We start from the raw sequence: 94,242 nt of genomic DNA on the forward strand, positions 1-94,242 counted from the left end.
TGGGCTTGTTGGCCATCTTTCTTCTAAATGGGTGTAAAACCCAAAGGGTATTGGAGATCAAAATTCCCTATCAGGAAGAATGTCTAGCTGTATTGAACTACAGTCCATACGACATGCCCATTCCGCTAACAGAATTGAAACTCTCACAGAACTTAATTACCTATTTTGATCAAAGATCGCTTACGATTGCCAATGCCATGGGCATAATGGACGATTTGGATCTTTTGTTGGGGTACAATCAAAAAGAAAATGATAACAGCACCGTCTTTATCCAAACCTTGCAAAAGATACAGGCAAAAGTTACCAAGACCAATCTGGAAATATCCTCTATCACTTCCGCGATCGATTGCGAAGAAGAAAAAGCAGAGCAGCTATCCGTGTTTTTGGAACGGCGATTAAGAAAATCAGAAAGGAATCTCACCGTAGGCGCCATTGTAACCGGAGCTCTGGTAGGCTTAAGTACAGGAACGATCCTTATGGCGGGGGGCAGTGGATTCATCATTGAAGCCATAGGGATTTCAGGAGGGCTAGCAGAAGTTTTTCTTGGATTAAAAATCCTCAAATTGGAAAACATGGTTTTTATCCAACATCCCAGAAATATCCTGGCAGATGTCAAGGAGAGCAAATCCTACTCCGACTACTTACCTCCTGCCATCTGGTATTACCTCAATCACCAAAACACTTCCAGAAACGGGACTACATTAAGAGAATTGTTGCTTCAAAGATGGGAAGCCTATTCTGATAGTATCGGGGAAAAGGAAGTATATTTTTTGAAAGAAGGTTATTATACCACGGATATGTTAAAAAACAGGGCGGATATGCTGGATCAACTGGAAGCCCAAATCGGCCTGATGAATCAGGATATCCTCCACTTTGTCATTCAGCTGGAAGAATTAATAAACCTGCACCAAGGTATTCCGGGATAAACCCCCTTTCGGTCTTTCCGGAATTTTTCGCTTATTTTGGACCATGATTAGGATTTACACGGACGGTGCGGCCAAAGGCAACCCGGGAAAAGGGGGTTACGGAGTGGTACTTTTATATAAAAACAGGAGAAAGGAACTTTCCGAAGGCTTCCGGCTCACCACCAACAACCGCATGGAGCTCCTGGCAGTTATCAAGGCGCTTGAAGCCTTAAAAGTAGAGGGCATTCCCGTTACCATCCATTCTGACAGCAAATACATAGTGGACGCCATTCAAAAAGGCTGGCTGTGGAGTTGGCAAAAAAAGGGATTCAAAGACAAAAAGAACGTGGATCTGTGGAAAAGGTACATTCCCCTCCACCTCAAATACAAACCGAAATTCATATGGGTAAAGGGGCATGACGGCAACATTGAAAATGAGCGCTGTGACCGGTTGGCGGTAGAAGCAGCAAACGCCCTTGACTTAAAAATAGACGACGTTTACGAAGCAGAAAAAGGTATCTTGTAGTCATGGCCAACTCCTACTTCCAGTTCAAACAGTTCCTTATCCATCAGGAACGGTGCGCCATGAAGCTCAGCACGGATGCCATGATGCTGGGGGCGGTGGCTGAACACCCCCTGCCCTCCCATATTCTTGACATTGGAACAGGCACAGGAGTGCTTGCGCTGATGCTGGCACAAAAATATGCAGAGGCCCGGATTCATGCCGTGGAGATTGATCAAGACGCCGCTGAACAGGCAGCTGAAAACATGAAATTAAGCCCTTGGAAAGGCAGGCTTTTGGTATTTAAGGATGCTTTCCAGTCATTTGCCATGCTCAAAAACCACCAGTATGAACTCATCGTAAGCAATCCGCCTTTTTTTCCAAACCATATCAAATCCACTGATGCCAAAAGAAACGTGGCCTTGCACAGCGATGAACTCACTTTTGAAGATTTACTGAAAGGGGTGGCCAAGCTTTTATCCAGCAAAGGTCTGTTCTTCCTGATCCTTCCTCCAAGGCAAATGCAGGATGTAAAATTGCTGGCGGAGCACAACAGGCTGTACCTGCAAACGGCCACCACTATATATGACAACCCCAACGCCAAACCGTTCAGAGAGATTTGTTCGTTCGGCAAAAACCGCGTTGAAACCCCTTTATTCAAAATTTTCTACATCAAAGAACCTGATGGAAAATACACCGCTGAATATCGCCGGCTCCTGAAGGATTATATGCTTCATTTTTGAAAGGGAATGATTTTTGGTATCTTGAAAAAAGTTGGTTAACCCCTATAATTTCTTGCTAATACTCCTTAAAATTAAGGAACAACCAGCACGCAATCTGCTTAATCTTTTTATATATGATAGTAAGAAGAAACTTAAAATTCAAGCTCATCCTGTTTTATACCTGGAAGCAACTCCTGTACTATATCCTGTTATCCACTACTGTTTTTATTTTGCATGAATATTACCAAGTGGTTTTCTTTGATATCCCCTCCTATACCATTGCGGCGCTAGGTACTGCCGTGGCCATTTTCCTGGGTTTTAAGAATGACCATGCCTATGATAGGTGGTGGGAAGCAAGAAAAATATGGGGCCTGATGGTAAACTACAGCCGTGCCTGGACCCGCCAAGTAATCACGATGATTATTCCCCAGTCACCGGAAGAAGAAACAGAGGTACAGCGTCTTCATACCATCATGGTATATCGCCACATCGCCTTTGTGAATGCCCTAAGGGTATTTTTAAGAAGACGGCTTCCCTATAACCCCGATCAAAAAGAACTTTTCCAGGACGAAAACACCTATAGGGATGCCCAACCTTTTTTGGACCGGTCTGAGTATGACACCTTCAAGAATAAAGATAACCCGCCCAACTTTTTGCTTCAAAAGCAGGGGGAAGACCTGAAGATGGCCTATCAAAGAGGATGGCTCTCCGATTACCGTTTTGTAAAAATGGAAGAAACACTGGTGGATTTTAATGACATCCAAGGCATGAGTGAACGGATAAAAAACACACCGCTTCCACGACAATACACTTTCTTCTCAAGGGCTTTCGTAATCATTCACTGTACACTATTGCCCATGGTATTTATCAGCGAGTTAGGTTGGAAGACCATCCCTATCTCCGTGATCGTGTCCTTTGTGTTCCTTTCATTAGATCTCATTGGAGAAAGGACCGAGGATCCTTTTGAAAACAGACTTGAGGATACACCCATGACCTCGCTGAGCACCACCATTGAAACCAACCTGAGGGAACAGTTGAATGAAGACAAATCCAGCTTCCCGGAAAAATACAAGATAGAGAACGGGATTGTATTCTAAACATCCGTGCGTTCCCTTTCCAAAACGGTTTCCTCAAACCTGATCCCTTCCCTTTCCAGTTTCTGAAGAATGGGGAGATATATTTCCTTTATCGTGGGAAGCAACAACCCCCTCCGCTCAAACTTCCCTTCCAAAAACATCTCCACCGCCATTCCCAAGGGTAATCCCACGGTTTTTGCCATGGCTGTATAGGGTTGTTTTTCACCTTTCACCACCAATGAGCTGTTTATTAGTTTGATTGTTTTTTCTCCTCTCACTTCTATCAAATGCTGCATGAGCACCAAATCCTTGTCCTCCGGGTCCAACCGCCATTTATCCTCCAGTATACGCTGCAGGATCCCGGCAGGACTACCCTGGCTTATTTGAAGTCTTTCGTCGCTGAACAATCCCGTCCAGGCAATCTTCTCCAAGATATCATCATCTACAAAGGGAAGCAGCAATCTGATTTTCTCCTCCACCCGCAGACTTGGGTCATAGGGCAGAAAAGCATTCGTGAACATCCTTTTGGTGAAGCCATCCGGCAGCTCCAGCCGATAGGAATCATCCGTCATGCCAAGCTGCACAAAAACATCCCAACTCCTGCAGAAACCAATCCTACGAACCGTGCCCCTTAAGATGGTGGGGATGTTTTCCAAACCGTAAATTTTCCTATAAGACAGTGAATCCCTGTTAGGATAGGCCTCAAAAGTCCCCAGTCCGGGAAAGTCCAGTTTCTCGGTCCTTCTAAAAAGCATGTGGTAAGGGATGAATTTATAATATCCGTTTCGTATGAAACTGGAAACCCCCTGACCGGCGAGAATCACATTTTTTGGATTCCAGGTAAATTTATACTGCCAGGGGTTGTCTTTTTCACTGCCTGGTGCCAAAAGCCCTCCACAGAATGATTTTAACAGGAGGATTTCATTATTGTTTTCCTTTTCCCTGTCAATGATATTCATGGCGGACATATGATCCAGCCCCGGGTCCAAGCCGCACTCATTGAGAAAAAACAGGTTGCGTGCCCGAACTTCGCTTGCCATATTTTTGAGCTCCCCGGACTGGTAGGAGGCTGAAAAAAAATGCTTCCGGTATTTTACACAATCCCTGGCGATCAGGGGGTGAAGACCCGGAGGAAGCATGGAAACCACCGTGTCGGCCTGCTTGATCATTTCCTCCCTAGAACGGTCATCATGTATATCCAATTCCACAGCCTGGGTATGGGAATGATCACCCAACTTCTCCTTAGCTGCATCCAGCGATACATCAGCCAAAAACAGGGTGTCGCCCCTTTTTCCAGTGGCTTTCACCAAATAGTCTATTAAAAAAACGGAAGATTTACCTGCTCCCAATATGAGGATATTTGCCATAACCATCGAATCCAGAAGTTCTTAAATTATAATATCCCCATTTTTTTCTTCATAAAAAAAAAATAGGGATATTTCAGTGGCTTGGCACCGAAAATGCACTGGCAGGTAACCCATTGGCCGGTTTACCATATGGTGCACTAGGTCATTGTTTAATCCTGGATGCCTATTTCTATCCCTAATACGAAGAAAACGATAATGGAAAAGAACATTACTTTATATGAACACACGTTTTTAAGTCTGAACAGTGAATACCAGGAATTAATCCGGCTTGCTAAAATCGCTTCGGAAAATGCCTATGCGCCCTATTCCAACTTTAAAGTGGGGGCTTCTGTCCTGCTTGAAAACGGATTGACATTCAGTGCCAATAACCAGGAGAATATATGCTTTCCTGTCGGGATCTGCGCAGAACGGATTTTATTGGGGTATACCCACGCCAATTACCCTACAGTGAAACCACTCATGCTGGCCATAGCGGCGAAAAAGGCGGATAATACCGGCTATGCCACGGTTACCCCGTGTGGCCTTTGCCGGCAAAGCATCAGTGAATATGAGAGGAAATTTGCACACCCCCTGGAAATCATCATGTATGGACCGGAGGATAAGGTATATATAGCAAAGGGGATAGATCAGTTGCTTCCCTATAAATTTGAGAGCCTCAACAAATGACAGGCCCACCTTGATGCCATGTAAAAAATAATCCATCCCTTTTCCGCAAGCAATTTGGCCTGTTCAAAACATATTATGGAAAAGCAAACGCCTCAGATATATTTTAAGGTGAAATAAACAGCAAAATAGAGAAAAGGATATTTTTTGTTTTAATTTTGACCATTATGAGATGGATTTACAATCTTTTTATAGGAGGAATGACGACGGCGATCAGACTAGGAAGCTCAAGCACACCAAAGCTCAAAAGGATGCTGCAGGGAAGGGAAACTGTTTTTCCGGTGGTCGAAGCATTTCGGAAATCACATCCAAGTCCGCTTTTGTGGATTCATGTAGCGTCCCTGGGAGAATATGAGCAGGCAAAACCAGTCATTCGGACGTTCAAGTCGCATTACCCGTTCTGGGCCGTTGCGGTCTCTTTCTTCAGTCCTTCCGGATATGATAATGTCATCAAAAAAAAACAGGAGTTTGTGGATTTCATCACTTACCTGCCTTTTGATACGCCCCAAAAGGCCAAAAAATTCGTCGCCACCTTGTCTCCCAACGTCGCCATTTTTGTAAAATATGACCTTTGGGCCAACCACATCAGGGAGGTGGGAAAGGAAAACATCCCCCTGTATTTAGTGGCGGCATCTTTTAGAAATGAGCAGGTATATTTCAAATTTTATGGCGGGTTTTTTAGAAATGTACTGAGGTCCTTTGACCATATTTTCACCCAGAACGAATATTCGGTGGAACTACTCAAGAAAATAGACTGCGAACAATGCTCCGTAGCCGGAGACCCGCGGTTTGACAATGTGGCAGCCATCAGCCGGCAACCGAGGTATTTTCCCGAAATAGAAGTTCAAATAAAGCAGCCGGTAATGGTACTGGGAAGTGTATGGCAAGAGGATATGGATATTTTGATTCCATTTATCAATGCTGCTGAAAATATCCAGTTCATTATTGCTCCGCACGATATCCACAGCCCTGCCATGGACAGGTGGCGGGCTGCCATTAAAAAGACCTCCCTGAAATATTCCGAGATGCAAGACGAGCTGCCGAATCAGGCATGGGAAGTGCTTTTTATAGACAATATCGGGATGTTGTCTTCTCTCTATCAATTTGCCCAATGGGCATATGTGGGGGGAGCCTTCGGAAAGGGGCTTCATAATATCTTGGAACCCCTTGCATTTGGTATCCCTGTGATCTTCGGTAAATTAAAAAAAGTTTCTAAATTTCCCGAAGCGGCCATCAGCGAATCCTATGGTTGCGGTTTCCCTGTAGATTCCCTGGCCTCCCTGGGGAGAACGATGGGTAAATTACATGAAAAGGAGGCTTATCAAAAAGCATGCAGGGCAGCTAAAAAGCTGCTGGAAGATAACCAGGGCAGCGCGGAGAAGATCGTTTCTGAAATAAAAAAACAATTGGAATGGAGAAAGGTAGGGTAATCAAAACCACCGGTTCCTGGTACATGGTACAGACGGACAGAGGCTTAATCCAGGCCCGGCTGAGGGGTAAATTCAAGCTGGAGGACCTGAAACTTACCAACCCCATTGCAGTAGGTGATTGGGTCGAATTGGAGATGGAAAAAGACCAGCTTACCGCCGTCATCACCCAAATTCTGCCGCGCCAAAACTATGTCATTAGAAAATCCACCAGAAAACAGCATTTCTCTCATATCCTGGCATCCAATGTGGACCAGGCCTTCCTGATCATTACGGTACGGGATCCCAGGACTTCATTGGGATTTATTGACCGGTTTCTGGTCAGTACAGAGAGCTTCCGGATACCCGCAAGCATCATTGTCAATAAATCCGATGCCCTCAAAAAAGAAAAAGACCTGGAATACCTGGAACTCATCAAAGAAATTTATGAACCACTGGGTTATCCGGTCTTCTGCCTATCGGCCCTGGAGGACGAAAATGTTTCCGATATCCTCCAGCCTGCATTGAGTGACAAGACCACCCTCTTGGCAGGGCATTCGGGAGTGGGTAAGTCCACTCTGCTCAACCGTTTGGTGCCTGAAGCCAAGCAGGCCACCAAACCTGTATCCAAATTCACCTCAAAAGGCGTGCATACCACTACCTTTGCCGAAATGTTCCCCTATGGAGATAAAGGTTATCTGATAGACACCCCCGGAATCAAGGAATTCGGCATTCTGGATATAGAAGAACATGAGCTGTCCCATTATTTTGTAGAAATGAGACAGTACCTCGGGCAATGCAAATACAACAACTGTAAACACGTCAATGAGCCGGGATGCAAATTGCTGGAATTATTGGAAGAGGGATATATCCACCCCTACCGGTATGATAGCTATCTTAAAATCATGTATGAAGAGGACAGCTATCGGTAATTTAAATGAAAAGAGGCTGGCACCCTCTAAGACAACAATTTAATCCATCACTTTGAAACCATGCGCTTTTGATTTAATTTCCATTTTTAATTCCATCTTAGACGCAGATTATAATGAGCGAGCAAATGACATTGGTACTGAACCATAAGCAGATCCAACAGAAAATCACCAGGATAGCTTATGAAATATATGAGCGCAATGTAAAAGAGGAAGAACTCATATTTGCCGGGTTAACAGGAATGGGATATGTTTTGGCAGAATTGCTCATCGCAAAACTGAAGGAAATAGCCCCGTTCAGGATAAAACTGATTAAAATACTTTTGGACAAGGACAACCCCAAAGTGGGTGAGGTCAGTCTTTCTGAAGACCTGCATTTGCAGGGAAGGTCCATCATCATTGTTGACGACGTGTTGAATACCGGCAAAACCCTTGCCTATGGCATAGGCCCATTTTTAGAAGCCGGTGTCAAAAAAATGGAGGTTGCCGTGTTGGTCAATAGAAGCCATAAGCTGTTTCCGGTGGCTCCTGATTACACCGGTTATGAGCTGGCCACCACACTCAGTGAACACATTACCGTAAAATTGGATCCCGGGGCCGCTACCGTACATCTGCACTAAAACCATCCACTATGTCAGTCCACCAATCTTCCCATATCAAACGGATCACCACGCATATACTCCAGGAGATGAAACACCGCGGGGAAAAAATATCCATGCTCACCGCCTATGACTATTCCATGGCCGGTATTGTGGATGCCGCAGGGATAGATATGATCCTGGTCGGGGATTCCGCCTCTAATGTAATGGCTGGCCATGAAACCACCCTTCCCATCACTTTGGATCAGATGATCTATCATGCCACCTCGGTGGTCCGCGCGGTCAAGAGGGCCTTGGTGGTGGTGGATATCCCCTTTGGTTCCTATCAGGGCAACAGTTCGGAAGCCCTGAGATCCGCTATAAGGATCATGAAAGAATCGGGGGGCCACGCTATAAAAGTGGAAGGGGGAGCCGAAATCAAAGAATCGGTGGTCAGAATACTCAGTGCCGGGGTACCTGTCATGGGCCATTTGGGACTTACTCCCCAATCGATATATAAATTCGGCACCTATACCGTGAGGGCCAGAGAGGAAGATGAAGCCAATAAACTTGTTGAGGACGCCAAAATCCTGGAGGAATGCGGATGTTTTGCCCTGGTGCTGGAAAAAATTCCCGCAAAACTGGCCAAAAAAGTGGCGGAAACCATCCGTATCCCCGTGATCGGCATTGGTGCGGGCGCTGATGTAGACGGACAAGTTCTGGTGTTGCATGATATGCTGGGCATCACCCAGGAGTTTCAGCCCCGTTTTCTGCGGCAGTATGCTGATCTGAGAGGCACTATGCTCAACGCTGTCGGAAACTATATCAAGGATGTAAAATCCGGAGACTTTCCCAACGAAAAGGAAAGCTATTGACAATGGGGTACCTACAAAAAAGTGGGAAGTTCAGTTCTATTTTCCCTCTAAAAATGCCAGCAGGTCTTTAAGGTCTTGGTCCGTCAACCGTTGTTCCAGGCCGTCGGGCATCAAGGAAAAAGCAGACATGCCGTAATCAGCGATGTCCTTTTTATCCACAGAAATAAAACCTTTGGCCTGTGTGTAAAGTTTGATATCGTCATTTCCCACGTCTATTTGCCTCCCCTCATAATAGGTCCCGTCGCTTAACTTGATATACCATCCCTGCCATTCGGGGCTGATTTCCTGGGAGGGAAGCAGCAACGAAGAAATCAGACCTCTTCGGTCCTTGGATTTGCCCACATTGGTCAGGTCCGGCCCCAAATCCCCTCCTCTCCCATTCACCGCATGACAGGTAGCACAGAGGGCGGTCTGGGAAAAAAATACCCGTCTTCCCCGCTCCTGATCCCCTTGACCATCCAGCAATGTCTGCCATTTCTCCAGATCTTGGTTTTCCGGTCGCCCCGGCAATTGCTGCTCGACTGCCAATATCAATTGCTGATAGAAGGCCTCACTTTTTCCTTGGTTTACCTTGGCCAACAAGCGCTGCATGGCGGCTTTTACCTCGTCATCCCCCGCCCTGCTCTGTAGGTATCGGGCGGCCTCTATCCTTACGTGCTCGTTTTCCGCCTCGAGAAGGGGGATGACCCTTTGCCAATTGTCCAGAGGCTGCCCGGAAAGCGATAGCAATGCCTCCGCACGCTGGGATGCCGGTTGACCGGCGTCCATACTGATGGCCAACAGGCTTTCCGCCACCTCTTTATCCGGAATGTCGGACAGTGTGCGGATGATTTCCAGCCGGACTGATTCTCCCCTTTCTTTTTCCAGGAATTCCAATAGAAAAGCTATGTGATCAGCAGGGTGCTCAAGATACCTGAGTGCCGCCGCCTTCATGTTCGATGGCCGGTTTTTGTCAGCTAAAAGGGAAGCGATGAAGTTTTCAGGCAAATTTCTGGGAATGTTTTTCGAAACGGTTTTTGTTTTGTTGCTATAGGCTTCAAGGAATTCCGGCTGCAGCAGCTTGATGGTTTCCAAATAAGTCTCAAAGTGCGCCGGGGAGAACCCTTCTTTTTCCAGGGCTTTTTCCAAATGAGGCCTAAGCCCGACCATCCCCTCCTGTCCTACCCAGATCATGGCCATGCTTCGTATTTCCGCATCCTCGTCCTCCAGAAATTGCCTTGCGAGGAGTTCCTTTTCCGGATGGTCCGTTTTTTTTAAGGACAGCAGTATGCCCAATCGCACGGCGGGGTCAGGATCTCCCACCGAAGATACCAGCCTGTCCCAAAATTTTTCCCGACCCAGCCCTCTTATGGCCGTGTGACGGGCATAGGGATCATCGGAAACAAGGTTTTCTATGAGCACATCCCATTCCTCACCGGTTAAGAGCTTTCCCAACTCCTCCACTTTCGGATGGGGCAATGGCCGATCATAAAGATTTCTCTTTTCCAAAAGCTCAATGCCTTTCCTGGCAGAGAGCTTCCATATCCGTCCCCTTCCGTGATTGGGATAGTACCGGAGTACCCAGTCGGTGATGAAGACATTCCCTTTGCTGTCAGTGGCAAAGGCCACCGGCCTGAAATCAGGCCCGCCTTCGAGTACAATTTCCGTATCTCCTTTAACAGAAAGGCCCTGATCCGTTAAATTGATGCTGACTATGCGGCTTTCCTCCCAAATGGTGCATAACATTTGATCATGATAATCAGCGGGAAGGCCGCCCAAATTGGCATTCAATAAACCTGAAGGCGCTTCTCCTAAGGCAACGGCATAAGGCAGGGTCCCCGGCAATTCCCCGTTCCACGCCAGATAAGGATGGATGCCGCTTCCGCCAAAAAGAGACTGGTAACCGAAATCAGCATCCAGAACAGCGTGTACCAGCCGGTTCGGACCACGGCTGTCCGGATCGTTATCTGCCACCAACAACCGGCCATAGTTGTCGAATTTCAGGTCAAAGGGGTTCCAAAAGCCAGTGGCAAATTCTTCGAGCTGGGAACCGTCCGTTTTGGCACGCATGATGTTGCCGCCATCTCCATAGCCCTCCACACGGGATCCGTCTTTGGCCTCGAATATCCAGTGAGCACCGCCGGTATTTCCCCTACCGATATACATCCACCCCTCCGTATCAAAAGTTATACTGAGAATAGCTGCATGGGCATATACATAATCCGGTTTGACCAAACCAACCAGTTTTTCCCTTTCCTCGCTTACGCCGTCTCCGTCTTTGTCATACAGTGCCCAAACATCGCGGGAAGTCACCACATGCAGGTGTCCCTCCGGAGAAAATGCCAGGTTAAGCCCCTCAATTATGCCCGTAGCAAACTCCGTTTCCTTGTCCCATTCGCCATCCCCGTTGGTGTCTTCATAAATTTTGATGATATCATGTTCTGGCCCCTCATAATCCCTGGGGGGCTGATGGGTATGGGATTCCAAAACAAATATCCGGTCATTTTCATCCACAGCGATGCCTATAGGAGTGACAATAGCCGGGTCCTCCTTCATCAACGTCAGTTCCAGGCGGGAATCCAGCACTTTCACCCCTTCAACCGTCTGATAGGTGGTTTCAAGGGAGGATTGACAGGACATCACGATGAGAACAAAGGAAATTAATGTAAAACAACTCTCAGTAATACCAGATGGGCGTCCTTTCATTTTGCTGCGTTCTATGACATGATCCAGCGTCATGCTGGGAAAAGCGGGATGGATGTTGATTAAGTTTGATATTTCTCGAAGAGGCGGTAAGCACGGGTGAGGTCCTGAACCAATGTATCTTCATTCCGGGGAGGTGCCATTTCCACGAGCAGATACCCTTCATAACCGTACTCAAGCATGCGCTGCACCACAGCATCATTGTTGGTGACGCCTTCCCCAAAATTGACAACTTTATGAACCCCCATACTTTCCGTATCTTTAAGGTCAATGTGCATGATTTTGGAATGGAATTTTTCCACCACTTCCATCAGGTCCACGTTTGCCCCATCAAAATGGGCGTTGTCCATGCACATCCCCACATGGGTTGAATCAACGGCCTCAAAGATCCGCTCATAATCTTCTATGTTTTCGATATTGTTGTTGGCGTGGTTTTCCACCAGCACCAGCACATCCATCTCCTCTGCGGCCGGAGCTAATTCTTTCAGGATATTGATGACCGCCTCAAGACCCCCCTGCTGTCCTCTTCCCGCACCGGTGAATTTTACTCTCCGGCATCCCAACTGCCGGGCCACTTCCATGTTCCACAGCTTGTGGGCCACATCTTTGATGATATTGCCGTTGGCACCAAAAGAACTTCCCTGAACACATATAGGGGTCAGGCCATGCTCCTCGCAGCGTTTCTTGATGCTTCGGATGCCTGATGGGGTCAGGTTTCTTGCATACCAACAATTAAATTCCACGTTTTTGAACGGCAACTGGGGGATAACCTCGAATGCCCTTTCGAAATTTTTGTCCTCAAAACCGTCACAGGTGATGGTGGCGACGGCAAGCTCTGTTTTTTTGCCAGGGGATTGGCCTGAAACAGAAGGGGCAAAGGAAGACGCTGTGGGCAAAAGTCCCACACCCGCCATACCCAGTCCTGCTTTTTTTAGAAATGTTCTTCTTTGGTTGTTTGGATTCATTGTAAAATGCTGTCAGCTACCCAGCTAAAATAAGCAATATTCTCTATCCCGAAAACTTAAAAAAGATAAACCTCGTCACAGCCACCTCCGGTCTCACCGTACCGTCTGCCTTCTCACGAGGTTTGGGAAGTGGGGATCAAGTTTATTTTGAAAAAACAAATCCTTGGCCCCGGGTGTAAGTTTACCGTCCTGTGTCATCCTCCATTTCCCCAAACCATACCGTGGCATACCCTTCATAAATCCCCACTCCGACAGCTCTCCAGTCTGCATCCTTAAAGGGTCCGAGATTGGCAATCACCGCATGGTGGCCGGGGCTTTTTTTCCAGACTTCCAAAGCATCGGCCGCCAGGACGGCGTGCGAATGCCAGTAGACGATTTCGTAACCGTTGCTATCGTATCCTGCTATTTCCCGGGGTTTATCCCACATGCATTCTGGGTTTTTATGGTTGTCCCGGTAGCAGCAAGCCGTCCAATTGCCTGCTCCGGACCAGCTGTGCATGTTGCAACGCCTGTTGTGGCTGTGGTTTTCTGCGAGGTCTTTGGCATGTACCTGGGCAACCTTGGTGAGGGAAGCAGATAGTGGGACTGAAGGTAAGCCCCGGCTTTCCCTATACTCATTGACCAATAGGAGCAATTTTCTTTCTTCATTGGAAAGCATTTCAATATTGGATGGCGTTTGCCATTCAAATGAAGGGTTCGCCAAAAAAGACAACACCAGGAGAACAGTATAAAACAGGTTATAGATCATGGTCAATCAAACATTCCAATCATGCCATATGAACGCAATTATACTCATATTATTTAGAACCTCCTAAGGCAGCTATTCTGATAAAGGAACTTTGAAAAACCTTTTTTTTCCGTATTTTAGCCACCAATTTGAAAACAGGAACAGTTTTTAACGATAATCAGAAAATACATAATCATATGAGTGAAAAAAGCCCCAAAATTCTTTATACACTGACTGATGAGGCTCCTGCCCTGGCCACCTACTCGCTGTTGCCAATTATCAAGGCCTTTACCGATTCTGCGGGAGTGGCTGTGGAAACAAGGGACATTTCCCTTTCGGGCAGGATCATCGCCAGTTTCCCGGAATTTTTGAAAGAAGAACAAAGAATAAACGATGATTTGACCGAATTGGGAGAGATAGCCAAGACCCCTGAAGCCAACATCGTTAAACTACCCAATATCAGTGCTTCGATTCCTCAGCTTAAAGCAGCTATCAAGGAACTCCAGGCTAAAGGTTATGCTTTGCCGGATTATCCCGATGAGCCGAAAGACGTACAGGAGAAAAACATCAAGGCCCGGTATGATAAGATTAAAGGAAGTGCCGTTAACCCGGTACTCAGGGAAGGCAATTCCGACCGAAGGGCTCCCCAGGCAGTAAAGCAGTTTGCCAAAAACAATCCGCACAGCATGGGCAAATGGCGTGCTGACTCCCAGTCCCATGTGGCAAGTATGAGCGATGGAGACTTCTATGGAAGCGAAAAATCCCTTACCATTCCTGAAGCTACCACGGTAAAAATAGAACTGCATGCCAAAGACGGTTCCGTTCAATCGCTGAAAGAAGGCTTATCCTTGCAGAAGGGCGAAGTAATCGATGCTGCTGTCATGAATGTGGCCACACTCCGGAAGTTTCTTCAGGAACAAAAAGAGGAAGCCAAAAGACAGGGCGTTCTTTTTTCACTCCATATGAAAGCCACGATGATGAAGGTTTCCGACCCCATCATTTTTGGCCATGCGGTCACGGTATTTTTTGCGCCGGTATTTGAAAAACACGCGCAAACGCTGAAGGAACTGGGTGTGGATCCCAACAATGGGTTCGGAGATCTGGTGGCCGCTTTGGCAAAGCTTCCAGAGGACAAAAGAAAGGAAATAGAGGCTGATATAGAAGCTTGCTACGCGGACAGCCCGGATCTTGCCATGGTGAATTCCGACAAAGGTATCACCAATCTCCATGTGCCAAGCGATGTCATCATCGATGCCTCCATGCCGGCCATGATCCGGTCAAGCGGACAAATGTGGAACAAAAACAACCAGCTACAGGACACCAAAGCGGTCATTCCGGACAGGTCATATGCGGGGGTGTATCAAGAGACCATAGACTTCTGCAAAAAGCACGGCGCATTCGATCCCTCCACCATGGGAAGCGTGTCCAACGTGGGGCTGATGGCCCAAAAAGCCGAAGAATACGGCTCTCATGACAAAACTTTCGAAATCCCCGCTGAGGGCAGTGTAAAAGTGGTTGACGCCTCGGGAAAGGTGATGCTGCAGCATGAAGTACAAAAAGGCGATATCTGGAGGATGTGTCAGGTAAAAGACGCTCCTATCCAGGATTGGGTAAAGCTGGCTGTAAACAGAGCAAGAGCCACGGGTGTGCCCGCAGTATTTTGGTTGGATAAAAACAGGGCCCATGACGCGGAACTGATCAAAAAAGTGGAAAAATATCTGGAAAACCATGATACGGAAGGCTTGGAGATTCATATTATGTCCCCCGTGGAAGCAACCCGTTTCTCTCTGGAAAGAATGAGAGAAGGAAAAGATACCATTTCGGTTACCGGTAATGTGCTGAGGGATTACCTGACGGACCTGTTTCCTATTTTGGAGCTGGGTACCAGCGCCAAGATGCTTTCCATCGTCCCCTTGATGAACGGCGGCGGCTTGTTTGAAACGGGAGCCGGAGGATCGGCCCCCAAGCATGTCCAGCAATTTGTGGAAGAAGGACATTTACGTTGGGATTCCTTGGGCGAGTTTTTGGCTTTGGCGGTTTCTTTGGAGCATTTGGGAAATACTTTCAACAATGACAGGGCCAGGATCTTGGGCGAAACGCTGGATCAGGCTACCGCCAAATTTTTGGAGAACGGGAAGTCGCCTTCCAGAAAGGTAAATGAATTGGACAACAGGGGAAGCCATTTTTATCTGGCTATGTATTGGGCAGAAACTTTGGCTAATCAGAATAAAGACCAGGCGTTGAAAGAAATCTTTGCTCCTGCTGCCAAAAAATTAGCGGACAATGAGGCGGTAATTATTGACGAACTGAATGCTGCCCAGGGCAGGTCCGTGGATATTGGCGGTTATTTCAAACCCGAAGAGGAAAAGACAAGCCGGGCCATGCGTCCAAGTAAAACGTTAAATGAAATCCTGGCTTCGTTGGTAGGCTAAGGTCTTTTTCAAATTATACCCGTAATAATAAATAAGCCCCGGAAAATTCCCGGGGCTTATTTATAACTTTAAAACCAACTAAACATCACAATTCCAAATCATAATAGGACCTTTGGCCATTGGGATAGACTCCCAGAATGCTGACCTCTTCTCCTTTATACCTTTTAAGCGCCTGCACGACATCCTCACTGTTCAGTATTTTGGTTCTTCCTATTTTTGTTATAATAAAACCTTCTTTCACGCCGGCACTTCTCCATCGATCGTTGTTGATGGCGGATACAGCTGCGCCGCCTTCCAACTCAAGCCTTTCTTTTATCCCTGATTTCAGATCTTCAAAAACCACACCTTCAAAGTCCATCGTCTTTGGCTGTTCTTTTATCACAACCCGGGTGTCGCCTGAAATATTTTTCAACGTGGCGGTGGTAGTCATTTCCTTACCATTTCTTAAGTACTTCACTTCAACCTGGTCACCAGGGCGTTTTCTTGCTACTCTTTCCTGCAAAGCGGAAGTAGTATACGTGGTAAACCCATCAATGCCAATGATCACATCGCCTTTTTTAAGGCCGGCCTCTTCACCTCCGCTGCCTTCGTTGACGCCAGCTACATAGACGCCCCGACTGGCATTTACTTTCTCGCCGATCCGTTCCTCAAGATCTGCATTTACATCAATAATGCTTACGCCCAGCAAACCTCTCTGAACCGCTCCATATTCCAATATGTCATCCATTACTTTTTTCACAATGGAACTTGGAACAGCAAAAGAATATCCACTAAACCCGCCGGTTCTTGAGGCGATGGCCGTGTTTATACCTATAATCTCTCCATTAAGGTTTACCAAGGGGCCCCCTGAATTGCCGGGATTCACAGCGGCATCGGTTTGTAGAAAAGCTTCCACTTGAAGCCCGCTTTCATCCCTAAGTATTCCGATATTTCTGGTTTTGGCACTGATGATTCCCGCTGTGACGGTAGAGTTCAGCGTATAGGGATTTCCGACCGCCAACACCCATTCTCCTACTTTGGTCTTATCAGAGTCGCCAAACGGGATATAGGGCAGGTTATTGGCATCAATTTTTAGGAGAGCAAGATCCGTCGTGGGATCCGTACCGATTACTTTTGCCGTAAACCTCCGGTTGTCTTCCAACGTAACGTCCACTTTTGTGGCATTTTCTATCACATGGTTGTTGGTGACAATAAAGCCGTCTTCAGAAATGATCGCCCCTGAGCCCGAGCTTCTCCCCTCTCTTGGAGGCATTTCTCCTCTGGGGCCGGGAGACCTAAATCCAAAGAACTCTTCCAATGGATCCACTCCTCTGGAACCGCTTACGGAAACGCTGCTTCTGACGTGCACCACTGCCGGTGTCACCTGCTCTGCTGAAGCAACGAAATTAATCCCTTCCGGAACCACAAAGCGATCATCATTCAACCAGTTCACAAAACTGGTGTTTTGTTTTTCTGTGAAATTGGTGGCAGCATTCTGCTTACTTTGCAGCAAACTCACTCCAAGGATGGCAACCAGCCCCCCAATAAGTGAGGCGAGAACGATGCCCAGGAAAAATTGCTTCTTATTCATTTGTATACCTTTCTTTTTTTATCCAACATCTTACACGTTATTGCTATTTGAATGTTGCTTCCAAAACAATGCCATCTTGTGTATATGCCCATGTTTTAACAGCATTTAACAGGCTAAACAGAAATTTAACATTGTTTTGGACTGCAGACCCAAATATCTTTCCCCATAAGGAAAGCCCGGCATGGCCGATAGACCTCCCAGAAACAAACCCCGCAAAAAACAATCCAATAGTCCCGGCGATTATTGTCCCCTTGAGCCTATTGCCGTTTTAACGGTTTTTTCTATTAAATTTAATAAAATTTAATAGAGGTTTCTTTTTATTCAGAATAAAAAATATTGGGATATGTATTTCTCAAAGGCGTTGGTTTCCCACTTTTTTTTCAGATCTATCCATCTGAAAAGATTATTTTTTAGGGTATTTCACCTGGTTTGCATCGTTTTTTTATGTTCGCCGTACATTATGGCTCAGGAAAATACGGTCTCAGGAGATCTAAAAACCCAAAGCGCAGAAAATACTGACATTTTGTCCGATTCTACGGATGCAAAACCCTTTGAAATCGAACAGGCGATCAATAGAGATGCACGCTTCATCCAGTTGTTACAATCCGCTCAAATCAATCTGCAACGGACCTATGATACCAGCTTTATGGCGGAGGAAATTCCCATCATCGAACTTGTGCTGGAAAGAATAAAGGAAGGGTTTGCTTCCTATGCTGAAAGGATAAACCTGCAGTTTCTCAACGAATTGGAAAACCTCATCATAGGATACAGCAGCCAGGTGACGCGATGGCAAACCGAAGCGGTGCGCAGAGGGGAACTGATCCTCCAAACAGGAAACCATCTCAGCGAAGTCAAGTCAGGATTATCTGTACAACCTGTATACGGAGACACCGCCTATTTGCCGGCTTATCTGGAACAAAGACACACCCTTCTTGAAAGGTTGCACAAAATAGACAGTCTCTTTGCTGCACAAAGGCTAACCAACTTGCAGGTACAGAGCCAACTTTCCTCCCTGAACACCCAACTGGTGGATCTTAGAGAAGAAACCAGGGAAAGACAGCGGCAATTCAGAAACCAGCTTCTCAACCGGGACAGCCCCCACATTTGGCGGCCCCAAAAAACGCCTGCCACCCGCGACTTCAGGGTGATTGTCCGGGACTCATTGCTTCTCAACGAAGTTATCTTACAACGTTATATGGGAGACAGGCCCTTCCTTTTTTTCGCTTTAATCCTTGCTTCCGTTCTTATCTACTTTTGGTATAAAGGACTGGTAGTGAAGATCGAAACGAAAAAAGAGTTTTCCAGCCTCATCTTAAGAAGGGCAAGATACCTGACCCAATCACCTGCAATATGTACTGCGCTTACCATACTGACTTTGGCTCCCTATTTTTTCTCTTTTCCGCCCTATTCCCTGATTCTGACATTTCTTTTCGGCATGACTTTGTGTACCACGTGGTTGATCAGAAAAGCAGTGCACAGGAAATCTTTCCTGCTGTGGCTGTTGATGGTTTTGAGTTTCATTGTGTATGGCAGTCTAAACTTGGTCACCGAGCTCGCATTTCAGGAAAAATGGTACCTGATGTCCCTGTCCATTCTGGGGATATGGATAGGCGTCAAAACCTTAAAAATGATCCGCAAAAACCCTAAAGGTTTTCCCAAGTACCTGGAATACCTGATATATTTTTATGTAGGGATGCAGGGACTCTCGCTGCTTTTTCATATAGCCGGCAGGTTCAGTCTCGGCAAAATGCTCGGCGTGGCAGCTACACTCAGTATCATGCAGGCAATCAACCTGTATGTCTTTGTCCTGGTAGTAATGGAAGCGATCTATTTACAATCCGAAGACAGTAAAACCAACCAAAAGGAATATACCAATTACCTGAACTATCAGGCTATATACAGCAGGTTGAAGCGCATTTTTTCTTTTCTCGCCATTTGTATGTGGCTGTATTTTCTGGCACTTAACTTCTCCTTAAACCAGATACTGTTTGAGCAGTTTGCGAATTTTCTCACTTCTCCCAGGCAAATTGGCAACACACCGTTTACATTCGCCAGTATCTTGGTTTTCATCGCGCTGATATGGTTTTCTTCGGTACTCGCAAAAAACGTCGCCTATTTTGCGTCCATCAGAGATGCCAAGAAGGCGGAAGCCCGGACTAAAAAACTGGGGTCATCTATATTGCTGATACGTCTTGCGGTCCTTACCATCGGCTTTTTCCTGGCGGTCACTGCTTCAGGGATTCCGTTGGACAAATTGGCTATCGTTTTGGGGGCATTGAGTGTGGGGATAGGTTTCGGACTGCAGACCATCGTCAACAACCTTGTGTCGGGAATCATTTTGGCATTCGAAAGGCCCATACAGATCGGGGATGCCATAGAAGTGGGAGGAAGATCGGGAGTGGTGAAAGAAGTGGGCATCAGGTCGAGTACCATCCTATCTTATGATGGCTCGGAAGTGATCATACCCAACGGGGATTTACTTTCGCAGCACCTGATCAACTGGACCCTATCTGATAAAAGCAGGAGGATAGAACAGATCATAGGAGTGGCATACGGTTCCGAAGTCCAAAAAGTACACGAAGTGCTTGAAAAAGCGTTGGAAAGGGACAGCATCCTGCGACAGCCCCCACCAAGGGTTTTGCTCCATAATTTTGCGGACAGCGCGGTGGAATTCAGGCTGCTCTTTTGGGTAAGTGACTTCAGCCAATGGGTAACCGTCAAAAACGAGGTCCTGAGAGACATCTACCAGGCCTTCAAAGAAGCCGGTATCCAAATACCTTTCCCGCAGAGAGATCTACATATCAAAATGGATCAAACGGAAATAAAAGATATCAGCAACAAATCCGGGAATGACTGATCCAATGAAGAGGTTATGTCCACAAGTAAAATACCTCTGGTCACTCACCAAACATTATTCAATATCGGTTTATAGGAGAAAAGAGCCCTCCAAGCGTTCAAAACCCTTGGAGGGCTTCATTCTATCATCTTATTCCGGTGATAGAAGAAAATTCGGTCATTAAGCAACCGGAAAGACTTATGAGAGACAGCCTCTGTTTATTTGGTATCCCTGGTGACTCTTTGTCTTATCCTTTATAAGCCGCCACCTCCTGTTTGGAGATGCCAAGACCTTCTATGCCCAGTTCTACCACGTCTCCTTCCTTGAGATAGGTAGGAGGGGTCAACCCCATCCCCACACCGGCAGGAGTGCCGGTACTGATGATGTCCCCCGGCAACAATGTCATGTACTGGCTGATGTAGCTGACAAGCTGGGGTACATTGAATACCAGGTCCGAGGTATTGCTGTCCTGCATCGTTTTACCATTTACCTTCAGCCAGAGCCTAAGGTTGTGTGGATCTTTTATCTCATCTTTGCTTACCAGATAAGGGCCCAGGGGGGCAAAGGTGTCGCAGCTTTTGCCTTTAACCCATTGTCCTCCCTGATTCAGCTGAAAGTCCCTTTCGCTGACATCATTGTGTAGCACATAGCCAAAAACATGATCCATGGCCTTCTCTTCTGATACATATGTGGCCTTTTTACCGATCACTATGGCCAATTCAACCTCCCAGTCGGTAGCTTTCGAGTTTTTGGGTATGATGATGGGGTCATAGGGACCCGATAAAGACGTGGTGGATTTCATAAACAATACCGGTTGCTTGGGCACTTCCATACCACTTTCCTTGGCGTGCAAGGAATAGTTCAGCCCCACACACATAATTTTAGATGGTTTGTGAATCGGCACCCCAAGTCGCTCTCCCTTAGGTACTTCCGGACAGGAAGAGGCATTCGCCTCCAGCCAGTCGCTCAGGCTTTTCAAGCCCTTCTCATCACCCAAAAATTCTTCTGACCAGTCGCTCCCAAAGGCGCTGCAATCCAGCATTTTCCCTTCAGGGGTTTGTATTCCTGGTTTTTCGTCTCCTGCTTTTCCAAATCTTATCAGTTTCATAAATTATATTAAAGCGTTTGATTAATTACATTTTTAATTTTGAAAATCCTCCATCAACAAGATAATCGCCTCCTGTGAGGAAAGAGGCCTCGTCCGAAGCCAGGTAAAATGCCATATTGGCCACCTCTTCGGGGCTGCCCATTCTGCCTATAGGCTGGCTTGCCGCCAGTTGGTCGAATATTTCCTTCTCCTGTCCAGGGTAATTTTTCGCCAGGTAATTATCTACAAAGGGCGTGTGGACACGTGCCGGTGAAATCGCGTTGCAACGTATGTTGTCTTTAATATAGTCCCGGGCTATGCTCATGGTCATGTTCAACACTGCCCCTTTGGTCATAGAATAGGCAAACCGGTCAGCAATGCCCATAGTAGCTGCCACAGAGGCCATGTTGATAATCACACCGCCCCCTTGAGCTTTCATGCGGCCTATCACCGCACGGGAACAATTATAAACCCCTTTTATATTGACGGCATATAGCCGGTCCAGGTCTTCTTCCGTAGTAGATTCCAGGGTACCGATATGGGATACACCCGCATTGTTTACCAAGACATCTATAGAGCCGTTTATGGCCGCGATCACCTCCATTACCTGGGCTTGATCTGAGACATCGGTAAAATGAAATTCCGCGGCATGTCCTTGCGCGACGAGTTCCTCAGCTTCTTTGTTACCGTTGGCGCGGTTATAATCCAAAATAAAAACCTTAGCTCCTGCCGCAGCAAATCTCTTGGATATGGCCAACCCTATGCCACTCGCGCCGCCGGTGACCAATACGTTTTTTTCAATCATAATAGGTATTCTTTTTAAAAGATGATCATGGGACCCACGGTCATATGGATTTTTGTAAAGTCGTTTTCCTGCAAAAATTATTTCCCTAACATGGGAAATAGCTTTTTAATATCTTCTTCGGAAGGCTGGGACCCATATTCACAGATCTCGAACGTTTCCGCATATTGGGCATTCCTGGCTTTGTCAGCGCCATACCATTTTTCCAGACTTTTCCTTACCTGCGGATTGATGCTGCCTGTTCGTTTATCCTTCAACCAGATTTTTCTTTCCACTTTCCCTTGGGGCACCTCATCCAAATAGCCACCTATCCAGGGTAACCACTCATAAAACTGGGATTCATGCGCGTCCATCGCATCTATCTTTTTATCAATCACTGCAGTAATGTCCACCGCGATGTCAGGCTGAAAAGGATTGGGCTTTTGAAAATGGTCTTGAAAATACAGGAACACGGGATTTTTGTCCAAAGGCGGGGTATCGGCCGCCACGTTGGGCACACCGACCATATAGGCCGCGTCCTGTACCAGAATCGCGGTATAACGGTGATCAGGGTGGTAATCATTGGATCTGGGAGCAATCACCACATCCGCATTCCATTCTCTGATCTTCCTGATCACCTGGAGACGCACCGGCAAAGTGGCCAACAATTCCCCGTCATGGTTGTCCAGCACATCATAGGTGATCCCTAATCTTCTGGCCACCTCCTGGGTTTCTTTCAAGCGCCTTTTGGCCAACATTCCGCCCCCTTCTTCCATGTGGCCTGCATCGCCGTTGGTTACGGAAAGAAATTTCACATTGTGCCCCATTTCAACAAATAATGCCGCGGTTCCGCCGGCTTTGATATCACAATCATCGGGGTGGGCCCCTATCATGATGATCTGCAAGGGTTTATTCTGTTGGGCATTGGCATGGATGAAAGCATGGCCGCAGAACAATAAAATAACTAGAATTCTGGATATCATAATTTTATATGTCGGTTGGTAAAAGCAAAAAGTGAAGATAGGTATTTCAATGAATTTTGCCAATGTAATTTTTGCAATTGTCTTCCAGGAAATCCTTTTATTAATAACCGTTGTGTTTTTTGGTTTGATGTACCCTTAATCCTTATTTTAGTACCCTAAGCCAATTCATACCAATGAACCAGAACCTGCACCCCGTTCAACGCACTGCTTATTTCCTTCTTTCACTGGTATTATTGATATGGCTGCTTCATACGGCTGCTTTTATCATCGTCCCGCTGGTTTGGGGCATTTTTTTTTCATTTGCCCTGTATCCCATAAGCAACTGGCTGGAAGAAAAACGTTTTCCCCGGGCATTGGCTATAGCCATCAGCATTGTTTTGGTCACTATCGTGGGAGCCGGAGTGATTTATGTATTGGTCAACCAGATGATCTACCTATTAAAAGATATCCCTGAAATCGGAGAAAAATTAAAAGAAAAAACCAGTGTATACCTGGAAGAATTAAAAACAATTACCGGAATAGCATTACCTGAAGATAACGGGAGCCTGTTTTTCTCAAGCTGGATCTCTGAGGATAATTTAAACAATACCATTTTTAACACGGGAAGATCCCTCACCCTGGCTGCCATTATCCCTTTGTATACTTTCCTGATGCTCTACTATAAGGATTTTTTCATCTCTTTTCTGTATCAAATCTCCACCAAACGTAATGTCGCTATTCTCGCCTGGGTGGCCGATTCGGGAAAGATCATCCACGGATACCTGGTGGGGATGGTTAAAGTCACCGCAATAGTTGCTGTACTGTCAGGGCTTTTCTTCTACCTGATAGGTATAAAATACTATCTGCTGTTCGCTATCTGGATCGCCGTGATGAACCTGATTCCCTATATTGGGGTGATTATCAGTTCCGCCCTTGTTATCCTGTATGTTTTTCTGACCACAGACACTTTTTTTTATCCCCTGCTTACTTTGGCCGTACTTTGGGGCATCCAAGCTGTGGAAAACAACCTGATCACTCCCTATGTGGTCGGTTCGAAAGTAAAAGTGAATGTATTGGCGGTGGTGTTGGCTATTCTGATTGGCGGTGGAATATGGGGCATATCAGGAATGATATTGTTCATTCCATTGGTTGGCATCCTGAAAATAACCTTTGACAGGATTCCTTCCCTGAAGCCATACGGCTACCTGCTTGGAGACACATTTCCCGTCAACGAGAAAAATGAAAATTTCATTAGGACAATAAGGCGGAAATGGCAGGCAAAAAGGTAAAAAGTGCGCACGAAAGGATTCGAACCTTCACACCCGAAGGCGCTGCCGCCTGAAGACAGTGCGTCTACCAATTTCGCCACGTGCGCTTAGAGCTTGCAAAATAGTGAAATTAAATCCTATGGAGCAAATGAAAGCATAAAAACTTTAAAACCTGAGTTTCGACGCTCACTATCGAAGATTCTAAACCGTGGTATAACCCGCGCAACGGATGGCATTATTGTAGCGGGGACACTTCAATCATTCAGGGTTTATTTCCCTTAAGAAACTTTTTCACTTCCCATGCATTGTACAATATGATACTTAAGGGGACCAACCATATGGCTTCATTAAACACCACATGAAAAACCGATCTTTTGTTCCAGCCCACTTCCCCGATATACCCCGTCAAAAACCAGGTGAGCGTAACCAGCTTTCCCATAATTCCCACGACAATAAGATATATCCAGCTCAAGGGATAAAATGCCGCGAGAAAAACTGCTATGCCTGTGATCATCCCCACGGTGCCGTAGGCTGTGGTGCCGCTTACCGCAACCGGTTCGATTTCCATGGCCAGCCAGGTAAACGCTTCCTCACCAAACCACCTGAAAAAAGCACCCCATAATGAAGTATAAATACCTGTTAGCAACAAAAGGCCCCTCATGGGCATGGTAAACGCGGGCTTGTGCTTGATTTCAGCCATTTCAGTGGATCCGATTAAATTAAAAACACCTGAAATTAAAAATATTATCAGCATATCACAAAGGCATCTTCCCGAACATCCTGAATTTCTGATGATGTGAGGATAAAATTTAATTTTTAATGGTTTCGGAAAAATATTTGAATCCCCATAAAGTTTCGGAAACCAGGTTGGCCGCTCTCATGATTTCACGGATATTCCTGGGATGGAACGGCTCGATGGTCACTTTGAAGTTTCGAAACCGGTCCCTTTCCACATACAAGGAAAAGTTGCTGTTGAGCTTCAGGATTTCTTTCGGAAAAAACAACCGTTGGTGGACATTCTCAGGCATCAGTTTGAAACCGAATCTCCTTTTTGCTGATGCATAATGTTCCACCCCCAATTCATAATCCATATGCTTCATGCTGAGCCTTGATTCAGAAAGAAATTTTGGGTTAAGGGTATGGCACAGGTTAATGCTGTTTTTTGTAAAGCAATAACGTACCTCCGAACCTACCTTTTTCTTGAGGAAGAGTTGATTCTGGGTGGCAAAAAAATGCCAGAAATTATCAATTCTTTTCAGTTCCATCGCCGGTTATTTGGGGAATAAGGTTTGAGCGAAATTTGACGACAGTTTTAATATACGGTTTTTTAGGACAATATGATGGATTTCATGCTTTCTTTTTCTGGCCCTACACAAAATCATCCCTGCACCAGTCGCAGATAATCCCGGATGGTGGTCATAAAGGCCTTTCTTTCAGTTTCATTCTGTAATACCGGAATCCATTTATTGTCAAACCTGGCCTCATACACGGCATTCTCCTCTAACCTGAAAAATATCTCCTTTGCAAATACCACATGTGAATAACGATCACCGAAGGAAAAATGTATGGTTCCACTCTCCTTACGTTCAGGAAACCTCCACCTGATCTCCAATGGGTCCTCGCCAGCCAATCCACCCTGAGGCTCTACATAAAGATAGGCGGTGTTGCGATCCCTGTTCAGCACAATGGCCAGATTCAGCACATTTTGGGTTGAATCCTTTACCCGCTTGCTGAGTCGGTATACGTCCAGTCTGGCATCGCTACGGCTTTCCACTTGATAATAGGCCCTCCTGATGTTTCTGAAATATAAACGGCTTGCATCGGTGACCCGAAAAGCGTTGTCCTCACCGGAATTGTCCGCCCTTCTTTCATTGAAAAAGGACAATAGCAACACAAATGCAAGGGAGGCAACGATGAAAATCTTCAAAATTCTCAGCAATTCCGGGCTCAAGTCATTATTTGGGGTCTTTTTCATCGGTTCTCCAGTAAGGGACCATGCTATTTTTAACGAAAAAACAGGTGATTTTGTCCATTATCAAGGAGACTGTTGTTTTTCTACCACTTCAATTTAATGGATTAGTTAAACACTTTGGGTGAAAATCGGTCATATTCCTTTTTAATTTTTTTATCTTTGCGCCTTGAAATGCGTGCCCTTGTAAATCTTTGCATTATTGTGGCACGCTGTCCGGTTATGTATGAAGCCTGTTTTTCTATGTTGTTGGTCTGAACAGGGAACAATAACGGATAAATAAACCAAACACACTTCTATGAATAAACAAGTACGTGTACGTTTTGCCCCATCACCTACAGGAGCCCTTCATATTGGGGGAGTAAGAACCGCTCTGTACAATTATCTGTTTGCCAAAAAAAATGGCGGGAAATTTTTGCTCCGGATTGAAGATACTGATCAAGCAAGGTTTGTCCCAGGAGCAGAGGGCTACATCAAAGACGCTTTGGACTGGCTGGGGATATCTCCGGATGAAAGCCCATGGAAACCGGGGGATTCCGGACCTTACAGGCAATCCGAAAGAAAGGAAATGTACATGCAATATGCCCAGGATCTCCTGGATAAAGGACATGCTTATTATGCTTTTGACACTGCCGAAGAACTGGAGGCCATGCGCCAACGCCTCACAGCAGCGAGGGTGGTGTCTCCGCAATACAACTCCATCACAAGAACCCAAATGAAAAATTCCCTCACCCTTCCTGCCGATGAAGTCAAAGCCAGGCTGGAATCCGGTGAGCCTTATGTTATCCGCATCAAAATCCCCAGAAAAGAGGAAATAAGACTCAATGACATGGTACGGGGATGGGTCATGGTGCATTCCAACTCTTTGGACGACAAAGTTTTAATGAAGTCAGACGGCATGCCCACCTATCACCTGGCCAATATAGTGGATGACCACCTGATGAAGATCACCCATGTCATCAGGGGCGAAGAATGGCTTCCTTCCGCCCCCCTGCATGTTCTTTTGTACCGCTACTTAGGATGGGAAGACAGCATGCCTGAATTCGCCCATCTTCCTCTGCTCCTCAAACCGGACGGAAACGGAAAGCTTTCCAAGCGGGATGCCGAAAAACATGGCTTCCCATTGTTCCCCATGGATTGGAAGGATCCAATTACGGGAGAAGTTTCCGAAGGATTCAAAGAGGCCGGCTACCTTCCTGAAGCTTTCCTTAACTTTCTTGCTTTCTTGGGATGGAACCCCGGCGATCATCGGGAAATCTTCTCCATGGAAGAACTCACAGAAGCCTTTTCTGTGGAACGTATCGGCAAGTCAGGTACTAAATTTGACATCAATAAGGCCAAGTGGTATAACGAGCAATATTTGCGCAAAAAACCGGACACGGTGCTGGCTTCCTACCTGAGCAGGGATTTGAAAAAAGAGGGAATAACCATCAGCGATGAAAAAGCGGAAAAAATAGCCTCCGTCATGAAAGAGCGGGCCACGTTCCCGGCAGATTTATGGAAAGAAGGCAGGTTCATGATTTTTGCTCCGGAAGCGTTTGATCCGCAGGTCGCCGCCAAAAGATGGAACCGGGACGCCGTGGAAGTATTGAAAACTTATCGGGAAAAACTTTCCCGGCTTGAGGGCCCCATGGATGCTGACACCGCAAAAAACCTGCTTGAAAATGCCGCACAGGAAAAAGAGATCAAACTGGGAAAGGTGATGCAGGCGGTAAGACTTGCCATCACGGGGGTTGGCGCAGGACCGGATTTGATGCAGGTTTTTGAAATATTAGGGCGGGAAGAATTGATCAAAAGAATAGATTTTGCGTTAAATAAATTAACAGTCAATGATTGAGCCCCGATGGGGCCGGTCTATATGCTAATTTAAACCGCAAAGAGAATGGCTAAGAAAACCAAGAAAAAAGACACTCCGAAGGTTAATTCCGAACTGGAAGGGTTCAATATGAACATCAATTCTTTTGGTGAAATTTCCAGTTCATTCCCTATAGATAAGATCAATGAGTTTTTGAACAAAAACGTGGATGACAAAAAACTCAGGGACAGGGATGATCTGGATGATATAAAAAAGGATCAGGAATAACCGCGTAACTGCGGTTATTCCCTTATATTGCGGGAATATGTCCCAGGATTATACGCCATGAAAACCACAACTGCAGGGCTCCTGATATTTTTCTTTTGTAGCTTCTTTTCAGAATGTCTCCATGCCCAGACCAGCATAGGCATAAGAGCCGGTTATACGGAATCCAGCGTTTCTTACCGGTCGACTTTGGGGAGTTTCCCCAGGAGAGTCACAGGTATCTCCGCCCCTACATATGCGCTTGTCATCGAACAGTTTTTTCAAAAAAATGCCGGGGCACAGATTGAATTTCAAATGTTAACCACTGGTTTTTCCGGCACAGATACGGTGAATATTGGCAACGAAACCCGTTTTGATTATGTCAAAGTACCTATCCTGTCCAACTTTTACCTGGGTAACTCCGGCCGGTTCCATATAAAACTCGGGCCGCATATCGGTTATCTTCTGCAAGCAAGGGATATCAGCAGGGAAAGTGAAAGCGAACTGGTTATTCCTTCCTACGGACAGCCGGGGGATGAACCCAACCGTTTAATGTACGGACTGACGGGTGGTGTGGGATTGTCCAAACTTTTTGGTAGGCATACGGTCCAGGGCGAGGTCCGGTTTTCCTATGAATTCGGAAGGCCGGAAGGGCAGAACCGCATATTTGATCTCAACTTCACCCAACTGGAATTTACATTGGCTTATCTTTTTATGGTTATCAAATAAGTCCACGTGAAGACGGCTCTCTTCAGATGCGCGAACCTCATCGTCCCTCAACTAAAATAAGCCCCGAAAAAGTCCTGTTGAACAATTTTCGAGGCTTATAGTCAATCATTTAAAATGAATTGGGGTCCTTGTTCTGATGTCTGTCAAACAAGCCCTCATCCCATCGGCCGCCCAGATAATCCAAATTACATAAGCAACTTAAATCGGCCAGGATCGGGGAAAAGGCCAATCAAAACAGGTACCTCAGTCCTACCTGCATGCTCCATGTGGTATGAAAACCGCTTGCATTGATAAAAGGAGAAGCAGGCAACTCTCCGGAGACCCTGTTCATCGTAAAGTTGGGAGCAGCACTCACCGCGCCGGCCCTGGACAACAGGTTTTGGGCACCGTTAAGGTTTTGCTGGATTCCCCAGTTTCTGTTGAGCAGGTTTCCAAAATTCACCACATCCACACTGAGTTGCAACGTATTTCTTCTTCCTCCGACCTGGGTATATAGATCCTGAAGCACCCTGATATCCACCCTGTTAAGCCAAGGTGTCAGGAAAGCATTTCTGGGTACATATCCCCCCCTGTATTTTTCTAATCCGTTTTCAGCCACAAACCGGTCAAAGGCGGATAGCTGTTGCGCGGCAGAGTAAACCACTTCTTCATTCTGCACGATATCCACAAAATTAAGATCTCTGGAATCTTTGGGAAGGTAGAGTAAATCCGCATTTATACCATCCCCATTGAGATCATTGCCATACACATAGGAGAACCGGCCCTGGTGGGCACCATCATAGAATATGCCGAAAGTGGTCGCCAACGAATTGGCATATTCTACCCTGTAGCTTACATTTCCTACAATTCGGTGAGGAATGGCAAAGTTGGAAATATGCAGCATCTGATCGTTGGGACTGTTGATGACAGGACTGGCTCCCCAAGCGGAAACCGCACTGGAACCGGCATTTGCCGTCACCTCCTGGGCCATAGAGTAGGTATAAAACAGCGAGCCACTGAGTCCTCTGTAATCCGGCACGGAAATCCCAACCGTACCGCTGAAACTATGCCCTTTCACATCGGTATTGGTAAGCACAGTCGCATTGTTTCCTCCCATGACACCGTTGTAGGCCGTGCTCTGTCCAGGAAGAAATATTTCCCTGGTATCTCCGTAGTCCCCCGTTTCGCCGCTGCTGCCGTAATCCATTCGGTTATTTGATCTCATCCTGTTGGCCCCGTACTGGAAAGCGGCATTGATGTCTCTGGTATAGAGCAGATCGGTAGTCAACACGAAGGAAGAATTGGGAATTTGGTAGTCCACGCCTAAGCTGGATCTCCAAACCATGGGCATTTTAAAACTTCTGTCAACCAATGCAAAAGATCCGGGTGCTCCTTCTGCGGGTGAAGAAATGAACACGTTCTCGCCCCCCTGGGGAGGGTTTTCTACGTAGTAATACGGGGAAGGTTGGAAGGTAATGTTATTGATCCAAGGGGCTACGTCGGCATAACTACCGGGCTCGATGGTATTTTGCAGCACACCGGAGTTGGTGGGCATATTTGTCAACCAAACAAAGGGTACCCTTCCTGAAAAAGCACCTGTCCCTCCGCGAATGATAAGACTTCTATCCCCGTTCACATCATAATTGAATCCGAATCGGGGAGACACCATTACCCTTGTTTTTGGCCATAAGCCGGAATCATAATTGGTGGGCATTCCATATTGGTTCATCAAGGTAATTTCATTGATCGATTCGTTTGGCGTTAGCTTGTTTAGGTAGATAGGCAATTCCGCACGCAATCCGAAAGTCAGGCTCAGGTCCTTATTCACCGAAAATTTATCCTGGGCATACAAAGATGCCAGGCCAAAATTGATTCTGGCGTAGGTTTCCTGACCTTCATAAGGATATGTCAAACCAAACATGATGGGGGAAACCTCATTGGGTGTACCTGTGGTGAGAAAATCCGCCACGGAAGCATACCTGTAATACGAGGTCCCCATTCGGGTAAAGCTGTTGCCAAAATTCTGTACTTCAAATGCGCCACCCAAAGTGATGTTATGTTTTCCCTCTACATAATTCAGGTTATTGATGATCGAGTAGTTATTGTTAATGACATCATTATTGTAAGAGAAAAGCTCAGTACCGAAACTCATGTAGTTCAGTTCTTCGGTGTCCCCTTCATGCCTGATATCAACAAAGGGGAATATATGGCCTGAAGGCGTTGTTCTTCTGTCTTGTATTCTTGTGTAGGTGGCCAAAAACTGGTTAGACCATTTCGAACTGAAATAGCTGTTAAGTTCGGCTGTCACTGATCTTACTGTGTTTTCAAATCCGTAATTCCCGTTTTCGAAAGTAATGGAATTGAGGCCGACCCTGGCCCCTGCGGGAAAAGAAGCCCTTGGATGAGGGCCGGAAGTTGCATTGGCAAGCTGGTTGGAGATGCCTACGACCTGATTGTACCTCACGGCCAGTTTGTTCTTTTCGTCTATGTTCCAGTCTATTCTTGCCAAAACCTTGGTACTATGTTGTTTGGCTTCGTTGGCGTATCCCTCGTATCTCCCGGGATCATAACCCCACTGGTTGATGAGATGGTTACGGACAGCTTCGAGGTCTGATCTTCTCGTTCTTGCTATGTTATTTTCAGGGTCAGCTACCCCGTTTTCGGAGGGTCTCCAAAGATTAACTCCGGAGGCATTGGCGCCTGTATCTTCTTCCCTTTCAAAATTGACAAAGAAAAACAATCTGTTTTTGATGATGGGGCCTCCCAGTCTAAACCCGTAGTTTCTGGTCGCTGCTTCCACCCTTTCCAGTTCATTATCCCCGATTCTTCTGCCCTGAAAATCCTGATTTTTCAAAAACCCATAGGCTGATCCTTTAAAGGTATTTGTTCCGCTTCTGGTCACCGCATTGATCCCCGCGCCGGTAAACCCACTTTGGACAACGTCAAAAGGGGCAATATTCACGGTAATCTCTTCTATGGCATCCAGTGAGATGGGTTGTGAATTCCCACCCGGAAGCGGGTTGCTGCTCAGACCAAAACCGTTGTTGAAATTGGCGCCGTCAATTTGCAGGTTGTTGTATCTGGCATCCCGGCCGGCAAAAGAATTGCCGCTTGCCTGTGGGGTAAGCCTTGTGAAATCGAGAACGCTTCTGTTGATTTGAGGCAGGTTATTGATCTGCTCATTGGTGATGTTTGTGGCGGTCCCGGTTCTGTTGGAAGTAAAATCAGATCCCCGGGTCCCGGTAATCACCACTTCCTCCAACTGCGCATCGCTGTCCAAAAGCACCACATTCATGCTGTACGGCTCTCCCAGCCTCAAAACAATTCCCGCAAAAACCTGAGGCTCATATCCTATATAACTCACTTCTATAGAATACGGTCCCCCTACACGAAGATTAGGGAGGTTAAATCTACCGTCAATATTAGTGACAGCACCGTAAACCGATCCGGAAGGCTCATGCACCGCTCTTACCGTTGCACCAATAAGGGTTTCTCCGTCCGAATCAGAAACCGATCCCTGGACAGAACTTGTCGTAACTTGTGGATAAGCCTGAGTTGCTATCAAAACACACATCAAAGCCACAAGAAATTCTTTAAGTAATAATTGCCTCATATTTAATTTATTAATTGATAGAAATAGATAACTGCTTCAACAATTAGGCCATTTTGACGATACAAAGGTAGGTCTATAATCAGTCAATCTTCTTTTGAATCCATTAAGTTTTAATTTGTCTATACAAAAATACTTAACAAATCATTAACATTAACTATAGTAGGAAATTTTTAGTAATGCCTATTTTCAATTTAATTAAAGAATTAAATATATGTATTTTTAAATTTAACTTATTATAAATTTCTTATATGTGTCCATTCTATAATAGTATTTTGCCCCTAAACCTGCCCTTATTTGTTCCTTCCCCTGCATTTTTTTAGCCTGCTAAGAAATTCCCTTTTATATTTAAAATCCGTAAAACCAAAAAACCACCAACAATGCAAAAAAAAGGAATTTTGTGGCTCTATTTGTTTTTGATTGCGGGGCTGGCTGATTTGGCATTTATCATCCATCAGGAGGAAGGGCTGCGGTACTTCAGCAAACCCCTTATCATGACCGGCTTATTGGTCTATTTTCTTACCACCACGTCAGTGATCAAAGGAAGCATTCTTAGAAAAAGTGTGGGAGCGGCGCTGGCATTTTCCCTCCTGGGTGATATTCTTCTTTTATTTCCCCCCTTGTTTTTGTTCGGATTAGGCGCTTTTCTGATGACCCACATCTGTTATATCATTGCCTTTAAACTGACCCAGAATCATACCATCAATCTCATGAAGGTTAATTTCATCAAGATATTTTTTTATAACCTCCCCATTTATATCCTTTCTGCCTTTCTCTATTTTTTGATTCATAACCAGCTTCAGGATTTGAAAATACCGGTCATCATTTATATACTGGCGATCGTATTGATGGCTACCATTGCCCGTGAAAGGTACGGGAGGACCAACCCCGGTAGTTTCTGGCAGGTGTTTCTGGGGGCCATGCTCTTTATGGCTTCAGATGGCATTTTAGCCCTGGACCAATTTTTCCACCCAATTCCCGACAGTTCCATTCTCGTCATGGGCACGTATATGCTCGCCCAGCTCCTGATCGTAATGGGCATCCGCAGTCACCTCATAGCCGCAAAAAAATAACCCCCAGGCCTTCCCTCTTTCTCTTTTAAACCTGAGCGGGTTAGGGTTTGGGGGTTGATATGGAATATCAGTAGGTTTTGTTTTTACCTGTTCTTGTTTATTAAGCCAATGGACAGTTCCTTTAGCTGTTCATCTGAAATACTGCTTGGGGAGTCAATCATCACGTCTTTGCCTGCGTTGTTTTTGGGAAAGGCTATAAAATCCCGGATAGAATCACTCCCTCCAAAAATAGCACAAAGCCTGTCAAAGCCAAAGGCAATGCCGCCATGCGGTGGCGCTCCGTATTCGAAAGCCTCCATCAGAAAACCGAATTGTTTCTGGGCTTCCTCCTCAGAAAAGCCTAAACGGCTAAACATGAGTTTTTGGGTATTCTTATCATGTATTCTTATCGAGCCCCCGCCTATTTCCACGCCATTGATAACAAGGTCGTAGGCATTGGCACGGACTTTTCCCGGGTCTGTATCCAACAGTTCCATGTCCTCTTTTTTGGGGGAAGTGAAAGGATGATGCATGGCATGATATCTTTGCGTCTCCTCATCCCACTCAAGCAAGGGAAAATCCAAAATCCATAATGGCTTATACACTGATTTATCACGAAGGTTCAAGTCCTCTCCCATTTTAAGGCGGAGTTCGGAAAGCTGCTTACGGACAGTGGAGGCTTCACCGGAAAGCACCAAAAGCAGATCACCGGTTTGGGCGCCCATTTTCTCCGCCCAGGCCCCGAGATCCTGCTGGGAATAAAATTTGTCGACCGAGGATTTGAAAGTACCATCTGTATTGCATTTTACGTAAACCAAGCCTTTGGCTCCTATTTGCGGCCTTTTCAACCAATTGGTCAACTCGTCCAGCTGTTTTCGGGTGTATTCACCGGCACCTTTGGCACAGATACCCACAACCAACTCGGCGGAATCAAACACATTAAATCCTCTGTTTTGAGCCAGTTCATTCAGCTCTGTGAAACGCATATCAAAACGGATATCAGGCTTGTCATTGCCATAGTACTTCATGGCATCGGCATAGCTCATCCGGGCAATCCTTTCCAATTCTATCCCCTTCACCGTGGAAAACAGATGCTTGATCATTCCCTCAAAAGTCTGTAGTATGTCTTCCTGCTCGACAAAAGACATTTCGCAGTCTATCTGGGTAAATTCAGGCTGACGGTCAGCGCGCAGGTCTTCATCACGGAAGCATTTCACGATTTGAAAATACCTGTCAAAACCGCTGACCATGAGCAGCTGCTTGAACGTCTGGGGTGACTGAGGCAAAGCATAAAACTCTCCCGGATGAATCCGGCTTGGCACCACAAAATCCCTGGCTCCCTCGGGTGTAGACTTGATCAACACAGGCGTTTCCACCTCCATAAAACCCACACTATCCATGTATTTTCTGGTTTCCTGCATCATTTTGTGTCGAAGGAGCAGCTTTTCACGCACCACATTTCTCCTTAAATCCAGGTAGCGGTACTTCATCCGGAGATCCTCCCCACCATCGGTCTCATCTTCAATGATAAAAGGAGGTACTTTGGCCGCATTCAATATTCTCAACGACGAGGTTTTTATCTCAATGGCCCCTGTTGGTATTTTATCGTTTTTGGATGCCCTTTCTATGACATCCCCTTCTGCTTGCACGACGTATTCCCTACCCAATGAAGCTGCCTCTTCCAACAAGGTGTCTGAAGTACTGCCTTCCTCAAAAATCAATTGGGTAACGCCATATCGGTCCCTTAAATCTACCCAAATCAGTCCCCCTTTGTTTCTCACCCGCTGCACCCATCCCGTCAGGGTTACCTTTTTACCGACATCTGCCAGACGCAATTCTCCACAAGTATGTGTTCTAAGCATATTGTATTCTCTTTTTGATAGAAATTGAACGCCAAAGATAACAATTCGATTTAGAGATTGCTATTTTGTTAAATAGATTATAACTTTTGAAGAAGTCGAATAATAAATTTATAATCTGAACGTAATAATTACTATATAAATCATCCCGCATAAAAACCCCGTAAAATTTGGTTTTTATGCAAAAAATGTGCTTTTTTTGTAAACTGAACCTCATCTGAACATTCGCCTGCATGAAGAAAAATTGGATCTATGTAAGTCTGCTACTGCTAGCCGGTGCCGCCGTGGGCATGTACAGACTCAACGCCACCGACCATCCCGAGATTGAAGAAGAACTGATTGTTGAAGAATTGCCCCTGATACCGGAAGAAACCCTACTGTACGGAATCAACGTTGACGGACTTGACATTATAGAAGGAGTAGTTAAGAGAAACCAGACGCTCTCCACGATATTGGCACCTTTTAATGTCCCGTACCAGATTATAGACGAAATAGCCAGAAAGTCCAAAGATATTTTTGATGTCAAAAAAATCGCTTTTAACAAAAAGTACACGGTATTGACCCCTAAGGATTCCTCCCAAGCCCAATTTTTTATTTATGAGCCCAACCCCACAGAATTTGTGGTTTTTAAACTGGATGAAAGGGAAATTTATATGGAAAACAAACCCATTGAATTTCGGAAAAAAGAAATAGGAGGAACCATAAGCAGCTCTTTGTATGTAAACATGACCCAACTGGGGCTCACTCCCGACCTGATAGACCAATTTGCCGATCTTTATGGCTGGACCGTGGATTTTCAGCGCCTCCAAAAGGGAGATAAATTCAAAGTAGTGTTTAATGAAAAACTTGTAGATGATCAGGTAGTCGGCGTGGATGAAATCGAAGTGGCTTATTTTGAGCACATGGGTGTACCTTACCATGCCATACCTTTTGAACAAAACGGCCAGGTTTCCTATTTCGACCAGGAAGGAAACAGCCTGAAAAAAGCTTTTTTGAGAGATCCGCTCAAATTTTCGAGAATCAGTTCGAGATACAGTCTGAGCCGGTTCCATCCCGTTCAAAAACGATATAAACCCCACCTCGGTACAGACTACGCCGCCCCTTCGGGTACAGAAATCAGGTCCGTGGGTGATGGAACGGTGGTTGAAGCCGGCTATTCAGGTGGAAACGGCAACTATGTCAAAATCAAGCACAATGCTACTTATACCACCCAATATCTACACATGTCCAAATTCGGCAAGGGGATAAAAAAAGGAACCAGGGTGAAGCAAGGGCAGGTCATTGGGTACGTGGGAAGCACCGGCTTGGCCACAGGGCCCCATTTATGCTTTAGGTTTTGGAAACATGGCAAGCAAGTGGATTGGCTGAAGGAAAAAATCCCTCCATCTGAACCTATTGCTAAAGAAAACAAGATGGCTTACGAAAACATCCTCGCAGAAAAGCTGTCTCAACTGGCCGCCATCCCTTATTCTGATCCCATGGAATTGTTGACCAGCGCAGAATAACAAACAGTACTGTCTTGGTTCGACGTTAACTATCAAAAATTTTAAACAGCAGTAAAACCTGCGTAGCGGGTGGATAAAACCCCGGAAATTTATGGTAAGATGGGCCGGTCTGTTTGAACCGGCCCATCTTTATTTTACTGCTGTGCACATTCAGACCTGCCGCTTTTCTCTGCCGCTTTTCAAATCAGGCGAATGAATTCCCGTAAAGGTGATGTTTGCTTTTTTATCATCTATAATATGAGAAAATCCGGTCATCATATAGACAACCGGATTTACAGCCTCTGATAGGGCAATCATAAAACAGTGTTATTAAACCCTTACCGGCGTCCCACCTTGCCCATAAGGATGATCCATTCCCTATCCTAAAAATAGTCTGTCCTTCATTTTTTTTGCATGGCGCTGCGCCAATCTTTATTGAGTTCAGGCAGCGTTAACGCCGTCCTTCGGTTTATATGGTGCATTTCCGGAGAACACGGGCTTTCTTTACAATCGTAAATGGGTTTGCTTTTACCAAAATAGTCATACACCAACCGGTCAGAAGCAATGCCTCTGCCTTCCAGGTATTCTTTTACGACCAAAGCCCTTCTTTCGGAAAGCCTTATATTGTAGTCCTCAGAGCCTCTGATATCGGTATGACCTTCGATAGAAAGCCCTTCGATTGGCATATGATTCAGCATCAATATTGCCTTTTCCAGTGTCTTCATTGCCGCCAGATTGAGGTCAGATTTATCAAAGTCAAAGTGCACCATGGGCATCTCTCTGGTGATAAGGATATTGCTTATTTCACAAAGGTCCGTACCTTCCAATTCACCAGGCCATTCATAGGCCTTCCCTTCATCGGGAAAGGCCAGCAAAAGCAATTCACTTCTACGGTTAAGCTGATGCAATGACTCAGAACAGGGCACCCCATCGCCACAATCGTTTATCAGTTGCCTTTCTCCAAACCACTCGGATTTTACCCTTGACCGGGCAATTCCAAACTGCCCCAGGTAATCCCTGACAGCATCGGCCCTTTTCTCGCTTAACGTTTCATTATAGGCATGACTTGCTCTGGAGTCGGTATGGGAGCGGACGGTAATGTCCAAAAAAGAAAACGATTTGAGTAGCTCAGCAACTTTGTCCAAAATTTGCCCGGCATCTCCACGAATTACCGCCTGGTCCAAATCGTAATAAACCAGGTCCACGTATACCGAAGTGTTGTATGGGATTTTAACCAGCTGATATGTTTTCGTGATCCGGTCTCCCACCATTTGCTTGGTGGTAAGTCCATCATCCTTGACCGTGAAATATCCCTGTTTCTTAACAAGCACCTGGTAATCCATGTCCGGCCTTAATTCCGCATGGAAATTGGCCTCGTCCTCTTTTTTGACAGAAACGTTGGTTTGTTTCTCACTTTCCTGAAGCATAAAATCCACGTCCCCTTTTATCGGTTCCCCATCACAATCCACCACCAAGGCCTGAAATCGCAGGCCGATATTTTCTGCTTTGAAGATATCATCCAGCCCCAGGCTTTCGGGTCTGTTGGATGCCAGGAGAATGCCTTCGTCTGAAATGCTGATTCCGAAGTCATCCTGAGGTGAATTATAAGGGACTCCCATGTTTTTAGGATGCCCTATTTTATCTTCCTTTATATCCGCGACAAACAAGTCCAGTCCGCCCAATCCAATATGCCCATCAGATGAAAAATAAAACCTCCCGTCGTGAACATAAGGATCCCGCTCATTTCCGGCGGTATTGATGGACGAACCCATATTGACAGGTTGACCGAAATTAAAATCACGGTCATATTCCATCACATATAAGTCATAGCCCCCGAAGCCCCCCGGCATATCCGACGCAAAGTACAAGCGTCTGTTGGCTTCGTCTACAAACGGCGTTTTCACACCATACTCCAGGGCATTGTTGATAGGGAGGGGTTTAAAATCAACAGCATTTCCTGCTTCATCCAATCTGCTAAAAAAGATTTCCGGCTGGACTTCATAGTTTTTGGGCCTTTTTATCTTTCTGGTCGCCGTATAAAAAACAACGGCTTGATCCTTTAAAAAATAAGGATCTGCAAGGTGAAAGACTTCAGGAACAGGAACATTAAAAGAGGTAATCTCCCCATCCTGATCCATTTTATACACCCCCAAAAAATCCCTCCCTGTCCAATCGGATTTTTTGTCATAATATCTATAACTCTTGTCTATCCTTACCGCCGGCTTGTTCCTGTCAAAAACCTCACCCCTATCAGACGAAAAATATACATTCCCCCTGCTGTCCTTTGTCCATCCAAATTCCGTACTGGAACTGTTGACCTCATCCAGGCTGTTGAGAACCGTACGGTCTTGCTGACCATACCAATGGAGAAGAGAGTCTATGTACAGATTGCTTATCATCCCGGACCCGGTTGCTCTCAGGGAATCCAAAGCACGCATTACCTCGGTAGTTTCTCCAGCTTGATTAGCCGCAGCAATATAGTGCTGCCAATCCTCCCTCCCCGCCTGATCAAATCCAATCGCCTTTTTCCAAAATTCATGGGTCCTTTCATAATTCCGTAGGTAAGCATAAGCGCGTGCAGCTCCTTTTGCCGCTCTATAAGAAGGTTTTCTGTCGAAGGCTTTTTCATATTCTTTGGCTGCCTCATAATAATTGGATTCATCCGCCTTCTTGTCCGCGTATCGCAGCAATGTGTTTTGGCCCTGGACCATCAATACATTGCCGCTTAGCATCAGACAGAGCACAATTGTATAAATCTTCTTCATCTTTAGAACCATCTTGGATTTTTCATATTTACTTTTCTTGGTGAGATATAATACCCCACCGAAATTTCATGAGAGCTGTTCCGGAGACCGCTTAAGGCATTGGTCTGAACATCATAAGCATACCCCAGCCTCAGGTTATCTGTAGCGAATAATTCCAAAATCATGGCGACCGCATTTCTTGCCGATAACTCCTGGGGGGCAAAATCCTGACCTAAACTGAAATTTGTCCGGTAAGAGGCTCCCGCCCATAGTCTCTCCATAAAAAGGAACATCCCATTGAGGTCCACACTGGTGGGACCGCTTCTCGCGTCCCTTATTAAAAAGGAAGGTTTAAACTGCACCTGGTCAGATAAAGGGACCAATCCTCCCACTGTCAGATAATAATGAAGATGATGGTAGGCCAGCGCCACGGCTTCTTTTTCCAGTTGCTTTTTGCCTATCATGTTAAAGGCACTGAAGCCGGCATAAAACCCCGGGGTATGAAAAAAAATACCTGTGTTAAGGTTGGGCGTAAAAAGGTTGATCCTACCCTCGGGGATATCCGGATCATCAAAATCATTAGGGTTCAGCATAGACCCGTCGATGGCATATTCCGACACACCTGCACTGGCTCCAAATCCCAAAAAAGAGGCCTGTCCCGTTTGTATCCTGTAGGCATAGGTCAGCAAGCCGGTATTTATTTTAGAAGGCCCCGCTTCATCAGAAAAAATAGAAGCCCCAAAACCCATCAAACCCTCATTGGCGCTGAAATCCGCCGTCACGGTAAAGGTAGTTGGGGCTCCCGGAACATTGGCCCACTGACTCCTGTAAGTCGACTGTAGGTAATGTTCTCCTTTGTATCCCGCATATCCAGGATTGATATGCAGACCATTAAACATATACTGACTAAACTGGGGCAATTGTTGGGCCCAAGCCCCGCCCATTCCCACAAAGAAAAGCAGCAAAAAACCAATTAATCTAAAAATATTTTTCATCGATCATCTAATTTTATGTTCTATACAAGCACGGTTAGCTCCAATCCAGGGCATCAAAAATTTCATTTGATCACCTGTACCCACCCCTTATATACCTGTTCTTTACCCTGGCTATCTGTAATGACCAGCACGTAGTAATAAGGTCCTCCATTTAATCCAGGTGCATTCCAGTCATTTTGGTAATTGTCCGATTCATAAACATGATCGCCATTTCTATTAAGAATGGTGAGTTTGTTACCGGCAAACTGCTGGATACCCTTGATCTCAAAAGTGTCGTTTTTCCCATCCGTTCTGCCAGGCGTAATCACATTGGGGATAAAAAACTGCTTTATCTGGTTGTGATCCACTGCCTCTAAATCAGGAGATATTATCCCCTGGTCATCGGGAACGGACACCGTCACCTTATTCATGACAGGCCCGGTCCCAATGGCCTGGACCTTTATGGTGAACGTCAGTACCGCCCCGGCCGGGACTGTTGGGACAGTCCACGAAATGACATTGCCGCTAACCTGGACCTCTCCAGCAAAATCCGAAGAGGAAAATCCCAGATAGGTAACCAAATCGGGCAATACGTCCACCAGGGTCACCTCTTCAGCATCCGTCGAACCTTCATTGGTAAGTGTTATTTCATATTCGAATTCATTTCCTTCATAAATATCCTTACCAAATGACGTCTTGCTCACTTTTAAATCGACAGGCTTAGGCAAGATGTTCACCGGAGGAGCAGCTACTTCATCCTCATATTCTCCAACAGAAACGGTTGCCGTATTGATCACCTCTCCTGTTGCCACAGCAATGGCCTCAATGGAAATGACTGCCTTTTCTCCTGAAGGTATGCTTGCAATTCTCCAGACACTCCCTTCTTCGGGAGATGGATTGGCCGACAAATACATCAATTGCGCCGGAAGTATATCTTCCACCATCACGTCAAAAAGGTCAAATTCACTGTTATTGACCAATTCGATGCTGTACGTGAGCATTTCGCCCATAACGACCGTTGCCGCGTCTGCTGTTTTTGCCAGGTCCAATAAAATAGGTCTGACGGTAATGGTCACCTTGGCCTGGTCACAAAACCGTCTGTCGGAATGATCACAGATTTCGTACACAAAGGCGTCCTCTCCACTAAAGTTGACACCGGGTGTATAGGTAATACTGCCATCGGAGTTGATTTTAACTGTCCCCTGTTGCGGCTGTTCAACTATTGTCAGGGTCCCGGCATCAAGTTCTCCGGGATTAACAAAGTCATTGAGCAGCACATTGATTACTACCGCTTTGTTTTGATTGGTGATGACATCATCGTCGTTTGCCTCTATATGCAAATCGGCTATAATGAACTTTATTTCGGCTTGATCCTTATTTTCCGGATTTATAGACTCGCTGATTTCATATACCAATACATATTCACCGGGTTCCAGATCCGCAGGAATGATAAGGTCCCCTTCTTCGGTTATTTCAACTCCCGAGAGCCCTGCATTGTCTATCAATTCTACCAGTACCATTTCAGGTTCCAAAGGTGCACCATTCCACCGGTCATTTTCCAACACATTGCCGATAACACCTCCGCGACGCGATGGAACGGTTCCGAAATCATCATCCACCGCTTCCAATACAGTTACTTCCACATACACCTTCACCGTGGCCCGATCACACTTGGTGGCGTCCTCTCTGTCACATATCTGATAGATCAATTCGTAGGTTCCACTTGATGTGCCGCTGGCAATATCCACCGAACCATCATCATTTAAGGTCAATACCCCACCTGTGTTATTTTCTACCTCAGTTAATATGATATCCTCCAATGCCACAGAAAGTCCATTAAGAAGGTCATTGTCCAAGACATTCAGTAGGTTTTCCTTGCCAAAACTGTCTTCAACGGTGCCAAAATCGTCAATAGCTTCCGGGACATAATCGATTACCTCTATCCTTACCTCCGCGGTAGAAGTCTCTCCAAGTGGGGTACTGATTTGATAAGTAAGGGTATAAATTCCTGCCGGCGTATTAGGAGGAACATCCACGGTGCCGTCCGGATGAAGCACCACCGTGTTGTCAGGAAACGGCTTAAGTACTGTCATGGAAACGTCGATGGGGTTCAAGGGGAAACCATTGAGTTCATCATTTTCAAAAATATTAACTACAGCTTCGCCTCCCGTCTTGCTGTTGACCCTTTCGGCAAAATCCGGTGCGGCAAAAATTTCATTGACGAAAAAAACCAGTTTTCCATCAGGCTCATTCACGCTGATTACCCGTATGCCGTGGATAGGCTCTTTAGCTTCGAAAATTATGGGAGAAAAAAGCACCAGCCATTGGGTCTGGCCAGGAACGTCAATCATATGATTGACACCTGAATTCCACTGCCAACCCCGGACCTGCACGGTCTTGGTCCCGGATATGGGCTCTCCGTTTTTACCCAGGGCAATAAAATCGGTGGCTGAGTTACCAAAACGTTCTGTATACAATAAATACCCGGATGAAATAATTTGATCTGAATAGAAAAAATCCACAAACTGCTCCCCATTTGGAATGGAAGGCTGTCCGCCAATACTCCAGTATGACCTCAAATCCGGCGTAGATACCACCTCCCGGAGACTTTGTAAAAAGTCAGGACTCCTATGACTTACAAATGGGCGGTCATCTGACCGGATAATTTCCACAGCGTTTGACCTGATTTCATCTGACCCCAGCAAAGGATGTGGGTTGGCAACTTCCGGTTGCCTCGTCGTAGCGTATATCGACTTCCCATCTTCCAATTTCAATGACTTAATCAAGACGGGCACATCTATGGGTTCCGGGTTCTCATTACCGGAAGGCGAGGTCTGAACAATTTCATTACCATTAACCGAAAGGACAACCTCGGAAATCACTACATTGTTCTGATCACCGGTCACAGTAACCGTCTGCGCGTAAACATTCGGATTGCAAAGAAATCCCAGCAATACCAAAAAGAACAAAAGCCTACGCCTTTTGTCTAAAATCCGATTTAAGCGGTCATTGTAAACATTTCCTTCCATAACCAATCATTAAAAACTTTAACACTCTATTTTTGACTAAAAACAAATAATTATTCTACAAATACGGGATATATGAATTATACACTTTGTTTATAGAAATGAAAAACAAACCATCCTTTCATATCCAACGTGGTAAAAAAATATGTTTTCACCCCGTGTAACTCCTTTTTCTCTTATATTCTCATCTTCAAAAAGTAGCGGATAACAGGGCCTTCTCACCAACATTCAAGCCCTGTTATCCTAAAAAATTCGGACTAACCCCTCTTCCTACCTCTTATTTTTTCCGATACGCTTCGCCTCTTTCCCTACCTCAAAAAATTTTCCATACCAAAAAATCCAACTAACCAATCTATTGGGCATTAAGCAACACCCCATTATCCCGGTGTCCAGGTAAATCCAGATACCAATCCGCATACATCGAACCGCCGGAAACAACCCAGTCAAAGAATTTCCTGTATCCTTGTGTAACATCCACTTTATCAACCATATAAGGGATGCTTTCTGATATATTCATTGCCCATGGCAAATTGGTTTCTTTACTCTTATAATAACTGTTAGAAACACCTGATTGAGAACCATCGTCTTTTGTACCCATCAAGCTTTTATCAGCCAAGGCTGTAGGCGTTTTGCCCGGCAAATGCACTTCCAGTTGCCTATTTTGGTTACTGATCAGAAAGGGATTAAAGTTACCCATACCCACTTCTGCCAAGCTGGTAGCTCCTCCTATTGCTGCCTGGCCGTCTTTTTTAAGCGTAAGGATCACTGTCTGTGTGACAGGCTTCTGCAATGGGAAATTGGGGTCTGTATTGATTCCGATAGAGCCTCCCCCGGGATGGGTAAGTACGTTATGGGCATCGTCATAAGGAATAAAGGTCACGTACTCCGTCCCGGCTTCAAGCCCATTCGGCGCAAATACATGGATGCTCTCCGTTTTTATTTTGGTGCCCTCCACTGCAATTATCCTGTCAGGTGCCAGTCCGGTAAATTCTATACCAAAGCCGTTTCGGAACCCCGCGCCAGCTGCCCTTGTCTTCAACTCAGTGATAACTTCTACCACTTCGCCGTCTGCATCGGTCACTCTATTGATCCGGTAATCCACCACCAGATCGTTGAAATCGTAATCTCCTAATGCGGGCCACAAATCCTCAAACATCAATGTCCCGAAGTTTTTGGAGGGGAAATAATTATTGTACGCCCTAAAAGGATCATTCGGATAATCATCTTCCTCATCCGGAACCCCATCGCCGTCGCTGTCGACTTCGTCAATTAAAGGAAAGCAGTTTTTTGAGGGGTCAACATTGTACTTTCCTGGGATGACCCAATCATCCAAGCCTATCCTGGCGCTCCCCCCGGTTCCTGTAAAACTGATGAGGATCTTATGAGGCTGACCGATTACCGCTGCCGGTACTGCCACGCTCACATTATGTACAGATGTCTGATTATTTATCGGGTTGGGAAAATCAAAACGGGCGAACTCCACCGCATTTCCCTCGCCGGTACCGCCGTTGCTTCCATTAAAAGTTACATACTGAAAGACAACCGCCCTGTTTCCACCTGAATTGCCATCAAGCCTGGTCTTAACAGTGATGTTTCCTGCTTCTGGATTTAGCCATGGGGATTTGATCCACACAGCTGTTGCTGATTCACTGACAACAGGATTTGTCCTGAAACTGAAAGACCCTGATACCAACGTGGATGCTTCACCGCTGACAGTCACCCCGTTCATCGACCAACAACTGGCGAGATAAAGGTTTCTGTCTCCTAATTCCGCGTCGTTTCGGACCATGTTTTGGGCATTGGATGAAACAATCCCTAAACCTATAAACACTATAACCAATATATTTCTCATAAACCGTTTCAAAATCATTATTCTAGGTCACCGTTATCATTATCCACTGAAAAACCGAAGGAAACTTTAGAGCCGGCTATTTCTTCTTTTAGGTCCACATTTCCATACCGCATTGTAATCTGGTGAACATGGTTAGGCAACTCAAATTCCATTACAAAATCCTCGCTCATGGAATGGGTGCCTGAATAAAACACTGTCCCGTCCTCCGAAAGCAAAGAAAGCCTCCTCTTCACACCAAGATCTATGGATAAACCCGTGACGGTTACCTCTACTTCCCGTGAAGTTTTCCAGTCAAAATTGCTATTGGCATGCAATCCTTCCACAGGCGTAGTTAGTTGTGGCCCCTTTTCTCCCATCTCATTCAGGCAGGAAGTAAGGAGAAACAACACCAAAAGGGCCAAGCTATTTATCATTTTATACCCTTTCAAATTCATAACTTTCCTCATTGCTGTTTTAATTATCATGATACTAATTTCATATATTTTTTTCCCGGGCAGGAAATTATTCGATGAACACACACAATCTAAAGGTCAAATACATTTTTTTAGGGTTGAAATTCATAAAACAAGTACCAAAATTATTCAGGTGTTTATACCGTACAACACGTAAAAATTAGAATAATATAAATTACAATTAAAACTCAGCGATAGTAAATTTCCAAATTTTAACATATACTAAAATTTAATATCGAAACAAGTTAGGTAAAGTATTCTGCATTTCACCCCTACATAAAAGCATTTTATAGCTAAACTAGGGGTTTCTTAATATGATAACCGACACTGGATCAGCGCATTTATGCTGACGGCATAATAATTCCCTGAAAAAAAAACAGATCCACACAGAAAATACGGCTCAAAATCCTGCTGCCTTCCGCTTTGTCCTTTCCGACCAAACTTACCTTTTTAACCATAGCCCCCAATCCAGCTTTGAAAATGAAACGTGGCCAAACAATCCCTTAAAAATTTACTATCTTCGCGTACTTAACTATAAAATCGGATGAAAACTATTTACTATTATAACTTTATTTTGGTTGGCGTGCTTTCCATGGTGGCACTGGCCTGTGATCCATCTGTAGAAGAGACCGCCGAACCTGATCCCTTTGCAGTGGCATCGGAAAAGCTGTCCTTCAAGGTGGACACCTTGTATACAGAATTTGAAAATCCTTGGGGAATGGCTTGGCTTCCTGATGGAAGAATGCTGGTCACAGAGCGCAAGGGAGAAATTCTCATTTTCGAAAATGACCAACATACAGGAGAAAAACTGGCGGGGGTGCCAGCAGTGCATGAAGTAAATCAAGCAGGTCTTCTTGACATTCAACTGCACCCTGATTATGCTCAGAATGGATGGGTATACATCGCCTACGCCAAACCCGTGGAGGGGGGAGGCGCCACCGCTATCATGCGTGGCAAAATAGAAGGAAACTCCTTTGTAGAAACAGAAGACCTCATTATCACCACTCCAGCTGTAGAAGGAGGAAGGCACTTTGGCAGCAGAATCGTTTTCGACAACGACAATTACTTGTATTTCAGTAATGGTGACCGGGGCAGTCATCCTGAAAATGCCCAGACATTGAAAAACTCACACGGCAAAATCCACAGAATACATGACGATGGCCGTATCCCCGATGATAACCCCTTTGTGGACGAGCCGGGAGCCATTCCTTCGATTTGGACTTATGGAAACCGGAATCCACAGGGCTTGGTATATGACAAGGAAAATGACAGGATATGGGGAATAGAGCACGGGCCACAAGGCGGAGATGAAATCAACCTGATAGAAAAAGGTAAAAATTACGGCTGGCCGGAAATCACTTATGGCATCGACTATGATGGTTCTGTTATTAGCGAAGACACGGAAAAAGAAGGCATGGAGCAGCCTGTACATTATTGGGTGCCGTCCATAGCCCCATGCGGTTCAATGTTGGTCACGTCTGACAGATACCCACAATGGCGGGGAAATCTACTTGTAGGCGCTTTGGCCAAACAGCACATTGCACGCGTGGAATTGGAGGGAACCTCTTATCTGGGAGAGGAGAAACTTCTTCAGGATATTGGAAGAGTAAGACATGTAGCCGAAAGCCCTGATGGGTATATTTACGCGGTCACTGAAGGCACGGGTCTGCTGATTAAACTCATCCCGCAAAATTAACCTTTAACAAAGGTATATGCTAAAAAAGCCGTCTATTGATAAGACGGCTTTTTATTTTTGGGGACTTATTTACTTTAGACGTTAGAAAGTAAATCTGATAGACAACGCTAATTCATCGCCCCAAAAACCGGCTCCATTGATAATGTTAAATGCCGGTTTATAATCCAGTGACAAGTTAATGGGGGCATCGACAAATTTATAGTCCAGGCCGATAATACCATCAATACCCACGACGGTGGTACCCCTAAAATCCGGGTCCGCCCAAGGTGGTGGAACCCTGTTGCTGTTCCATGATCCGATATGGGCACCGCCCCCATAAAACCACCTTAGTCCGCGGACCTCCCTGATGTTTTTGTGCACTTCATAGAGTCCCGTGATCACCAATCCCCTCCACCGGGTATGAAGAATACCTTCCAGCGCTACATCTTCCTGGATAAAATGCTTGACGGTTAACCCATTGGTCACCCCTGCCCTTAACCCAACTCCTGTAGCATAGGTCTGCGCCTTGGATTCATTAAAGAATACGAGCGCAAACAGCATTGCCACAAATGCAATCATTGACTTTTTTACCATAAAATTTAAATTTAGAAAAAACCTAATCATTAAAAACTATTATATTATCCGGAAAAATACAGGCATCCAATGGGACATCATGGTCTTCTGCCGGAATATGTGCCTCGGGATGAAAATAGGAAAGCCCAATTTTCATAACAGAGGGACTCAGATTGAACAGAAACCTGTCATAAAACCCCATACCATAACCCAGCCTGTGACCCTTCCGGTCCACTCCCAACAAAGGTACAAAAACCAGATCAATGCAACTATCATCGATATACACTGGTATCTTTGGAACCTTAATACCTAAACTGTCTTCAACATATTCCATGCCAGCCTGAAGCTGTACCGTTTTCATCTTTCCGTCTATCCATGAAGAAACAGAACTGTAAACGTTTTTGCCCCTTTTGAACAGCTCATCAAGCAGGGGCAGGGTATTGATTTCATACTGTTTTTCTATGGGAAGAAATATGTGTATATCATGGTATTCTGGATGGCTGTCAAGGAAGTCCAAACAATTTAAAGCAATTCCATGTGAAAAATTCTCCCTAACACGCGTTCCAAGGCTTTTCCGCCGATGCTTATAAAGTTTTCTGAGCTCCGCCTTTGATTTCATCTTGCGATAATATTATAAAATTAAAATCCAAAGGATCAAAAAACCGATATAGCTTATCTATAAATGTATCGTCTTCCAGATAAAACTGCAGGAAATTCAACTTTCGCTCCTGTGGGGTATTTCCCGGAAAAAGGGTCTCCTTGATTTCATAAAGCCGGCGTACCTCCGTGCTTTTCTTTTTCTCCTCCGCTTTTCTGAATTTTTCTGCGACTTGCTGCAGCGTCTTTTGGGCACGGGTTCCGGCCGCCTTAACCGAAGTCTGCAAGGTTTTATCAACGCCCCCTGCCTTATCGTAGAGCTCATCAAACATCCCGGAAAGCCTGGATTTCTCGTCCGGAAGATCCAGATCAAATGATGAGGTTGTTTTCACAAATTGCTTCCGAAGAAGGTCCACGTCCTTAAACAAATCACAGGGGCTGAGACCTAGCTTCCGGATTTTCCTAGTGATATTCACCGGGGTGATGAGGACAAAGTTTCTTGGAAGCACGAAAGGAAAACCCACTTTATAAAAATCAAAGATCTTCTTTAGCTGAAACCAATAAGCCACTTCAGCCGGCCCCCCGAGATAGGCCAGGTTGGGCAATATCGTTTCCTGATACAGCGGCCTCATGACCACATTGGGACTGAACCTATCGGGAAAGTTTTCGATTTCTTCAAGCAACTCATCTTCCTGCCATCTGATCTCCTGGTTTATAACCTCAAATACCCCATTTGACCTGATTATTCTTTCCCTCAAACCATTTTTCATATAAAAAAAATTAATTTCCCGGGGAAACACCTGCGTCTTATAACCCAGCTTTTCCAAAGAGACATTGCTGGCATTTACCAGTTCATTGGCATTTTGATGGAAAACATCATCCTTGATCACAGGAATAAAAAGCTGCTTGAGCGCTTTATCATTTCCATCGAGGATCACCAAGCCTTTATGGGAAAACAAATGGTGGACGTATTTCCGCACGGCGTCTTTAAGCTGCTTGCCTTTCTGATAAGCTTCCTTCAAAAAACCGGGCAGAAAATCAAGCTCGGAAACAAGTTCCTGTATACCTTTATCCAGATAAAACTCGCCCACCGGGCCTTTCTGATCGGTCTCCCATACGTATTTCTTCCCGTCAAAAAGAAAATGGTTTATCTCAGCAAAATCATGATCCTCGCTGGCCATCCAGTATACGGGGACAAAAGAATAGTCCGGATAGTGTTCTTTTAATTCTTCTGCAAGCCTGATGGTCGAAACGATTTTGTAGATAAAATACAAGGGTCCCGTCATCAGGTTCAACTGATGACCCGTTGTTACAGTGAAGGTATTTCCCTGAATAAGGCTCTGGATATTCCGGGAAACCGGTCCATCCTCAAGCTCCCCATACTGCGCCCACAACCGCCGAACCAAAACCTCCCTTTTTTCCGCCCCGAACACCCTTTCCTTCAGCATCTTTTCAAAATTTTCAATTTTCGGGTATTCATGGTAAAAATCCTTTAAACTGTCTTTTTGTTTAAGGTAATCGAGGAACAGAGGGGAAAACAGCCCTGTACAGGCTGGGTCTAGGGTAGATTTGATCATGAATTAAATAGGTTAAATAATAACATTGAAGCCATACGTGAACTAAAACTTCGGATGAGGGTGTAAAGTTCATGATTTTTATCCATTTACATAAATGGTCCGGTATACATTTCTGTAAAAATTATATGAAATGCATGCGCTTCCGAGGTTTTACTTTTGTGCATAGCTTTTGAAACTTAAAAGGACACAAGTCATGTTAAAAAAAATCGAACTACCGGTAACGGGTATGAGCTGCGCAGCTTGTGCAGTCAGCGTGGAGTCCACCCTTGCCCACACTGAAGGAGTGAAATCCGCGGAAGTGAATTACGCCAACCAGTCAGCGATCATAGAACTGGCCGAAGCCTCCGCTGATCTGGAAGTCATAAAGAAGGCTGTACAATCTATTGGTTATGACCTCCTCATAGAAAAACCCCAAGCAGAAGAACTGGAAAAACAACAGGAAGAAGCCTATAAAAGAATCCGCAAAAACACCATCGCTTCCGGCATCCTCGCCTTACCGGTGTTCATCATCGGCATGTTCTGGATGCATATGCCATACGGCAATTATATCATGTGGGCCCTGACCTCTCCGGTTCTGCTGGTTTTTGGCCGGGACTTTTTCACCAATGCCGTGAAACAAGCAAAAAACGGAAAAGCCAACATGGATACCTTAGTGGCCCTCAGTACCGGCATTGCTTATATTTATAGTACATTCAATACCTTTTTCCCAGAATGGCTGGCCTCCAGGGGCATGGAGCCTCATGTTTACTTTGAAACCGCGGCCGTCATCATCTTTTTTATTCTGCTGGGCAGAATGCTCGAAACCGGAGCGAAAGCCGGGACCAACGAAGCACTGAAAAAATTAATGGGGCTCCAGCCCGCTCATGTGATCCTGTTTCAAAACGGGACGGAAACCACCGTACCGGTAGGCGAGGTAAAAAGAGGTGAAATCGTAGTGGTGAAGCCGGGACAAAAAATCCCCCTCGATGGCAACGTTATAAAGGGAAGCTCTTATGTCAATGAAAGCATGTTGACCGGAGAACCTATCCCTGTGGGCAAAAAACCCGGGGACAAGGTATTTGCCGGCACCATCAACCAGCAGGGGAATTTTCAGTTCGAAACCACCAAAACCTCCAATGAGACCCTGCTTTCTGAAATTATCGAGAGAATAAAAATCGCCCAAGGCTCCAAAGCCCCCATTCAAAAAACCGTGGACAAGGTCACTTCCTATTTTGTCCCTACCGTCCTCATAGTGGCGGTGGTCACCTTTATCATTTGGAGCATAAGCGGGTATGAGGATGCCTCTTTGAGAGGAATGCTATCGATGATCACGGTGCTGGTCATCGCATGCCCCTGCGCACTGGGACTGGCGACCCCCACAGCCATTATGGTGGGAATAGGAAAAGCCGCATCCATGGGGATATTGATAAAAGATGCAGAAAGTCTGGAACTGGGAAGAAAAACCGATACCCTGATACTGGATAAAACAGGCACCATCACCGAGGGGAAACCCAAAGTAGGAATGGTACATTGGCGGGACGCTCAAATCAATGAACATATGCTGATTCCCGTTGTTGAGGCTTTGGAAGGTAAAAGCGAACACCCATTGGCTTCAGCCATCCAAAACCATTTTGCCCATGACGGCGTCAGACCGGAAATAAATGATTTCAAGTCAGAAACAGGCAAAGGCGTCTCGGGCATCGCCCATGGCAAACTTTATCGAATCGGCACCTTAAAATGGCTGCAATCTTCAGGTGTTTCCCTGGACCATAAGCTGATCCAAAAGGGTGAGGAACATCTGGAAAATGGGAGCATTGTGGTTTACGTTTCGGAAGACACTTCTTTGATCGGTGTGATCAGCATCACCGATAAAATCAAAGCAGGCTCCAAAGCGGCAGTAGAGAAAATCACGCAAATGGGAATCGAAGTGCATATGCTGACCGGGGATCAGGAAAAAACGGCCGCGACTGTGGCCCGGTCTGTCGGCATTTCCCATTATGAAAGCGGCATGATGCCCGAAGACAAAGCAAATTATATCAAAGCTTTGCAGCAAAAGGGAAAAACGGTGGCCATGGCGGGAGACGGGATCAACGACAGCGAAGCCCTGGTGCTGGCAGACCTGGGAATCGCCATGGGCAAAGGAACCGATATCGCCATGGATGCTGCAAAAGCTACCCTGATGCATTCCAACCTACAAGACATCCCGCTACTGCTACAGCTCAGCAAAAAGACCGTTGTCACCATACGGCAAAATCTTTTCTGGGCATTTATATATAATATAATCGGTATTCCTATTGCAGCGGGGATATTGTATCCTGCCTTCGGTTTCCTGCTCAATCCCATGATCGCGGGAGCAGCCATGGCACTGAGTTCGGTGTCTGTAGTCAGCAATAGCCTGCGCCTGAAGTTCAGCAATTAAGATGAGCCATGCCGGTTCATCACCTTCAACATGTTAAACACAAAAACAAATACAACCGTTATGATCAAGTTAAAAACAAATGTAAAATGTGCTGGCTGTGTGGCCACCATCACACCCTCCATGGAAAAGTTGAAAGCCAACCACTGGGAAGTAGACCTCCAGCATCCTGACAAGCTACTCACAGTAGAAGGAAAAGTCACGGAAGATGAGGTAAAGAAAGCCTTGCAAAACGCCGGATATAAGGGGGAATCTATTTGATCAATAAAGGGGCAGAAGGCAAAAAATTTATTACTTTTGCCCCTGCGTTTATGATCAACTACCAGCAATTTACTTTAGAGAACGGACTGAAAGTTTTGGTCCACGAAGATCCATCTTCGGAAATGGCTGTTTTTAACCTCTTGTACAAAGTAGGTTCAAGAAACGAGGTCCTGGGAAAAACCGGACTTGCGCACTATTTTGAGCACCTGATGTTTGGCGGGTCCAGGCATGTGGCCAATTTTGACAGTGAACTGGAAAGGGTAGGCGGTGAATGCAATGCGTTTACCAATACAGACATTACCAACTACTACATTAGCCTTCCGGCCATCAATATTGAAACAGCGTTTTGGTTGGAATCCGACAGGATGATGCATCTCAGCCTGTATGAAAAAACCATAGAGGCGCAGCGAAGCGTGGTCATTGAAGAATTTAAACAACGGTACCTCAATCAGCCCTATGGGGATGCCATGCATCATGTGAGAAATCTTGCTTACCAGCTACATCCCTACCGTTGGCCTACGATAGGGGAGAAAATCGAGGATATTGAGCGGTTTGAAAAAAAGGACCTGGAGGACTTTTTCAGCAAATATTATTCCCCTGACAACGCCATTTTGGCCATAGCAGGAAATATCAAGCCTTCAAGGGCCTTTCAGCTCGCCCAAAAGTGGTTTGGAGCCATTCCCCCCAGTCCGGTTAAACATGATGCTCCTCCCGCAGAGCCGGTGCAGCGGGCTAAAAGAACAAAGACGGTTTTTGCCGAAGTACCCACGGATGCACTATATAAAGTCTATCATATTCCTGGAAGACTGGAAGAAGACTACATACCTTGTGACCTGATTACGGACATTATTGGATTTGGAAGGTCTTCTCTTCTGGAACAAAAACTGGTCAAAAACTCTTCGTTGTTTGCCAGTATCAGCGCCTATGTGCTGGGAAATGAGGATCCAGGCCTGATGGTCATTACCGGAAAAATGGAAAAAGGCGTGGATGCGGAAAGGGCCGAGGAGGCTTTGGACAGGGTTCTGGATGAATTTAAATCCACGGCCATTGACGACAAGACGTTGGAAAAGATAAAAAACCAGTCGGAAGCCATAAAGACCTATGAATCGGTAAAACTGCTGAACCGCGCCATGAAACTCGCCTATTATAGTCACCTGGGCAGTCCTGATCTTTATGAAAAAGAGTTTCAAATCAAACTTAAGACGACCAGCGAACAAATCCTCCGTGCGGCCAAAAAATACATGACAGAAGAAAACGCTTCTGTGGTATATTACAAGCGGGAGCAAAAAGCAACCCTGGCATCACAAGAGGTTTAACTTAACTAACTATGAAGACTTTCAGAGTAGGTTTCGGATATGATGTTCATCAACTAAAAGAAGGTTATCCATTTTGGTTAGGCGGGATACAAGTGCCCCATGAAAAAGGCGCCGTTGGTCATTCAGATGCAGACGTGCTCATCCATGTTATCTGTGATGCGTTGCTCGGTGCCGCGAACCTCCGGGATATAGGTTACCATTTTCCCGACCAAGATCCCCAATACAAAGGAATTGACAGCAAGTTCCTGCTTAAAAACGTCGTGGGACTGCTGAAAGAAAACGGCTTCAAAATCGGCAATATTGACAGCACGGTTTGTTTGCAGTTACCCAAAGTCAACCCACATATTCCTGCCATGCAAAAATGTCTGGCAGGAGTCATGGACATACACGAGTCACTTGTTTCCATCAAAGCGACCACCACAGAAAGGCTTGGCTTCGTAGGCAGGCAGGAAGGTGTCTCAGCGTATTGTGTTGCATTGATCTATCAAGAATAATCCTGGCGATATGGACAAAGGACCCAAAATCATAATCACAGAGGATGGATCACACTCTGTTTACCTACCTGAAATCAACGAAAGCTATCACTCTACCCACGGGGCCTACCGGGAATCCATCCATGTTTTCCTTCTTTACGGTTTGGAAGCATGGTATGCCCGCAACAGGGGCAAATTCCCGATAAGGGTATTTGAGGTCGGATTCGGGACTGGACTCAATGCCTGGCTCACCCTGATCTGGGCGGAACAAAACCAAGTACCTGTCCTGTACCATACCATTGAGCCTTATCCTCTGCCAAAAGAAATTTATTCCCAGCTTAATTTTACACAGCTTGATGAAACCCTGACTCCTTATACCCCTTATTTTCAGCGGCTTCACCAACTGGACTGGGATCAGGGAGTGCCAGTCACCGATTATTTTAATATAAAAAAAGAAAAAACCACGTTGGAGCAGGTCAGTCTATATCATGCTGACGTGGTATATTTTGATGCTTTTTCCCCAAAAAAGCAACCCGATTTATGGAACAAAAATATGTTGGAAAAAACCGTAGATGCCATGAATCCCGGGGCGGCGTTTGTCACTTATTGTGCTGCCGGCCATCTGAAGAAAAACCTGCAGGAACTTTCGTTGACATTGGACCAGGTTCCCGGTCCCCCTGGTAAAAAGGAAATGACAAGAGGGTGGAAAACATCCTAAACAGACATATTGCCGTCGTCTTGTACCTCAGTATGATCTGTTGGGTTTCCGGATGCCAGAAAAAGGCCGGTGATTCATCCGCAACAGAATATCCCCTCCGGCAGAACGACGGGAGCCTTGCTACCAAAGAAACAAGCCCATCCTTGAAGAAAACCGAAAAAGAAGGGTTCTATTCGGAAAAGGACGGAGAAAGTATTGTTCAGATGATTTATGCAGAAAACAACTGCTATTATGAGTCTACGATTTCAGAAGGAGTCCGGATCAACAATTTTTTTTATCCCAAAATCCAAGATGCTTTCCTTTTTGAGGACAAGTTCTATTTGAAAGTCTCTTTTCCGGTTGACCATGCGGGAAAAGTAGCTTTCAGTCTGCCTCGGATCAGGGACTATGTGAAAACAGCTATCGAACCTGAAAAACACCAGGTTGTCATCAATGATGCCCTTGACCTGAGTCAAATTGAGTTTGAATTAACCTATCACCCCGCAGAAGGCGACACGCTGGTAAAAACAGAATATTCTTTTATGTATGTGATTTTTGAATAATAATAATAATAAGAAGAAGAAGAGGCTGTCCCAAAAGCAAAAATTATCAGACGGAAGAAGGCCGATTCCAGGAATCAAAAATGATTTCCGGTAGTTGATCCAACGCTTTTGAGACAACCTTTCCAGGCTGGGTTATCCTGATTGCTCATGGTCAGCTTTTCGGCTGGACCTTTCCAATGACAATGCTGGCCATCCCGTTTCTCACGAAATGTTTACCGGTTACATCTACTTGCTCAGCGGCATGGTTTTTTAAAGACTGATAGGGCGAGGCGTTTTTATGGTCCTCAACCAAGAGATAAACTTTCCCATCCGCAGTCAAAAGCCCCATAGGCATTCCATTGTTGATGCATTTTTCAGCACATCCTTTATGCCCTTCACCTTTAGCACCCCCGGCCATGTAGCAGGAAAGATCCAATACTTCTCCGGTTACGCTGATTTCTTCCCCATCGCCATCTTTTTCATTGGCTTGGGAAGCAAAGAAAACAAAGCAGCAAAGGGCAAACAGAATCATGCCCATGCGATAATCCATTGATGTGAGTGTTACTTTTTTCATATGAAAATTTGTTTAGAAAGACGTTCTAAAAAACAATATAGATATAATAAAAATAAATTTCAATAAAATACCCAATCAATCAATTATGGGTTTAATCTGGTCAATACTTGCTTGGCTTCGTGCCATTTTAACCTCGGGCCAAACTGGCTCACTATTTTTGAGGAAGCCATGCTGGCCAGCTTCCCGCTGGACGCGAATGAATGCCCATTGGTGATGCCATACAAAAAGGCCCCGGCAAACATATCACCCGCGCCGTTACTGTCCAGGGCTTTGGTAGGATAGGGTTCAATGTCAACAAACGTATCCCCGTCGAAAATCATCGCGCCGTTTTTCCCCTGGGTAATGACAAAATATTTCGCCACCCTCTTCAATTCCTCCCTGGCTTCCATTAAATCGTCCTTTCCGGTAAAAAGCCTGGCCTCATCCTCATTTGCAAAAAGCATGTCTACGCTGTGGCCTATCAGACCATCAAAAGCGGACTTAAAATATTTGACCATCGAAGGATCGGAAAAGGTCAGGGCCACTTTGGTGCCGTTATCTTCTGCAATTTTTTTGGAATAATGCATGGCTTCTTTTCCCGATGGAGACGTGACCAGATAACCTTCCAGGTATAAGTATTCAGAATTCCTGATGGCATTTTCATTCACCTCGTTGACGGACAAATCCTGCGTAATGCCCAGGAAGGTATTCATGGTCCGCTCCGCATCCGCTGTCACCATTACGAGACATTTTCCCGTAATACCTTTCTCCAGCCTGTTTGCTTCCAGGTTATTGTCCACACCCGCATCTCTGAGGTCATCTACAAAAAACCTTCCCAACTCATCATCCGCTACTTTGCAACAGTAATAGGCATTGCCTCCGAACTGGCTAAGGGCTATCATGGAATTCGCAGCAGAACCGCCACACTGCATTTTGGAGGTTTTAGTTTTAATAACCCGCATCAGTTCAGTCTGCCTTTCCTCATCCACTAAGGTCATCAGTCCCTTTTCGATTCCGTGTTTGTCAAGAAAATCGTCACTGACTTCAAACTCGATATCCACCAAGGCATTGCCGATACCCGTCACGTTGTATTTTTTTTTCATCCTGTTGATTTATTTATGGTAAGCTAGTTGAGATCCTTTTTTCCTGCCAGGTACTGTTGCCTGCCGACAATCGCCGCTAACGCAGATACGACCGCCATAATCACCAATCCAAAAAACTCCCGGTTGATCTCCATCTGTTCGGTTTTCATGGTCAGGTCTTTTTGTGCCCATTCTTGAGAAATCCATCCCCCGATATTCTCCGGCCAAAAAAACATCGCCACAATAAGATAACCAAAAGTCAATACTACCAGTATTCGAATAGGAAAAAATCCGAAAGCTCCCAGCCCCGACATGGTTGCTGCCAAAAGATATGCCGGTACCCACCACTCGGGATCCGGATCATTCAGTTGCAGGTAAGCAAACAGCAGAAAAAGTAAAGCCCAAACGCCAAAAAAAACTTTCCATGATTTATTCATATGTATCAGATTTAGGAATAAACTTCATTTCAAGACTCACTCTTTGTCATAATTGGTAAACAGAATCATTCCGTTGTTAAGCCAGTCCTGGGTCGTTATCAGCGGTCAAGCCCCTTGGACCTGCTTTAATATCAGCCCATACACATCTGTCGGCTCCATGTCTGTACCGCTTATCAGATCTTGGTTTTTGGTAGCCAGCAACGGCCAATCCAGCACACTCTCATTGATCCTACCATGAGATCCCTTCACCAAACGGGCATCCAAGGGGATTACATCCATCAGGTACCTGAAGCCCAATTTTTTCTGCAACAGTTTCCAACCGATCTTAGCTTTTAAAAATTTGATCTCCGGATCAGCAAACATCTCCACGGGATCATATCCCGGCTTTCTGTGGATATCCACCGTCCTGGCATAATCTGGGGCTTTTATATCATCCAGCCAGTAGTAATAGGTAAACCAGGAATTTTTATCCGCGACAGCTACCAGCTCTCCGGCTCTTCCGTGATCAAGGTGAAATGCTTTCTTCCCCTCCTCATCCAAAACCTTTTCTATCCCCGGGGTCCCTTCCAAGAGGGCCTTAACCGCGGGCAGGTCATTCTTATCTTTCACATACACATGTGCCAATTGATGGTCCGCCACAGCAAATGCCCTGCAGGTACCCGCATCCAACGTCTCCAGCCCCAGTTCATTTTTTACCTGAATATAACCTTCTTTTCTCAATATCCTGTTGATATGGACCGGATGATGCACAGAAGTAATGGCGTATTCGGAAAGCAGGATGACTTCTGCGCCTCGGTGCTCATAATATTTGATGAGGTTTTCGCACAACGCGTCAATTTCACGCAGGTCTTTGCTGATTTTTCCGAAATCAATCCCATGCTTCTGCAGGCCATAATCCAAATGCGGCAGATAGATAAAGGTAAGGGTCGGGTCGTGCCACTCATCCACTTTGATGGAAGCATCGGCGATCCATTTACTCGAAGCGATGTTGGCATTGGGGCCCCAGAATGAAAACAAAGGAAACTGTCCCAGTTCCTGCTGAAGCCTGTCCCTTAAATCCATGGGCTGGGAATGAACATCCGGTAATTTCCTGCCATCAGAAGGATATAGGGGTCTAGGCGTCACGGCATAATCCACGTCTGAGTACATATTGTACCACCAAAACATATTGGCGCAGGTAAATCCCGGATCAGCGGCACGCAATTCATCCCAGATTTTGGGCGATTGCACCAGGTGGTTGGACTGGCGCCAGAATTTGACTTCGCATTCATCCCTAAAGTACCAGCCATTCCCCACAATGCCGTTTTCGGAAGGCCATCTTCCTGTGAGGTAGACCGATTGTGATGAACAGGTTACCGCGGGCAGTACCGGCTTCACATGAGCCAACTTCCCCTCATCCACCCACTTTTTCAAAAAAGGTGTATGTTCACCCAAAAGCCTGGGCGACAAAGCAACTACATTAAGTACAACCGTTTTTTTCATGGCAGTTTTGATTTTACCCATTCCAGCTCCCGGCTGATATCTCCTTCCAAAGTCCGGTGCATATCATGGGGAAGGACTTCCCAAGTATATGTCTCCACTTCTAAATGAGCCGTAAATGCATGACTACAATTTAGCTCCAACACCTTCAATATATCGGACTGGGTAGACTGTAACAATCCATAAGAATCCACGAATACCGGAACATGAAAATGTATCCTCCATTCCCCGTCATCGGTATCGGCCAGGTTAACCAAAGCATCCGGCAAATCGGGGTAAGAAGTCAATGTGCCTTCCTGGTTCCTTCCTATCACTTGATGGAGGTAGGTAGATTCCACAAAGGGAAGGAGGGCTCTCTCCACGTCTTTCCTTTTCTTTTTATCCTGTGGGATTTTCACTTTCAGTGCCGCACTGATTTGTATTTTCCCGGTTTTTATCCCTTCTCTCTCAAATGCCGCCACCACCGCGCCATGGTCCTCATACGCCACCGCAAAATGACAGACATCATAACAAACGCGGATATGTTCCTTCACCACAGCGGCTGCTTCCGTTTCGGGCAAGCCCAGTTGTTCAAAAAGCACCGTTGTCCCCAAGGGAATGAGCCACTCTTTAAAAAAATCAATGACTTCTCCGGCATTCTCCAATAATCCATCGGGTTCCGGCTCAATGTCTAAATGCAATACCTGACCCGTTGTGGCTTTGATCTTATGCAGATGCTGAACCACCTCCAACAAATGCTCACAGGATTTCCTCTTCACAGCTTCTATGGCTTTTTCTCCATGATGCCAATGCCTGTACGTCAAGGGTGAAGTGGAGATCCCTCCATCCATTCCCTCCGGCAGCAGCTGGGCGAGAATATCAAATAACCTCAGGGTATAGGCCAGCCTCTCCGGAGTAGTCCAGTCTGGGTGATGGACCTCATCCTTCACCACTTGTCTGTGAAACCCGCCAAAAGGAAACCCATTAAACGTGAAAACATAGCATTGCTCTTCTTCCAGCCAGCGTTTGAACTCACCTAGGTTATCCCCTCGGAGGAGTCCGACACTGGCTTCATCAGAAAGCCTCAACCCGATGGCAAAAGCCCCGTCCGGAGAAACGTTTTTTTTGATGTTGGGCACATATTTTTTTAAATTGTCAAAAGTGGCTTCCCAGCTCTCCCCTGGATGGATATTGGTACAGTAGGTCAGGTGGACATTTGCAATCTGCATTTAAGGCGAATTTGTTATGTGGAATATGGTAATTTAAAATAAGGACAAAATCTATCAGGCATTTTGACCTTCAAGTTGAAAACTTTTTAGTCTCTCCACAGCTTCAAGAATAAGATTCTTGTCCATTTTATGTACTTCTACACCCTTTCCTATCTTTTCCAATAAGGTGATGGTCAGCTCCCCCCCCAGATGTTCCCTGAATTCCTCCAAGCCTGCTAATAAAGCGTCACCCGAAAGATCCGGTACATAAAGTTCAAAACCCAACTGTTTGGTAAGTTGCAACACCCTGTACATTTCGCTCTCGGTAATCATCCCTATAAGATGGGAATAAGCTGTATCCAGCGCGATGCCGATCGCTACAGCCTCCCCATGACGGACACTGTATTGACTTAAATGCTCCAGTTTGTGAGCAGCCCAATGACCAAAATCCAAGGGCCTTGATGAACCTGTTTCAAAAGGATCCTTCCCTGCAATGTGGTCAAGGTGCATTTGGGCACACCTGTATATCAATTCATCCATTGCAGGATGATTTTTATCCATTAATGCCGCAGCATGATTTTCTATCCATTCAAAGAAACCTGCGTCTTTTATCAAAGCCACCTTTATCGCCTCGGAAATCCCCGATCTCCAATCCCTTGGTTCCAGTGTCTTTAAAAACGTGCTGTCATTGATCACCGCATATGGGGGAGCAAAGGTGCCTAGAAAGTTCTTTTTCCCGAAAGCATTGATGCCGTTTTTGACGCCTACCCCTGAATCGTTCTGAGACAGTACCGTGGTAGGCACCCGAATGTGTCTGATGCCCCTGTGCGCAATGGCTGCGGCGAAGCCTACCATATCCAACACAGCGCCACCGCCCACGGCAACTATATAAGAATGCCGGTCTATTCCAAACTCGTGCGTAGCGTCGAGAACCTGCTGCAATATGCCCTGATCGTTTTTGACCCGCTCGCCACCTGGTACAATCAGCGGCGACGCACAAAGGGTAAAAATGGCTTTGTAGGTGTCAGCGTAAGCGCGGATTTTCTCTTCAAGATCAGGGTGTGCATTTACCAAGCCCTCGTCCAACACAAAATACACCTTGGTTTTTTTTCCGGCTCCGATGGTTTCTGCAAGCAGCGTGTTTTCAGTATCAAACAGGTTTTCGGTAAAAAATACCGAGTACCTGAAAGGAACCTGAAAAGCCTGTTCTATCGATTTGTGCTTAATTTTTTTCATTTCATTTTTACTCCCCGCTTAAGGGCGCACGATTTTTATATAATCTTTTACTCTCTATAGTCATAAACCCCTTTTATGCCCACTAGGTTACAGCAAACACCTTCGCCAACTTCAATGAAAGCGGTAACAGTAGAAGAATACACAACCCGACCACCCAGCCCGAAAAGGCAGAGGCAAGTGTGGCATTCAATATGATCAAAGCCAAAACAGCGGCCTTTACTGCTTTCCCGATTAACGACGGTTCCTGAAACTTCAGCGCTCTCCACAAGGGCGGGAAAATAAAATAGACCAGTAAAATTAGGAAAGGAAGGCTTTCCCACCAATTTTCATAGTGAATAAAAGACAAAATAAAAATAGCAGTCACGATAAGCAGATAAATGAACATGCCCCCCTGAAGGGCGCTTTTGTTTTTGCCGTGCACTTCCCCCCTGCTAACCATGGTTATCGCTGCCACGTAAAACAGTGGGATCAGTCCCAGGTACCAGTATTTCCCGATCATTTCCGGAATAACACTGACGCCGAGAAGTAGATTCCCTGCCCTGCATAGTCCCATATTAATGGGGCCAAAAATTAACTGGTGCTTTCCCCAGGCATCATACAGTACGGCGAGCAAAGCTATGGATATAGCGATCCAACCGCTGAATGCATTGACCATCCATGCGGCAAGTACCCCCATAAGCATCAATCCAAAGGCCATCCATCCCGCGCTGGTGACGGTAGCCTGGCCACTGGGTATGGGGCGTTCCGGTCTTTCTTTGGCATCCAGCTCCGCATCAAAAACATCGTTAAAAGCTACGCCTCCTCCGTATAAGCCGATTGTAGAAAGCATCAACCACAAGAGGGAAAAAAACCAATAGGTGTCCTCCATGGGATAAAGGAGCCACACAGCTCCCGAAACCGAAAAACCTGCCAGAATATCAGCTATTGCCGTCACGATGTTGGCCGGCCTGGTAAGCCGGACATGCGCCTTCAATTTCCCCATTTAACCAATCAGTTCTCCACCGCTCCTGAAGCTCCTTTTTCCACTCTGGGTGTCTGCCCACCGCGAAGTACCGTGCTTCCCCCATGTTTTTTGGTCTGATCTATAGGTTCTCTTTCCAGCCAGTCCCTTTCTTCCATTTGTCCACTCTGGCCATAGGCGGTAAGGGCGTTTTGATAACAGGTAAGCCGGATATGCTCCTCGGGAATTCCTTTTTTCCGCATCAAATCCGCCGTCTTTGGCACCGCGAGCGGATCGCTGATACCCCAGTCAGCGGCGCTGTCTATGATGATCCTTTCGGGACCGTATTTTTTGACAACTTCCACCATCCTTTCACTGCCCATTTTTGTATGGGGATAAATGGTAAATGCTGCCCAATAGCCTCTATCCAAAACCTCTTCTACCGTCTCCTCATTATTATGGTCCACGATCACCATGCCCGGATCGAGGCCGTGCTCTTCACTGACGTCCATGCTTTTGGTGGTTCCTTTTTTCTTGTCTCTATGGGGCGTATGAATCATTACAGGCAAACTTACTTCCTTAGCAAGCTCCAACTGCAGGCGGTAAAATCTATCCTCAGCTTCCGTCTGGTCATCGTATCCGATTTCACCGATGGCTACCACCCCCTCCTTGCCCACATATAAGGGCAAAAGCTCCATGACTTCCTCAGCAAGAGGGACATTGTTGGCCTCTTTGGAATTCAATCCTATTGTGCAATAGTGGACAATGCCAAATTGCTTTGCCCGGAATCTTTCCCAACCCACCAGACTGCTAAAATAATCCTGAAAACTACCGACTTTGGTACGGGGCTGTCCCAGCCAAAAGGCCGGCTCGATGATGGCGACAATTCCTGCCTTTTGCATCGCCTCATAATCGTCCGTTGTCCTGGAAGTGACATGTATATGGGGATCAATGTACATCATAACTACTGTATTTTTAAGGCTAACCTAAATATATTATTCTTCAATTCAAAAGCATTCTTGATGGCCGGGGTTTCCCATTTTCTGAAAACCGGCCAGCGGGTCACTATACTGTGCCTTTTTTGTAATATTCCTTGCCTATGGAGGACCAGTTAATCCCTCCCAAATCCAGGGCTGCCTTGATCTCAGGATAAGGTTCCAGCAGGGAGAGCGCAGCCGAAGACCCGTTTGCCCGCAAAGCCAATCCTGCCGCCTGTTTTTCCAATTCTGTTCCGGACTTCAACACCTTCTTGAATAGCGATACCGCGTCATCATCCAAATAAGGTCCGACAAAACGCCACAGTTCAGGAAAAACTTCCCTTCCGGCCGACCAGCGTTCATGCACATAATCCACAAGTGTATTGGCGAGATCTTTATTGGCCCGCCCGTCTGCACCTATAATCCGATACAGGGGGCGCTGTAAAAATATGGCTTTAAGTACCAGCTGGTTCCAGGCTTTTTCGTCAAGGTGATCGGCCGGATAGGGGTTATCCAGTGCCACGGCATCAAACACAGAAGTAATGTTGGTCCGCAGCCCTTCCGAGGCTCTTTTGGTTAGCTTTTCCGGAAAGGGCAAAAGCGGCAGAGCACCATATAAAGCCTCCTGCTCATGCATATCCGCGGTTTCAAATAACGTGTCCATTAGACTCAGCCACTTATCATTTTCCTCAGACACCGCCTGAAGCAGCAAAAAGCACCGGGCAGCTCTAAGGCTGTTCCATTTTTGAGGCATAAACCCCTTCCTTACGCTATCTGCTGCTTCGATCTCTTCCTCAGTTAAGATCCATGGATCTTTTGAAAAATGCCGGGATGCCTGGCTGAACGCCAGAAACAGTTTTGTTTCCGACCCCGCCGTGTTGATTTTTTCGCACTGTTGATACAGCCAGTCTATAGATTTCTGAGGGCTGGTTCTTTGAAGGAGCTGATTCAAGTAGGATTTTGCCTGCGAAAGAATTTGGTTTTTATCTCCCATGGTCAATCTTCATTTTATTATATGTAAAGATAGCATTAATTCATCGTACAGGTAAGGAATATGAGTTTAATCATACTTTACAGGCGACGGTATTGGGCTAAAAAACAAATCTAAGCCGGTACACCACCAGCTTAGATTTGTCCATACCGAAGCCATTGGGCTCCGAATTATCCAAAATATGCTATCGGATGAAAGAACTTAGCCGTCCCAATCCACGCCGGTGTCCTTCCAGCTTCTTGATGTCGCCGAATCCAAGACCGCCTGGCACACCTTTTGGGTTTCATAAGCATCTTTGAAGGTAGGCGCGCAAGCGGCATCACTTTCCAGGCTCTTAAAGAAATCGGCCACCTGATGGATAAAGGAATGTTCATAACCTATACAGGTCCCCGGAATCCACCACCTGTCCATATATGGCTGGTCACCGTCTGTCACGTGTATGGATCTCCATCCCCTGACAATAGACTCATCATTGTGGTCAAAATATTCAAGGCGGTTCAAGTCGTGCAGGTCCCAGCGTATGGAAGCATGTTCGCCATTGATTTCAAAAGTATACAGGGCTTTATGGCCTCTCGCATACCGGGTAGCTTCAAACAGCCCCAGAGAACCGTTATCGAAATGGCAGTGGAAAGCACAAGCATCGTCAATGCCTACTTTCTGCTTTTCACCGCTTCCCTGGTGGACCCTTTCTTTGATAAAAGTCTCGGTCATGGCAGACACATCTTTGATACCCCCGTTCAGCCACATGGCTGTATCGATGCAGTGTGCCAACAAATCCCCGGTGACTCCGGATCCAGCAGCATCCACATCCAGCCTCCACAGTGCATCACCCCCTTGAGGCAATTCGGGGTTAATGGTCCAGTCCTGAAGAAAATTCGCCCTGTAGTGGAAGATTTTTCCCAGCTTCCCGGAATCCACCACCTGCTTGGCCAAAGTGACAGCAGGGATCCTTCGGTAGTTATACCAAACCGTATTTTTTACTCCCGCTTCTTCTATCGCTTTTACCATGGCTTCAGCTTCTTCCAGTGTTCTCGCCAATGGCTTCTCACAGAGTATCATCTTGCCGGCCTTTGCCGCCGCTATGGCAATTTCCGCATGGGTATCGTTAGGGGTACAGATATCTACCGCATCCACGTCATCCCGCTCGATGACCTTCCTCCAATCCGTCTCATAGGAAGCATATCCCCATTGCTCAGCAAAAGCTTTGATTTTTTCTTCCCTTCTCGAACATGCCACCTGCAACACAGGCCGGTATTCGTATTCCGGAAAGAAGTCTCCCAGTCTTTTATAACCGTTGGTATGGATCCTTCCCATGAGGCCCGTACCTATCATTCCTATTCTTATTTTTTTGGTCTCTTTCATCTTTAAATTTTTTTATAAAAAGAAATGGATAAAACATAGGGGCGTACCAAGCCGCGGTTATTCGCTCCACCCGTGGGCCTCACGGACCTTAATCATCGCTGCCAGGATGTCGTTCCAGGTCTGTTGTTTTTCCATCACGGCATTGGGAAACATACAGCCGTCCCAGCAGATATGTTGGAAGGCCTTGGTCAAGTTTCCGTTTTCATCCCTCAACCAGTAGCCCGCATCATGGGCGATGTCCAGCAGCCCGTTGGGGTCGGTAGCCTGGCAGTGACGGCCGGTCTTGTCATGGGAACCTGAACCAAATACGGAACCATCATTCTGCGCCACATGGAAGTCAATGGTCCATGGGCGAAGTACGTCGGTAATGGTCTTAAGGGCGGCCTTGATGGATTCCCGGTCACCTTTATCAAAATCCTTGGGCAATACCCGGTGCTCGGGAGCATTGTAGCCCATGGTATACAGAAAGGTATGGGACATATCCGCCTGAAAACCGATGTTGGGTCTGTCCACCATTTCCAAAGTTTCGATCATGTATTTCCAGCTGTGCATACCGCCCCAGCAGATTTCGCCTTCAGCAGCCAGCTTTTCACCAAAATCCGCCGCCACATCACAAGCCTCCCTGAAAGTCTGTGCTATCAACTTGGTATTTCCTGCGGGATCCTTGGCCCAATCTGAAACGGACGCCGCCGAGTCAATCCGGACAACCCCATAATGTCTCACCCCCAGCTCCTTCAATTGCTGGCCAAAAACACAGGATTTCCGGACCATGTCCACAAAAGTTTTACGGGCATCATCAGACCCCATGGCCGAGCCTGCCCAAATGGGGGCCACCAGAGAGCCTATGTTGAGATTGCGCTCCGAAACCTTATCCGCCAACCTCTTTGCTTCATCGGGATCATCCAGGTTAAAATGAGGTTCAAGCAGTCCTAAGTCTATGCCATCAAATTTCACTCCGTTGACCTCTGCCGCAGCAGTCATTTCCAGCATGCTATCGAAGGGAATTACGGGCTCCGAGTCCGGCCCTTTCCCTACAAGTCCGGGCCAAGTGGCGTTGTGAAGTTTTGGAAAATTGTTCATGGTATTTTAGCGTTATTTGTTATTGAGTTATTTGTTGTTGAGTTCGTCGGCGTCCGCCTGGCTATTCCCTGACCTTCAAATCGGGATTTCTTGGACCAAAATGCTTCAGCATCACAATAGGATCCGACTTGGATAGGTTGGTGATTTTCACTCCCTCGGAAGCTGCCTTTTCCGAAACAAAATACTCGTCATGGGTCAATTGGCCAAAACGGATCAAGGCGGGAGTTTCTATGTCCCAGGGGCCCATTTTTCCATAGCCCTGCATCATAATCATACCATAGGCTGCCGCATCTTTGATGACAACGGTTTGCCCCGGAAATACCGTCAGTTCCTTGGCACTGTAATCGTGGGAACGGTAGCATATCCAGTTTTCATGATAGCCCGCTGCTTGCATTTCATTGGCATCCCTTACAGGAATGGGTTCCATATAGCGGGTTTCAAGCAGATTTGGATTGACATTTAGCTCCCAGTCAATCATTTCAACCAGGAGATCATAGTCCCCGATACGGTCTTTTGGCGTCGCATTCCATAGCAATTCCTCGGGAATGATCGCTTCATTAACCAGGGACTGGTACATGGCAAAAATATCAGAAGCCTTCTGCGGCTCATAGGTACAGAGACTACCCGGAGCATGCAGCATCCCCGGAGGCACATCCCAGCCCGTCCCGGGCTGCAGTTTAAAGGCCTGGGAATAATTGGTGATGCGATTGTCTCCCTTGTTGAAATTCATCAGACATTCTCTGATCTGATCTTTGGTGGTACCGGGAGCAATTCCAAAGAAGGTATAAGGATAATCCCCGCCATGATTGTTCAGTTGCGGAGGGTAATAATATGCTTCGGGTTTGCCGTTTTGGCCGGTCAGCGCCCCAAACTCATCATTGGGATGGATGTGGTGTGGTAGCGGTCCCATATTGTCAAAAAACTTTGAGTACATCGGCCAGGATTTGTATTCATTCCAGATCCGGTTGCCGATGATCTCACCGCCAAGTTCATCGATGGCATCTTTCAAAAGGAAAAGGTCGGTTTTCCCTCCATCCTCATAGGCGATATGGCTGAGACCTTCATTCTTACTGGTGAGAGGGCCGTTTTCAGCGGGTGTGGTAGACGAAAACCACCGCTCGTCGATCCCTCCCCGTGCCCCTCCCAGGGCATAATAATCATCGGGATGGAGTTTGATCCGCCTTCCCGGAACACAAAAAGAACGGGGTACCCAAGTAGGGGTCAGTCTTAAAATTCCGTCGCCCTGATCTAATGCTTTTTTTGCCAAACTCATAGGTTGTAATTAGATTTATTGTTGTATAGTCGAGTAATTGTTGATTTCCAATAATGATTTTTTTTCTGTTTCTGTCCCAAGGATCTCAAACCGCAACTCATACTCCCGCTTCTCTCCCGGGCCAAGCTCAATAAGGGTTCGCTCCTCTCTTGCTTGGGATTGGCCGATTGGAGGATGAGTGGCAGGTTCCAGTGCGGTAACATATTCGTTCTCCCCCCAATGCTGCCAGTTCACCAGCCAGGGCAATTGTTCCTTTTTAAAAATCAACACAGTGGCCAGATCCAGTTTGGGATTGTAAAAGCCCGCCTTACAACTTCCGGAATGGTCCGCCTCAGGTTTGATAAAAGCCACATCCTCTCCGGTACCGGCATGTGCCTGCAGGGGCGCAGGACACTTTTTAAAATTGTTGTTGCGATTAAATATCCTGTTGTTTTTGCTGCCATCGCGGGCCGACCAATCTCCTTTCCAGATAATCTCTGTTCCCTCGTCTACAAGCGGCCACCCGAAATTAAAATGGTACAAAAGCATGTGCGGAACGGTTATGTTGGACTGATTGACCACTTCATCCTTTATCTCAAGAAAAGGTTGGCCCAATTTTCCCGAAATGGTTCTCTTTAACATCAAATGAGGTCCGAATACTTTGGTTTCCCTTATCACGCCGCTGATATGCATGTCCAGATCCCCGGAAAAGGGGTCGGGCTGCTTGATGGAAACCACCTCGGCAGGAAGGTTACTGATGTGTCCGTGTAACCCTCTTTGTCCAAAATCATCCTCTTCAGGCCCACCTACATGGGAAAGACCACATGTGGTCAAAAATCCACCGGTAAAAGTCCTGAGCCAATCCACGCCCTTATCCGAAAAACGGGATGGCGGAGTGATTCCGACCTGACTGATCCAAGAGAGCCCATGCTGCAAATAAAAAGCCTCAGCAATATCCATTGCCCTGTCCAACACCACCTTATACCTCAATCCGGCTCCCGTGTCTACCCAGGCAATCCGGACACCTCTTCCCGGTCCGTTGTCCAGTACGGAGGTTTCTATACCCCCTATTTGGGAAACATGGCCGACTTTGCCTTTCCACGGCAGGGAGGTTGAATCAGGGGTTTCAGGCATGGGTTAATTGATGGTTTAGGATTCCAATATAATCATTCCTCTTTGATAGACTATCCTGTTCTGTCGGGTTTTGGCAAAACCCGTGATCAAAATCATCCACAAAGAGGTCAGGTATTAAAGTTCTTTGATGTAAAGTTCCCTCAGTTCCACTTTCATGGGAGGTCCCGTGTGTACCTGAATCCCCAGATATCCTTCCATGGCCCTGTTTACCGGATCTTCATCCGTCACATCACTCATCAGTGTTCCGTTGATATAATGTTGCAGCCTGTTCCCCTTGATAACAAGGTGGAACTCATTCCAATCTTCTTTTTTAACCAGGTTCCTGAGGGAATCCCTGTCACCCAATGACGCGGTGACTTCAAGACCCAGCCAGGCATTTCTTTCAATATTGGCTCTCAAGTCGCCCGCCTTTTCCTGGGGGTTGATTTTTGTTTTCTGGCCTATATAGGCGAGTGTTGTCCGCTTTCTTTCCTCATAATTTTGGCCGGTATAATTGTTTTTACCATCCATGTCCGCCTGATAACCGCGGAGGGCGTAGGGAATGGTATCCAGCCGCTCACTTCTGTATTGAATACCAGAGTTTCCGCTTTCGGATATTCTGAATTCCCCTTTCAGTTCAAAATCGGCAGGTTGTCCTCCCTGCCATATAAGGAAGGTATTGCTCTTCAATGGCGTATCCTCGGTAAGCTGGCCCACGATATGGCCATTTTCAACCCGCCAGTACATGGGGTCTCCTTCCCAGCCGCTCAATGATTGGCCGTCAAAAATGGAAACAAACCCGTCATCGTTATCTTGTGGTTGCGAGGCATTGTCGGAACCCTCTTGGGCGCCTCCTCCGCATGATGCGAGGACTGCCAGGGCAAGGCCATATATGAGTGTAAGTTGTTTATTTGCGGTTTTCTTCATCATCAGGAATATTTGATGTAAAGCGTTCAGGCCAAACAAATCTTGCCTGGCCTGAACAATCTTTACAATGAATGTATGTTATTGATAAACTTCATGTTCAGGATTACCTCCGGAAATCAGGTATGCCATCAGGTCTTTCAGTTCTTCTTCATTTAATCTGTTGACCAATCCCGGAAGCATCACGGAAACATCCGAATATTTGGTTCTGGTTACCTTGCTTTTGGGAATTTCCCGTAAGTTTTCTGGGTCAAAAGGATTTTGGGAGACATAATAGGCATTGTCATCTTCACTGATCAATCTGCCTACCACGGAGCTTTCATCATCAAGATAAAATACCGTTGCCTCATATTGGTCTGAAATCACGTCACTTGGGTTAATGGTTGATTCCAGGATATCCCTGGCAGAGAAGCGGGTTCCAAGTTGTGTAAGGTCAGGACCTACCGCTCCACCCTCTCCCCGCATGGAATGGCAGGAAATACAGAGTGTGGCATCATACATGGCCTTACCTTTTTCCAGGTCACGGCCGCGAAGGTCATCCATTAAAGGCATGGCCTCTTCCACGGTCCATCTCCTACCCGGTCCTTCCGGCTGAATTTCAGAAGACCTTACATCGTTGCCGCTTCCGGTGAGCAGATCAGCACCCGACAGCGTATTATAGTAGTCAAATTTGGATTTGGGCACAGTGGCCAAAGCCATTTTCCTGGAACGGTCGATAAAGCCTACATAGCTTCTCCCTCCTTTATATTGGAAGGCGTCATGGGTCCAGTTGAAATATTTCTTATAATATTCATCAGTCCAGCCGGCCTTGGCCCCGCCTAATGTAGTGGCATAGTAAGTCTGTTGTGCGGGCGGCACATTGGCCAGCATATTGGCAATGTCCAGGCCGTATTGAGGGTTTCTCATGATGAGATCTGAAGATGCCGTAAAGGTTTTTTGATAATTCGGATCATCTTCAGCAGTTTCCAGCAGCGCCAATAATTTCGGTACGGCACTAGACGCTTCCAGTTTCACCAAAACTTTGCCCATTACCCGGTTGATCCGGTTGCTCTGGGCCGGAAACTGGTCATCCAGATAGGCTATCAGCTGATTCCTTGTGCTTCCTGAAGGATTTCCGTGTCGTGCCAATACCAGCTCAAAGGCCCTGGAAAGGTTCATTTGATCTTCTTCATCCAGACTTCCATAATCAACCCGCATCAATGCCTGCAACATAGGATTGAGCTGGGATTTATTACCGTGCCTGGCCAAAGCAATGACAGCTTGGGTCAAAGTCCGCGGATCCTTTTCATTCAATGCCTTGGACTGCCATTCAGGCAATGGTTGGTGTTCAACCGCTATTCTGGCCGCATATTGGACAAATCGGTCAGGATGCTTCAGGTAAGGCCAGGCAAAGTCTATGGCACCTTCTTTTGGGCCGGTATGATAATCTTCAAGCTGTCTTCTGATTTTGTGCTCCTCGGGAAGGTCCGTTTCTTTCAAATCAGCCCTTTTCCCGTTGTCTAAATCCCTGGTATAATAAACCCTGTATACATCTGATTCGAGCCTTCTGCCTCCTGTCATAAAGTACATGGCGCCGTCAGGGCCAATCACGCCATCCGTCAAGGGCAAAGGAGACCCGGAAATGAATTCCTCTGCTGTAGCCTTATAGGTACCTCCTTCGGGTTCCAGGTTAATAGAATAGATGATCCCAAAGCTCCAGTCAAAAGCAAACAGCGATCTCCTGTATTTTTCGGGAAACTTCGCATCACTTCCATAAACCACATTTGTGGGAGAACCCTGCCCTATGTTCAGAATAGCGGGAAGGTTGTCTGTATAATCCGGGGACCACTTGAGATTACCGGTTCTCCAACCGTATTCACTGCCGCTGGTGACATGGTTGATCCGGGTAGGCCGGTACCAGGGCATGCCGAAATCCCATTCCATGTCCGAGTCATAGGTGAACATGTCCCCTACTTCGTTGAAAGCGATGTCAAAGGGATTCCTGTAACCTACACTGAAAAGCTCCCATTCTTTGCCCTCCGGGTCGATTTTGGCGATCCAGCCGCCTGGGGCCCCTCTGTTATTGGCGTGTCCCCTGGGGTCTTTGATCTCCGGCAAAAGATTATCATCCTGCCATACCCGGGGAATCCTGTAGTGGTCCATTTCAGGGACGTCTATGTGGTTTCCGACAACAATATAAATCGAGTTGCCATCAGGAGACACGACCATACTATGAGGGCCGTGTTCCCCCGGACTACCCGTAAAGGTACGGATGGTGGTGATTTTATCGTACTGGTCATCCCCATTGGTGTCCTCGATCCGGTAGAGTCCGGTACCTTTGTCAAAATCGTCATTGGGGTTATGGTTGACCATCACATAGACGCTGTTAAAAGCATAAAGCAGGCCCTGGGCATAACCCATGCCTATTTTATCATCCCCGTTGGGGCCGATTTTCAGTTTCTCCACCTTCGGACGGAGCGAATCCGATCCTATTTCGGGTATTTCAAGCCTGTACAGCGCTCCATACTGGTCTACAGTGAGTAGCCTGCCTTTATTATCAAAGGTCATGCCTACCCATGATCCCTGGTCATTTTCTCCCGGACTGTATAGATGCTCCGCTTTGAATCCAGAGGGAAGTTTGAGCTTTTCCACTTTTGGGTGAACCTCTTCCTCCGCTCGTTTACCACATGATCCCAAGATAAACAGGACCAGTGATACCATCAGCAAGTTCTTGATTGAGTGATTACTGTACATATTTTTGTTGTTGATTTCTGTTCCGGTGAAGCAAAGTGCGCATATATAAAATTTTCCAAAATTAAAATTAAATTAATTTTATGGGTATTTAAAACCAGTTATTACGAAATACAGCCTTTAATCATAAAAAAAACAAGAGGCAGCGGAAAGAAAACAAGCTTTCCGCTGCGCTGTTTGATTAGATTATGCCTTAAATAACACCATTTTTTTGCATTAGAAATGAGGCGTTATCTCCGCCTCAGCCGCCGGCAGAGCATAATATTTGGTGATGTTGGTAAAGGCGTGAGACCTAAATGTATGTCCCGCGGGGTAATAATAATCCTGTGGATTGGCCACAGCCCTGGCTCCAAAATCCCCGATAATTTCCTGAACCCTGTCTGCACGGGTGATGTCAAACCACCTTTTGTTTTCAAAGGCTAGCTCAACCCTTCTTTCCTTGAAGATGGCTTCTCTCATTTCGGACTGCCCCGCCGCATTCGTGTTCCCTAATCCGGCCCTGTTTCTTACCTCATTCAAATATTCGGCAGCCTCTACCGTTTTACCTTGCTCGTTCAGCACCTCCGCAAGGAAAAGTAATACTTCGGCATACCGGTAAATGGGCCAGTTGATCCCGTGGTTCCCATGCAAATCATGGTGCTTTGCATATTTTTTAATGTAAGGATATACTTTATCTTGCCGGTCGCTTCCTGAGATTTCAACATAGGCTATGGAAGCATCCTTTCTCGAATCCCCCTCCTCATACGCAGCAATAATATCTGGTGTAGGAATGTTGTTCCCTTCACCATCAAGAGGTTGCGTATTAGATGTTCCGGTAATTGGCTGCAACTCTTGGGGAGAAATTGGCCTTGGCATAAAGTTATACAGGAAACTACTGTTCAAACCTTCGGGGCCTTCAAGGTACTGTATCTCAAACAAGGATTCTTTGGTGTTTTTGTTGCCTACACTTTCTGAAAACACATCTTCATAATTATCTATTAGTCCGTACTCTCCGCTGCTTTCAATGGCTTTGAGCAGGGTTTCAGCCTCAGCCCATCTTTTTTGGGTGATAAACACATCTGCCAATAACATTTGGGCCGCTCCCTTGGATGCCCTGCCGATGCCCTGCTGGGACCTTACCGGCAATAAATTAATGGCGGCTTGTATATCGCCTATCAGGTGGTTATAGATATCTGCCTCTGGCGTTAAAGGCAGGGCAGCTTCTTCCCTGGTAGTCACAGGAGAAAGGTGAAGAGGCACACTTCCAAAATACCGGGCCAGTTCATAATAGGCGTATCCACGTAGAAACAGCGCCTGACCTTTCAGGTTATCTTTAGCCGTCTGGTTGAATTCCACATCGTCGATCAGGTCCAAAATCTGGTTTGTCCTGGCGATGATCAGGTAATCCTGTCGGTATTGGTTCAATACGTGCACATTTGGAGTGATACCCTGCGCTTCCGGTACGGCATGATCCGAAAGGTCTTCCTGCTGCTCGGTAGCTCCAAAGTTGATGTTCCGCGCATAAATGGTATTGTCGGAGCGCATTTCGGTTAACAACCAAGAACGGTCATTGGTAATGGTTCTCAACGGTGCATAGGCTGCATTTACTGCCTGTTCAAAATCTGACTCCGTCTGAAAGAAGGTAGCAGAACTCAGTGCGGTTTCCGGGGCTATGGTCAAGAAATCTTCACAGCTTGACAGTATGATTCCCAAAAGCGCTATAATGATATTTATTTTTTTCATTTTTCAGTCAATTTTAGATGAAAAGGTTCATTAGAACGTAAAGTTGGCGCCTACTGTAAAGGTACGTGGAACAGGATAACCCGTAAGGTCAATTCCCGGACTTAAATTACCACCGTCACCGGCACCATTGTCCTGTTGGCTAACCTCGGGATTGGGTCCTCCCCAATAATTGGTGAAAATATAGACGTTTTGTACAGAGGCATAGAACCTGGCTGACTGGACCACATTGGCTATGGGGCCTGCGTTATAACCTAGGGTGATGTTTTTGATGCTAAAGAAAGATGCATCCCAAACAAAGTTGCTATTCGCCCAGTCTCTTTCGATACCGGTTACGTTTCCTCCACCTACAGTGGTTCCAAATATTCCTTCTCCCGGATTTTCGGGAGAACGGAATCGGTCATTGGCTTTTCGCACCATGTTAAATACTCCGTCCAGGTTTGCGGTACTAAAGAGGTGCCTCATGTACAACTGGTTTCCATAGGATCCGGATCCGATGATGTTCATGTCCCACTTTCCGTACCTGAAATTATTGGTGATACCGTAGGTAAAATCCGGAAATGGGTTGCCAATAATCGTTCGGTCGTCATTGTCTCCCCCAATGGTGATAATTCCGTCTCCGTTGATGTCCTCAAATTTAATGGAACCCACCGTAGACCGGCCGGGCACCTGCGGGGAACTGTTCAGATCCTCTTCGTTCATGTAATTGCCCAGTTTTCTCAACCCGTAGAATTGTCCAAAGGGTTGTCCCACCTGTGTAATGTGGAACGTACCGTATACGCGGTCAATGCCTTCCGCAAGGGCCTCCACTCTGTTTCGGTTAAAGGAAATATTTGCATTCGTCGTCCAAATCAGTTTACCTTGGGTATTTCGCGTAGTGATGGCGAATTCATGTCCCCAGAATTTAATCTCTCCAATGTTGTCGGTGAAGCTACCAAATCCGGCTTCCTGAGGAATCTGCACGTTGTACAACAGGTTGGAGGTGTTTTTGGTGTAAAAATCGTAGACAAACTGAATGCGGTCGTCAAACAATCCCAGATCAAGACCAATATCCAATTGCTTGGTAGTTTCCCACCCCAGGAATGGATTGGAAAGGGAAGTAACCGCTGCACCTGGCACCACAGAGTTGTTAAAAACGTGGTTTACGGTGTTGTTTACCAAGGCATATTGGGTATAGTTACCAATATTATTATTCCCGGTCACACCGTAGCTACCCCTTACTTTCATAAAGGAAACCTGCTCGCTGGTATTCAGGAACCCTTCGTCAGACATGACCCATCCTGCAGATACGGAAGGGAAAATCCCCCAACGGTTTTCGGAACCGAAACGGGAAGAACCATCAGCCCTGATGGCAGCCGTTAACAAGTACTTGCCCTGAAAGTTGTAAGTCAGCCGGCTAAGGAACGAGGTTAGCGCCCACTCCTGAACATCTGAAATGGTGCTACCTCTATTGATATTGATGGCTCCCTGTACGGTTGGAAGTCGGTCATCCGCATATGTATTGGCAGCAATCTGTGTACGGTCCAACCGCCATTTTTGGTTGGTAAATCCACCCAACAACTGGAAATTGTGATCGTTGATGGATTTGCTGTAGGTAACTGTATTTTCGTTCAACCAACTGAATACCTCCCGGTTATCCCGAACCGATGAAGCAACGGTGGGGATGGCTTGATTCATGCCGGGTGTGGCGGTGGAAGGGTTGAAATAAAAATACTTGCTGTTCCTTATTTCCGCATTAAACGTGGATTTCACTTCCAAGCCCTCAATCGGCTGGTACTGAATGTATGCATTGGACAGCAAATTGGTATTCTTGGTTTCATTGGTTATTTCCAAGGCGGACCGCACGTAATTTGGATAAGCGAAAATATTTCCTGTTTCACCTGGAAACCGGTTAAAATACGTCAGTTCACCATCTTCATCATAAATAGGCATGTTAGGCCAAGTATGCAGGGCATTGAACAAAATCCCCGTTCCCCTTGACCCATCGGTCCTGGGTATGTTGTCCTGAATGTAGGTTGGGGCCAGATTAAACCCCATCGTCAGCTTATCAGAAGCGTTGTAATCAGAGTTGATACGCAATGAAAATCGCTTGTAGTCGGTATTCAATACAACACCTTCCTGATCAAAATAGCCAGCCACTACAGAAGTTCTCATTTTTTCTGTGTTGGAATTGATAGTCAGGTTATAATTCGAGATAGGAGCAGACTGTAACAGCGCATCGTACCAATCCTGCGTTTTTCCTTCGTACTGTGAAGGATTCTGAAACATTTCCGGTACAGGTCGTCCTGCGTCTTCGAAGTATTCCTTTTTAAACTGGGCAAATTCCACTGCATCCATCATTTCCAAACGGTTGTAATGAGGTACATTTTGCACACCCCTATACACATTCAATGACACAGTGGATTGCCCTGCTTTTCCTCTTTTGGTAGTAATCAATACTACACCATTCGCAGCCCTGGATCCATATAGGGAGGTGGATGCCGCGTCTTTTAGAATGGTAATATCCTGAATTTCATCAGGATTCAAGGTAGAAATATCTCCGGTAATAGGAAATCCATCTACTACATAGAGTGGTTCACTACCTGCCGAAACAGATAATTGTCCCCGGATTCGGACGTTCATTCCCCTTCCCGGTTGGCCCGTGGTTTGGTTGATCTGTACACCGGCCAATTGACCCTGAAGCTTCTGAGCCATCAAAGGGACAGGAATATCCATCAAGTCATCTCCGGCCACGGTTTGGACCGCTCCCGTGATTTCCTTCTTCAACTGGCTACCATAACCTACCACCACGACTTCGGACAAGTCGCTCATGGAGGAGACCATTACAATCTCATAACTGGTTTGCCCAGACTGTACCGCGACTTCTTGGGTAGTATAGCCGATATAGCTCACAGTCAATACTTCACCCGGAGCGGCCTGTACTTCAAACCTACCGTCTAAGTCAGTCACACTGCCTCTTGTGGTCCCTTTTACCAATACGGAAACCCCCGGAATGGTTTCCATGTCCCCTTCAGAACGCACTACACCAGATATGGTGCTGGTCTGCGCATAGGATCCGGATGTCAACAACAAAACCATCAGCAATAGCATCAGGGGTTTGCCGTTTTTCAACGAGTAATAATCTTTTCTCATAATTTTTGGGTTAATTGTTAATGATCATTGATTTGGTCCTATCTTATCTTATTGGATAGATAGCAAAGCAAATAAAAAATTAATTTCCCCAATAACTGTCCTGCACTGTGCTGATGCCATTCAGAAAAGACAGTGAATTATATCAAAATTTTAAAAAAAGCAGGTAAAAAAATTTTTCACCAAAAAAACAATGCCTTCCCAAAGTCACTCGCTTAGGATCTGAATTTGAGAGCTAGGAACCCAAACGGCTATCTTTCAGAAAGGCATTGGAATGAATTGTTACTGATAGCCGGCGTTTTGAATCAATGTTCTTTCCCCCGCCGTAACGCTGAGATCTATCTGGGCTTGTGGTATCGGATAATACTCGTTTCTTCCTACGGTAAATTGGGCACCATCGAGATCATTCGTTATTTGCTGTTCGTATTGGTAGTACGCGTTCAGCACGTCGGCTGCTATTCCCCACCTGGATATATCGAAGAAACGGTGTCCCTCCATCCCCAGCTCCAGCTTCCTTTCAAAATAAATCGCCTGTAAGGCCTCTTCTTGACCCATGGCGCTAAAACTACCAGAGGGATAGGGGGAAATGACATAGTTTGCCGCAGGCTCATCCGAAAAACCGGCCAAGGGGTCATTTTCATTGATGTATTTCTTGACAAATCCATCGGGATTGGCCGCCCTGTTCCTGACCCGGTTCACATATGCTTCCGCCTGATTCAGGGTTACCTAAATTTGCCTCTGCCTCGGCGGCCATTAACAGCACATCCGAAAACCGTATAATCAGCAAATTGATAGCGGTGCCAGGTGCCCAGGAATAAAAACTCGCGTATTGATCCTGGGTTTCTTGCCGGTACACATTTTTGATCGGTGCATAGGGCCCGGCATAATTCTGGTCACGGATCCAGTCATTTCCGGGATGGTTGCCCCAGTCCAAATAAGGGATTCCCCTGCGGCCGACCGTCCAGTCCAGGCGCGGATCCAACGGGCCGGCATCCGGCTCAAAAGGTTGGGACGAGGAGAGTCCCATATCATGTTTTACTTCATGCTGGTTGTAATCGTGAATATAAGGCAAGCCGTTCGCTGCATTGGTCCTGTAGGAATTAACCAGATCCTGAGATGGCTGGAAGATCCCACAACAGCTGAAGGGCCCGCCATATGGAAAATTCAGCATATCGCCCACATTGGCATTCAGGATATCATTCGTCCCGTCCTGGGCCACCATTTGAACAGCAAACACAGACTCTTCATTGTTCTGCATAGCTGCATCAAAATTGTGCTGAAACCGCGGAAGCAGGCCATAGGTGAGGCCGTTCGATGTGACCCCGCTGGAAATAACCTGGTCAAAGATTTCCTTTGCTTCCTGGAATTTCTCCTGATAAAGGTAAGTTTTTGCCAAATAGGCTGCGGCTGCCCATCGGTTAGCGCGGCCCACATCCGGCTGGGTCTCATTCAGATGCTCCATGGCATATCGGAAATCCGCCTCTATCATGGGCCAGGTATCTACGGTATTCGGTTGGTGGAAATCCGTTGTGTGCTCATCAATCCATGGAATGTTGTCAAACATTTTTTTGAGATAGGAGTAAAAGTGTCCCCGGATAAAACGTGCCTGACCGATAATGTTGGCGAGTTCTTCATCCGGAATATCATCCACCTGCTCGGCCACCCTCAATACGCTGTTTGCCCTGGTGACACCTTCATAATAATAATTCCATGCGGCATTGATGTAACCATTGGTAGGATCCACGGTCATCCTCATGATGGCGTCCATGGGAATTTCGCTTCCACCATCCGCACCTTTGTGGGCATCACCGCCTGCAATGCTTCCAAACAGAAAATTACTTGGGGATGCAAACCAGAGTGCGGCAGGGCTGCCGTTCAATTGGGAATAGGCACCTATCAAAAGCCCGTTGAGACCCTCTCTGTTTGCCAGGACCGCTTCATCCAATACCCCCAATGCCGGCTTGTCCAGAAAATCGTCCTGGCAGGAGTTGAGGGGCAAAACAGAAACTATAACGAAATATATAAGGAATTTAATCTTTTTCATGACAGCTGTATTTTTTGGTTAAAACCTCACGTTCAATCCCACCAGAAACTGACGTTGGGTAGGATAAGTGCCTTCATCTATCCCAAAAGCCACGGCAGAACCGCCGATTTCAGGATCTATTCCTGAATAATTGGTTATGGTGAAGAGATTGGCCCCTTGGAGATACAGTCTGAGACTTTGGATTTTAAATCTCTGCAAAAGCTCAGCCGGGACGGTATAGCCTATTTGGGCATTTCTTAACCTTAAATAGGAGCCGTCTTCCACGAAGTAAGAATTAGGCACATTGTTGGTGCTGAAGGAGGCGGTGGTCTCCTGAATCGGGGCTTTCGCATTCATGTTATCCGGTGTCCACGAATCATATAATGCCGTGTAGCTTTTGGCTCCCTGGAAAGCAGGGAAAAAGTCCCTCCACCAGAGCAGGTTGTTCCATATATCATTTCCCTGTGAGCCAAAGAAAAACATGCTTAAGTCGAAGTTCCTGAAATTTACACCAAGATTGATCCCATAGGTGAAATCAGGGTTGGGATTGCCTATAGCTGTTCTGTCATCAGCAGTTACCCTGCCGTCCCCGTTTACATCTGCATAACGAAAACGCCCCACGGCCACGTCGTTTTGATAAACGGCTCCAGGATCCCCCGTTGCGGCCTGCGCCGCTTCATTTGCAGCATCGATTTCAGCCTGGCTGTTCCAGAATCCTTCGATTTGGTACCCAAAAAACTCCCCGACGGGCCGTCCCACCTGGTTTCTTACGATGTTGTCTCCGAACCTTCTCCACTCCAAGTCAAAATAGTCCGCATTATCCGATACACCCGTGATCGTGTTATCATAAGTGGTGACCATCAAAGAACCATTGATTTGAAGGTCGTTGGAAAGCTGTTTGTAACCTGAAAGGGTAAAATCCAGTCCGGTATTGCTCATGGAGGCGATATTGATGTAGGGCACGGTAGCTGCCCCCGCTGTGCCCGCCAATTGGGGATTGAACAGCAAATCCTGAATGTCTTTTCGATAGTAGTCAGCTGAAAGCTGCAGACTGCCGGACCACATGCTCAGGTCAATGCCGAAGTTGGCCTGGATGTTTTTTTCCCAAGCAGCATCGGGATTGCCCATCCTGTTTCTGTAAAACCCTTCCACGATGGAATTGTTGGAACCTCTGATATCGTAATAGGAATTGTTCCAGTCACTGGCATAAGTGGAAAAAGCATTCATGGGATCCACATTGAGCTGGTTGCCCATGATACCCCATCCGCCCCGGATTTTAAGGTCATCCACCCATCTCAGTTCGGAAAGGAAGTTTTCTTCTGAAATCCTCCAGCCAGCGGTAAAGGCCGGGAACCAACCATAGCGGTTGTTGATAAATTTGGAAGATCCATCTCTTCTTATTGTAAAGCCCGCGAGGTATTTGTCGTCATAGCTGTAGTCTACTCTTCCGAAAACAGAATACAGCGACTCCGAAGTCCTAAAGCTTGTATTGGTCCGTCCTCCGGATCCCGTAGGCAGTGCCACATAGTTGGGGTCAAACGAGAAGAAGCCCTGGGTAGTACCGCCTACCGTCCTGAAATGGGCGTCATAGGCTTCTGAGCCAATCACCGCATTGATCTGATGGACATTATTGATCAGCTTATTATAGGCCAGCGTGTTGGTCCAGGTCCAATTGTATGCTCTTCCAGCCGATTCTGTATAGGCGTTTATGGAATTGTTTTCCGCATTTTCATATTCCGGAAAAGTAAAGGAATGGGATGAGCTATTATTATACTCTCCCCCGAAACTGGTTCTGAAAACAAAGTCCCGGAGTATATCCGCTTCCAAAAACACATTGCCAAAGATCCTGTTATTGGTGTTTTTATTGTGCCTCGTCCGCTCCAACATGGCCACGGGGTTACGGGCAGGCCCTATCTGGTGTCCAAATGAACCGGCAAAATTTCCCATAATATCATAAACCGGAATAATGGGCTGGGAACGCATGGCCATGGCTATAGGCCCATCGGCGTTGTTGATGCCCACAGCGGGATTATCCGTATAGGACAAACCAAGGTTTTCGCCTATGCGGACATTGTTACCAATGTTGTACTGGGAATTCGCCCGCAACGTAACCCTTTCCAGCCCTGTGTTATAAACTGTCCCTTCCTGGTTAAAGTAATTCATTGAAAAGAGATACTGACCCTCGTCATTGCTCCCACTTAAGCTTAGGTTGTGGCTGGTTATGGGGGCATTGTCAAAGATTTCATTATACTAATTCGTCCCTTCTTTATTGGCCCTTACGATACGGTAAAAACTTCCCAAATCGGAGGGATCCGTATAGTGGGGGTTCACATTATATAAGGATGGGTTCACCGAGGGATCCCCTTCACTGGCCCCGACCGGTACCAGGTAATCGGGAAGTACAGGCTGGGGTCCCGATCCATAATAAGAATCATTTATATCTGTCACACCGGAATTCCTTAGAGCCATAAATTTCAGCTCTGCCATCTCCTGGGGATTCAGGGTATTCCAAACGTTGCCTCTGACCGGCACCTGCATGCCATAAAATGCATCATATTGGATATTGACCTTGCCCCTTCCTTTTTTGGTGGTAATGATAATGACCCCATTTGCGGCCCTGGCTCCATAAATGGACGCCGCTCCCGCATCCTTGAGCACCTGCATGGATTCGACATCATTGGGGTTGACATCCGTGATGCTGGTAAGCGGTACCCCATCCACCACATATAAGGGATTGTTGTTTCCAAAGGTGTTTGCACCGCGGATGGTAACTGTGGGCTCCTGCCCGGGCTGTCCTGAACCCAGTACATTCACCCCTGCAGCTTGGCCCTGCAGCTGATTGGTCAGCAATCCCGAGGGCTGCCGGTTCAGTTTATCAACGTCCACCACGCTGACAGCCCCGGTAAGATCCTTCTTTCTCTGTTCGGCATAGCCCACCACAACAAACTCATCCAAATCGTCTATGTTTTCCATCATGGTGACGTTGATTTCGCCGGAACCATCAAAACTTCTTTCTACCGTATGAAAACCGATAAATGAAAACACAAGCACTCCGTCGTTTTCCGGGACATTGATGGAGAAACGGCCATTTTCGTCCGTTACTTCACCGACCGTCGTGTCCTTGAGCAATACAATCACCCCTGAAAGGGGCTCACCATTGGGAGTGGTGACGACTCCCGTGATCTGCCATTCTCTTGGAATGGGTTTGGACAGGAATGTTTCAGAGCCATTGGCACGGAATGCCACTTGATTTGTGGGATTACCGAATGCGGGCAATCCCATGAAAACAAGTAAAAGCACTATTCCGAAAACAAGTCCTTGTCGCTTTTGTAAATAAATCTTCATAAAGCAAACATGTTTTGGTTGTACAAATCATTTGTTTCTGATTTCATAGTTTCAGGTTTATTTTATAGACATAGTTATTCCGTTCAGACAACAATAGCATACACGCATGCCATCATTTGTCCGTAAATTACTTGTATAGCATCCCCAGGAATTTTCCAGTCAGGCGGTGGCGTTTGTTAGTGCCTGATGCGCCTGTGCTTGTGCGTAATCCATCCCCTCCGTTCTCCTTCCATCTAGGCGGTTATTGCCATATATCATCATAAGGCGAGGGCTCCGGGTCATCGTACCAATTGAACTTGACATCAAAAAACCGCAGCCATTGCCTGTGTGCTTCTTTACGTTTGGTGAAATTTTCATAATCCCGGACATTATCCTCCGACCAGGCCCTTTCTGCCAGGGCAAGGGCTCTTGGATAGATCATCGCATCAATGCGGGATTCGGTCCGGTCAATGTGGGACCAAAAATTAGCCTGGATACCCAGAAAATGTTTCCGTTCTTCCTCCGTAATATTATCGGGGAGTGGCTGAAAACTGTATACTTTCTTGGTAGGCGTAGTCCGGTAGTTGTAATCAAAATACAGGTGAGAAGTGGGGCTCATCACCACGTCGAATCCCTGGCTTGCGGCCCGTATGCCTATATCATGGCCTTGCCAGGCCATCACAAGCCATTCTTTCCCAGCACCGCCATCCAGGATCTCATCCCACCCGATTGGTTTTTTGCCTGCATCGATCACATTTTTGCTGACTTCTCCCATCATGTACCTTTGCAGTTTCTCCTCATCGGCAATCCCCAGTTCTTTCATTTTACCTTGACACTTTTCACAGGCTTTCCAATGGTGTTTGCCTACTTCATCACCCCCCAAATGCACGTAAGGAGATGGAAACAATGCGGTTACTTCCTGCAGCACTTCTTCGAAAAAGACGTAGGTGTCGGGATTTCCCGCGCAAAAAACATCATTGGGAGGATAAGGGCTACCAGCCAGGAGAGGATATATGGGCACCTTGCGACCCGAACAGGAAAGTTCGGGATAAGCATGGATTGCTGCCGCGCTGTGACCGGGAACTTCTATCTCCGGTACGATTTCCACATGTTTTTGGGCAGCATACTCTAATAGTTCGCGGATATCATCCTGGCTATAGTAGCCTTCAAAGGCTGCCGGTTCGCTGTAGTTTTCCGCAAAATAGGCTCCCTCTGAGGTAAGTTGCGGCCGGCTGTTTATTTCCAGCCGCCATCCCTGGTCATCCGTAAGGTGAAGGTGGAGGACATTGAGTTTGTAGAATGACATCCTGTCTATGGTTTTTTTCAGATAATCCATCGAAATAAATGTCCTCGAACAATCCAGCATCAAACCCCTCCACCCGAATCTGGGGTAGTCGAATATTTCCACTTCCCTGATGTTGACCCGATTTGTGGCCGTATCCTTTTCCATGAGCTGAAACAACGTCATTGCTCCATATAAAGCTCCGGCTTTATCCAAAGCCGCTATGGATATGGCACCTTCCCTTACGCTGAGCCGATAAGCTTCACTTTCTTCCATATCTTCTTTCGCAAAAATGATTGTGTTGGAAGGAGAATCATTGGCGGCCCCCGACACCAAGGCTACCTCTATTTCCATGGCTTCTCTGAGGAGGTTTACCAGTTGCCGCGCTTCGGAAAGGAATTCCGGAACCGCGACGATCCTGGTATTTTTGTCCATTACAAAAACACCCCGCCCGGCCGTATCCAATTCAACAGGCTGCGGGATGATATGCTGTCCAAACAAGCTGCCCGCCGTGAATAAGAAAAAAAGCGTAATGGGTACAAAAACTCTCGTTATCATGCTGATTAGGTTAATTCCGGTTTATTATTTTATGCTTACTATTTAAACTCTTCGTTATCCAATTTTCGCTTTGAACCGCTTTCCTTACCGTGATCATAGCCCAGCTTCCTCTCCAGTTGGATCATTGCTTTAGGTCTAAGGTTAATGATAAATGCCCTTCTTTGATGGGAAGAACTGTTTCCCCGGCTGTAATGCAGGGTCCTCCCATGGTGAAAAGTACATGATCCGGGCAAAAGCGGAACCGCCACGCCTTCCTCCTCACTGGCATCGCACACCAGCGCCCCTCCTTCCTTCGAAGCAAACCTATGCGAGCGTACCTTTCCGTTATTTGAGCCCGGTACAAACCACATGCATCCATTCTCCTCAGTCGCATGGTCCAAAGAAAGCCAGCAACTTACCGATCGCTTATCCGGCATATTCATCCAATAGGCCTCGTCTTGATGCCAAGGGGTAATCGTGTTGGTCCCCGGGGCTTTATTGATCAACATATCAAAGTCCATTTCCATATCATCGCCCATAAGCGCTTTGCTGACCGCCAGAACCCTTTGGTGGTACACCATTTCCAATAATTCGGGCAAAAACTTGCTTGGCCACATGATCTGGGTAATGTTTTCCACCGTTTTACTTTCCCCCAGGTCTTCCCCCAAGTCAGAGCGGTTTCCCCCGACATCGATTTTTCCGCTGAGAAAATCATCGTATATGGCCTTGTATTGAGTTACCTCTTGCGGAGAAATAATGTGTTCGACTACCAGATAGCCGTTATCTTCAAAAAAATCAAGTTGACGCTGCGATAACTTGTAGGTGTTCATAGTGTTGTTCAATTTTTTATATTCCGATAGGTTCATTCTGCAAATAATTCTTTACCCCTGTATCATGAAATCAAATGTACCGATTTTGTATACGTTAGGCTTTCACCAAAGTAGGAACATACTATTTTGTACAAAGTCTTGCATTGTTCGTTTTAATTTTCCAAAATTGACCCCACAAAACAAAACATGATAAAAATCACAAAAAAGGGGCACTGATGAAAGTACATGATATTTCAGACACATCGGAGAGGGTGATCGTGAATTTGAAGAAAATGGGTTTTCGCAACATTCAGCTGATCGGGCGGTACATATATTCCGGAGCCAGACAACAGTTGGATACCCACGTCCATCCCGGTGTGATGGAAATTTGCTACTGTGATAAGGGCCAACAGGTTTATGAAGTGGGCACCCAAAACTTTTTGATCAAGGGCGGTGATGTTTTTGTTACTTTTCCCGATGAACCGCACAGCACCGCTGATCACCCTGAGGAGAAAGGTATCCTGTATTGGCTGCAGATTGCTTTACCTTCAGAATGCGAATATTTTCTGGGGTACAACGGCCAGGACGCGCGGTCCATCACCGACGCCCTATTGAACCTGCCTGCAAGGCACTTTAAGGGAAACTCTGACCTTAAAAGGATGTTGAGACTTCTGATGACGTTATTAAATCAGCCAAGCAAGGGACTTAACAGGCTACGAATCTATAATATCCTGACCAGTTTCCTGCTTTCCATCATCAATAGCTCCCGCGAAAGCAATAAAAAAGTGCGCGCAAATGACAGGGTAAAGTCCGTTCAGAACTTTATCACATCCCATTTGGATGAATCTTTATCCATATCTGTCTTGGCCAACCAGCAAAATCTCTCGGAGTCCCATTTCAAAAGTTGGTTTAAAAGGGAAGTGGGCATCACGCCAATGGATTATGTGCTAAGACAAAAAATCGAAAAAGCCAAGCAACTGATATCCGAAAGGCCTTTTACCACAATGACCGCTGTAGCCTACCAATTGAACTTCTCCTCGTCCCAGCACTTTTCCTCTGTATTTAAAAAATACACCGGAATGACTCCCGTCACCTATAAGAAAATATCTTTGGCCACATAAACGGTCATTATCCGCTTTTTTGATCCCTGTCCCTCTTTTCTCCTCCAGTAGTTGGCCAAAATCGATCCAGAAATGTTCATCCAGGGGCTAAAAACAGTGAGCGCCAGTCCCACCGTCCCCAGTTTTCCCATGGAACCCGCCAAACCAGAGGCCATGTCCCCGTTTTGCATGCCCACTTCCAGAGCCATCGCCCGGGCGGAAGGTTTATCCAAACCCAAAGGTCAAAGGGAAACCAACAACCCAAAAAACCAGCGCCACGAGAAACAGTATTCCGATTCCCATCACCCATTTGCGCAGGAACAAAAAATCAACCTTCATTAAAGATATTCGCCAGGTATTTTACCGCCTCCAGTGGGCTGGTTACAATGGGCACTCTTTTCGAAGATTCCTCCAATTGGTCCACTACCCTTGCCATGGACGCCTGCGCCAGTAAGATCACATCCACTTTTTCTGAAAGTTCTTTCAAAGCAGCCGCCACCACCTCATCGTGTTTTTGGGCATCGCCTGCCATGAGTGCTTCAAAAGCCCCTTCGCAGAGTTTTGAAGTAAGGGAAATCTCCCTGTCCAGTAGCACTGCCCTTCTGCGTACCAGGTCACTGGTGGGTCCCAAAGTGGTGGGCAAAGTCGCAACCACCCCTATCCGCTTTCCGGTGCGGATGGCCAGATCTGCCATGGGCTGGTCCACCCTCAGTACAGGAACCTGGGTCAGGGACATGGAGGACTCCACAGCGGCACCGATGGAAGAACAGGTAACCATGATGTAGTCAGCCCCTGCCGCTTCCGCAGAACCCACATGGTTTACCACCCTCCTGGCCGTCTGCGGGGTCAGTTCCCCTTTGGCAATCACATCTTTGATCAGGCTGTCATCGACAATATTGAATACCTCTACATGGGCCAGGTGTTTTTGGCAAAGTTGCTGAAACACGGGAACCAAGGTGGCGGAGGTATGCACCAGGCCCAAAATCTTTTTTGCTTTTTCCATATTCAAAATGTTAAAGTTAATTTTTTATACGAATTATTTGCCTTCCAATAAACGTCCGAAATAATCATCGCCACCCACCTGGCCACCTTTAAAGTTGATTTCCAGACCATCCAGAGGCGAATTGGGGGCAAGGGCTTTGCACAAAGGTGCCCCCGGCACAATGCTGGCTATCATTTCCACCGCCTCAATGCCAAGCGTCCTCGCCATGATGCTGCTGGTATCACCTCCAGCAATCACCAACCGTTTGAACAGGTTCTTTTCCGCCAGGCCCTTGGTGATTTTCCCCAGCGCCTTGCCCAAAAGTACCGATGTGAGGGAAGTGACCTCGCTATCTTTTTTATCGCTGGCTGCCAACTGCTGCTTTGTTTCCACCAACCGGGGGTCATCCCTGCCGATGGCGGCATGGATCACCACACTTCTCCCCTTAAGGAGCTGTGCGGCCGTAAGTTGGAGGCATCTCTGGATTTCATTCTCCGCGTCCCCTCTGACGACTTCTAAAGTATCCAGCGCCACGCTTTCAAAATCATGTCGAAAAGCCCAGTTTATCTGTGCCTCCGTGACCGGGGAACAGCTTCCGGAAACGACCAAAAGCGGCGTGGACTTCCCGGGATCCGGCCAACGATGCCCGTTTGGGTTTGTTTTGCCTGTTTTATTCCAATACTGGCCTAAAGCCATTTCCACTCCGGAGGATCCTACCGAAAAATGAACTTCACCTTCACTGGCCGCGTCCATGATCGCCCCTACGCTTTCCATATGCTGGGTATCAAGCGCGTCAAACAGCACCACCTCGGCCTGATCTGCCAAGTTGCGCTCAAGTTGGAGGTTTATTTGGTCAACCCCTTCCTCTGCCGCCAAAATATCCACCAGCCCTATACGGGCATCGGTCTGTTTCTTCAAATGAAGTCTTAAATCACTTTCTCCCATGGGTGTGATAGGATGCCTGCTCATGGAAGGATGTCTGTCCAGTCTGTAAACCGGGCCTTCCTTACCGGTACCTACTCTTGCAAACAGGTTCCCAAAAACGCCATACCGCCCTAAAGCAGGCGCAGCCACCAAAAGGGAGATGTACCTGCTTCCAAAAACTTCCTTACCTATGTCGATGGCTTTTCCGATACTTCCGATATGTGGGGCGGAATCGAAAGTCGAGCACACTTTATAATGGACCTGAGATGCTCCCGATGTTTTCAAAGCCCTAAATGCGGGCTTAAGTTCCTTTTCCATTTCTTCCGGATCCATGGCCCGGCTCATCCCGGCTACTCCGTAGGCTTGGATACCCGGATATTTATCCAATTGTTCCCGGCTTGGCGGGGAAATGAACAGCACCGCTTTGAGATGGTAGCGGCTGATGACTTCCAGGGCATCGGTGGAACCCGTAAAATCATCCCCATAATAGGCCAGCAGCAAGCTGCTGTTGGTTTTAACTTCCATGATGGATTTTAGCGAATTTTTTTACGGACTGACCAAATTCAGCATAACTGGAAGCAGCTTCTTCGATGGAAAGGCCATTGACCGCGGCTTCCCAGGACTGCTTTAAGGCTACCACACCGCCCTCAGGTCCCATGGGATGGGCCATGATGCCCCCACCGGCCAAATAGAGAAAATCCGTGCTCCGGGTCCTTCTGAATGTTTCGAAGGCCTGTCCTCCCCACTGTCCGGAAGAAATCACCGGCAGCGCTTCGAAGCCGCCAAGCACCGGCTCAAAGCAGGCCCCAATGGAGGCCACCACCGAATCATCGGATTCCCAGAATTTATTCCGGATCCCGTTCACATGGATCTGGTCCACACCCGCCAACCGCCACAACTTCTGGTAGGCCCTAAAATCCATACCGAGCAGCGGGTGCCTGTTCAACATCCCCCAGCCGTTTCTATGGGCGTGGATCACCAACTGTCTCCTGTCACAGAGGGCTTTGGTGGCAGCCAGCCCCACGCTGTTGATGCTGATCATCGCCGTATTGCCGCCGAATTCCAGTATTTTGTCATAATTCCGCTGCATGGCCTCCCATTCGTCACTGATATTGAAGGCGTACATGATCATCTTGCCGGTTTTGTCGGCATGGGCATGGATGACCTTCATCACCGCTTCCACCCTTTTTTCAAATGGTGAATTGGCAGGTGAGGCCATCAGTTCATCATCTTTGACAAAGTCGATTCCCGCAGCGGCCAATCTGGCAACGGTTTCCGCCGTTTGCTCCGGTGCCAGGCCTATGCTGGGTTTGATGATGGTGCCTATAAGCGGTCTTCCTTTCCCGACCCCGGTCAATTCCCGGCAGCCTTTGATACCGAAAGCCGGTCCCTTATAGTGACTTCCAAAATCCTCAGGAAAATCTATGTCCATTAATTTCAGTCCCGTGAACTGCGGGAGTTCATACAGGTTGCCCTGTAATGTGGAGACCAGTGTGGACAGATTGAAACCCACGTTTTCCACGGACCAGGATACTTCGATCAAGGCCCTACGGTAGCTTTCTCCGTTCGAGGCCGCACCTGGAAGTGACGGGGTGGTGACGGTGTCCAGCGCTTCGATGGAGGTCACTTGGGCCGCAAACCTCTCTTTGAGGGATGCCGTCTCCCCGGGCACCGGCACAAACGTACCCGACGACTGCTCCCCGGCCAAAACCTCTGCCGCCTGATCCAAAGGAAAAGGTGTTTCTATCAAATATTTTGCTTTTATCCTGTTCATGCGAATGGTCAAAAATCAGCGATTTCCTGAAGAAAAAATAAGAAGGGAAATCCCCTCTTATTTTTTCAATAATAAATCAATCAATAAACCTATCCGATAAAGATAAATAAGAAGCAAGCCAAAAGTTTCCTGATCCTACCTGCCTCGGGTTGGTTCAGTCTCAGGGTGTTCCTCTCTTCCCCCCGCAGAATTGAACCCGTTCCGTCAGGTATACGTTTTCTGACCCAACGCCGTGGCTTCTGTTCTGTAATACACTTTTAAAAAAAGGAGAGGGGGGAGTCATAAAGATACCTGGTGAAAAGTGTACCGTTGTTAACCAACCTTAATCAATCCATTTCGGTCACACCAAAACATTATATACCGAATCTTCTTCAAATACATAATCTCCAAGTCTTACCAGCACCCACTTCTTAACATCTTTTCACAAAGTAAAATTTTTCCGCAGGCAACGTCTGGGTAAATTATAGGGTTCCGACTTTTGAAAACACTAAAAAAATTGGAGGATCCCGAAATCATATCAGGTTGTCTGAAAAACGACCGCAACGCCCAAAGGTATCTTTTTGACACATTTTACCGTCGCACGTATCATGTGGCCATGAGATACCTGGCCAATCACCATGATTCGGAGGATGTGCTTTCTGTATCCTATACCAGGATTTACAAAAACATGGACCGGTTTGAATACCGGGGTGAAGGCAGTTTGGCCAAGTGGATCAACACCATCGTCATCCATGAGGCCATCCGGTTTCTGAAAAGAAAAAAAGCCATCATCTTCCAGGAAGACGACGAGCTGTTGGTCAAAAACATTCCCACGGGGGAACCCAACGGGACGATTGACTTGGAAGAAATCCGCCAGCTGCTGGACCACATGCCAAAAGGGTATAGGACGGTATTCAACCTGTTTGCGATCGAAGGGTATTCCCATAAGGAGATCGCCGGGATACTCCAGATCAATGAAAATACATCCAGGTCCCAGCTCAACAAAGCCAGGAATTACATCATCCAGAAACTAAAAAAAAAGTATAGCCATGCAGTTCAATGACATCGATGAATGGATAAAAAAGGGGCTTCTGCAGCACAGCGAACACGATAAAGCCCATGCTCAGGAGGCCAAATCACGGGTCTGGGCGGCCATTGAAAAACCCCGGGGAAAACAAAGCATTCACTGGGGATTCGTCTCCGCACTTGCCGCTTCTTTATCCCTGTTTGTGATATGCGCCATCCTGTACCTGAAATTAGAATCCCGGCAGGAGGAGCTGAGTGAATTACAATCGCAAATCACTTCTCTCCGGCAAAGTAGGTGGGAAACGCCATCGATACCTTTGCCTGATGATAGACAAGCACCCCCTGAGACTCATGAATCCACCTTTGGCGTGGCACCGGCGCCTCTAGCGGAAAGGAAACCTATTACACCTAAAAGCCAAAAGTTGGGTAACCATGCTGCTGAGGAAAGGAATGACCCGCCGGAGGTTCCAGCTCCCGAAACCGTAACCGCTATCCCGGTACCGGAGGTAAACTTACCCCGCATCGTGCTCGGGGATTTAAAAACGGAACTTCTTCTCCCGGAAGCCATTCAAGCGGAACCCCTCCCGGATATAAAACCGGAAAACAACAGAAAGTTAAAGGTCAAATTGGGCAACAATAACATTCCCCATGACCACGGCCATTCCCTGGCTTTAAACATCAAAATTAACCCCCATTTGTCAAATTAATATCCGATGATCGAAACCTGACGGGTCTTGCGCCATTCTTAAACAGGACAGGGCAGGTTTAAAAAATCCTATTTTCAAAATACCTTCACTATGAAAACACCACACTATTTCTTACTCGCACTGTTCAGCCTGACGTGTTTCAGGGCTGCCAACGCCCAGGATGAAAAAGCTCCAAGGGACTCTATACACTATACAGGAAATGAAAACCTGGACCTGTTGATCCTTTTAACGGATTATCATGACCTGACGCGCGATGGGCTCGTAAAGGAAATGCTGACGGACTTTCAATCCAAGCTTGAAAAAATTGAGGAAGACCTACCTAAAGATAGTCCTTATGTGATTGAATACAGTTACCAACAAACAATAGAAATCCACCAAACCAGCCTGGTTAAAAGCTATAAAATCTCCGATCAAACCGGCCTGGTGGAAAATTTTAAAAACCAAGCCATCATCACAGACGCTGGCAAAGGCCACCAAGCCATTCTGTCATTCAATGACCTGGATGACCTAAAAACCATCGACCTGTCCTCGGTATTGGACGGAATCATTGCCGAACTACCTGGCAAGCACAGGTTCCAACGGTTTCTGGAATATAAAACGGATCCCAGCTCCAATAAACCCAAACTCATCCGGGACCGCCATACAGGATATATGGATATGCTGAGTCTCAAAGCAGGGGTAGGTGCCAATGTATACCAGAACAGGTTTCTTACCGATATCTCGGGTGAAATCGGCCTGCACCTCAACCAAAAAGGCATCCTAAAAAACCAGTTGTATATCTCCAACAACCTACTTTTTTCCTTTGATGCCAACCGCGCCGTTCTCAACAACTTTACCAATATCGGCTATAGGAGAAACTTTTCCAACCAAAGAGAAAAGCCCAATTGGCTGGGGGCAGAATTCGGCCTGCTGACCAAGCAAAACGGTGAAATCTTCAGGGAAAACACCATGAGAATAGGCATGAACTGGGACGTGGGAAAGCACATCAATGTGGCCCCGCAGTTGTACTTCAACGGTTTTTTCAAGCAGGTCAGCCCGGGGTTCAGGATTGGAATCGGATTGTAGGTGGGGATTTCGATCGATTTTCTTTTCACTGTTCGCGATTCCCTATTTCCTGATTACTGAGTGAATAGGGAATAGGGAATAGGGAAAAGGGAATAGAAAGTTTTCGATCGATTTCCTGTCCCCGTTCCTGAATCCCCGTTTGCTGAATACTGAGTGAACAGGGAATAGGGAAAGAAAACGGGAAGTTTTCGACCGATTCCCTGTTCCCGGTTCCCTATTCCCCACTTCCTGAACACTGCGTGAACGGTGAATAGGGAAAAGAGAACAGGAGTTTTTCGCCCGATTTCCTGT

76 protein-coding genes, 1 tRNA gene and 1 pseudogene (1 of these 78 cut by a window edge) are annotated in these 94,242 nt (G+C 46.3%); 28 read left to right on the top strand and 50 right to left on the bottom strand.

All coding sequences use genetic code 11. The features are described 5' to 3' along the window. The 4 genes from ACFPFU_RS20380 to ACFPFU_RS20395 all read left to right on the top strand — a co-directional run. Positions 1 to 926 carry the 3' portion of a hypothetical protein gene (locus ACFPFU_RS20380; RefSeq protein ID WP_377067574.1) on the top strand. Its footprint begins 25 nt before the window's first position, so the window shows 926 of its 951 coding nt (coding positions 26–951); its start codon lies beyond the left edge, outside the window; its stop codon occupies positions 924 to 926. 43 nt (positions 927 to 969) lie between these two features. Continuing rightward, positions 970 to 1,431 (top strand): ribonuclease HI, encoded by a 462-nt coding sequence (rnhA, locus tag ACFPFU_RS20385; RefSeq protein ID WP_377067576.1) that lies wholly within the window; start codon positions 970 to 972, stop codon positions 1,429 to 1,431. 2 nt (positions 1,432 to 1,433) lie between these two features. Beyond that, positions 1,434 to 2,150: a tRNA1(Val) (adenine(37)-N6)-methyltransferase gene (locus ACFPFU_RS20390; RefSeq protein WP_377067578.1), complete on the top strand. Its 717-nt coding sequence runs from the start codon at positions 1,434 to 1,436 to the stop codon at positions 2,148 to 2,150. A gap of 113 nt (positions 2,151 to 2,263) precedes the next feature. Next, positions 2,264 to 3,226 (top strand): bestrophin family protein, encoded by a 963-nt coding sequence (locus ACFPFU_RS20395; RefSeq protein WP_377067580.1) that lies wholly within the window; start codon positions 2,264 to 2,266, stop codon positions 3,224 to 3,226. On the opposite strand, the gene ACFPFU_RS20400 is transcribed toward ACFPFU_RS20395, so the two are convergent. Next, positions 3,223 to 4,572 (bottom strand): saccharopine dehydrogenase family protein, encoded by a 1,350-nt coding sequence (locus tag ACFPFU_RS20400; RefSeq protein WP_377067582.1) that lies wholly within the window; start codon positions 4,570 to 4,572, stop codon positions 3,223 to 3,225. The genes ACFPFU_RS20395 and ACFPFU_RS20400 overlap by 4 nt on opposite strands. Before the next feature lie 195 nt (positions 4,573 to 4,767). Between ACFPFU_RS20400 and ACFPFU_RS20405 the strand changes: the two genes are divergently transcribed. The 5 genes from ACFPFU_RS20405 to panB all read left to right on the top strand — a co-directional run bounded on the left by ACFPFU_RS20405 (position 4,768) and on the right by panB (position 9,023). Beyond that, positions 4,768 to 5,238, top strand: a complete 471-nt coding sequence (locus tag ACFPFU_RS20405; protein WP_377067584.1) for a cytidine deaminase — start codon at positions 4,768 to 4,770, stop codon at positions 5,236 to 5,238. A gap of 164 nt (positions 5,239 to 5,402) precedes the next feature. Then, entirely contained in the window at positions 5,403 to 6,665 is a 1,263-nt protein-coding gene (locus ACFPFU_RS20410) for a 3-deoxy-D-manno-octulosonic acid transferase (RefSeq protein ID WP_377067586.1), read from the top strand. Further along, the gene (gene rsgA, locus ACFPFU_RS20415; protein WP_377067588.1) at positions 6,647 to 7,573 is read left to right on the top strand and encodes a ribosome small subunit-dependent GTPase A; all 927 of its coding nucleotides are present in this window, start codon (positions 6,647 to 6,649) and stop codon (positions 7,571 to 7,573) included. The genes ACFPFU_RS20410 and rsgA overlap by 19 nt, the downstream gene beginning before the upstream one ends. Before the next feature lie 113 nt (positions 7,574 to 7,686). Next, positions 7,687 to 8,190, top strand: a complete 504-nt coding sequence (locus ACFPFU_RS20420; RefSeq protein WP_377067590.1) for a phosphoribosyltransferase family protein — start codon at positions 7,687 to 7,689, stop codon at positions 8,188 to 8,190. Positions 8,191 to 8,201: 11 nt separating this feature from the next. Beyond that, entirely contained in the window at positions 8,202 to 9,023 is an 822-nt protein-coding gene (gene panB, locus ACFPFU_RS20425) for a 3-methyl-2-oxobutanoate hydroxymethyltransferase (RefSeq protein ID WP_377067592.1), read from the top strand. A gap of 36 nt (positions 9,024 to 9,059) precedes the next feature. Here panB and ACFPFU_RS20430 read toward each other — a convergent pair whose 3' ends face one another. The 3 genes from ACFPFU_RS20430 to ACFPFU_RS20440 all read right to left on the bottom strand — a co-directional run bounded on the left by ACFPFU_RS20430 (position 9,060) and on the right by ACFPFU_RS20440 (position 13,418). Beyond that, on the bottom strand, positions 9,060 to 11,708 hold the full coding sequence (locus ACFPFU_RS20430) for a PVC-type heme-binding CxxCH protein (protein ID WP_377067594.1): 2,649 nt from the start codon (positions 11,706 to 11,708) through the stop codon (positions 9,060 to 9,062). Positions 11,709 to 11,767: 59 nt separating this feature from the next. Next, complete coding sequence (locus ACFPFU_RS20435) at positions 11,768 to 12,670, bottom strand: sugar phosphate isomerase/epimerase family protein (protein WP_377067596.1); 903 nt, start codon at positions 12,668 to 12,670, stop codon at positions 11,768 to 11,770. Positions 12,671 to 12,851: 181 nt separating this feature from the next. Further along, positions 12,852 to 13,418, bottom strand: coding sequence for a CAP domain-containing protein (locus ACFPFU_RS20440; protein WP_377067598.1), 567 nt, complete (start codon positions 13,416 to 13,418; stop codon positions 12,852 to 12,854). Positions 13,419 to 13,594: 176 nt separating this feature from the next. Here ACFPFU_RS20440 and ACFPFU_RS20445 point away from each other — a divergent pair, with 176 nt between their 5' ends. Then, positions 13,595 to 15,829, top strand: coding sequence for an NADP-dependent isocitrate dehydrogenase (locus ACFPFU_RS20445; RefSeq protein ID WP_377067600.1), 2,235 nt, complete (start codon positions 13,595 to 13,597; stop codon positions 15,827 to 15,829). A gap of 85 nt (positions 15,830 to 15,914) precedes the next feature. Here ACFPFU_RS20445 and ACFPFU_RS20450 read toward each other — a convergent pair whose 3' ends face one another. Then, on the bottom strand, positions 15,915 to 17,399 hold the full coding sequence (locus ACFPFU_RS20450) for a Do family serine endopeptidase (protein WP_377067602.1): 1,485 nt from the start codon (positions 17,397 to 17,399) through the stop codon (positions 15,915 to 15,917). Positions 17,400 to 17,922: 523 nt separating this feature from the next. On the opposite strand from ACFPFU_RS20450, the gene ACFPFU_RS20455 reads away from it, so the two are divergent. Then, on the top strand, positions 17,923 to 20,256 hold the full coding sequence (locus ACFPFU_RS20455; RefSeq protein ID WP_377067604.1) for a mechanosensitive ion channel domain-containing protein: 2,334 nt from the start codon (positions 17,923 to 17,925) through the stop codon (positions 20,254 to 20,256). Between the two features lie 226 nt (positions 20,257 to 20,482). On the opposite strand, the gene ACFPFU_RS20460 is transcribed toward ACFPFU_RS20455, so the two are convergent. The 3 genes from ACFPFU_RS20460 to ACFPFU_RS20470 form a co-directional block, all read right to left on the bottom strand. Next, complete coding sequence (locus tag ACFPFU_RS20460; RefSeq protein ID WP_377067606.1) at positions 20,483 to 21,343, bottom strand: fumarylacetoacetate hydrolase family protein; 861 nt, start codon at positions 21,341 to 21,343, stop codon at positions 20,483 to 20,485. A gap of 25 nt (positions 21,344 to 21,368) precedes the next feature. Next, positions 21,369 to 22,127 carry an SDR family NAD(P)-dependent oxidoreductase gene (locus ACFPFU_RS20465; protein WP_377067608.1) on the bottom strand — a complete coding sequence of 253 codons (759 nt, stop codon included), beginning with the start codon at positions 22,125 to 22,127 and terminating at the stop codon, positions 21,369 to 21,371. 77 nt (positions 22,128 to 22,204) lie between these two features. Next, on the bottom strand, positions 22,205 to 23,086 hold the full coding sequence (locus tag ACFPFU_RS20470; RefSeq protein WP_377067611.1) for a PIG-L deacetylase family protein: 882 nt from the start codon (positions 23,084 to 23,086) through the stop codon (positions 22,205 to 22,207). A gap of 173 nt (positions 23,087 to 23,259) precedes the next feature. Here ACFPFU_RS20470 and ACFPFU_RS20475 point away from each other — a divergent pair, with 173 nt between their 5' ends. After that, positions 23,260 to 24,354 (top strand): AI-2E family transporter, encoded by a 1,095-nt coding sequence (locus ACFPFU_RS20475; RefSeq protein ID WP_377067613.1) that lies wholly within the window; start codon positions 23,260 to 23,262, stop codon positions 24,352 to 24,354. A 4-nt stretch (positions 24,355 to 24,358) separates the two neighbouring features. Here ACFPFU_RS20475 and ACFPFU_RS20480 read toward each other — a convergent pair. The 4 genes from ACFPFU_RS20480 to ACFPFU_RS20495 form a co-directional block, all read right to left on the bottom strand. Beyond that, positions 24,359 to 24,440, bottom strand: a tRNA-Leu gene (locus ACFPFU_RS20480). A 155-nt stretch (positions 24,441 to 24,595) separates the two neighbouring features. Beyond that, the gene (locus tag ACFPFU_RS20485; protein ID WP_377067615.1) at positions 24,596 to 25,033 is read right to left on the bottom strand and encodes a hypothetical protein; all 438 of its coding nucleotides are present in this window, start codon (positions 25,031 to 25,033) and stop codon (positions 24,596 to 24,598) included. Between the two features lie 109 nt (positions 25,034 to 25,142). Further along, positions 25,143 to 25,598: a hypothetical protein gene (locus ACFPFU_RS20490; protein WP_377067617.1), complete on the bottom strand. Its 456-nt coding sequence runs from the start codon at positions 25,596 to 25,598 to the stop codon at positions 25,143 to 25,145. A 113-nt stretch (positions 25,599 to 25,711) separates the two neighbouring features. Next, complete coding sequence (locus ACFPFU_RS20495; RefSeq protein WP_377067619.1) at positions 25,712 to 26,308, bottom strand: hypothetical protein; 597 nt, start codon at positions 26,306 to 26,308, stop codon at positions 25,712 to 25,714. Between the two features lie 292 nt (positions 26,309 to 26,600). Between ACFPFU_RS20495 and gltX the strand changes: the two genes are divergently transcribed. From gltX to ACFPFU_RS20510, 3 genes are read left to right on the top strand one after another with little or no spacing between them, the layout of a single operon-like run. Then, a complete protein-coding gene (gene gltX / locus ACFPFU_RS20500) occupies positions 26,601 to 28,139 on the top strand; it encodes a glutamate--tRNA ligase (RefSeq protein WP_377067621.1) in 1,539 nt (512 codons plus the stop codon). A 45-nt stretch (positions 28,140 to 28,184) separates the two neighbouring features. Continuing rightward, the gene (locus ACFPFU_RS20505; RefSeq protein WP_377067623.1) at positions 28,185 to 28,385 is read left to right on the top strand and encodes a hypothetical protein; all 201 of its coding nucleotides are present in this window, start codon (positions 28,185 to 28,187) and stop codon (positions 28,383 to 28,385) included. A 57-nt stretch (positions 28,386 to 28,442) separates the two neighbouring features. Beyond that, positions 28,443 to 29,090 carry an outer membrane beta-barrel protein gene (locus tag ACFPFU_RS20510; protein ID WP_377067625.1) on the top strand — a complete coding sequence of 216 codons (648 nt, stop codon included), beginning with the start codon at positions 28,443 to 28,445 and terminating at the stop codon, positions 29,088 to 29,090. 229 nt (positions 29,091 to 29,319) lie between these two features. Here ACFPFU_RS20510 and ACFPFU_RS20515 read toward each other — a convergent pair whose 3' ends face one another. Beyond that, positions 29,320 to 32,682: a TonB-dependent receptor gene (locus ACFPFU_RS20515; protein WP_377067627.1), complete on the bottom strand. Its 3,363-nt coding sequence runs from the start codon at positions 32,680 to 32,682 to the stop codon at positions 29,320 to 29,322. Between the two features lie 377 nt (positions 32,683 to 33,059). Here ACFPFU_RS20515 and ACFPFU_RS20520 point away from each other — a divergent pair, with 377 nt between their 5' ends. Beyond that, on the top strand, positions 33,060 to 33,752 hold the full coding sequence (locus ACFPFU_RS20520) for a lysoplasmalogenase (protein WP_377067629.1): 693 nt from the start codon (positions 33,060 to 33,062) through the stop codon (positions 33,750 to 33,752). A gap of 83 nt (positions 33,753 to 33,835) precedes the next feature. On the opposite strand, the gene aspS is transcribed toward ACFPFU_RS20520, so the two are convergent. Next, entirely contained in the window at positions 33,836 to 35,593 is a 1,758-nt protein-coding gene (aspS, locus tag ACFPFU_RS20525) for an aspartate--tRNA ligase (protein ID WP_377067631.1), read from the bottom strand. A 230-nt stretch (positions 35,594 to 35,823) separates the two neighbouring features. Between aspS and ACFPFU_RS20530 the strand changes: the two genes are divergently transcribed. After that, complete coding sequence (locus ACFPFU_RS20530; RefSeq protein ID WP_377067633.1) at positions 35,824 to 37,095, top strand: M23 family metallopeptidase; 1,272 nt, start codon at positions 35,824 to 35,826, stop codon at positions 37,093 to 37,095. Between the two features lie 380 nt (positions 37,096 to 37,475). Here the strand turns inward: ACFPFU_RS20530 and ACFPFU_RS20535 are convergent, their stop codons facing one another. The 5 genes from ACFPFU_RS20535 to ACFPFU_RS20555 all read right to left on the bottom strand — a co-directional run bounded on the left by ACFPFU_RS20535 (position 37,476) and on the right by ACFPFU_RS20555 (position 46,083). Further along, positions 37,476 to 39,839 (bottom strand): OmpA family protein, encoded by a 2,364-nt coding sequence (locus tag ACFPFU_RS20535; protein ID WP_377067635.1) that lies wholly within the window; start codon positions 39,837 to 39,839, stop codon positions 37,476 to 37,478. A 2-nt stretch (positions 39,840 to 39,841) separates the two neighbouring features. Then, complete coding sequence (locus ACFPFU_RS20540) at positions 39,842 to 40,813, bottom strand: PorP/SprF family type IX secretion system membrane protein (RefSeq protein WP_377067637.1); 972 nt, start codon at positions 40,811 to 40,813, stop codon at positions 39,842 to 39,844. A 62-nt stretch (positions 40,814 to 40,875) separates the two neighbouring features. Next, the gene (locus tag ACFPFU_RS20545) at positions 40,876 to 43,821 is read right to left on the bottom strand and encodes an Ig-like domain-containing protein (RefSeq protein WP_377067639.1); all 2,946 of its coding nucleotides are present in this window, start codon (positions 43,819 to 43,821) and stop codon (positions 40,876 to 40,878) included. A gap of 349 nt (positions 43,822 to 44,170) precedes the next feature. Beyond that, complete coding sequence (locus ACFPFU_RS20550; RefSeq protein WP_377067641.1) at positions 44,171 to 45,670, bottom strand: LruC domain-containing protein; 1,500 nt, start codon at positions 45,668 to 45,670, stop codon at positions 44,171 to 44,173. 17 nt (positions 45,671 to 45,687) lie between these two features. Further along, positions 45,688 to 46,083, bottom strand: coding sequence for a hypothetical protein (locus ACFPFU_RS20555; protein ID WP_377067643.1), 396 nt, complete (start codon positions 46,081 to 46,083; stop codon positions 45,688 to 45,690). 583 nt (positions 46,084 to 46,666) lie between these two features. Between ACFPFU_RS20555 and ACFPFU_RS20560 the strand changes: the two genes are divergently transcribed. After that, the gene (locus ACFPFU_RS20560) at positions 46,667 to 47,818 is read left to right on the top strand and encodes a PQQ-dependent sugar dehydrogenase (RefSeq protein ID WP_377067645.1); all 1,152 of its coding nucleotides are present in this window, start codon (positions 46,667 to 46,669) and stop codon (positions 47,816 to 47,818) included. 81 nt (positions 47,819 to 47,899) lie between these two features. Here ACFPFU_RS20560 and ACFPFU_RS20565 read toward each other — a convergent pair whose 3' ends face one another. The 3 genes from ACFPFU_RS20565 to bshC are packed head-to-tail and all read right to left on the bottom strand — an operon-like array spanning position 47,900 to position 50,544. Continuing rightward, positions 47,900 to 48,391, bottom strand: a complete 492-nt coding sequence (locus ACFPFU_RS20565) for a hypothetical protein (protein WP_377067647.1) — start codon at positions 48,389 to 48,391, stop codon at positions 47,900 to 47,902. 22 nt (positions 48,392 to 48,413) lie between these two features. Further along, complete coding sequence (locus tag ACFPFU_RS20570; RefSeq protein ID WP_377067649.1) at positions 48,414 to 48,989, bottom strand: 5-formyltetrahydrofolate cyclo-ligase; 576 nt, start codon at positions 48,987 to 48,989, stop codon at positions 48,414 to 48,416. Beyond that, positions 48,955 to 50,544, bottom strand: a complete 1,590-nt coding sequence (gene bshC, locus ACFPFU_RS20575) for a bacillithiol biosynthesis cysteine-adding enzyme BshC (RefSeq protein ID WP_377067651.1) — start codon at positions 50,542 to 50,544, stop codon at positions 48,955 to 48,957. Before bshC ends, ACFPFU_RS20570 begins: the two co-directional genes overlap by 35 nt. A gap of 193 nt (positions 50,545 to 50,737) precedes the next feature. Between bshC and ACFPFU_RS20580 the strand changes: the two genes are divergently transcribed. From ACFPFU_RS20580 to ACFPFU_RS20605, 6 genes are read left to right on the top strand one after another with little or no spacing between them, the layout of a single operon-like run. Continuing rightward, a complete protein-coding gene (locus tag ACFPFU_RS20580; protein WP_377067653.1) occupies positions 50,738 to 52,942 on the top strand; it encodes a heavy metal translocating P-type ATPase in 2,205 nt (734 codons plus the stop codon). 60 nt (positions 52,943 to 53,002) lie between these two features. Beyond that, a complete protein-coding gene (locus ACFPFU_RS20585; RefSeq protein WP_377067655.1) occupies positions 53,003 to 53,200 on the top strand; it encodes a heavy-metal-associated domain-containing protein in 198 nt (65 codons plus the stop codon). 50 nt (positions 53,201 to 53,250) lie between these two features. Further along, positions 53,251 to 54,516, top strand: coding sequence for a M16 family metallopeptidase (locus ACFPFU_RS20590; RefSeq protein ID WP_377067741.1), 1,266 nt, complete (start codon positions 53,251 to 53,253; stop codon positions 54,514 to 54,516). Positions 54,517 to 54,527: 11 nt separating this feature from the next. Beyond that, positions 54,528 to 55,010 (top strand): 2-C-methyl-D-erythritol 2,4-cyclodiphosphate synthase, encoded by a 483-nt coding sequence (gene ispF / locus ACFPFU_RS20595; RefSeq protein WP_377067657.1) that lies wholly within the window; start codon positions 54,528 to 54,530, stop codon positions 55,008 to 55,010. Positions 55,011 to 55,020: 10 nt separating this feature from the next. Continuing rightward, positions 55,021 to 55,707, top strand: coding sequence for a tRNA (5-methylaminomethyl-2-thiouridine)(34)-methyltransferase MnmC2 (mnmC2, locus tag ACFPFU_RS20600; RefSeq protein ID WP_377067659.1), 687 nt, complete (start codon positions 55,021 to 55,023; stop codon positions 55,705 to 55,707). Further along, positions 55,692 to 56,249: a hypothetical protein gene (locus ACFPFU_RS20605; RefSeq protein ID WP_377067661.1), complete on the top strand. Its 558-nt coding sequence runs from the start codon at positions 55,692 to 55,694 to the stop codon at positions 56,247 to 56,249. Before mnmC2 ends, ACFPFU_RS20605 begins: the two co-directional genes overlap by 16 nt. A 151-nt stretch (positions 56,250 to 56,400) precedes the next feature. On the opposite strand, the gene ACFPFU_RS20610 is transcribed toward ACFPFU_RS20605, so the two are convergent. From ACFPFU_RS20610 to ACFPFU_RS20720, 23 genes are all read right to left on the bottom strand, one after another. Continuing rightward, the gene (locus ACFPFU_RS20610) at positions 56,401 to 56,802 is read right to left on the bottom strand and encodes a hypothetical protein (RefSeq protein WP_377067663.1); all 402 of its coding nucleotides are present in this window, start codon (positions 56,800 to 56,802) and stop codon (positions 56,401 to 56,403) included. 83 nt (positions 56,803 to 56,885) lie between these two features. After that, the gene (locus tag ACFPFU_RS20615) at positions 56,886 to 57,884 is read right to left on the bottom strand and encodes an adenosine kinase (RefSeq protein ID WP_377067665.1); all 999 of its coding nucleotides are present in this window, start codon (positions 57,882 to 57,884) and stop codon (positions 56,886 to 56,888) included. 23 nt (positions 57,885 to 57,907) lie between these two features. Next, positions 57,908 to 58,300 carry a transmembrane 220 family protein gene (locus ACFPFU_RS20620; RefSeq protein WP_377067667.1) on the bottom strand — a complete coding sequence of 131 codons (393 nt, stop codon included), beginning with the start codon at positions 58,298 to 58,300 and terminating at the stop codon, positions 57,908 to 57,910. A gap of 105 nt (positions 58,301 to 58,405) precedes the next feature. Further along, the gene (locus ACFPFU_RS20625; protein ID WP_377067669.1) at positions 58,406 to 59,782 is read right to left on the bottom strand and encodes an alkaline phosphatase family protein; all 1,377 of its coding nucleotides are present in this window, start codon (positions 59,780 to 59,782) and stop codon (positions 58,406 to 58,408) included. Beyond that, positions 59,779 to 60,987 carry a metabolite traffic protein EboE gene (gene eboE, locus ACFPFU_RS20630; RefSeq protein WP_377067671.1) on the bottom strand — a complete coding sequence of 403 codons (1,209 nt, stop codon included), beginning with the start codon at positions 60,985 to 60,987 and terminating at the stop codon, positions 59,779 to 59,781. The genes ACFPFU_RS20625 and eboE overlap by 4 nt, the downstream gene beginning before the upstream one ends. Before the next feature lie 54 nt (positions 60,988 to 61,041). After that, complete coding sequence (locus ACFPFU_RS20635) at positions 61,042 to 62,202, bottom strand: 3-dehydroquinate synthase (protein WP_377067673.1); 1,161 nt, start codon at positions 62,200 to 62,202, stop codon at positions 61,042 to 61,044. Between the two features lie 82 nt (positions 62,203 to 62,284). After that, positions 62,285 to 63,184, bottom strand: coding sequence for a UbiA-like protein EboC (gene eboC / locus ACFPFU_RS20640; protein WP_377067675.1), 900 nt, complete (start codon positions 63,182 to 63,184; stop codon positions 62,285 to 62,287). A gap of 8 nt (positions 63,185 to 63,192) precedes the next feature. Further along, entirely contained in the window at positions 63,193 to 64,104 is a 912-nt protein-coding gene (locus tag ACFPFU_RS20645) for a TatD family hydrolase (protein WP_377067677.1), read from the bottom strand. A gap of 103 nt (positions 64,105 to 64,207) precedes the next feature. Continuing rightward, positions 64,208 to 65,113, bottom strand: coding sequence for an EboA domain-containing protein (locus ACFPFU_RS20650; RefSeq protein WP_377067679.1), 906 nt, complete (start codon positions 65,111 to 65,113; stop codon positions 64,208 to 64,210). A gap of 198 nt (positions 65,114 to 65,311) precedes the next feature. Then, complete coding sequence (locus ACFPFU_RS20655; protein ID WP_377067681.1) at positions 65,312 to 66,472, bottom strand: Gfo/Idh/MocA family protein; 1,161 nt, start codon at positions 66,470 to 66,472, stop codon at positions 65,312 to 65,314. A 57-nt stretch (positions 66,473 to 66,529) separates the two neighbouring features. Then, positions 66,530 to 67,552, bottom strand: coding sequence for a sugar phosphate isomerase/epimerase family protein (locus tag ACFPFU_RS20660; protein WP_377067683.1), 1,023 nt, complete (start codon positions 67,550 to 67,552; stop codon positions 66,530 to 66,532). Positions 67,553 to 67,613: 61 nt separating this feature from the next. After that, positions 67,614 to 68,825, bottom strand: a complete 1,212-nt coding sequence (locus tag ACFPFU_RS20665; protein ID WP_377067685.1) for a hypothetical protein — start codon at positions 68,823 to 68,825, stop codon at positions 67,614 to 67,616. Positions 68,826 to 68,840: 15 nt separating this feature from the next. Then, positions 68,841 to 69,938, bottom strand: a complete 1,098-nt coding sequence (locus ACFPFU_RS20670) for an aldose 1-epimerase family protein (RefSeq protein ID WP_377067687.1) — start codon at positions 69,936 to 69,938, stop codon at positions 68,841 to 68,843. Between the two features lie 114 nt (positions 69,939 to 70,052). Next, the gene (locus tag ACFPFU_RS20675) at positions 70,053 to 70,847 is read right to left on the bottom strand and encodes a 3-keto-disaccharide hydrolase (protein ID WP_377067689.1); all 795 of its coding nucleotides are present in this window, start codon (positions 70,845 to 70,847) and stop codon (positions 70,053 to 70,055) included. A 75-nt stretch (positions 70,848 to 70,922) separates the two neighbouring features. Continuing rightward, on the bottom strand, positions 70,923 to 73,574 hold the full coding sequence (locus ACFPFU_RS20680) for a PQQ-dependent sugar dehydrogenase (RefSeq protein WP_377067691.1): 2,652 nt from the start codon (positions 73,572 to 73,574) through the stop codon (positions 70,923 to 70,925). Between the two features lie 213 nt (positions 73,575 to 73,787). Further along, complete coding sequence (locus tag ACFPFU_RS20685; protein WP_377067693.1) at positions 73,788 to 75,293, bottom strand: RagB/SusD family nutrient uptake outer membrane protein; 1,506 nt, start codon at positions 75,291 to 75,293, stop codon at positions 73,788 to 73,790. A gap of 30 nt (positions 75,294 to 75,323) precedes the next feature. Continuing rightward, complete coding sequence (locus ACFPFU_RS20690) at positions 75,324 to 78,422, bottom strand: SusC/RagA family TonB-linked outer membrane protein (RefSeq protein WP_377067695.1); 3,099 nt, start codon at positions 78,420 to 78,422, stop codon at positions 75,324 to 75,326. Positions 78,423 to 78,701: 279 nt separating this feature from the next. After that, complete coding sequence (locus ACFPFU_RS20695; RefSeq protein ID WP_377067697.1) at positions 78,702 to 79,118, bottom strand: RagB/SusD family nutrient uptake outer membrane protein; 417 nt, start codon at positions 79,116 to 79,118, stop codon at positions 78,702 to 78,704. After that, positions 79,057 to 80,463: a RagB/SusD family nutrient uptake outer membrane protein gene (locus ACFPFU_RS20700; protein WP_377067699.1), complete on the bottom strand. Its 1,407-nt coding sequence runs from the start codon at positions 80,461 to 80,463 to the stop codon at positions 79,057 to 79,059. The genes ACFPFU_RS20695 and ACFPFU_RS20700 overlap by 62 nt, the downstream gene beginning before the upstream one ends. Positions 80,464 to 80,481: 18 nt before the next feature. Beyond that, positions 80,482 to 82,683, bottom strand: a complete 2,202-nt coding sequence (locus tag ACFPFU_RS20705; RefSeq protein WP_377067743.1) for a SusC/RagA family TonB-linked outer membrane protein — start codon at positions 82,681 to 82,683, stop codon at positions 80,482 to 80,484. Between the two features lie 9 nt (positions 82,684 to 82,692). Further along, positions 82,693 to 83,787: a TonB-dependent receptor plug domain-containing protein gene (locus tag ACFPFU_RS20710; RefSeq protein ID WP_377067701.1), complete on the bottom strand. Its 1,095-nt coding sequence runs from the start codon at positions 83,785 to 83,787 to the stop codon at positions 82,693 to 82,695. 241 nt (positions 83,788 to 84,028) lie between these two features. Next, positions 84,029 to 85,606, bottom strand: coding sequence for a beta-N-acetylhexosaminidase (locus ACFPFU_RS20715; RefSeq protein WP_377067703.1), 1,578 nt, complete (start codon positions 85,604 to 85,606; stop codon positions 84,029 to 84,031). Between the two features lie 38 nt (positions 85,607 to 85,644). Continuing rightward, positions 85,645 to 86,415 (bottom strand): phytanoyl-CoA dioxygenase family protein, encoded by a 771-nt coding sequence (locus ACFPFU_RS20720; RefSeq protein WP_377067705.1) that lies wholly within the window; start codon positions 86,413 to 86,415, stop codon positions 85,645 to 85,647. Positions 86,416 to 86,630: 215 nt separating this feature from the next. Between ACFPFU_RS20720 and ACFPFU_RS20725 the strand changes: the two genes are divergently transcribed. Then, positions 86,631 to 87,515, top strand: a complete 885-nt coding sequence (locus tag ACFPFU_RS20725) for an AraC family transcriptional regulator (RefSeq protein ID WP_377067707.1) — start codon at positions 86,631 to 86,633, stop codon at positions 87,513 to 87,515. On the opposite strand, the pseudogene ACFPFU_RS20730 reads toward ACFPFU_RS20725, so the two are convergent. The 4 genes and pseudogenes from ACFPFU_RS20730 to ACFPFU_RS20745 all read right to left on the bottom strand — a co-directional run. Beyond that, positions 87,488 to 87,733 (bottom strand): annotated as a pseudogene (locus ACFPFU_RS20730) (hypothetical protein); the annotation flags it as partial. The gene ACFPFU_RS20725 and the pseudogene ACFPFU_RS20730 sit on opposite strands and share 28 nt — an antisense overlap. Before the next feature lie 89 nt (positions 87,734 to 87,822). After that, entirely contained in the window at positions 87,823 to 88,497 is a 675-nt protein-coding gene (locus tag ACFPFU_RS20735; RefSeq protein WP_377067709.1) for an aspartate/glutamate racemase family protein, read from the bottom strand. A 33-nt stretch (positions 88,498 to 88,530) separates the two neighbouring features. Next, positions 88,531 to 89,925 (bottom strand): four-carbon acid sugar kinase family protein, encoded by a 1,395-nt coding sequence (locus tag ACFPFU_RS20740; protein ID WP_377067711.1) that lies wholly within the window; start codon positions 89,923 to 89,925, stop codon positions 88,531 to 88,533. After that, positions 89,915 to 91,174, bottom strand: a complete 1,260-nt coding sequence (locus ACFPFU_RS20745) for a ribulose-bisphosphate carboxylase large subunit family protein (RefSeq protein ID WP_377067713.1) — start codon at positions 91,172 to 91,174, stop codon at positions 89,915 to 89,917. Before ACFPFU_RS20745 ends, ACFPFU_RS20740 begins: the two co-directional genes overlap by 11 nt. A gap of 478 nt (positions 91,175 to 91,652) precedes the next feature. Here ACFPFU_RS20745 and ACFPFU_RS20750 point away from each other — a divergent pair, with 478 nt between their 5' ends. The 3 genes from ACFPFU_RS20750 to ACFPFU_RS20760 all read left to right on the top strand — a co-directional run bounded on the left by ACFPFU_RS20750 (position 91,653) and on the right by ACFPFU_RS20760 (position 93,951). Continuing rightward, positions 91,653 to 92,216 (top strand): RNA polymerase sigma factor, encoded by a 564-nt coding sequence (locus ACFPFU_RS20750; RefSeq protein WP_377067715.1) that lies wholly within the window; start codon positions 91,653 to 91,655, stop codon positions 92,214 to 92,216. Then, positions 92,203 to 92,886 (top strand): hypothetical protein, encoded by a 684-nt coding sequence (locus ACFPFU_RS20755; protein WP_377067717.1) that lies wholly within the window; start codon positions 92,203 to 92,205, stop codon positions 92,884 to 92,886. The genes ACFPFU_RS20750 and ACFPFU_RS20755 overlap by 14 nt, the downstream gene beginning before the upstream one ends. A gap of 90 nt (positions 92,887 to 92,976) precedes the next feature. Further along, positions 92,977 to 93,951: a hypothetical protein gene (locus ACFPFU_RS20760; RefSeq protein ID WP_377067719.1), complete on the top strand. Its 975-nt coding sequence runs from the start codon at positions 92,977 to 92,979 to the stop codon at positions 93,949 to 93,951. Positions 93,952 to 94,004: 53 nt separating this feature from the next. Here ACFPFU_RS20760 and ACFPFU_RS20765 read toward each other — a convergent pair. Continuing rightward, positions 94,005 to 94,242 (bottom strand): hypothetical protein (locus ACFPFU_RS20765; protein ID WP_377067721.1); only part of this gene is annotated, 238 nt, incomplete at its 5' end.

Origin of the sequence: Negadavirga shengliensis (genome assembly GCF_042652345.1) — a bacterium.
Lineage (GTDB): Bacteria > Bacteroidota > Bacteroidia > Cytophagales > Cyclobacteriaceae > Negadavirga > Negadavirga shengliensis.

What these genes read in the sequence shown, in the direction of transcription:
- rnhA (WP_377067576.1), top strand. Translation starts at nt 970, where the DNA reads ATGATTAGGATTTACACGGACGGTGCGGCCAAAGGCAACCCGGGAAAA.
- ACFPFU_RS20390 (WP_377067578.1), top strand. Translation starts at nt 1,434, where the DNA reads ATGGCCAACTCCTACTTCCAGTTCAAACAGTTCCTTATCCATCAGGAA.
- ACFPFU_RS20395 (WP_377067580.1), top strand. Translation starts at nt 2,264, where the DNA reads ATGATAGTAAGAAGAAACTTAAAATTCAAGCTCATCCTGTTTTATACC.
- ACFPFU_RS20400 (WP_377067582.1), bottom strand. Translation starts at nt 4,572, where the DNA reads ATGGCAAATATCCTCATATTGGGAGCAGGTAAATCTTCCGTTTTTTTA.
- ACFPFU_RS20405 (WP_377067584.1), top strand. Translation starts at nt 4,768, where the DNA reads ATGGAAAAGAACATTACTTTATATGAACACACGTTTTTAAGTCTGAAC.
- ACFPFU_RS20410 (WP_377067586.1), top strand. Translation starts at nt 5,403, where the DNA reads ATGAGATGGATTTACAATCTTTTTATAGGAGGAATGACGACGGCGATC.
- rsgA (WP_377067588.1), top strand. Translation starts at nt 6,647, where the DNA reads ATGGAGAAAGGTAGGGTAATCAAAACCACCGGTTCCTGGTACATGGTA.
- ACFPFU_RS20420 (WP_377067590.1), top strand. Translation starts at nt 7,687, where the DNA reads ATGAGCGAGCAAATGACATTGGTACTGAACCATAAGCAGATCCAACAG.
- panB (WP_377067592.1), top strand. Translation starts at nt 8,202, where the DNA reads ATGTCAGTCCACCAATCTTCCCATATCAAACGGATCACCACGCATATA.
- ACFPFU_RS20430 (WP_377067594.1), bottom strand. Translation starts at nt 11,708, where the DNA reads ATGAAAGGACGCCCATCTGGTATTACTGAGAGTTGTTTTACATTAATT.
- ACFPFU_RS20435 (WP_377067596.1), bottom strand. Translation starts at nt 12,670, where the DNA reads ATGAATCCAAACAACCAAAGAAGAACATTTCTAAAAAAAGCAGGACTG.
- ACFPFU_RS20440 (WP_377067598.1), bottom strand. Translation starts at nt 13,418, where the DNA reads ATGATCTATAACCTGTTTTATACTGTTCTCCTGGTGTTGTCTTTTTTG.
- ACFPFU_RS20445 (WP_377067600.1), top strand. Translation starts at nt 13,595, where the DNA reads ATGAGTGAAAAAAGCCCCAAAATTCTTTATACACTGACTGATGAGGCT.
- ACFPFU_RS20450 (WP_377067602.1), bottom strand. Translation starts at nt 17,399, where the DNA reads ATGAATAAGAAGCAATTTTTCCTGGGCATCGTTCTCGCCTCACTTATT.
- ACFPFU_RS20460 (WP_377067606.1), bottom strand. Translation starts at nt 21,343, where the DNA reads ATGAAACTGATAAGATTTGGAAAAGCAGGAGACGAAAAACCAGGAATA.
- ACFPFU_RS20465 (WP_377067608.1), bottom strand. Translation starts at nt 22,127, where the DNA reads ATGATTGAAAAAAACGTATTGGTCACCGGCGGCGCGAGTGGCATAGGG.
- ACFPFU_RS20470 (WP_377067611.1), bottom strand. Translation starts at nt 23,086, where the DNA reads ATGATATCCAGAATTCTAGTTATTTTATTGTTCTGCGGCCATGCTTTC.
- ACFPFU_RS20475 (WP_377067613.1), top strand. Translation starts at nt 23,260, where the DNA reads ATGAACCAGAACCTGCACCCCGTTCAACGCACTGCTTATTTCCTTCTT.
- ACFPFU_RS20485 (WP_377067615.1), bottom strand. Translation starts at nt 25,033, where the DNA reads ATGGCTGAAATCAAGCACAAGCCCGCGTTTACCATGCCCATGAGGGGC.
- ACFPFU_RS20490 (WP_377067617.1), bottom strand. Translation starts at nt 25,598, where the DNA reads ATGGAACTGAAAAGAATTGATAATTTCTGGCATTTTTTTGCCACCCAG.
- ACFPFU_RS20495 (WP_377067619.1), bottom strand. Translation starts at nt 26,308, where the DNA reads ATGAAAAAGACCCCAAATAATGACTTGAGCCCGGAATTGCTGAGAATT.
- gltX (WP_377067621.1), top strand. Translation starts at nt 26,601, where the DNA reads ATGAATAAACAAGTACGTGTACGTTTTGCCCCATCACCTACAGGAGCC.
- ACFPFU_RS20505 (WP_377067623.1), top strand. Translation starts at nt 28,185, where the DNA reads ATGGCTAAGAAAACCAAGAAAAAAGACACTCCGAAGGTTAATTCCGAA.
- ACFPFU_RS20510 (WP_377067625.1), top strand. Translation starts at nt 28,443, where the DNA reads ATGAAAACCACAACTGCAGGGCTCCTGATATTTTTCTTTTGTAGCTTC.
- ACFPFU_RS20515 (WP_377067627.1), bottom strand. Translation starts at nt 32,682, where the DNA reads ATGAGGCAATTATTACTTAAAGAATTTCTTGTGGCTTTGATGTGTGTT.
- ACFPFU_RS20520 (WP_377067629.1), top strand. Translation starts at nt 33,060, where the DNA reads ATGCAAAAAAAAGGAATTTTGTGGCTCTATTTGTTTTTGATTGCGGGG.
- aspS (WP_377067631.1), bottom strand. Translation starts at nt 35,593, where the DNA reads ATGCTTAGAACACATACTTGTGGAGAATTGCGTCTGGCAGATGTCGGT.
- ACFPFU_RS20530 (WP_377067633.1), top strand. Translation starts at nt 35,824, where the DNA reads ATGAAGAAAAATTGGATCTATGTAAGTCTGCTACTGCTAGCCGGTGCC.
- ACFPFU_RS20535 (WP_377067635.1), bottom strand. Translation starts at nt 39,839, where the DNA reads ATGAAGAAGATTTATACAATTGTGCTCTGTCTGATGCTAAGCGGCAAT.
- ACFPFU_RS20540 (WP_377067637.1), bottom strand. Translation starts at nt 40,813, where the DNA reads ATGAAAAATATTTTTAGATTAATTGGTTTTTTGCTGCTTTTCTTTGTG.
- ACFPFU_RS20545 (WP_377067639.1), bottom strand. Translation starts at nt 43,821, where the DNA reads ATGGAAGGAAATGTTTACAATGACCGCTTAAATCGGATTTTAGACAAA.
- ACFPFU_RS20550 (WP_377067641.1), bottom strand. Translation starts at nt 45,670, where the DNA reads ATGAGAAATATATTGGTTATAGTGTTTATAGGTTTAGGGATTGTTTCA.
- ACFPFU_RS20555 (WP_377067643.1), bottom strand. Translation starts at nt 46,083, where the DNA reads ATGATAAATAGCTTGGCCCTTTTGGTGTTGTTTCTCCTTACTTCCTGC.
- ACFPFU_RS20560 (WP_377067645.1), top strand. Translation starts at nt 46,667, where the DNA reads ATGAAAACTATTTACTATTATAACTTTATTTTGGTTGGCGTGCTTTCC.
- ACFPFU_RS20565 (WP_377067647.1), bottom strand. Translation starts at nt 48,391, where the DNA reads ATGGTAAAAAAGTCAATGATTGCATTTGTGGCAATGCTGTTTGCGCTC.
- ACFPFU_RS20570 (WP_377067649.1), bottom strand. Translation starts at nt 48,989, where the DNA reads ATGAAATCAAAGGCGGAGCTCAGAAAACTTTATAAGCATCGGCGGAAA.
- bshC (WP_377067651.1), bottom strand. Translation starts at nt 50,544, where the DNA reads ATGATCAAATCTACCCTAGACCCAGCCTGTACAGGGCTGTTTTCCCCT.
- ACFPFU_RS20580 (WP_377067653.1), top strand. Translation starts at nt 50,738, where the DNA reads ATGTTAAAAAAAATCGAACTACCGGTAACGGGTATGAGCTGCGCAGCT.
- ACFPFU_RS20585 (WP_377067655.1), top strand. Translation starts at nt 53,003, where the DNA reads ATGATCAAGTTAAAAACAAATGTAAAATGTGCTGGCTGTGTGGCCACC.
- ACFPFU_RS20590 (WP_377067741.1), top strand. Translation starts at nt 53,251, where the DNA reads ATGATCAACTACCAGCAATTTACTTTAGAGAACGGACTGAAAGTTTTG.
- ispF (WP_377067657.1), top strand. Translation starts at nt 54,528, where the DNA reads ATGAAGACTTTCAGAGTAGGTTTCGGATATGATGTTCATCAACTAAAA.
- mnmC2 (WP_377067659.1), top strand. Translation starts at nt 55,021, where the DNA reads ATGGACAAAGGACCCAAAATCATAATCACAGAGGATGGATCACACTCT.
- ACFPFU_RS20610 (WP_377067663.1), bottom strand. Translation starts at nt 56,802, where the DNA reads ATGAAAAAAGTAACACTCACATCAATGGATTATCGCATGGGCATGATT.
- ACFPFU_RS20615 (WP_377067665.1), bottom strand. Translation starts at nt 57,884, where the DNA reads ATGAAAAAAAAATACAACGTGACGGGTATCGGCAATGCCTTGGTGGAT.
- ACFPFU_RS20620 (WP_377067667.1), bottom strand. Translation starts at nt 58,300, where the DNA reads ATGAATAAATCATGGAAAGTTTTTTTTGGCGTTTGGGCTTTACTTTTT.
- ACFPFU_RS20625 (WP_377067669.1), bottom strand. Translation starts at nt 59,782, where the DNA reads ATGAAAAAAACGGTTGTACTTAATGTAGTTGCTTTGTCGCCCAGGCTT.
- eboE (WP_377067671.1), bottom strand. Translation starts at nt 60,987, where the DNA reads ATGCAGATTGCAAATGTCCACCTGACCTACTGTACCAATATCCATCCA.
- ACFPFU_RS20635 (WP_377067673.1), bottom strand. Translation starts at nt 62,202, where the DNA reads ATGAAAAAAATTAAGCACAAATCGATAGAACAGGCTTTTCAGGTTCCT.
- eboC (WP_377067675.1), bottom strand. Translation starts at nt 63,184, where the DNA reads ATGGGGAAATTGAAGGCGCATGTCCGGCTTACCAGGCCGGCCAACATC.
- ACFPFU_RS20645 (WP_377067677.1), bottom strand. Translation starts at nt 64,104, where the DNA reads ATGATGTACATTGATCCCCATATACATGTCACTTCCAGGACAACGGAC.
- ACFPFU_RS20650 (WP_377067679.1), bottom strand. Translation starts at nt 65,113, where the DNA reads ATGGGAGATAAAAACCAAATTCTTTCGCAGGCAAAATCCTACTTGAAT.
- ACFPFU_RS20655 (WP_377067681.1), bottom strand. Translation starts at nt 66,472, where the DNA reads ATGAAAGAGACCAAAAAAATAAGAATAGGAATGATAGGTACGGGCCTC.
- ACFPFU_RS20660 (WP_377067683.1), bottom strand. Translation starts at nt 67,552, where the DNA reads ATGAACAATTTTCCAAAACTTCACAACGCCACTTGGCCCGGACTTGTA.
- ACFPFU_RS20665 (WP_377067685.1), bottom strand. Translation starts at nt 68,825, where the DNA reads ATGAGTTTGGCAAAAAAAGCATTAGATCAGGGCGACGGAATTTTAAGA.
- ACFPFU_RS20670 (WP_377067687.1), bottom strand. Translation starts at nt 69,938, where the DNA reads ATGCCTGAAACCCCTGATTCAACCTCCCTGCCGTGGAAAGGCAAAGTC.
- ACFPFU_RS20675 (WP_377067689.1), bottom strand. Translation starts at nt 70,847, where the DNA reads ATGATGAAGAAAACCGCAAATAAACAACTTACACTCATATATGGCCTT.
- ACFPFU_RS20680 (WP_377067691.1), bottom strand. Translation starts at nt 73,574, where the DNA reads ATGTACAGTAATCACTCAATCAAGAACTTGCTGATGGTATCACTGGTC.
- ACFPFU_RS20685 (WP_377067693.1), bottom strand. Translation starts at nt 75,293, where the DNA reads ATGAAAAAAATAAATATCATTATAGCGCTTTTGGGAATCATACTGTCA.
- ACFPFU_RS20690 (WP_377067695.1), bottom strand. Translation starts at nt 78,422, where the DNA reads ATGAGAAAAGATTATTACTCGTTGAAAAACGGCAAACCCCTGATGCTA.
- ACFPFU_RS20700 (WP_377067699.1), bottom strand. Translation starts at nt 80,463, where the DNA reads ATGAAAAAGATTAAATTCCTTATATATTTCGTTATAGTTTCTGTTTTG.
- ACFPFU_RS20710 (WP_377067701.1), bottom strand. Translation starts at nt 83,787, where the DNA reads ATGAAGATTTATTTACAAAAGCGACAAGGACTTGTTTTCGGAATAGTG.
- ACFPFU_RS20715 (WP_377067703.1), bottom strand. Translation starts at nt 85,606, where the DNA reads ATGATAACGAGAGTTTTTGTACCCATTACGCTTTTTTTCTTATTCACG.
- ACFPFU_RS20720 (WP_377067705.1), bottom strand. Translation starts at nt 86,415, where the DNA reads ATGAACACCTACAAGTTATCGCAGCGTCAACTTGATTTTTTTGAAGAT.
- ACFPFU_RS20725 (WP_377067707.1), top strand. Translation starts at nt 86,631, where the DNA reads ATGAAAGTACATGATATTTCAGACACATCGGAGAGGGTGATCGTGAAT.
- ACFPFU_RS20735 (WP_377067709.1), bottom strand. Translation starts at nt 88,497, where the DNA reads ATGGAAAAAGCAAAAAAGATTTTGGGCCTGGTGCATACCTCCGCCACC.
- ACFPFU_RS20740 (WP_377067711.1), bottom strand. Translation starts at nt 89,925, where the DNA reads ATGGAAGTTAAAACCAACAGCAGCTTGCTGCTGGCCTATTATGGGGAT.
- ACFPFU_RS20745 (WP_377067713.1), bottom strand. Translation starts at nt 91,174, where the DNA reads ATGAACAGGATAAAAGCAAAATATTTGATAGAAACACCTTTTCCTTTG.
- ACFPFU_RS20755 (WP_377067717.1), top strand. Translation starts at nt 92,203, where the DNA reads ATGCAGTTCAATGACATCGATGAATGGATAAAAAAGGGGCTTCTGCAG.
- ACFPFU_RS20760 (WP_377067719.1), top strand. Translation starts at nt 92,977, where the DNA reads ATGAAAACACCACACTATTTCTTACTCGCACTGTTCAGCCTGACGTGT.